Source organism: Enteroscipio rubneri, assembly GCF_963929405.1.
GTDB classification, from domain to species: Bacteria; Actinomycetota; Coriobacteriia; order Coriobacteriales; family Eggerthellaceae; genus Enteroscipio; species Enteroscipio rubneri.
Genome location: NZ_CAWVIN010000002.1, coordinates 762,828 through 863,635, shown reverse-complemented (window position 1 = coordinate 863,635; position 100,808 = coordinate 762,828). Strand labels below are relative to the sequence as shown.

The following is a 100,808-nucleotide window of genomic DNA, read 5'->3' as shown; positions in this document are numbered from 1 at the left end:
GACGGAAAGGGCTATTTCGATGGACCGAAACCGACGAAACTACTTCAGCGCCTGATAACCCTTGCGAATTTGCTTATGTGTGATAAAGAAGCAATAGAAGTGCAAAAAATTTTGCCGTTCCTATCCGACACTTGGCCATTGTGTCGGATAGGTCGGGCGGTTATTCGGGCAAGTCAATCTTGCCGACAAAGCTGTAATAAATCTCAATGTCCTGCCTGCGGGTGCCGTTCTCATCATAGCTGCACTCATGCACCACAATTTTCTCGATCATTTCCCGCAAGAGAGTGGGGGTCAGTTCTTCAAAGGCAAGGTGCTTGCGGACAATGCCCATAAATTTCTCGGCGTTGACGGTAGCTGCCTGTGACTTGTCCAGTTCGGCTTGCAGGGCGGCGGCTCTCTTTTTCAGCTCCGCTTGCTCGGCTTCGTAGTCAGCCGACAGTTCCATGAAACGCTCATCGCTGATTTTGCCGTTTACATTGTCCTCATACAGCCGCTTGATAATGCGGCTGATTTCAGAAATGCGTTCCTGCGCCTGTTCAAGCTGCTTGATGGCTGCGGCGGTCTTTCGCTTGCCGCCGATCTCGTTCTGCTGGACAAGTAGTTTCACAAACCGGCTCTCATGCTTGGCTGCGTATTCGGTCACTTGCCGGAGATTTGCCAGGACACCAGCGGTCAACAGATCGGTGCGGATAAAGTGCGCCGTACAGTTGCGGGTGCGCTTCTTGTAGCTGCCGCAGATGTAGCAGTCCTGTTTGCGGTCTTTGTTCTGATACCGCTGCTGATACAGCACATGGCCGCAGTCGGCGCAGAACAAAATCCCGGAGAACAGCCCCACTTCATCGTAGCGGTTCGGGCGTTTGCGCTGTTTGCGTAACTCCTGCACCCGTTCCCATGTTTCCTTGTCGATGATCGGCTCATGGTGGTTCTCGAAAATGGCCTGCTTCTCGACGGGGTTCTCTATGCTGTGCTTGACCTTATAAGAAGGCTTTTCCGTTTTGAAGTTCACCAGACATCCGGTGTACTCTCGGTTTTCGAGGTTGTGCGTTCTCCTCCCAGATTTTTTTACTTTCCTCTGTTCCCATGTTCTCTCCCACTCCCCAAATTTGCTTTTTTGCTTCCATTAAATCTTCCTTACTATATTCCATTGTTACCCTCCATAACTTCTGATTGTTGCCGTCTTGACGATTATGTATCTTTACATTACCTTCTGAAACATATGGCGCACCTTGTCCAGGCGGCTGTTTGGACGGCGGGGCTGGATGACCGGCTGACCGACAGCGGCCTGATATCCTTTCAGCTCTGTAAGGCATACGCTCCGCCCGTTGGTGTAAAAGGCCAGATCAGTACGGTATGCCTGTATACAGCGGGCGGGAATCTCGCCAGTAAAGACAACTTCATCCTTTTTTACCTGGGCCGTTTCGATGGTGGCACAGTATTTCGGTGCATCATGATAAGCCCTGGAAAGGTATTCCTGGGGCGCATAGAGGATGAAGGAGAGATAAGGTTCCAGCAGCTGCGTCCCCGATTCCTTCAATGCCTGTTCCAATACAATCGGGGCCAATGAGCGGAAGTCCGCCGGCGTGCTGACCGGACTGTAATAAAGCCCGTATTCAAAGCAAATCTTACAGTCCGTTACGTTCCAGCCGAACAAGCCCTGCTCCAGCCCGTAACGGATACCATCCCTGACAGCGTTTTGAAAACTCTGGTTCAAGTATCCCAGCGAAACCCGGCTCTCGTATTGTACACCGGAGCCAAGCGAGAGTGGTGTAACAGACAGTCCTATGGATGCCCAAAACGGGTTGGGCGGCACCTCGATATGGATGGTGTGGCTGGCTGCTTTGAGCGGCCGCTCCATATAAATGAGGGAGGGTTCCTTTACCACTGTTTCAAGCTTGTATTTTTCCGACAGCAAAGCGGAAACAACCTCCAACTGCACCCGGCCCAAAAAAGAAAGAATGATCTCATGGGTGATGGAATCCACTTCGCAACGCAAAAGCGGGTCAGTATCCGCAAGTTGCGTAAGAGCGTCCAGCAGCCGTTCTCTTTGCGCTGCCGTTTTCGGCGCAATCGTCGTCCGCAGCATGGGGAGGGGGTCCTCGCGCCACCTTTTACGAGGGAGCCGGGTTTGGTCCCCTAATACATCGTTTAACCTCACGCTGTCGCTGGGAAGGATAACAATTTCACCCTGATAAGCGGTGTCTGTCCGAACAATTTCCCCTTTGGATGGAATACGCATCTCTGTGATTTTCAGCTTTTCTCTCCCGGCCAGGGCCACCGTATCCCGCAGGCGCAGCGTTCCGCTGTATAACCGTAGATAGACACGCCGCTGGCCGCAATCGGTGTACTCAACCTTGAAAACGCTGCCGCATAGGGCGGCGCCCCCCTGTTCCCCAATCGGTTGGAACAGCCCTGTCACCGCATCCATCAACGGTTGAATGCCAAGGCCATTTTTGGCGCTGCCATGATAGACTGGGAACAGGGAGGCGTCTTGAACCCGCTGCTGTTCCTCCCGCGCAAGTTTTTCCCGGCTGATTGGTTCTCCTGCGATATACTTTTCCAATAATTCATCGTTATTTTCGATGACCGCATCCCATGCTTCTATGTCGGTATTTTCCTCCAGGACTATTTCCGGGGACAGCGACACCGTCTGCTTGATGATAATATCGGCGGAGAGCTTATCCCGAACAGACTGAACCACGCTCTGCAAATCAACGCCAGCCTGGTCGATCTTGTTGATAAAGATAACGGTGGGAATGTTCATTTTCCGCAGGGCATGGAACAGAATACGGGTCTGGGCCTGCACGCCATCTTTAGCGGAGATCACCAAGATGGCCCCATCTAAAACAGCCAAAGAGCGGTACACCTCCGCCAAAAAATCCATGTGGCCGGGCGTATCCACAATGTTAACTTTACATCTGTGCCACTGGAAGGAAGTGACTGCCGCTTGAATGGTAATCCCACGCTGCCGCTCCAAAAACATGGTGTCCGTCCTCGTTGTCCCTTTTTCGACGCTCCCCGGTTCTGAAATGGCTCCGCTGGCATATAGCAGGCTCTCCGTCAAGGTCGTCTTTCCAGCGTCTACATGGGCAAGAATTCCAATATTGATTATTTTCATGTGATTGTCCTCCCTTTACAGCCCCAAAGGGCATAAAAATCCCCAGCAGTAAAATACTTTTACCACTGGGGATTATAAGTTGCGGACATACACATATACAGCATACACCTGTTTGTGATTGCTGTTTTTGGGGATATGTCAAAATTGATAAGGCAAAAGTATTCTTAAATTGGGTACAAAAAACTAAGCACCTACAAAAGGAGCTATCATAATCCTTTGTTCCCACTATTTGATTATAGTTTTATTTAAGAATACCTTGCCGCATATTTTTTACTCCTTTTCTGGTTTAAATCATTGTATCACATCAGTTTTAGGAAAGCAAGTACCTAAAAGAAATTTTTCTTCCCCTTATATGTAACAATCATACCGGCTTCCTAGCGTTCAGAATGTTTTCTGCTGTCTGCTGTGGTGTTTGGTTGGAATTGTCCAACCAAAAGCCGATCCGTGGTGTTGTCTGCATTTTACTAAATACAAATTCAATGTATACAGAAAGATATAAGGAGTGGGAGGGATTCCGCCGTAGTTGGCATTGTAGGAAAATCCAAAAGTTTAGATTTTCCCACAATGCTTATCTTTTGGTCTTTGGTTCGGAATAGTGTAGTGCTGGCGGTCTATCTCTTGTTTTCGGTTGCTTGCTTCCTTACCGTACATGAGCATCTAAGCACGGGTGATATTGTGCTTGATTTTTTCTCAGGCTCAGCATCGACCGCCCATGCCATGTTCCTGCAGGAGCTCGGAAAAGATGATCGCTATCAGTTTATCCTTGTCCAGCTTCCAGAGCCTTGTGACCCGAAACGCGACGCCTACAAGGACGGGTATGAGACTCTCTGCGACATAGGCGAAGGACGCATTCGCCGCGCAGGCGACAAAATCAAAACCGAGCTCGAGGAATCCAACCGTCAACTCAAGCTTGGCGAGGGACCCAAGCAGCTTCCCGACATCGGCTTCCGTGTGTTCGAGCTCGATGAGTCCGGCATTGAGAAGCCCGAGCCCGGTCAGCTCCTCTTCGACGTGGTCAAGCCCGATCGCTCCGATATGGATATCGTCTTCGAGATGATGCTCAAATGGGGCCTCGAGCTCACGCTGCCCGTCGAGAAGTCTGAAGCCGCGGGCTATCCCATCTGGTCCGTCGCTTGCGACGAGCTCGTCTGCTGCATGTCCCGAGGCCTCACCATTGAGGCGCTCGAGGCCATCGCCGACATGGAGCCCAGGCGCGTTCTCATCCTCGATTCCGTCCTCGACGACACCCTCAAGCTCAACGCCGTGCAGATCTTCAAGCACGCCGGCGAGCGCATGGGCTGTGAGATCGAATTGAGGACGGTCTAGCATGGCGGCGCTCGAGTTCAAGTTCTCATCCGACCAGCAGCACCAGCTGGAGGCCATCGAAGCAACCTGCGACCTGTTCCGCGGACAACAATTTATTGGCAGCGTATTCTCCGCCGATTCCGGCCGCAAAGGCCAGACGGCAATCGGCGAGCTCATGGTCGGCCACGGCAACGAGCTTCGCGTGGCGCCGGGCCAGCTCCTCGACAACCTGCACGCCGTGCAGGAGGAGGGCTGCCTCCCGGCAACCGACGTCCTCACCGATGGGCGCCTGCGAGACTTCACCGTCGAGATGGAGACCGGCACCGGCAAGACCTACGTCTACATCCGCTCCATCTACGAGCTAAACCGCCGCTACGGCATCACCAAGTTCGTTATCGTCGTGCCGAGCGTGGCCATCCGCGAGGGCGTCCTCAAGAGCCTCCAGACCACCCGCAGGCACTTCGAGACGCTCTACGACCGCACGCCGCTCGACTACTTCGTGTACGACTCGAAGGACATGGGGCCGGTGGGTAACTTCGCCACGTCGAGCTCCATCCAGGTCATGGTCATCAACATCGACGCGTTCAACAAGGGCCTCGAGAAGGATGGCACCGCGAAGGAGGGCAACCTCTTCCACCGTCCCAGCGAGAAGCTCACCGGCGGCTTCAGCCCTCGCGAGCTCGTGAGCGCCTGCAAGCCCGTCGTCATCATCGACGAGCCCCAGAGCGTCGACAACACCAAGCAGGCCAAGGCCGCCATCAAGAGCCTGAACCCGCTGTTCGTGCTGCGCTACTCGGCCACGCACAAGCAGGCCTACAACATGATCTACCGCCTCACGCCGGTCGACGCCTTCGAGCGCCACCTGGTGAAGGGCATCTGCGTGGACTCGATCAAGGCCGAGGCGAACCTCAACGGCGCGTACGTGAGGCTCGAGTCCGTCAAGTCCGACCCGTTCTCCGCCAAGGTGTCCATCGACGTGCGCCAGGCCGACGGCACGCAGAAGCGCAAGGCCGTCACGGTGAAGACCGGCAACGACCTCTACCAGAAGAGCGGCGAGAACAGCGACTACGAGAGCGGCTGGGTGGTCAACAACATCGGCGCCGCAGTGGGCGACGAGTTCATAGAGTTCCAGAACGGCGAGGTGCTCGAGCTCGGCGAGGCGCTGGGCGACGTCAACGAGGAGGTCGTCAAGCGCGCGCAGATCCGCCGCACCATCGAGGACCACCTGGCCCGCCAGTTCGAGCTGTGGCCGCGCGGCGTGAAGGTGCTCTCGCTCTTCTTCATCGACCGCGTCGACCGATACCGCGTCTACGAGCCCGAAGTCCACGACGGCCTGTACGCCCTGATGTTTGAGGAGGAGTACGCAGGTGCCCTGAACTCGAAGGCGCCTCGTCGCATCGCAAAGGCGGCGGGGATCGGCAAGGGCACGTGGCTCGAGTGCTACGAAGCCGTCGGCGCCCCGCTGGTGCGCGACCCCCACGCCGTGCACCAGGGATACTTCGCCAAGGACAAGAAGGGCAAGTTCAAGGACTCCAAGGGAGCCGCCGGCACCGCCGACGACGCCGGGGCCTTCGAGCTCATCATGCAGAAGAAGGAGACGCTCATCTCCTTCCCGGACGGCAAGGACGCGGACAAGGACGTCTCTTTCGTCTTCAGCCACTCCGCGCTCAAGGAGGGCTGGGACAACCCCAACGTGTTCCAGATCTGCACGCTCGTCGAGACAAAGGACAACCTGACCAAGCGCCAGAAGATCGGCCGCGGTCTGCGCCTGTGCGTGAACCAGGATGGCGAGCGCCTGTACGACCCAGAGGCGAACGTGCTCACCGTCATCGCGAACGAGAGCTACGACGACTTCGCCAACGGCCTGCAGAAGGAGCTTGAGGCTGAGGACTTCAAGTTCGGCGTCATCACTCCGGAGAGCTTCACGAAGGTCACGGTCAAGGGCGATGATGGCGTCGAGGAGCGCCTGGGCTACGAGAAGTCCAAGCAGGTCTACGACCACCTCGTCGCGACCGGCATGGTCGACGGCAAGGGCGCGGTGACGCCCGAGCTGAAGGCGGCCGCCGAGGAGGGCAAGGTCGAGCTCCCCGCCGAGCTCGAGCCTGCCAAGGAGCAGGTCGAGGCGATCATCATCCACAAGTCCCAGAGGGTCCAGATCCGTGACAAGGCCAAGGAGGTCTCGGTCGAGCTGCAGAAGGACGTCACGCTCGACCCTGCGTTCCAGGCCCTGTGGGACCGCATCCGCCAGCGCACGCGCTTCCAGGTCGAGGTCGACTCCGGCAAGCTCATCGAGCATGCCATCGAAGCTGTCGACGGCATGCTCGCCGTGCGCCCGCCCCAGGTGACGAGCGAGCGTGCCTCGCTGGGCATCGACGACGCGGGCGTGAGCGCCGAGGGCACGGGCACCTCCGTGGTGTCCGTTTCGGGAAAGGTGAAATACGACCTTCCCGACCCGATCGCAGAGCTGCAGGACGCCGTCGGGCTCACCCGCGGCACCATCAAGGCGATCCTCGAGGGCTGCAGCCGCCTCGACGAGTTCGAGATCGACCCCGCGACCTTCCTCGCGCAGGTCGGCGACAAGATCAACCGCGTGAAGAACGACCTCATCGCCCAGGGCATCAAGTACGTGCGCCTTCCCGAGGACGAGTGGTACACCATGCGCGACCTCGAGCTTGACGACTACACGGCCTACCTTGGGCAGAACGCGTGGAAGCCGGACATGACGAGCAAGAGCCTGTACAACTACGTGGTCTACGACTCGGCGGGGGTCGAGCGCTCCTTTGCCGAGGCTCTAGACAAGCAGGAGGAGGTTCTCGTGTTCGCGAAATTGCCCTCGGCGTTCAAGATCGACACGCCGCTCGGCAGTTACAACCCCGACTGGGCGTACGTCGAGGAGGCCGACGGCGAGCGCCGCGTGTACTTCGTGACCGAGACCAAGGGCGGCAAGAACGGCGAGCCCGCCCTGCGCGACGCGGAGAAGATCAAGATCGGCTGCGCCAAGAAGCACTTCGAGGCGCTGGACCTCGGAAACGACTTCCATTACAACGTGCGCACGACCTACCAATACGAGGCGGTGAAGGCTTAGGATGTCGAAGCTGCCCGGAAAGATGACGCGAAAGCAGCACTGGGTGCCGCGGTTCTACCTGCGCCATTTCGCGGATTCCTCCGGGCAGCTTCATGCCTACAGCAGACAGAAGGGCTCCTTCTTCCGCACGAATTGCGAGAACCTTTGCAGCATGCGCGATCTTTATGAGGTCGAGCATGCCGATGCGACAGGCGATGCGACAGACAGATTCTATGCGCAGAACCTCATCGAGGTTAAGCTATCTGAGCTCGAGAGCCGCATCGCGCCGCTTTACGATCGCTTTTTGGAACGCCAGAAAGAAGACCAGTGCGAAGACGAAGGGTATTCTGATGGGAAAGCCGCCGTTTGCGAGCTGGCAGCAAATATCATCGTCCGGCACCCTATCAGTATGCGCGTCGACAAGAAATGGTCACGCGAGACTGCCGAAGAGCTGCTCAGAAACGTTCATCTGACACCCTATGAGCTCGGCTTGCTCGATTGGTCGGATTGGCGCGGGGATTCCCAAGCGGTGGTCGAGCTTGCCGCCGCCGCAACCATGCTCTTCTCCAACGATGATATTGTGCCAGTTAACCGTATTCGAAAGGCTTTTTTTGAGAAGAGCTTCTCCATCCTTAGGGCACCCGTCGGCTCAGGGTTCGTTACGACGTCGATGCCTATGTTCATCATCGGGCCCGAGGACGACTCGTACGATTTTCATCTCGCGTATATGCCGTTGAGCAGTGAGTATGCTGCGGTCTTTTCAGATGACCCTCTATTTCCGCCGTTTGCGAGACTCGGTTTTTCGGGCGTCGAGTTCATGAACCGACTTCTTCTGCTTAACTGCGAGCATTGGGATGTCGCCATATCGAGGGGAAGCGGCCCGCTCGAGCACGCGGTACGCGATTGGAGTCAAGCGAACAGTGCCGAATTCATGCACGAGATGTTCACGCGCGACGGCAGGGAGCTATCCCTCGACACAGTGATCTACGACCGCTCGAAGAAGAAGGGGCAGACGATGATCGATACCATCGACCGTGGCTGCCTCGAGGGCGGCTGCCTTGATGACGAGGACCTGCGCATCATCTTCGAGCACCTTCTGGGGAGAAGACGGCAAGGACCGGGAACATTAAAGGGTCAAGCAGCGTATTGATAAAATTGACCCCGCCAGCAATAACCGCAAAGGATAGATAGGGCTTTAAGGATGGATGCAGGAAAAGCAACGATAAGCGGCGTGTTCAACGGATCGCGCCTGCTCGAAATACCTTTTTACCAAAGGGCGTACGTCTGGGGAGAAGAGCAATGGGAGCGTTTCCTCGGCGACATGGAGTTCGTCACGGCCTCGAAGCGGCCCTATTTCCTGGGCTCCATCATCCTGAAGCAGGCCTCCTCCGGCAACACCTGGTCCGAGGTCTCCGAGGTTCGCACCGTCATCGACGGCCAGCAGCGACTCACGACCATGGTCATCTTCTTCAAGGCACTCTGTGCAAAAAACGGCACCAACAATTTGTTTGAGCGAGATTTCGTCCTGGAGACCGGCGATGTCGCCTTGCGGCACGGCAAGTACGACCGGCAGGATTTCGAAAAGGTCGTCAGCGCCACGGGCTGCGAACCCCTCGAGGGCTCCTCGGCCATCGTCCTTGCCTACAACTACTTCCTCAAGAATATCGACCCGGAGAAGGTCGACAGGAACACGATCAAGTCGAACGTCCAGTTCGTCTGCATCGATCTTACCGAGGGCGAGGACGAGCAGCAGATATTCGACACCATCAACTCGCTCGGGGTGCGCCTGACGACGGCGGAGCTCCTTAAGAACTACTTCTTCAACCGCGAGAACGAGCAGGCGTTCAAGGAGTGCTGGGAAGACGTCTTCGAGCCCACGGCTGAGAAGAGGGAGTATTGGGAGCAGGAGATCGTTACCGGGCGCATCAAGCGCACGCTCGTCGACCTCTTCTTCGACGCGTTCCTCCAGATCCTGGTTCAGGACAAGAGGCGTGGCGTCACGACCGAGGACAAGCTCTTCTATTCGCGTACTTCGAACCTCTTCCAGTCCTACAAGGACTTCATCGGCAGGTACTGCAACGGAGACAAGGACGAGATCCTCAGCAGCATGAAGGCGTATGCCAAGGTGTTCGAGTCCACGTTTGACCCAAGCTACTGCGACGCGGACATCCCCTCCGCCCCCGGCATCGAGCGCCTGAACGTGCTCATATTCGGCCTCAAGAACTCGACGCTCATCCCGTACGTGCTCTACGTTCGCAAGAACGCGGAGTCTTCGGGCGAGGAATCCGAGGTCTTCGCCCTGCTTGAGACCTACATCGTCCGCCGAACGCTGGTTCAGGCGACCACGAAGAACTACAACAGGCTGTTCACCTCGCTGATCCTGAACGGGGTGAAGGACGCGGAGGCGCTGAGGAAGGCTCTCGAAGCCAATGACGAGGCGACGACGTACATGCCCGGCGACGCCGAGGTTCGAGCGGCATTCGAGGAATCGTGTCTGTACAACCTCCAGTCCAAGGGCGTCCTCTATCTGCTGGAAAGCGCCATTCGCCCAGGCATGAGCAGCACGGCCCTGCTCGGGTTCAACCAGTACACCCTCGAGCACATGATGCCCAAGAAGTGGCGAAACAAATGGGGAGCCCTCGACGATGAGGCTGCCACGCGAAGGGACCGGAAGCTCCTCACGCTCGGCAACCTCGCCATCATCACGCATTCGCTCAACGCCTCCATCCGCGATGCCGATTGGACCACCAAGAAGCAGGGAAAGGGATACAAGGACGGCTTGGCCCTCTGCGCCGCCGGCCTTGCGACCATGGCCGATGCCCTAGAGAAGGAGTCTTGGAACGAGGGCGATATCGCCGATCGCGCCGAATGGCTTGCGGACAAGGCGTTGGAGGTCTGGCGCTAGGCCCTACCTGCGTCCCATCTCGAAGATGCTTGCGGTGTCGGAACCCGCATCGATGACGGATGGAACCGGCTCTTCCAAAAACGTAGTTCGTGGCGATGTCTCTTCCGTCGGCGCGTCAACAGGCTCGCCGAGCGCTAGGAAGAACCTCATCACGTGCTCAATTCTCTGTTGCAGGGACTCGCTCAGCTCGCCGTAGGAGGCCGCCAGCCGCACCTCCTTGGCCAATTCCGCCATCGAGTCCCTCAGTGCCTTCTGCACGCTCACGGAGGGCCTCACCTCGACCTGGGTATCGGTGAGCTTGGCGATGATGTAGTCCTGCCTGTTCATGCCGCTCCAGGCTGCCATCTCGCATATGAGCTTGCGCTCCTCGGGCGTGCAGCGGAACGCCATCGTCTTGCTGCGCTTGCGGGCGCTGTTCTCGCACGGCATCCTTCTTACCCCCTCGCCCCGTCGAGCGCGGCGGCCATCTCGTCCTGCTTCGTGGGGAACAGGTGCGCGTAGCGGTAGGTGATGTCCACCGCCTCGTGGCCCATGCGCTCGGCGATGGCCAGCGCGGAGAAGCCCATCTCTATCAGCAGGCTCACATGGCTGTGGCGTATGTCGTGTATGCGGATGCGCTTCACGCCCGACGCCTTGCACCCGCGCTCCATCTCGTGGGCCAGGAAGTGCTTGGTCACGGCGAACAGGCGCTCGTCGGGGGCGACGTCGTCGCGCATCTCGATGAAGTCCGCCATCTCGTCGCGCAGGAAGGCGGGCATGACGATCGTGCGCACGGACTTGGGCGTCTTGGGGTCGGTCACGGTGTCAACGCCGTTGAGGCTCTGGTACGACTTGTTGATGCGCAGCCGCGAGCTCTCCAGCATGAAGTCGGACGGCGTGAGCGCCAGGAGCTCGCCGCAGCGTATGCCCGTCCAGTAAAGCAGCTCGAAGGCGTGGAATGAGAGAGGCTTGTCCATGACGGCCTCGCTGAACCTCAGGTACTCGTCCTTGGTCCAGAACTGCATCTCGCCGCCCTTCTTCGAGCCTATCTTGTCGACCCTGCGCACCGGGTTGTCGCTGAGGCCGTAGTAGCGCTCGGCGTGGTTGAAGATGGCGTTGAGCTGGTTGTTCACTGTGCGCAGGTACGTCGGTGCCCAGGGCTTCCCGTCGGCGTCCCGGTGCTCGGTGAGCTCGTTTTGCCACCTGATGACGTCGATCGGCCTCACGTCGCACATGCGCATGTCCCCGAAGAACGGCACGAGCTTGTCGTTGATGATGTACTCCTTGGTGATCCACGTGTGCTCGCGTATGCGCGGCTTCACCTCGGAGGCGTACACCTCGACGAACTCGGAGAACGTCATGTCCATGGCCCCGCCGTTAAGGCTCTTGAACTGGCTCTCCCACACTGCGGCCTCCACCTCGGAGGAGAAGCCGCGCTTCGTCTTGTGGCGCTTCGAGCCGCGGGCGTCGCGGTAGTAGCACTGCACGTAGAACGTGCCGTTGCCGTCGTCCTTGTACACGGGCATGTCAGTCCACCTCCGGGAAGTACAGGGCGTCGAAGACGTCGCTTCGAACGCGCCCGCGGATGACCACGCGCCCGCGCGCCTCCTGCTCGGCGTTTATCTTCCTGATCACCTCGTAGGCGCTGCCTTTCTTGATCCTCAGCAGCTCCGCGACCTCGTCGGCGTCCAGCATGTGCGGCCTCGGCGTCTTCGCCACCTTCTCGTCCATGGCTCCTCCAATCAATGGCGTACGGATACGTACGGTTCACAGATTCAGAGTAAACGTACATATCTGTACTGTCAATAGAATTGCGTACATTTGCGTACGCTGATAAGATGTGCTGGTACGTAATTCCAGGAGGAGGGCTCATGTCCGTAGGCGAGAACATAAGGCGGTACCGCAAGTCGCGCGGCATGACGCAGGCGCAGCTCGCCGAGGCGGTCGGCCTGACCGAGGGGGCCGTGCGCCACTACGAGAGCGGCATCCGCGCCGTGAAGCCCGAGCTGCTCGAGTCCATCTCCGCGGCGCTCGGCGTGTCCGTCAACGCCCTCAAGGATTACGGCGTCGAGACTGCGGGCGACCTCATGTCGCTGCTCGTGCGGCTCGAGGACTCCTTCGGCATCGTGCCCGCAGCCGACGGCACGGGCCTCTCCCTGAACCCCAAGGCGCCGCACGCGCCCAAAGCCGCGATGGCGATCGAACTGTGGGCAGAGAAGCGCGCGCAGCTCGAAAACGGCAAGATCGACGCCGACGAATACGAGGACTGGAAAGCCTCGCTGTAGCGGCTCTCCGCATTTCGCGATCAACGCAACCGAATCAGGACGGTGGACCAGGCGGCGAGCGCCGCTCGGGCCTGCGTAAGCTGAGTTTTTACTCCCCATTGCATGCCAAGGCATTTCCGGCGCACCTGGGGAGTAAATGACGCGGTGGCTTACACGGCGGCACGCGGCAGTACGCCGCGGCATTTCCCCTGGTTACTCCCGTTTTCATTGAGGCGGCGAGATTCTTTACTCCCCATTAACCACCTGGGAAAACGCTGTGAGAAGACCGCCGAAAAGCCTATTGAGTTCGATTTGAGTTTCACAGGCCCCGAAACGGCCCCGTTTGGCTCTCGGAGACAAAAATCGCGCGTCTACTCACTTGGGATGAATCCTTACTCCCGTTCCTCCGAATGCCGCACCGTGCCTTGCCGTCTTGAAACACGGGGGAGTAAATTGCGAAATCGCAGGTGAAAGGGAGTAAAACGACAAAGAAAAAGCCTCCGTCCCAACGCGGGAACGGAGGCTCGGTTATCGTATTTACTCACCAACATCGCTGGCGGCTTTGCCATGACTCTCGTACGAAACGAAACTCAGCGGCACAGTGCGGCACTCAAAAATGCAGGTCAGAACCCTATCAGCCTACTCCCACTCTACAAAAGAAAAGTGGTCTGTTTTTGCAATTCTGCTCTTGGTCTATCCGTGGTTACTTCCTGTTATCGATCGTATCCCGACGGCTCACTCCTTCTGCCGCGAAGAAGGAGTCTTGCGGATTGGCGGATCCTCTTCTCCTGTATGGTATTTCGACCAGAAGAAGGACGCTAGCCGGCTGATGCCGCTTTCTTCGAGCGGGTAAGTCTCCGTGATTCTCCCCCTGTCCATTACGGCGACGTGCGTGCAGCACGATAGCGCGAACTCCGGATCGTGCGTGATGACGACCTGCGTGATGCCCCGTTCACGCACGCGGCGGATGCCTTCGGCGACCTGTCGCATGTGGAAGAGGTCGAGACCGCTCGTCGGCTCGTCGTAGACGACGAGCGCCCGGTTGGTGGCAAGCGCTTGGGCGATTGCGACGCGCTGGCGTTGCCCGCCCGAAAGCGACAGTGGGTGATCTTCGGCGAACGGATCGAGGTCGAGGTCGCGCAGGATGTCGAGGCCGCGTTGTTGCCGGTCGGGTCCTTCCATGCCGAGCGTCACCTCGTCGAGCACGCTTTCCGAGAAGAGCTGGTGGCTCGCATCCTGCATGACCATGAAGCACGTGCGCCTGCGAGCGCGCTTTCCCAGACGAGTTCCGTCCAAAGTTACGGTTCCGTCGCATCGGTTGAGGCCGCATACGGCTTCGGCGAACGTCGACTTTCCAGCGCCGCATGCGCCGACAAGCGCCGTGATGCTTCCGGCGGGAAGCTCGAGGCTGGCGATCTCGAGGGTTTTCTCGAGGACTCCGTTTTTCCGGAAGCGTGCTGTCAGGTTCTCGAAGCGCACCACGTTTTTTCCGAGCGTTGCCTTTTGCGCATTGGACATCGCTGGGGTGCCACAGCAACCGCTGTTTCGGAAGATGTCGTCGATGCTTCGTGCGCGCAGACCGAGCTGTATGCGCTCGGCGTCGTCGAGCCGCGCGAACTCCTCAGCCGTCCATCGGTGCGCGAGGCGGCCGTTTTCGAGGTAAAGCACGTGATCCACAATTCCTTCGAGGTAGTGGAGCCGGTGCTCCGCCACGAGCACGGCGACCCCTTCGGTCTTCCAGCGCGCGATGGCCGATCGAAGCTGTACGATCGCCTCGAAGTCGAGGTTGGACGACGGTTCGTCCAGCACGATGAGCGCGGGAGACGTAGCCGCGGCGCTTGAACACGCCACGCGCTGCTTCTGACCGCCCGAGAGAGAAAAGAGGCTTTCGTCGATCAGGGGTGTTAGATTGAACTCCTTTGCCGCGGCGTCCACCCGCCGTTCGATGTCGGCAGGCTCGAATCCCAAGTTCTCGCACCCGAAGGCTATTTCTCCTCGGACACCCACGCTGTAGAACTGGGTTTTGGGATTCTGAAAGACGCTGCCGACGAATCGCGCGGTTTCCCAGAGCTGCGCGTGTGCGACATCGAGGCCGCACACGCGCACGGTGCCGGTTTCCGACCCTTCGTAGAAATGCGGGGCGAGGCCGTTCGCGAGCCGCGTGACGGTGGTCTTGCCGCAGCCGGAGCGTCCGCACAGCAGAGCCACCTCGCCCTTCCCGAGCGACAGGGAAATTCCCTCGACGCCCGATCCGGAGCGCCCTCCTGCATAGGAGAACGAAACGTCGTCCATGAAAAGAACGGGAGCCTCGGTCTTCGTTTCTTTTTTCATGCGATCGCCCCCGGGAAAGCAAGGCCCAAAGCGAGGATTGCCGTTGCGGCAAGCGACGCGGCGATAACCGCCGCATCGACCGGCGTGAACCCGATGCTAGCGATGTTCGTCCTCGGCCAGGGCGCGCCGAGACCCCTGGCCAGCGCGGCCGCGGATAAGTCTTCGCCGATGGAGACGGCGCAGCTCATGAGCGGAACCAGACAGTTCTCCGCATAGGCGAACCCGCGGGAGGTCGGGGTGATGTTTCGCATCCGCATGGCGGAGTTGATCGCCCGCGCTTCTTGGCCGAGCGTGGGGAAGAACCTGAACAGCACCGACAGCGGGATGGTAATCCAGTCGGGCATGCGCATGCGCGCCATGGCCGCCATGAACTCGGATACCGTCGTCGTGGCGAACACGAAGTACGCGAGCGCGAGCGTGGGCACGAAGCGGGAGACCACCGTCGCCGTTGCCACGATGACCGTGCTCGCCATGCCTTCAAGCGCGGGCGCGGCGAACGCAGCGAGCGCGTAGGTCCCAAGATACGCCGCGAGCATGAGCCCCGCTGCGCGTGTGCGCCCCGATATCGCGAGCAAACCGAAGGGGAACAGCAGCATCGCCGTGCGCACGGCGAACATCGCGCCCCCGTTTCCTCCGAGCAGGAGCACCGTCGAGACTGCGAACAGCATCACCATCTTCGTGCGCGGGTCGAGCCGCACTGTCCGCTCTCCCGCATTTGACCGAAGCAGCTCCATCGTCCAAGACCCTCTCGTGACGTTTCTACGCGATGCCTGCGCGCTTGAAGTGCTTCTTTAGGACGGCGCGTCCTATGAAGCCGCCGATGATTCCTGCGACGAAGCATGCTACGAGCAGGATCGGATAGAGCTCCGGTTGCAGGTAGGTCATGAGTTCGTTCACGTAGGCGTCGCCGTATTGAGCGCGCACGGTGGGCAGGTACGTGTCGGCGGTGAGGAGGAAGGGGAGGAAGTTGCCGATGATCCAGCAACTGAATATGCCGTGAGACAGGATGGCGCGCGATGCCGACGCATAGCCGCCTGATTTCCAGACGAGGTCGGCGATAAGCCCGAAAACGAGACCCGTCGCGATGGAGAAGTATCCCATACCGGTGATGAACATGATGATGCCGATGAGCAGGCCGAGTATCGTGATCATTCCGAACTTGCGGGCGCGCGTGAGGAAAAGCATGTACGGGATGCCCGCGACGAGCGGAACGATTCCGCAAATCGCCGCCATGAGGATGGGGATGAACCCCAGGCACGCCACGGCAAACACGACGACGAAGTAGATCGCCGTGAAGATGCCTATGTTGATGAGATCTTTTCCTACGAGTCTCCCTCCCGTTTTCGACGTGGAAGCGGATGCGTTCCCAGTGATTTTCATGTGCGAATCCTTTCCCGTGCGGCTCTTCGGCCGCCGCATCTTCTATGAAGTTAGCCATATGCAACAACAATCCATTTTGGCGAATACGCACAGAGCTGCAACTCCGAATAGCCGCGCGTGCTCTAAAAGGCCGCACGTCCTGTAGGGCGGGAGGGTTCGATTCGCGGGCGTTCGGGACGGCGCCGCCACTGCGTGGGGGAACAGCCGAACGTTCGGCGAAATGCCTCGTCGAACGCCGAGGTGCGCGCGTATCCCACCGCGCGCGCTATGCGCGCCACGTCCGCCTCCCCGGAGCCGAGCAGGCTGCAGGCGGCTCCCATACGCTCCGCCCGAAGGCGCTCTGCCACGCCCATCCCTCGCACGTTCCTGAAAGCGTCGTAGAGACGCGAGCGGCTCACGAAAAGCTCGTCTGCGATCGCCTTTACGGTGAGCCCCTCGGAAAACCGCGCCGAGATGATCTCCTCTGCCCGCTCCACGATCGCGCGGTCCGTCCGCCCCGCTTCGTCTTCGACCCAAGTGCGGGAACGGGCCAAGAGGGCGGTTGCCGTTTCGAGCGCTTTCGCGTGAAAATACGGCGCCGCTCCGGGCCGCGACGCCCGTTCGGGGGTGAACGACCTGAGAATGGAGAGCATCTCGGCGGGAGGGCCCGCAGGATCAAGTGCGCGCATCGTGTCCTCCGTGTTTCCGAAATCGTCGGGGAATCTCTTTTTCAAACCCTCAAAGTAACCGGGCGTGTAGGTGAGGCTCGTCGACTCGTAAAGGGCTCCCGCCTGCATCAGGCAGCGCGTGGTTCCTCCCGCCTGGGAGAACGAGACGACGTTCTCGCGCTCCGCGACCGCTTGGGCGGGCGCATTCGGCAGCGAGCGAAGCGTCGCCGACGATCCCGAGAAGACGCAGAAGAAGTCCGTCGGGCGCTCCTCGAGGATGAGCGGTTTCTTCAGGCGAATCGAATGCATACTGACGAGGCACTCCTCGCCGAGCGCCGCCGTCCAGAGAAACCCTTCGCCGAGCGATTCCGGAAGCGTTGCGTACAGACCGCAGCGAACGGATTCCATCCTGAGGGACAGTTGCTCTATCTGCGGTTCCACGAACGTCCGCAAATGCTGCGGGATAGCTGCTCGTAGTGCGCTCATACTCGATCTCCTGCGGTTTCGCGATTGTCCGAATTCGTTTCGAGAACGTCTCCGTTTCCAGGACGTGAAAACGGAGAACCCATGCGTGATGATATGTTAACTGCAACTAACTATCAAGTGCGTCGAAGACGACGGTTTCATCGGGGAGGCGCACGGGATCAAGATCGGAGGTTTCGTATGGACAAAAAGGAGGAGCCATCCCGCAGACGCAGCGCCGTGTCGCGGCTGCTCGATTTCGCCGGGCCGCGCAAAGCACTCACCTACCTGGGTTGCACGCTTTCCGCGATCTCCATGGTCGTGGGGTTCGGGCCCTACGTGTGCATCTGGCTGGTGGCGCGCGACCTTATCGCCGTGGCTCCCAACTGGAGCACGGCTACGAGTATCGCGGTGTACGGATGGTGGGCGCTCGGGCTTTCCGTCGCGTCTATCCTGCTGTACTTCGCAGGACTCATGTGCACGCATCTGGCGGCGTTTCGCTGCGCGGCGAACATGCGCAAGAGGGCGACCGAGCATCTGATGCACACGAGCCTGGGGTATTTCGACACGCATGCGAGTGGTGCGCTGCGGCGCGTGGTTGATGGCTGCGCGGCGGAGACAGAGGGAATGCTTGCCCACAAGCTGCCCGATACCGCTGGTTCGGTGGCGATGATCGTGGGCATGCTGGTACTGTTTTTCGTGTTCGACTGGCGGCTGGGTCTTGCATGCCTGGTGCCGGTGATCCTTTCGCTCATTTGCATGTTCTACATGATGGGCGGGCGCGGTATGGAATTCATGACGAAGTACATGGAATCTCTCGTCAAGATGAACAAGACGGGCACCGAGTACGTACGCGGCATCCCCGTGGTGAAGGTGTTCCAGCAGACGGTGCACTCATTCAAGGCGTTCCATGATGCCATTGAGGAGTTCACCCGTCTTGCGCAGGACTATGCGGTGAGATGGTGTCGCACGCCGCAGTCATTATCGCTGACCATCATCAACGGTGTGGCGCTGTTCTTGGTGCCGGTGGCCATTCTTCTGGCGCCGGGTGAAGGCGATTTTGGCGCGTTTCTGGCCAACTTCGCGTTCTACGCCATCTTTTCGGCGGTCATCCCCACTGCCATGACGCGCGTGATGTTCATGTCGGATGCGCTGCAGTCGGCCACCGATGCGGTGAACCGCGTGGAAGAGGTGCTGGCGGCTCCGATGATAAAGGCACCCGCCGCGCCGAAGGAGCCGGTCGATAACTCCATCGTGTTCGACGACGTTAGCTTCACTTACGAAGGAGTCAACGAGCGCGCGCTGTCCCATGTGAGCTTCAGCGTGCCGGCGGGGTCGACCGTGGCGCTGGTGGGGCCGTCCGGCGGAGGCAAAACCACGGCGACCAGCCTGGTGCCTCGTTTTTGGGACGTATGCGCGGGGCGCGTGCTGGTGGGCGGCGTGGATGTGCGGAGCATGGACCCGCACAGACTGATGGAGCACGTTGCGTTCGTGTTCCAGGCAAACCACCTGTTCAAGCAGAGCGTGCTTGAGAACGTGCGCGCGGCGCGGCCCGATGCTACGCGCGAAGAGGTCGCCCGCGCGCTTTCCGCCGCCCAATGCGACGACATTATAGAGAAGCTGCCTGACGGCGTAGATACCGTATACGGCGCGGCGGGCGCTCATTTCTCCGGCGGCGAGGTGCAGCGGCTCATGCTGGCGCGAGCCATTATGAAAGATGCGCCCATTGTGGTGCTGGACGAGGCCACGGCCTTCGCCGATCCGGAAAACGAGGCCAAGATACAAAAGGCTTTCTCCGAGCTGGCGAGTGGGCGCAGTGGCGAGAAGCGCACCGTGTTGATGGTGGCGCACCGACTTTCCACCGTACGCAAGGCCGACAAGATCGTGGTGCTGGATGCCGGACGTGTGGCGGAACAGGGGACCCACGACGAGCTGCTGGCGGCGGGTGGCCTGTACGCACGTATGTGGGCGGACTACGAGCGCGCTGTCAGCTGGAAAATCACGTCCGAGGAGGTGGCGTAGATGTCTATCAAAGAGAAATACGGCCTCACCGACGAGGGCGTGCGCAATGTCAAGCTGGGTGCCGCGTGGACGGCGATATCGAACATCGCGGTGTTTGCGGGCGTGGGAATCCTATTCCTCGCGATGGGGGCGTTTGTCGACCATGTGATAGGAGGCGCGCCGCTGCCCGATCTTCTGCCGTATCTGGCGGGGCTTGTCGTGTTCATAGTGGTGCTGTTCGTCACCGAGTACTTCGCCTACTACTACCAGTACGGCGTCATCTACAACGAGAGCGGCCGGCAGCGCATCGGGCTGGCTGAGCGTCTACGGAAGCTCCCGCTGTCGTTTTTCGGGCGGCGCGATCTGGCCGACCTCACCGAGACCATCATGGGTGACGTGAAAACCATCGAGCATGCCTACAGCCATGTGCTGCCCGAGCTGTACGGCGCCTACATCATGCTGGGCGTGGCGGCGGCGGGGTTGCTGGTGTTCGACTGGCGACTGGCCATCGCGGCGCTGTGGAGCGCGCCGGTAGCGCTGGGGCTGCTGTTCGGCGCGCGGGGCATCCTGGCGCCGCTCGTGCGCGAGACGCGTATGAGGAACATTGTCGTGTCCGACGACATCCAGGAAGCACTTGAATGCGTGCGCGAAGTGCGCGCCACCAACCAGGAGGAACGCTATCTTGAACATATCCGCGCCGACGTGGACGCTGCCGAAAAGCAGACCATCAAAGGCGAGCTTATGATGGGCGTCTTTGTAAACGGCGCGCAGATCGTGCTGCGCCTGGGGCTTGCCACCACAATCTTGGCGGGCGCTGCGTTCGTGCTCGACGGCACCTGCAGCTTCATGACGCTGTTCTGCTTCTTGCTGGTGGTGTCTCGCATCTACGCGCCGTTCGACCAGTGTCTCATGCTCATCGCCGAGCTGTTCGCGGCCAAAACAGCGAGCGCTCGTATGAAGAGTTTCTTCGAGGAACCCCTGGCTCAAGGAGGCAACGATTACGCACCGCAGGGTCACGACGTCGTGTTCGACGACGTGTCGTTTTCCTATGACGGCGGCGATCGGGTTCTCTCGCACGTGCAATTCACGGCGCGCGAGGGCGAGGTCACTGCTCTCGTAGGACCTAGCGGAAGCGGCAAGTCGACGTGCGCGAAGCTCGTGTGCCGCTTCTGGGACGCAACGTCCGGCCGCGTGACCGTAGGCGGCGTAGACGTGGCGACGGTCGACCCCGAGGTACTGCTGGGGGACTTTTCCATGGTGTTCCAGGACGTCGTGCTGTTCGACGACACCGTAATGGGCAATATTCGCCTGGGCAGACGCGGCGCATCCGACGAGGAAGTGCTCGCCGCGGCGCGGGCTGCCAACTGCGATGAGTTCGTCTCCCGCATGCCACAGGGCTACGCCACGATGATCGGCGAGAACGGGGCGCGCCTTTCCGGCGGCGAGCGCCAGCGGATCTCAATTGCGCGGGCGTTGCTCAAGGGCGCGCCTATCGTATTGCTCGACGAGGCGACCGCGTCGCTTGACGTGGAGAACGAGACGGAGGTGCAGCAGGCACTCTCGAGGCTGCTCGCCGGTAAGACTGTCATCGTGATCGCCCATCGCATGCGCACGGTGGCGAACGCCGACAAGGTGGTGGTGCTCGACTCCGGACGTGTTGTCGAGCAGGGCACCCCGATCGGGCTTATGGAGCGGGACGGCCTGTTCGCCCGCATGGTCCGTCTTCAGCAGGAAAGCGCCCAATGGGCCCTATAGGGAATCGTCGTGGTTCTGACGAGGGTTCTGCCCGTCTCCGCATCCGTGATTCCTCCGAGGACTACCTCGAGGCTATCCTCATCATCCACGCCGAGCGCGGGCACTGCCGAAACGTCGACATCGCGGAGCATATGGGCGTCACCAAGCCGAGCGTGACCAAGGCGCTCGTCAACCTGGCGCAAAAGGGCCTTGTTGACGTCGTCGACCGCGACGCGAGGCTCACTTCCGAAGGGCGCCGCCTCGCCGAGGAGACGCTCGCCAAGCACCGTTTCTTCAAGCGGCTGCTCTGCGACGCCGGGGTGGATGCGGAAGTCGCGTCAGAGGAGGCGTGCCGCATGGAGCACTGCATATCCGACCCTTCCTTCCGTCGCCTTGCGGACCATCTTGCGGACCTGCGGGAGCAGGGCAAGAACGGGTGACCGGTCGGGCGTCCGCGAGCCCAGGCAAAACTTATTGAATTCGGCGGCGCACGCAGCCAGTACGGCTGGCGGCATGCGCCGCTTTCGCCCGCCCGGCGGCCCTCGTGCGGGCGACGACACGATACCGAGCGGCGACGATGGCAACGGGCATCGCGCCATCGCCGCCGGACCCCGCGACTCTGAGATGCAGCGTCTGCCGCTCCGAAAGGAGCAGACGCATGACAGCCGAATCAGCGGGATACCCGTTCGCTAAGGTCCCCGTGCCGATCCAGGACACCTACTCGGTGGCGGAGATTGCGATACTACTGCGCGTGAGCAGGAACGCGGTCTACGAATGGAGCCTCCTCGAGGACGACCCCCTGCCGCTCAGGAGGATGATGGGAAGGAGAAGAGGGCGCTTCGCGTTCAGGGACGAGCTTTTCGAGTGGAGCAAGCGGCACGCGGAGTGAGCTTCGATGTCACAAATCTCCAATCGGAGCTGAAAGCGCTCTTCTCGTTTCGTGGTCGGGCTCTAACGTTGATTCCTGGACTGCGACAGCATGCAATCTTGTTCCTCCGAAACGTCTCCGTAGTTGCGCCTAGTTTAGTTTGGCTTAGCCTGCTTTTCCTCCGATTCTGACCGTTGCGGAATCGATCTCGATGAGAAGCCCTGAGTCGAGTTAGATTCACTCACGGTTGTTGAGCGCATACCGTCTGCATTGCCCTAGTGCAAGCACGCATCGAAAGCGAACCAAGCCCTCTGATACTGGTCTGCGCTATCTAACTTCGGAAGAACGGTAGCATCGGACGCGGTCTTGCCCGGGGTATGTCAGAAAGTGGTTAAAGTCTCCGTTGATGCCAAATGAGGGGAGCCGCCCGGGGCTGCGAACTCAAAGCTTGGTGTGGCCGCCATGGGCCTACCATTCTTTCTTGCTCCATCGAAATCCATCGGCGCCGAGATTGTGCTTAGCTCGTCAGTGCATTGTCTGTCCGAGAACCGAACGGGAGTCGAATCCGCCGCGAACATAGGACTTTCGGCTTTGCTCCTCGCTGTGGTGGATACTAACAGCTGACCTCATCACTGCTTTTATCGCTGCTGTCCATCTCTTCTGATTTCTGCTCTTCCAGGAGCTTGTTTATGCCATCCCTGACTCCCTCTAGCAAGGATACGAATTCGTCAAAAACCTTTTGCTTTACCTTGCCAGCATCCTGGACATCAATTTCGTATTTGCTTCCAGGTTCGAAATCGAAAAGTTCGAACAGCGTCTTTGCGTTGGTTGAATTGTCCTTAATGACAACCTGCTTTCCCTCGCTATTGCTGAGAACGATTTCTTCCTGCTGGTTGCCTTCTATAGTGATTTTAATTTCGCGTGCCATACGCTTTCAACCTCCTTGCCAGAGCCTGCCGTCCGCCGTCCATGTTTTCCGCGATCCATTCAAGAGCTTCGCAGCCTTCGTCCTCAAGGCATCCGGACTTAAGCGAAAGCGAAAAGCGTCTTTTGTCGTCGCGCGAACCGGATGCGATGATCACGTTGTCTGCGTCTAGGTTGACGACGAGTAGAGGATTGTGGGTGACGAGTATAACTTGCGCCTTGTCCCTCAGCCCCTGGATTGCTGCAGATAGCTCTTTGGAAATCTTTAGGTTAGAGATGTTGTCTTCGGGCTGGTCGATAAGTAACACATCTGCCTGGGTCACGTTTTGATCGAGCAAGACTTCGTAATATATCAGCGCCTTTTCGCCGAACGTGTTGCCGATAACTCGTTCTGAGGTGCTCTGACGTTTAACCTCCTGCTCCGTTTTGCAAAGAGAATCCAGAAAAGACTCGAGGTTCTTCTTGACCGTTTCGTCGACCTTGTCGACCTGCCTAGTTCCCCTGACAGCGTTGCACAAGGATTCCTCCGCATCGATCTTTTCGATAGCGGTTTTGTCGAATCCGTCATTGAACAGGGACTTGTAGAATTCCTCTTCGACCTCTTCGACTGTTTTGGTCACGTATGGAGCGTAAGACCGGAACACATATCCGCCAGCACGTTTATCCACGTAGCCGATACCCTGGTCGTAGTATTTCGACAGTGAAGGGAAGGAAGGGTACTCTTCTTTGATGTCCAGAAACGCCTGCGCTTGCTGAATGACTTTCGAGATGACCGCTTGCTTCAGTGCGTTATAACTTTCGGCTTGTCGATCGAGATTCGTGGAGGTCCTATTCGTGCTAGCCTTGTACTGCGTAATGGAGGTGAGGATGACGTTCTCGACAGAGCTGAATAGTCTTTCGGAGGTCAGTCTTTTCTCGACAGAAGACAAGGCATCGTTTAACGAAGCCAGTGCCTCATTCAGGCTCTTCAATTCGTCGGGGGTGTATATGAGTTCGTTGTCTTCGATCTCGGATTTTAGTTGTGCGATGATTGACCTCAATGCCGCAAAGCGATTTTCGAGTTGCGAGTAGTCTCTTGCCGCGAAGCCTTCGGTTGATACGGATACAAAGAACGTCTTGCGTAGGTATTCCTCCTTCACGGTCAAGGCGCTGCTCGCGGCTTCGTCAAGCGTTTGCTTTGCTCCTATGCGCCTGCGCACCCATTCCATTACCCGATTTGCGAACGTTGTGATTTGCGACCTGAAATCTTGGCAGTTGATTTCGGAAAAAAGAGAGCGTCCGTCAGGGTACAGGTCTTTATTGTTGTTGTAGTCGTTAAATAGCTCGCCTTGGAATACCGTCTTGCTCCTATTTGGCAGGGCGGGTATCTCGATTCGGTTATTCCTTTTTGCTGCTTTAACATGGCTCTCTAAATCATTTCCTGAAATCAGTTTAAGAAGTGTTGATTTGCCTGACCCGTTTTCACCAATGATGACGTTCACCCCAGGGCTAAGTTGCGTATCAACGCCATTTACGCTTACTTTTTCCAAGAATGGATAAGAGACGCTGTCGATTCTTCCAAATCTGGTTTCGGGGGAAGTGATTGCGAGCAGCAAACCCCTAAACGAGGGAAGGGCCCTGATGGTTGTGAAGACCGGAGCGCCCTGTTTGACGTTCTTGGAGTCATGGTTGGGGTATACGGCCCATTCGTGACAGTCAATGCCGATAAGCAAGCCGATGGAGTTGCAGAACTCACTCATGTCGACCAGGTTGTTTTTTACGATGCCTTCTACATTGGGGCTCTGAATCTCAATTGCGCTAATATACCCAATTTCCAAATAGTCCAAAAAATCCGAGCAGGCATCGCTGAAGGAATTGGCACCGCCCTTTTGCTCGGGGTCAAGACTCTTCCTTTGATAAGCAACCAAAATGACAGGAAGTTTAATTTCCTTAAGAATGGATTCAAAGCCATCTTTCGAATACTTGTGGTCTTTATTCTTGGGAGCATGCCTGCTCATGACAAGCTCGATGGTCTCGTAGTCTTCTTTTGTCTTGCAGTCAAAATAGGCGAGGATGTGACATGGCTTTTCCGTATCAAGCAAAACATCAAATTCGATTCCGGCAATGATGCCTTTAACTGACGGGTATGATCCTAGCCGAATAAGGCTCTCGGCTTCTATGTAAAGCTTGGAATCGAACGTATTGTGGTCGGTGAAGGAAATAAGATTGATTTTCTCCGTCTCCAATTTCTTGAAGAGCACGGGCAGGTTCTCAACGGTCGATTGGTCAACCACTCCGACACTTTCTTTATATTTACTGGCAATCGAGTGGATGTGCAAATCAATTTTTATGTTCTCATTCAACATCGTGCAGCTCCAAACAAACCAAGTCGAAGCGATAATTGGGCGAGTTGCTTGACGATGCCTTTAGCTTTTCTCTCAAAGCGCTCTTGCCGATTATCGGTATATGTCAAGCATAACCGATTCGTGGGAAACGATTCGGGCACCGTGGCAATCATCCAGCAATTTGGATAAAATATCTTTCTTGAAAAGCTGACGACGTGAGACGCTTTCCTTCTTGTTGCGGAACATAGATCATGGCATCAACAGTGAATAAGCGCGGATTTCATTGGCGTCTTATGGGAGTGCTCGAAGCCGCTGCCTCTGATGGGGGTTTGGGCTCGTTCCGTTTCGAAAGTACTGTTCCAAGAGTCTGCGTCCTTGTGCATTCTCCTCTCGAATTGGGGAGTACCCGCCACTCCCTGCGTTGACGGCAAGGAAGAAGAAAATGAACGTCCTTCGTGGATGTGGATTCGATCTCCATCTAGGCGAGATACCCGTACGTCAAGGTCCCTGTGCCGATCCAGGACACCTACTCGGTGGCGGAGATAGCGATACTCCTGCGAGTGAGCAGGAACGCGGTCTACGAGTGGAGCCTCCTGGAGGACGACCCCTGCCGCTCAGGAGGATGATGAGCAGGAAGAGGGGCCGCTTCGCGCTCAGGGACGAGTTGCTCGAGTGGAGCAAGCGCCACGCGACGTGAGGCTTGCCGCTAAAATCCTTATCGGGACAGGTGTTCTTCTCCTTTGCAAAAGGATTCTTGACACGTCTTTCGCAACGCTCCGTCATCCCCACAGCTGGCGATACCTTGGTAACGACTTATAAGCGGGTTATTCTGCGATTTGCTTATTGTTGATATAGGCTCCTCTATTTGCGATGGCATCCAGCATCTTCGATTCCGGGTCGTCGTCGAAGGCGACCTTCGCGATCGACCTCCACTCGCGCGGAGACATGCCAACCGATTTCGAAAAAAGAGCGGAAAAGCTCGTCGCCCTTTCGTATCCGCAGCGATGGGCTATCTCTTCTATGCTCATGTCCTGGCTGGCGAGCAGCCTTTTCGCCAGCTCGATTCTCTCTGCCGAAACGAACCCGGTCACCGTCGATCCCGTTACCTGTTTGAACAAACGCTTGAATTTGGTCGACCCCATGTTCGCAATCTCAAGCAGGTCCTTCTGCCTTATTGCCTCGCCTAGATTGTTTTCGATATGCGATATGACCTCCATAATCGAAAGACGGTCCAGTTCGGGCACGCCTCCGCACAGTGCTTCCTCCATTTTGAGGAGCCTTGCCATCACCAGGTTCGCAATGCCTGGATACAGGAGACCCGCTTCCGGCCCCCGAACCTCTCTCGGGGATATCTCACCGAGCATCTTTGCGATTTCCGGATCCCAGGAAGCCCGATCTCTAAGGCCTCTCAGGCTGGTCGCCAACGGCTTCAGCGCCTTGTCGATCCTCTCCCCGAAGACGCTTTGGCAGTACCCGTCGTAGTACTCGATCTCCGTATACGAAAACCTCGCCCCTTGGGGTAAGAGAATCGAGCTGGTCTTCGGCGTCGTCTCCAGAAAAACCGAGACGCTTGCTTGCGGCATGAGGCCGTGCCGTTCGCAGCGAACCGCGAAATACCTGTCGAAGTCGAAACGGAATGGCAGGCGTTCTTTCAACGTGAAATCGCAGCAGACGACGGAGAAGGATCGCCGCGCTTGCCACGCCCAATACCATCCCTCGCATCTGAGCCCGTCGCCTTCGAAGAGCGCCCCCTCTCCGTTCCACCCGTCCGACAAGACGAGACCGATCGCCTCGAGCGAGGCGGCGAAGGTTTCCGCCGCGTCTTGAGCTGGGTGGGAGAACGTCGTTTCCTTGCCGCGCATCTTCCGATCCTTTGTTTGCGTTCGGACGCAATTCCTGTGCGCTCGGACCTTTTCCTCCGTGCGCATCCTTATTTGAATTAGTCATGGCTAACATTTCTTACGTCGATTATAGCAGCGAAGGGAAGGTTGTTCGATTTTGCGAAGCAGAGTGCAAAAAACGCTCGCAGAGGGCATCGACGTCAGAACCAAGATGGCGATGCTCGCCGTGCTCATTGCGACCGGTGCCATCGTGAAGGATTACGTTCTGGGCTCGGCCCTCTTCGCCGTCGTCGTGCTCCTTTCCTTCGCGATCGGGCGCGGAAAGACGGCGATATCCTTCTCCTTCGCCTACCTCTTCTTTATGGCTCTTTTCTGGGTCACGACGATGCTCCCGCCGAGCGCCGCCGGCGCCCTCGGCTCGTTCGCCCTGGCTTGCCGTACGTGCATGCCCATCTGCCTGTTCGCTGCGATCTTCGCGACGAGCACCAAGATAGGAGACCTCACCGCCGCCCTCTACGGGCTGAGACTCCCGAAGGCTGCCGTCGTTCCGCTGGTGATAGCGGTGCGGTTCTTCCCGACGCTCAGGGAAGAATGCTCGGCGGTTGCTGACGCGATGAAGGTGAGGGGGCTTGCCCCATCGCTCAGGAATCTCGTTTCGAAACCGGTCCTGATGTTCGAATCGGCGGTCGTGCCCGTGATGCTGCGCTGCGCGAAGATCGCTGACGAGCTTGCCGCCGCGGCGGTCGCGCGCGGCATCGACCGGCCCGGGAGGAAGACCTCCTACAACGCTCCCCGGTTCGGGTGGGCCGATTTCCTATCGCTCGCATTCCTTGCCGTTTGCTGCTCGCTTCTCGTAGCTGCGAAGGTCAATCAGGGGATCGGAGGGCTGCTGTGACGAAAAGCTCCGTCGAGCTCAGAAACGTCTCTTTCACCTATGCGGGGTTCGACGCCCCGGCGATCAAAGACGTGAGCTTCGCCGTCGCGCCGGGCGAATGCGTCGTCCTGTGTGGGGAGTCCGGCTGCGGGAAGACCACCGCGACCCGGATCGTCAACGGGCTGGCGGGAGGGTTCTACGAGGGCAGCCGGACGGGGAAGGTCCTTGTAGCAAGCAGGGACATCGACGACCTGGAGGATTGGGAGCTCTCGTCCTTGACGGGCAGCGTTTTCCAGAATCCCCGCACCCAGTTCTTCAACCTCGACACGACCGGCGAGATCGCGTTCGGCATGGAGAACCTCGGCGTTCCCAGGGAGGAGATGCACGGGCGGGTGCGCGATGTCGCGCGCGAGCTCGGCATGGAGAGGCTGATGGGCAGGGGCATCTTCGAGCTCTCCGGGGGCCAGATGCAATCGGTGGCCTTCGCGAGCGCATGGGCCTGCAGGCCGAGCGTCTACGTCCTCGACGAGCCGTCGAGCAATCTGGATCCTCCCTCCATGGAGAAGCTCGCCTCCTTCATCTCGAAAGCCAAGTCGAGCGGGTCTGCCGTGATCATCGCCGAGCACAGGCTCTCCTACCTCGCAGGCGTCGCCGACCGGTACCTGCTCTTCGAAGGCGGTTCCGTCGTCGCCGAATGGGACGCGCAGCGATTCCTGGGGCTGCCCGACTCCGAGCGAGAGTCTTGCGGGCTCAGATCCTCCGAGCCGCCGAAGCTCGCCGACCTGATGCAGCGCCTTTCCCGTCCCGTCTCCGCCTTTCCCGCCGTCGAGGCGAGGGGAATCTATGCGGGGTACGAGAAGGGTGTGCCGGTCCTCGAGGGGATTACCGTCTCGTTCGACCCCGGGAGGGTCGTCGGCGTGGTCGGGCGAAACGGGGCAGGCAAGTCAACCCTGCTCAAGTGCCTGGCGGGGATCAAGAAAGAAGAGCTCGGGCATGTCCGGTTCCAAGGCTCGGTGATCCCTCCCAAGAGAAGACCCAATCATGCGTTTCTGGTCATGCAAGACCCCGACTACCAGCTCTTTCGCCCGAGCGTGCGCGACGAGTTGGCATCCGCGGCCCCGTCTTCCTCTGATCCCGACGAGCCTCGCCTCGAAGCGGTCCTGGAGGCGTTCGGCCTCGGCGACGTCGCCGACCGCCATCCGGCGTCGCTCTCAGGCGGTCAGAAGCAACGGTGCGTCTGCGCTATCGCGTCGGAATCGGGGGCGCAGGCGCTTCTCTTCGACGAGCCCACGAGCGGCCTGGACTTCCGGAACATGGAGCGCCTCGCGCTCATCTTGCGCGAAGAGGCGTCTCGCGGGAAGACGGTGGCGGTCGTCAGCCATGACACGGAGTTCCTGTCGAAGGCCTGCGACCAGATTGTGCTCATCGAGTGAGCCGGCCTGCAAAGACTGAAAAGGATTCCTATGAAAGAAAGGATTTGGAAATGACAGCAAAAGTAAAACAGAAGGAAAGCGGCAGCCTCAGCTCCAGGGACCTCATAGCCCTCGGCGTCTTCTCCCTGCTGTTCATGGTGGTGAGCATGCTCGTCGTGGGAATCACCTCCATGAGCGTCGTGGCGTACTGCGGCTGCTGCGCCATCGCGGCGATACCCGCCGGGATCGTCTGGGTCTACATGCATGCGCGCGTGCCGCGCGCCGGGACGTCTCTTATCATGGCGCTCGTCTTCGCCGTGGTCATCTTCGTCATCGGGTCGGGATGGCCCGTGGCGCTCGGCCTCGCCGTCGGCGGCGCCGTCTCCGAGCTGGCGCGGAAAGCGCTCGGGTACGGTAGGTTCGCAGGCGTCGCCGTGGGGTACGCGCTTTTCGAGACCTGCTGGGCGGCGGGCCTTTTCGTTCCCATGTTCGCCTCCCAGGACTACTACCGCGAGCTGATGGGGTCCAACAGCATCGACCCGGCCTACATGGAAGCCCTTCTGTCCACGGTGACTCCCGAGACGTTCGCGATTATCGCGGTCGTGACCTTCGCGGGCGGCATCATCGGCTCGCTGGTCGGACGGGCGGTGTTCAAGAAGCACCTCGAGCGCGCGGGAATCGCCTAGCGCCCTTTTTCAAAGCAACATGAGAGAAGAGGTATTCGATGAGCAAGGAAAGCAAAGGAAGGAAGCCGGGGGCCCTTTCCCGCTGCCTGCGGTTCGCGGGGAGAAGAAAGCCCCTCGTGTTCGCCTCCATGGCGCTGGCGGTCCTATCCGCGGCGGCGTCCTTCGTCCCATACGTGGCGATCTACTTCATGATCAGGGATGCGGTCGGGGTCTATCCGAACCTGGCCGCCGTCGACGTTTCGGCGATGACGGGCTACGCGGGCTTGGCGGTGGCAGGCATAGTCGTTGACGTGGGGTGCTATCTTGCCGCGCTTCTGTGCTCCCACGCCGCGGCATTCGACGCGCAGTACCGCACGAAGCTCGACATCGCCGCCCACCTCGGGAGGATTCCCCTCGGGCACGTCGCCAGGCTCGGGACGGGCAGGATCTCGAAGGTCATGGACGAAAGCGTCGGCGGGATCGAGCAGTTCATCGGGCACTCCATCCCGGACCTGGCGGCTACCGCCGCCGCGCCCGTCGTCTTGGTGGCGCTGCTCTTCGTCTTCGACTGGCGCTTCGGCGTCGCTACGTTGGCGGCGGTCGCCGTCGCATGCGTCGTGCAGTTCTCCGGCTACGCCGACAAGCGCGTCATGGCGAGCATGGGGCGCTACCAGGAAGTGAAAGAGCAGATGGGCAACGCCGCCGTTGAGTACGTTCGCGGCATGCGCGTCGTGAAGGCCTTCGGCCAGACGGCGAGATCGTTCAAGCGGCTCACAGACGCGATCAAGGACTACACGGGGCTTTCCCTCGACGTCACGCTCTTCTTCCGGAACTCCATGCCAGGCTTCACGGCGATCATCAACAACGCGTACCTGTTCGTCCTGCCCGTCGGCATACTCCTCGCCCCGGGCGCGCAAGACTGGCCGACGTTCGTGCTCTCGCTCGTCTTCTACCTCCTGTTCGTGCATTCGATATCGAGCGTGTTCGCGAAGATCCTCTACGTGAGCGAGGACGGGATGCTCGCCCAGGCGAACATCGACCGCATCGACTCGGTGCTCGGCATCGAGGAGCTCTCTTGTCCCGAGGCGCCGAAAACCCCGAAGGACGCCTCGGTGTCCCTTCGGGACGTGACTTTCTCCTACGAGGACGACGCGGAGCCGGCGTTGCGCGACGTCTCGCTGGAAATCCCTGCCGGCACGGTATGCGCGGTCGTGGGGCCGAGCGGCTCGGGCAAATCGACGCTGGCGAACCTCGTCGCCCGTTTCTGGGACGTCGATTCGGGGCAGGTGCTCGTCGGCGGCGTCGACGTCCGCGAGATGAGCCAGGACGAATTGATGGGCAGCCTCAGCCTGGTGTTCCAGGATTCCCACCTGTTCCGCGAGAGCATCGCGGACAACATCAGGCGCGGCAGGCCGGGGGCGACCGACGACGAGGTGGTCGAGGCCGCGAAGGCCGCCCAGGCGGACGGATTCATCAGCAGCCTTCCCCACGGCTACGCCACGGTAATAGGCTCCGAGGGCGTGCACCTGTCCGGCGGCGAGCAGCAGCGGATAGCCATCGCCAGGTCGATCATCTCGGACGCGCCCATCGTGGTGCTGGACGAGGCGACCGCGTTCTCCGACCCCGAGAACGAGCACTTGATCCAGAAGGCCTTCGAGAGGCTCATGGCGGGCAAGACCGTGATCATGATCGCCCACAGGCTCTCCACCGTCGTCGGCGCCGACAAGATCGTCGTGCTCGACGGCGGCCGCAAGGTCGAGGAGGGCACCCATGAAGAGCTCCTCGCCGCATCGGGGACGTATGCGAAGATGTGGAGCCAGTACACGGAGGCGGTCGAATGGGGCATCGAATCGGCTCCAGGCGGCGACGAAGCCCGATCCTCCGAAGCGGTCGCCCCGCATGCGGCGCAGGATGCTTCCGCCGGCGAGCACGACCCTGCGGAGAAGCCCGGCAAGCCGTCGAACGGCAGGGCGCCATGGCTTCAGAGGGCGTTCAACCTTTCCGGCGAGGGCTATGCCGGACTCAAGCGTTCGGCCCTCGCGTGCACCTTGAGCGATCTGGCGCTCATGATCCCCTTCGTCTGCACGGTCGCCGCGTTCGCGGCTCTCGTGGGGACCCTTGCGGGCGAGCCGTTCGACGCCGCCGCGCTCTGGGCGATCTTCGCCGTGGGGCTTGCGGGGATGGCGGTGGTCTTCGTCACCTCGAGGAACGACTACAAGAAAACCTACGTGGCCGCGTACACCGAGTCCGAAAGCATCCGCCTGCGCCTCGCCGACCATCTGAGGAAACTGCCCATGAGCTTCTTCAACCGCCGGGACACGACCGACGTGGCCGACCGCATCATGGGGGACGTGACGGCGCAGGAGTCCATGCTGTCTTCGACGCTCCCGCAGCTCATCGCCGGAATCGTGTCGACCATGGTCATCTGCGTGATGCTCGCCTTCTTCGATTGGCGGCTCGCTTGCTGCGTGATAATCACGCTGCCGCTTTCGGCGGGGGTCATCGCCTTGAGCCGACGCCATCAGTCGCGCCTTTTCGAAAGGCAGAACCGCGTCCGCCTGGATGCGCTGGCGCGCGTGCAGGACTACCTCGAAGGCATCAAGGACATAAGGGCCTGCAGGGCGGTGGGCAAGGACTCCGCCGCCATGGAGCAGGCGATGCTCGAGCTCAAGAGGGTGACGATGCGGGTCGAGCTCGCTGTCGACGTCTCCGTCTCCCTTGCGAGCGCCATCCTTCGCTCGGGGGTGGGCCTGACCGTCTGCATCGGCGCGATGCTTCTCACCTCCGGCGGCGTTGACTTCATGGTTCTGCTCATGTTCCTGCTCATCGTTTCGCGTGTGTACAGCCCCATTCTCGCCCTCGTGTCTCAGCTGCCCAACCTTCTCAACCTGTCGACTAAGACGGCCCGGATCAAGGCGGTCATGGACGAGCCTGAAGCGAAGGGCTCTGCTCCGGCGGATGTCTCCGGCCATAGCCTATCTTTCCAAAACGTCCGGTTCGGGTACGGCGACGAGGAGGTCCTCCACGGCATCAGCTTCGACGCGCAGGAAGGAAAAGTCACCGCCCTCGTCGGGCCGAGCGGCTCGGGCAAGTCGACCTGCGCCCAGCTGGCGGCGAAATTCTGGGAGCCGGACAGCGGCAGGATCCTCTGCTCGGGCAAGGACATCGCCGGGTTCTCCGAGGAATCGTGGCTCGCGCACGTCTCCATAGTCTTTCAGGACGTGATCCTTTTCGACGACACGGTCGCGAACAACATCCGAATCGGCCGCGAGGGAGCAACTGATCAAGAAGTGGCGGAAGCGGCGAGGGCGGCGCACTGCATGGAGTTCATCGAGAGGCTTCCCCAGGGGTTCGGCACGATGCTGGGCGAGAACGGCGCCGCTCTTTCCGGAGGGGAGCGCCAGCGCCTCTCCATCGCGCGGGCCCTTCTGAAAGACGCCCCCGTGGTGCTTCTTGACGAAGCCACGGCCTCGCTCGACCCGGAGAACGAAACGCTCATCCAGAGAGCGGTCGGAACCCTCTGCGCGGGCAAGACGGTGATCGTCATCGCACATCGTCTGAGGACCATCGCCAACGCGGACAAGATCGTCGTTCTCGACGGCGGGAACATCGTCGAAGAGGGGAACCACGACGACCTCGTTTCGAGCAACGGCCTCTACCGACATCTTTGGGATCTCCAGCTGCAGAGCAGCAGCTGGGGAGCGAATGGGCGTATGTCAGCTGAGGGAGCGCAGTGATGTCCTTCGAATCAATATTCGGGAAGAATCGTGCGTTTATGCTGGGCGGAGAAGGGTTGCCAATCCCAAGGTTGACGCGGTTACACGCTGCGAAGCCCCATCCCACTGGCGTGCTTCCACTCCCTCGGCGGCACCCCATAGGCTTTCTTGAACGCAGCGGCGAACTTGCTCGGGTTTGCGTAGCCCACATACGTTGCTGCTTCCGTCACCTTCGCGCCTTGTGCGAGCTGCGTTGCCGCCTCTTCCATTCGGCGTCGTCGGAGGTAGGTCGCGATCGTGCTGCCATATGCGCGGGTGAAGTACTCGTTGAGTGACGTTGCGCTCACGCCGAAGGCGGCGGCCATCGTCCGGGCGTCGTGACGCGCGCTGAGGGCGCGCTCCATCTCGTCGCGGGCTGCGGCAGCCATCCCCATCTGCGCACGCGTGAGCAGGAAGCGGGGTTTCGTCGTTGAAAGGTCGCGCCGTTGGAGGCCGAGCAGCAGTCCGAGAACCTCGTATTCCGCCATCGCGTCGTCGTTCGCGTCGAGAAGCGCTGCCAGGCGCTCCATGCGTCCGTTGAGCTCCGCGTCTCCCGCGAGGACGGCCGCCGGCCCCGCTTTGCGGGCGATGCGCCGGATGGCGTTGTCCCCTGTGCCGAGCAGGGAGAACGCCGGTTCCTCGGCAACTCGATCGTTCACGAACAGCTCGACGCCGCGGTAGCGCCCCGATGGGTATCTGAACTCGGCCGGCCGCTTCCGGGAGTAGCTTACGCACAGATCCCCGGCGGCAACTACTCCCAGTCCGCCGTCGGGGATGTCGACTTCGCACCGACCCTCCCAGCACAGGTTCACCGTCAGCCACATCCCGCTGGAGAACGAGGGCAGCTGGAGGGGCGTGTCGGAAGGGATGTTTGGGCACCTCGTGCAGGTAAAGTCAACGAGGGCGATGAACAAACCGCGCGACAGGGCGCGACCGCGCATGGAGCCGCTTCCGACCGGTTTCGAGATCTGCAGTTCGAAGAGGCCCTTGGGATCCTCAACCAGCTCGACTCCCGGGGCGACCCTCGCTTTCAGGAGTTGTCCGTCGGTCTTTCTATCGGAGCATGCGCGGCCCACGGCACCATCCCCTTTCGACACGTGCCGCTGCTTTCCGGCAGCGGCGATTGCATTTCTGATAGTTAATTATAGCTAACATCACTGAGATATGGAGCTGACTGCATAGCATGGAGTTGAGGAGGTTTCCTCTTCAACCTTAAGCTTTCTCCAGGTTGCGGGCACGACGCCCGCCCTGGAAAGGAGTTGATTAATGAAACTGCACGATATGAAAGAGGGGTCGGCTGCGCGCGTTTTGGCCGTGTCGGGTGATGCGCGGTTCGTCTCGCGGGTCACCGCAGTCGGACTCACCGAAGGGTGCCGTATAGAAGTCCTCCAGAACGTCCGAAAGCGCCCCGTGCTGGTATACGTCCGCGACAGCGCCGTTGCAATCGACAGAGGGGATTGCGAACTGATTGATGTGGAGGTGGCCTTGTGAGTTGCGAGACGTGCGCGGCCGCTTGCCCTGCGGCCAAGGGGGCAAGAACGTCGGGAGGGCAGGGCGCCGGTGTTGCGGTCGCTCTTCTTGGCCAGCCAAATTCCGGGAAGTCTACCCTGTTCAACGGCCTTACGGGCGCGAGGCAGCATGTGGGCAACTGGCCGGGCAAGACTGTCGAGAGGAAAGAGGGGTCGTTCGGGATTGGCGATACGCAGTGCCGCGTGGTCGACCTCCCCGGAGCCTACGGCCTTTCCGCCAACTCGCCCGAGGAGGAGGTGACGCGTGACTACCTCGAGTCCGGCGATGCGGACGTTGTGGTCGTGATGGCCGACGCCTCCCAGCTCGAGCGCAGCCTCTACATGCTCGCCGAGTTCGCTGCCGCGCACCCGGAGCAGCCCTCTCTCCTTGCTTTGAATCTCATGGATGTTGCGGAGGGTCAAGGCAAGCGCATCGATTCGGCGCTTATCGAGCAGCGGCTCGGGATTCCTGTCGTGCCGCTCGTGGCGTCACGTCCGGAAGGGTACGGGAATCTGCTTTGCGCCATCGAGCGGACGGCGCGCGAGCGCCCGTCCATTGACGACGACCGCTTGCGTCGGGAGATGGCTTCCGCCCCGGCGACGGCGCAGGGGGCGGGGAAGGCGCGGTTCGCCTGGATCGAATGGCTCCTCGACGGGGCGGTGTCCGCTCCCGAGAAAGCGCACGCGCTGTCGCGCTTCGACCGGCTCGCCACGGGCTCTCGCTGGTCAAAACCCATCACCGTCGCCATGATTCTCGTAGGGTTCCTTCTCGCGTTCGTTCCCGCCATACCCATCATGATGCTCGGCGGTGCCATCTCTTCGCTCGGGCAGGTCGCTGCCGGGGCGCTCGCGCAGGCGGGCGCGCCTGACGTTGTGGGCAGTTTCCTCGCGGGCGTGGTGTTCAACAGCTTGTGCTTCGGCACGATGATGGTGGGCTACGTATTCGGCATCAACCTTGTGTTCGGCCTCTACGAGGAGGCGGGCTACATGGCGCGCATCGGCTACGTGTTCGACCACACCATGGCGCGCTTCGGGCTGCAGGGGAAGTCGCTCATGCCGTTTCTTATGTGCCTGGGGTGCACGATGGGCGGCGTGTCGGGCTCGCGCGTCATCGACTCGTGGGGACAGCGCATGCTCACCGTCATGATGGCTTGGGCCATCCCGTGCGGCTCCACGTGGGGCGTGGTGCCGGTGCTGGCCGTCGCGTTCTTCGGCGTATTTGGCGCGCCGCTCGTGATCGTGGGGATATTCGCCATGATGCTTGTCATCATGGGCATCGTCGGCAAGGTGTTCGGGCCGCGCCTGGTGGCGGATGGAGAGCGCGCGGGCTTGGTTATGGAGCTTCCGCCCTACCACCGCCCCCATCTGAAGGGCGTCGTGCGCGGTGCCTTGCTCAAGAGCCGCCAGATGTTCGTGCGTGCCATTCGCGTGGTCGCAATCTTCGCGTTCGTCATCTGGGCGCTCACCTACACTTCAACCGGCGGCGTTGAAGGGTCGGCGCTCTACGCGCTGGGCACCGCTATCGAGCCGGTGACGAGGCTGTTCGGCATGGGGTGGCAGACTTTCACGGCGTGGCTCTGCGCGCTCGTCCTCAAGGAATCCGCCCTCGGCGTGCTCTCGGGTCTTTTTACGGGCGCGGCGACGCCGAACGCCGTCCTCGTGGGGATCATGACCGGTGGCGGGGCGGCTGCGGCGAACGTCGGAGAGGTCATGTCTCAGGTGATTTCAGCCCCCGAGGCGCTCGCCTTCATCTTCGCGTTCACGTTCAATATGCCGTGCGCGGCAAGCGTCTCTGCTACCTGGGCCGAAGTCCACTCGACGAAGTGGACCGTCATAACGGCGGCGTTCTACATAGCCTCCTCGCTTCTGCTCGGATGTGTGGTCTACCACGTGAGTTTACTGTTTTTCTAGCAAATTCTTTTTCGGGGAAAGAACGGGGTTGAAGAGATGAGGTACGAAAACACCGGTGCGACCGAATCCTCCGAGGACTACCTCGAGGCGATCCTCGTCATCCGCGCCGAGCGGGGGTTCTGCCGCAACGCCGACATCGCGGAGCGGCTGGGCGTCGCGAGGCCGAGCGTCACAAAGGCCCTGGCGGGCCTGTCGTCCCGGTCGCTCGTCGAGGTGGCAGGCCGCGACGTGCGGCTCACCCCCGAGGGGCGCCGCCTCGCCGGCGCCACGCTCGAGAAGCACGAGTTCTTCAGGCGGCTGCTCTGCGACGCCGGGGTGGACGGGAGGACGGCTTCCGAGGAGGCGTGCCGCCTGGAGCACTGCATCTCCGGCCCCTCCTTCCGCCGCCTGGCGGACCACCTCGTGAGCCTACAGGGGCAGGACGGAGACGGGCGAATAGCCGGGCGCACATAAGCCCAGGCGAAGCGCATTGAGCCCGGCGGCGCACGCGACCCGCGCAGCGGGCGGCGCGCGCCGCTTCCGCCCGCCTGGAATCACACGTGTGGGAGACGATACGATACCGAGCGGCGACGATGGCAACGGGCCTCGCGCCATCGCCGCCGGATCCCGCGACGTCAGGATGCAGTGTCTGCCGCTCCGAAAGGAGCAGACGCATGGCAGTCGAAACAGCGGGATGCCCGTACGTCAAGGTCCCCGTGCCGATCCAGGACACCTACTCGGTGGCGGAGATAGCGATACTCCTGCGCGTGAGCAGGAACGCGGTCTACGAGTGGAGCCTCCTCGAGGACGACCCCCTGCCGCTCAGGAGGATGATGGGCAGGAAGAGGGGGCGCTTCGCGTTCAGGGACGAGCTGCTCGAGTGGAGCAAGCGGCACGTGGAGTGAACGTCGCAGCCTAAGCTGCGATAGGGGCCGGGCCTTCCCTCGTTTTCGGGAGTAAGGCGGATTACCGCCTGCCGGAAAAGGTCGGCTCTTGCGACGCCATCACCCCTTTGCCGGGGCGATCCCCGCGTTCGCTTTCACGTGCACCATCTTCACCATGCAGAACCAGTCGGATACGCCCATGCTGAGCTTCGTCGAGAGTCTCAGCCCGGTCTTGTCGATATGGCGGTAGAAGGGCTCCTCAAAGGCGCAGGCATCGCTGCTGATTTTCCGGGAGAGTTCTGCCGCGGAATCCACGTAGAAAAACATCCCTGCGTCAGCATGCCCCATCTGCTTCATGTACTTCTTGCGCGTCATCTCCATTCCCATCTTGCTCACGCTGTCGAACGCCACCTCCGCATTCCCAAGACTTTGCAGCGTCCGCAGAAAGGCAAGCACCTTCTCCTCTTCGAAGTAGTGGAGCAGGCCTCCGGCGATAACCAGCATCGGCGCATCCGGCGCGTCGGCGCGGATCCGCTTGATCCAGGTGTCCGAGAAGGCGTCGCCGGCAAAATATGCCTGCCGCTCCGGTTCCGGCAGCAGCGTCTTTCGGTACTCCATCACGTCCGGCAGATCGACGGCGTACCAACAGGTGTGCCCGTTGTCGTTTCTATAGTAGGTGGTCTCCAGTCCGCATCCCAGCTCCGCGATAACGCCGTCTGGCTTGCGGCGGAGAAAGTCCTGGATGAAGCGATCCATGTTGGCGGAGCGGGAGGCGGAAGCCAGCAGGGTGTACTGGCTTTGCGAACCCTTTTCTGCCATGTCTTTCGGCAACGCGCCTTTCAGCGCCAGGGCCTTTTCATCGTGCAGGATGTTCTGGAAATGCTCGCTGGCGTAGATTCTTCCCAGCATCGGGATGAACAGCGTGCTCTTCACGGCATCGAGTTCCGGCATGTGATTCTCCTTCCGCATGGCGCATGCGGCCATCTTGCTATCGCGATCCTCTGAACTGCTTGGGCGTGCAGCCTCTGTCCCTTCGGAAGGCTTCCGTGAATGCGCCTGGCTTGGCGTAACCTACTTTTCCGCCGATCTCGGCTATCGCCAAGTCGGTTTCGACAAGCAGGCGCGATGCCTCCTCCATACGCTCGCGCGCGACGTAGCGGGATGGCGACAGTCCCGTTGCAGTTTTGAAGAGTTTTTTCAACTTCGTCTTCCCTATGTAGAGCTGGTCTGCCAGGTGGGAGCAGGATAGATCCCCTCCGAGGTTCGAGGCGATGTACCCGCAGATGAAGTCGATGGCCTTGCGATCTTCTCGGGTCAGATGCATGTTTTGGCGATATTCGGGGTAGAGGGAAGAATGCTGCATGACGGAAGCGACGGCTTCCGATATCACCCCTTCATAGAAAAGCTCCGCCGCGATTCCCGCGCCCTTGTAGTTCCGAGCCTTTCTGAGCAGGTTGACGAGCTCTGGCATATCATGCCTTCCGTCGGCTTCCAGGAAGGCCCTTCTCATATCCTCGACACTTCCGAACCTGCTTTGCAGGTACGTGCGGTAGTAGTCAGGGGAAAAGGTGATCGACGTTCCCTTTGTCGACGCGCCCTCGGAAACGCGCGCTTCGTATTCTTCGCCCTCTCCTCCGAGATATACCGAAATCCCCCCAACACTGAGCGGCGCACCCTGTTTCTGCGTCACTCCCTCGATTTCGTCGTAGAACGAAACGCAGAGATGCTCGGTGCACCGATACCTCAGAACCCAGTTTTTCTTGAATTTCATCCTGAAGGAATTGATAGCGTAGAGATTCCCGCGAAAGTAAGACCAGTATTCGCCCTCACCGAATTCGTTCTCGAAGGTCCGCAGGATGCCGCAAGGCCCGTATCCGTGCTTTTTAGAGGAGGGCGAGATCTTCCATTTTCGAAACGCTGCGCTGTAAAGGTCTTCTTCTAAACTCTCCATCCGCCAACTCCTAGACGCTTCCTTCCTTGTTTGGGCACCGACTTTCCTTATTGGGCCGCATTTGCATCGGTCTCGGACCTCTGAAGTCCTTCTGCGCTCATTATAGACCAAAGTTGCAATTGGCTAACAATCATGCTAAGGAGGATTCTCTATGCAAGCAGAAAGCTCTCGACCGGCAAGTGGCAGATGGACCACGCGAGACATCCTGACGTTCGTCGTGTTCAACCTCGTCATCGTGTTCCTCACGATGGCGGCGAAGATGATCGAGGACATGCTGCTCGCCCCTCAGAACACGTTCTTTGTGGGATCGTGGCTGTTCCCCCTTCTCTCGACGCCGTTCTACGTCGTGATGGCGGACCGCATCGGAAAGCGAGGGGTACTTGCCGCGTCGATCCTGGTGTTCGGCGTCCTCTACACGTTCATGGGAGGGCTCTACTGCGCCCCGGTCGCCGTCATCGGAGCCGTCGTCGGGGAGCTCGTCATGTGGGGTAAGGGCTCCTACCATGACATCAAGCGCATCGTCGGCGGCTACGTCGTCTACTGGGTGACGTTCGGCTTCTACGGCATCATGCCCTACCTGCTCTTCCGCGAGGCCTACATGGAGCAGCTCGGAACGTACTACGACGCCGCGGACGTCGCGGCGATGGTGGCCCAGTACACGGAGCTTCCCTGGATCCTGCTCATGATGGCGATGTTCGTCGCGGGGACGGTCGTCGGCGGCCTTGTCGGCTCCAAGTTCCTGAAGAAGCACGTCCGCAAGGCGAAGATCGCATGAGCCGGGCGGAAGAGGCGGACATAAGGACGGGGGTCCTCGGACTCGACCCCAGGACGCACCTTGCGTCCTTCCTGGCCGTGGGGGTTGCCGCCATGCTGGTCACCGGGCTGCTCGAGACGGCACTTCTGCAGGCGATCGCGGCGGCCTACCTCGCGGCGAACGGCAGGCCGAAGCTCGCCGCCAAGGCGTGCGCGAGCTTCGCTGCGGTCTGTGGCTTGAGCTTTTTGCCCCTGTCGGGCCTCTACGGCGTCCTCTTCGTGAGCGTCCTCCATATGGTGCCGCCCTTCACGGTCGGCTGCGCGCTCTTCACGCTCTCTCCGTCCGCAATCATGTGCGCGCTCGACCGCTGGCGCGTTTCCCAGGGGGTGCTCGTCGGGGTCTGCATGGTGTTCCGATTCGCGTCGATCCTCTCCTTCGAGGTCCGCTCGATAGTCCGCGGCATCAGGATGAGGGGAATCTTCCCCCGCGCCATCGATGTCGTGAGGCATCCCGCCTTGGCGTACGAGTGCATCTACACGCCGCTCGTCATGCGATCCCTTCGGCTGTCGAGCGAGCTCGCCGCCTCGGCGGAGCTGAGGGGCATCGAGATCGGCGAAGGCCGCACGTCGGTGTATCACGTCGGCCTCTCCGCTCGGGACGCGGCATGCGCCTTCCTCGTAGTCGTCTCCGCCGCCGCGGTCTACGCGCTGGGGGTGGCCTTATGAACGGGCCGAGAGCGGTCTTTCTGGGCCGCGTCTCCTTCCGCTACCTCGACGAGTCGGAGCTGGCGGGGCAGGGGCGGGAGCCGTCCGGAACGGGCAGCCGCGTCTGCGAGGTGTCCCTCGACGTGGCGCACGGCTCGTGTACGGTCCTCTGCGGCAGGTCGGGCGACGGCAAGTCGACCGTCCTGCGGCTTATCGACGGGCTGGCGGGAACCTTCTTCCCGGGCGAACGCGAAGGCGCAGTCCTCATCGGCGGGACGGACGCCTACGACCTGTCGCCCCGGCAGCGGACCGAAGGGATGGGCGTGGTGATGCAGGACCCGAGGAGCCAGTTCTTCATGGGGACCGTCGCCGACGAGATCGCCTTCTCGCTCGAGAACCTGGGCACCGACCCGGAGGCCACGGTCGCGCGGGTCCGTCAGGCCGCGCAGCTCTGCGGCGTAGAGCGGCTTCTGGGCGAGAAGCTCACCGAGCTGTCGAGCGGGCAGAAGCAGCGGGTGGCGCTCGCCGCCGCCATCGCATGCCGTCCGAAGGTCCTCGTCCTCGACGAGCCGACGTCGAACCTCGACGCCGCGGGCTCGGAGGCGCTTGTCGGGATCCTGGCTCGATTGAAGGACGAAGGGACGGCGGTCGTCGTCTCGGAGCACAGGCTGCACCGGCTCCTCCCCGTCGCCGACGAGTTCGTGTGCATGAGGTCGGGGCGCGTTGCGGCCCGTTGGGACGCCGGCGAGTTCGCACGCCTCTCCCTGGACGAAGCCGCCCGGTTCGGTCTGCGCCATCCAGACATGGCGGTCGCGCGCGAAAGCGAGGCCAGGCCCAGCCTCCCGGTTTGGCGGCTCGAAGGGGTCACCTTCGTCTACCCGTCGACGAAGCGGGGGATCCGCAAGGTCGACGCCGAGTTCCCCTTGGGGTCCGTCACGGTCGTGTGCGGTGGGAACGGAACCGGGAAGACGACGCTCGCGAAAGTGCTGGTCGGAGCGGCACGCGAACAGCAGGGGCGCGTGACGAGGGGCGGCGTGGCGCTCTCCCCGCGGAAGCGGAGGCGCTTGAGCTACTTCGTGATGCAGGACGCCGACTACCAGCTCTACGCGGGCAGCGTCGCCGACGAGGTAGTGCTCGGGCGCAAGGCGGACGATGCGCTGAAGGCGCGGGCGTGGGAGGCGCTCGCCGCGTTCGACCTCGCCGACCTGGCCGACCGGCATCCGGCGAGCTTGTCGGGCGGCCAGAAGCAGCGCGTGACCCTGGCTGCGGCGTACTGCTCGGACGCGGAGCTCGTCGTGCTCGACGAGCCCACAAGCGGCCTCGACGGCCGCGGCATGCGGGAAGTGGCGCAGTGGTGCCGAAAGCTCGCCGAAAACGGCAAGGCGGTGGTAGTCATCACCCACGACGAGATGCTCGCGCGACTGGCGGGGGACCGCGTGGTTGATCTGTCCGCGGAACCCGAGGAGGGGTGATACACATGGCCAAGGCAACCCCCGAAGAGCAGAACGCGCGTCCGAGCGCGTTCGCGAAGCTTTTCTGCTTCATGCGCCCCGACAAGGGGAAGATGGCGCTGTCCCTCGCGATGGCCTGCGTCGGCGAGGCATTCGGCATGGTGCCCTACATCGCGGTCGCCGCGCTCGCGGCGGGCCTTCTGGAGGGTTCTCTGACTCTCGAGGCTGCAGCATGGCTTGCCGCCGCGGCGGCTCTCGGGCAGACGGCGAAGTTCCTCTTCACCTGGCGTTCTTCCATGACGAGCCACCGGATCGCCTTCAGGGCCCTGCAGTCGATGCGCGACGCGATGGCGGAGAAGATGGCCCGCGTGCCCATGGGGACCATCGTCGACACGCCGACGGGGACATTCAAGAACCGCTTCGTCGACAACGTGAACCAGCTCGAGGACGCCATTGCCCACTTCATGCCCGAGCTTCCCAGCAACGTGTTCGCGCCAGTGCTCGCGATGGCGATCGTATTCGCCGTCGACTGGCGCATGGGGCTGGCGGGCATCGCCACGATCCCGCTCGGCGTGCTGTTCTACCTCGGCATGATGCGTGGTTACAAGGCCAAGATGGCGCGCTACATCGAAAGCGAGCAAAAGATGAACTCGACCCTCGTCGAGTACGTCAACGGCATCCAGGTCATCAAGGCGTTCGGCCGAAGCGCCTCCTCGTACGGGTCGTTCTCCGAGGCCGTCGCGGCCTACCACGACTCCACGCTCGCCTGGTTCCGCCAAAGTTGGGTGTGGCTGGCGCTCGTGAGGGCCGTCGTGCCCTGCACACTCCTGTTTTCGCTGCCTCTGGGAGTCTGGCTGATGTCGGCGGGCGAGCTGGGCCTTCCGGACTTCATGGTGTGCATCACGATACCCCTCGGCTTCATCGGCGGCGTGCTCAAGTTCGCCCAGGCCGCCGGCCAGATATCCCGAATGGATGCGTGCCTGAACGTGATCTGGGACTTCCTGGCGCTTCCCGAGCTCTCCCGTCCGACGGAGCGGGTGGAACTGACCGGCGAACCTTTCTCCTTCGAGGACGTGTCGTTCTCCTACCACGAGGGCGTCGAGGTGCTCCACGGCGTGACCTTGCGCACGAAGCCCGGCACCATGACCGCCATCGTCGGCCCGTCCGGCTCGGGGAAGTCCACCGTGGCGAAGCTCATGGCCGGGTTCTGGGACGCGAGCGGTGGCACGGTGCGCTACGGAGGGCGCGACGTGCGCGAGATCCCCTTCGAGCAGCTCATGGAGCACGTCTCCTACGTGGCGCAGGACACGTTCCTGTTCGACGCCACGATTGCGGACAACATCCGGCTGGGAAGGCCCGACGCGACGGACGCTGAGGTGGAGCGGGCCGCGCGCGCGGCGGGCGCGCACGGGTTCATAGAGCGCCTGCCGCTGGGCTACGACGCGCCGGCGGGAGAGGCCGGGGCGCAGCTCTCCGGCGGGGAGAGACAGCGCATCACGATCGCGCGGGCGATCCTGAAGGACGCCGACGTGGTGATCCTCGACGAGGCGACGGCGTACGCCGACCCCGAGAGCGAGGCCGCGGTGGAAAGAGCCATCGAAAAGCTCGTCGAGGGCAAGACGCTCGTGACGATAGCCCACCGACTCTCGACGGTCGCTGGCGCTGACCAGATAGTCGTGATGGAGACGGGGCGCGTGGCGGCATGCGGAAGGCACGAGGAGCTCCTCGCGTCGTGCCCCCTGTACGCGCGCATGTGGGCGGAGCACACGGGCCCCTTGTCCGGCGACAGAGAGGAGGACTAGATGCTGGCGATAATGAAAAGGATACTCGACCTAGCGGGAAGCTTCTCCGCCTCCTCCCGGCGCAGCCTCGTCGTCGGGATGGCGTGCAACGTCCTCAAGGCCCTCTTCATGGCGGGCATGCTCGCCGCGGTGTGGTGGGCGCTCGAGAACCGCGCCCGTCTCGACGCGGGGGTGGCGCTGCAGTGCTTCGGCATCCTCGCCTTAAGCGTCGCCGGGCAGTTCGCGTTCCAGTACCTTGTCGACATAAAGATGGACGCGGAGGGCTTCCACGTGTTCCGGGACCTTCGCCTACGGGTTGGCGACCGGATGAAGGGAGCCCCCATGGGGTACTTCTCCGACCAGCGCCTCTCAGCCATCACGACGACGCTCACCACGACCGTCCACCAGCTCGAGGAGTTCATGACCATCTGCCTGACGGGCCTTTCGGGAGGCGTGGCCATGGCTGTCATCATGGGCCTGTTCTTCCTGGCGTTCGCACCGCCGGTGGCGGCGATCACGTTCGCCGGGATCGCGGTCGGGCTCGTCGTCCTCGAGTGGCTGCGGCGGCGCTCGACCGCAGCCACCCGCGAGATCACGGCCGCCCAGGAGGACATGGCCGACGCGGTGATCGAGTACGCACGGGGAATGGCGGTGCTGCGCACGTTTGCCTCGTCCGACGAGGCTCTGGCGAAGGCGAAGGCGTCCTTCGAGCGCAAGCGGAAAGCCGACTTCGAGCAGGAGCAAGCCGCCCAGGGAATATTGAAGCTCTACGCGCTCGTGTTCAATCTCGCCAGCTGCGGCGTCCTGTTCGCCTCGTGCGCCCTGTATCTAACAGGTGCGCTTCCGCTTTCCTGGGCGCTCACGCTGCTGGTCGCCGCGTTCATGATCTACGGCGAGCTCATCAGCGCGAACAATGGCGCCTTCCTCACCAAGAAGATCGAGGGCGAGCTCGACCGCATCGACGAGGTGTGCGCGGTCCCGAGGCAGGATTCGACGGACAAGCAGCTTGCATGCAAGGGATTCGACCTCGCGATGGAGGGCGTCTCGTTCTCCTACGATGGTCGCCGCCGCGCGATCGACGACGTGACGTTTGACATTCCTGAGGGTACGACCTGCGCGCTCGTGGGCCCGAGCGGCTCGGGCAAGACCACGCTCGTCAACCTGCTCGCGCGCTTCTGGGACGTCGACGAGGGATGCGTGCGCGTCGGAGGCGTCGATGTGCGCGAGGGGACGGCCGAGAGCCTTCTCTCTCGCATCTCGATGGTCTTCCAGAACGTGTACCTGTTCAACGACACCGTGGAGAACAACATCCGGTTCGGAAAGCCTGATGCCACGCGCGACGAGGTGATTGCCGCGGCGAAACGGGCGCGCTGCCACGACTTCATCATGGAGCTGCCGAAGGGGTACGACACCGTTCTCGAAGAGGGCGGTACGAACCTCTCCGGAGGGGAGCGCCAGCGCGTGTCCATCGCGCGCGCCATCATGAAGGACGCGCCTATCGTCATCCTCGACGAGGCGACGAGCTCGGTCGACCCTGAGAACGAGCACCTGCTCATGGCGGCTCTTGCGGAGCTTACGCGGGGCAAGACCCTCGTGTCCATAGCCCATCGGCTGAACACGGTGCGCGACGCCGACCAGATACTCGTCGTGGACGGCGGGAGGATCGTCCAGCGCGGCACCCACGAGGAACTCGTGCGCGAGCAAGGCGTCTACCGCCGCTTCATCGAGGTGCGCCGCGAGGCGGCCGGCTGGCGGTTGGGAGGAGACTCCCATGACAAGGCATGACTCGTCAGAGGACTATCTTGAAGCCATTCTGTCGATAAGGTCGAAGCGCGGCTTTTGCCGCAACGTGGATATTGCGGAGCACCTCGGCTTGTCGAGGCCCAGCGTGACGAAAGCCGTCGCGCGCCTTTCCAATTTATCGCTTGTTGAGGTGGTCGATCGTGACGTTCGGCTGACTGCAGCCGGAGAGCGCCTTGCCGAGGAGACCCTCGCCAAGCACCGCTTTTTCGAGCGGATGCTCCTCGACGCCGGGGTGGACACGGAGGTGGCATCCGAGGAGGCATGCCGTATGGAGCACTGCATCTCCGCCGATTCTTTCGAGAAGCTTTCTTCTCATCTAGGGCGGACCTAGGCGCCAATTCAGCAGAAGGTTAATGCCGTCAAGCGGCTGGCCCACGCGCTGGGGCCATTCGGAATCGGTATTCGATTATGAGCGACCCCGTTTCGCCAAACATTGTTCGCTGCCGCAAAGCGGCCCTCCGAATCGGTCGGAGGGCCGCTTTGCTATGCCGGCCGTTCTTTGCCCGGCCTCCGCCTCAGTCCCTCGATCAGCTGTGGCAAAGGCCTTTGGTTGCAAAGCGCACCCTGGCGATAAAAACACAAACTAGCAAAGCGTACTACCCGGGCAGCGCTTACGGTGGATTGCGTAGATTTCGTCAGCAAATCACATACAGGGACTTAGCGGGACGACCTCCTTTTTTTCGGTTTGACCCTATTCGCCTTCGAGCCAATTATGACCGAAGGAAATCGATTGAACCCATTGGCGCTTTAAACGCCGCAAGAGCGCCTAATGGAGACGAAAGGACGTTCATGGCTGCATCGGAAGATGACATCAGAGGGCTTCGTCGATTCGGGGAATCCCGCCAACCGCTATCCGACCTCGTGGATGCGGATGCCGTTTCCCGGCATCTCGGAATCACGCCCAGAAGGGTTCTTTCCATGGCGCGCAAAGGTTCTATTCCCTGCGTGAGGATAAGCGCAAAGACCATTCGCTTCGATATAGAAGCCGTCGATCGGGCTCTTGGAAGACGGTAGGCGTGCTGACGGCGCTTCTGCGCACTGCCGCGCCCTGCCGTCTTCGAAAGGAGCAGTCGACATAATGGCTGAGAGAAACAAATCAAGCGTCTTCGTCAAGACGCCTGTCCTTGTTCAAGACACGTATTCGGTTGAGGAGATCGCAATCCTGTTCCGCGTAAGCCGAAACAGCGTCTACGAATGGCATAAGCGAGAAGACGATCCGCTGCCTTTGAGGCGAATGCACGGCAAGAAGCGCGGGTTCTTCGCCTATCGCGACGAGCTTCTCGAATGGAGCAAGCGCCATGCGATTTAAGGATACAGGGAACGACCGACATGGCGGGGCATAGCGAAGAGGCTTTCATCATCGTACGGGAATTCATGACCAGAGGGCTCTGCCTATCTGGGCTTCCCCTTCTCGTATACGCAAGGATTTACGGTTTCTGCGGGAGCGGATCCCCTTATTACGAAAGCAAAGCTCATCTTGGAAAGATTCTCGGAGCCGACACGCGAAGCATTGTCCGCGCGGTGAGGAAGCTCGAGGAGATGGACCTTGTATTCGAGGTAGGCCGCCAGGAACTCTCCAAGGGGAGGGAGACGAAGGTCTACCGCATAAACTTCGATGCGGTTCAAAGGGCAAAGGATGCCATAGGCGGGGCAGATGCATCGAAACATGGCGAAATGTCATCGGGTGACCATAAGGCTCGCCAGCGCCACCTCGCGCATGACGAAACACCATGCCGACCCCTGACGTCTTGCCAGCTAATAACAAAGACGGAAAACAAAGATTACAGATAGGACGTGCCATGGGCGAATCGAAGCCGACGCATTCGGAGACGTGCTGCGAATACTGCGGGCGCCCCCTCGCCCCGTGCGTGGTCGAGTTCGGCGGCAGACGAATCGTCGCGGGGTTCCGCGAATGCGACTGCGAGGGCGCGCGCAGACAAAAGGCGCGAGTGGAGAAGGCTGAGGCTGCAAAGAGGGAGGCGCGCCTGTCCGAGAGCCGCAAGCGCGCGGGTATCCCGAAGCGATTCCTCAATGCGACCGTCCAGCACCAGAGCCTCCTTGACTACCTCGAGTCGTTCGAGGGCAGCGCAGGGCAGGGTCTCTACATATACGGATCGGTCGGAAGAGGGAAAAGCTATTCGGCGGCAGCTTTGGCGAACGCCTTCGTGGATGCGGGCTACCGCACGGTATTCACGACGGCATCGGCGATGCTCGAGAGGATCAAGGCTAGCTTTTCGGGGAGAGGAGAGACCGAGACGGTCGTATCGAGGTACACCGCCTGCGATGTCCTCGTCATCGACGACCTCGGCAAAGAGGATGCCAAGGAGTGGTCCTCGAACATGATGTTCCTCGTCATCAACGCCCGCTACGAGGGAATGAGGCCGACCATCTTCACCTCGAACTACTCAATCCAGGCGCTATCGAAAAGGCTCGGGAGAAAGGGCGAGGTTGAGACCGCCGAGGCGATCGCAAGCCGCCTTTCTGAGACCACGACCCCCATCTACCTCACGGGGCCGGATATGAGGATTACGTCAAGGTCGTGACCGGGGGGACTTGCCGGGACAATCCCGTTGTTGCCTGACGGCGCCCTTGAGAGATTTATGGGTAAATCGCAATTGAAATCAAGAGCCGCCAGCGCGCGAGTGCCGGTGGGCTCCGGGACACGATGGAGGAGCGACGATGCTCGGGTTGAAGGAAATCGACGGAGAGACCAGGCGAGGGCTCATCGCCAAGTGCCAAGAGAACGGCTGGCTCAGGCGCGGCGGATACCCTTGGCAGGACGACCCCTACCTCGAGGAGTACCCATACGAGTTCGTGGAGGCTGGCAACGTGGAAGAGCTGCGCGGATTCTTCACGCACGGCAACTGGGCGCTCCGCCAGGGGATCGTGTACGAGGACCTGGCGTTCGTGCAGCAGGTGGACGGCGGCGACGAGTGGTGGACTCTGAAGCGCGACGGCTCGAATTGGGTCGACTTTGAGAGCTGGTCGTTCGGGCGCATCGTGCGGGAACCCGAGAGGTTCGAGCACGCAATCGAGTGCATGCATCGCGCCACACCTGAGCAGTGCAAGCGCCTCGAGTACATGGAGGCGGCTCCGAGCATCGAGGACACGGCGAGACGCGCACGAGATTCCATCCAACAACTGAACAAGGCTGCGAAGGCTCCCACGCGCGGCGCGCGGGCGGAGGTTCGCTGAAACATTTGCTGAAGGCGGGTTCATCCCGCCTTCTCTGTTTTCCGAAGACGACTGGGACAGTTTGTCCCACAAGAGCGAAAGGAAGAAAGCCATGACAAACGACTTCGGCGATGACTCCGGCGAGAAGCTCGTCGACTGGATGATCCGCATAGGCCAGGACGCCGGCGAGGCGGCCATGATGGCAAGCGGCGAGCGGCTCGCCACGGCGTTCAAGCACGCCCGTGGCGATGACGCGATCGAAGACGGAGCGAAGGGCGATCGCGACGTGGCCGAGTGGGCGAAGCTCGACCTGTCCGAGTTCGCGAGCCTGCCCGAGTACGAGACCATCCGCCAGATTATCGACGAGAAGCTCTCGCGCGAGGGTGTCCGCCACGAGTTCGCCCCCATGCCCGAAGGCGAGCACCTCGTCTTCATGGTCGAGGACGCGCCCGCGGTCAACGAGGTCTTCAAGGAGCTCGAGAAGACCACGAGCGCGTCGACCCGGCGTGCGGAGAAGGAGCTCTCGCAAATGTGCGAGCGCATCAAGGGCGAGCCCATCGCGGAGAAGGCCGCGCACGCCAGGGAAGCGTCGTCTCGATTGGAGGCCGCCAAGGGCAAGTCGCGCGAGATATCGCGCGGCGTCGAGACGAGGGCGAAATGAGGCCGATTGCGCAGGCGCTCGCGGTGAGCGCCGCCAGCGCCGCATGCTTCTGTGCCGGAGACGCGCTCGCATCTGCGGCTGCCGCATCGGGGTTTCCGGCGTGCAACGCCCTCGTTCTGCTCTCTGCGGTTCCCGCTACTGGGATCACGGCAGAGCCGATGGCGATTGCCGTTGGCCTCATGGCCGCATGCATCCCCTGGGCGGTCTGGGCGCGCAACCTCGTGCGCGCGGGCACGTGCCGCCAGGGAGAGGAGCACGGCTCCGCCCGCTGGGGGACTCTCAAGGAAGGTCGTGCCTTCATGGACAGGAAGGACAAGGCGAACAACATCCTGCTCTCGAGGGACTTCGCGCTCGCGCTCAAGCCGAAGCGTTTCGACCTCAAACACGACCGCAACCGAAACGTCTGCGTCCTAGGAGGGCCGGGCTCCGGCAAGACGCGCTACTACGTCAAGCCCAACCTCATGCAGGCAAACGCCGACTTCCTCGTCACCGACCCCAAGGGGACCCTTCTCGGCGATGTGGGCTGGATGCTCGAGGGCGCAGGATACGACATACGCACCTTCGACACGACCGACTTCTCCCGCTCGATGCACTACAACCCGCTTTCCTACGTGAAGGACCAGGCCGACATCCTCGTGTTCGTCGAGTGCCTGATAAAGAACACCACGCCCGACGACCGCAAGGGGTCCGACCCCTTCTGGGAGAACTCCGAGCGCCTGCTCTACACGGCGCTGGTGGCCTACCTCGTCTACCACGCCCGTCCCGAGGAGCGAAACCTCAACTCCCTCATGCTGCTCTTGAGCCTTGCCGAGGCGCGCGAGGAGGACGAGTCCTACATGAGCCCGCTCGATCTCGTGTTCGAGGAGCTCGAGACGGGGATGCGCTTCATGGAGCGAGGCCGTGCGCCCGAAGCGCGGGGCGAGCGTCCCTTCGACGACGGGGATGACTGGGGATGGGTCCGCGTGGGCGAGCCCCACGACGCCAACGACGACTTCGCGCTGTCGAACTACCGAGCCTTCAAGGTGGCTGCTGGAAAGACGCTGAAATCGATCATCATCAGCTGCAACGTGCGCCTGAAGCCGCTGTCGGTCGACGCGGTGTCGGCGCTCGTCGCCTACGACGAGATGGCGCTCGACTCGCTCGGGTCGGGAGAGGGCAGGCACGCGATCTTCGCGAGCATGTCGGACTCCGACTCGACCTTCGACTTCCTCTTCGCGCTTCTCATGTGGCAGGCCACGAGCGTGCTCTACAAGACGGCGCTCGCGCGCTTCGGAGGCGCGCTCAAGCGCCCAGTGCACTTCCTGCTCGACGAGTTCGGCAACATCGGCACGGTGCCCGACTTCGAGCGCGTCATCGCCACGGCCCGCTCGCGCAACGTGAGCTTCAGCATCATCCTGCAATCCGCAAGTCAGCTCGAGCGCTCCTACGAGAAGGAGGGCGCGAAGACCATCCTGGACTGCTGCGACACCGTGGTGTTCCTCGGCGGCAAGTCGACCGAGACCAACGAGATGGTCTCCAAGATGATCGGCAAGCAGACCGTGAAGGTGCTCACGGAGAGCGACTCGAGGGGCGCGAACCGCTCCACCACCCAGAACTACAACGTGATCGAACGCGACCTCATGACGCCCGACGAGGTTGGCAGGCTTGCGCGCGACGAGTCGGTCGTGCTCATCAGCGGCACCTACCCGCTGAAGGGCGCGAAGTACCGCATCGAGGAGCATCCCTCCTATCCCGAGGTGGATCCCGGGCATGCGGGCGCGAAGCGCGAGGCGCGCTTCGACTTTAAGGAATACCTGAAGAGGAAAGGCGGTGATGGGCCCATGAGATGAGAGATGGGACGGCGGGAGCCGACACTCCCTCGTCTGAGCGCGGCGTGGCCAGCTTCCACACAAGCCCGCCGCGCGCCGTCCCGGATGCAAAGGGGCGCGAGATGCGCTCCGAGATCAATTGTACCAACCGGGGCTGCCGCCTCAAACCCACCAGGTGCGGCCGCCCTTAAAGCAAGACATGCAAAGGAGCCAAGATGCTCTCAAACATCATCGGACTCGTCTCCGGCTGCGTCACGTTCCTCGGCGGATTCCTGATCGTCTGGGGCGCGGTATCGCTCGGCCTCGCCATCCGAGAGCAGCAGGGAGGCGCTCAGATCGCCAGCGCGATCTCGACCATCGCGGGCGGGGCGATCATCATCGCCGCCGCCATCTACTTCGGCCAGCTCGACACGTCCTGGCTCCCCGCCTAAGGGAAGGAGGATGTGGAAATGCTATCCGTAAGGGTCCAGAAGGACATCGGCGAGTACACCGAGAAGATCGTGGGCAAGCTCTCCGCGCGCACGCTCGCGTGCCTCGCAGGAGGACTCGCCTCGGCAATCGGGGCCGCTGCGCTGTGCCAGTTCGCCCTCGGCATCGAGGTGCGCGATGCCGCATTGCCGGTCATGTGCGCGTCGCTGCCGTTCTGGCTCGCGGGGTTCTGGCGGCCCCATCACATGAAATTCGAGAAGTTCGTCCCGCTCTGGCTCGACTTCCGGCTCGAGGACCAGAGGATCCTCTACCGCTCCACCCCCGCACTCGAGGGCGCGCAGACCTCTCCCGTGCCGGGACGCCCGTCGCGAAAGGCCAAGCGCAAAGCGAAGAGGAAGGGGGCGGAGGCGAATGCTTCTGTTCGATAAGACCAAGAAGAAAACCAAAGAGAAGGAGGCGACAGCGCGAAAGGGCAGGCTGCCCGTGCGCGGCGCGCATGCCCGCACGACGGGGCTCGAGGAAGAGGAGAAGAAAGTCGAGCAGGCGGCACGCCGCAAGAGGCGCGCACGCGCCGAAGCCAAAGACGTCCTCTCCGCGATCGGCTACGACGCCATGTACGCCGACGGCACCGCGCAGGTCGAGGAGGGCCTTTTCAGCCAGACCATCGAGTTCGGGGACATCAGCTACCAGTCCGCGCGCGAGGAGAGCCAGCAGTCGGTGTTCGCGGCGATGAGCGAGCTCTACGACTACTTCGGCTCGGAGACCTCCGTGCAGCTCACCATAACCAACACGCCCATACCCGAGCGCGAGATCGGGCGCAAGCGATTCTTCGAGAAGAGCGACCCGCGCGTCGACGAGTACGTCGAGGAGTACAACCGCATCCTCAACGACAAGATGCGCGAGGGGGTCTCGAACCTCGTGCGCCACCGCTACCTCACCTTCCTCGTGGGGGCGGACGACCTCGACGCCGCAGCGCCCAGGCTCGCCCGCGCCCGCGGCGACTGCATGCAGACGCTTTCCCGCATCCGCTGCGAGGCGCGCATGCTCGACGGAGCCGAGCGCCTCGAGCTCGTCCAGTCCCAGCTGCGGCCGAAGGCGGAGTTCACCTTCTCGTGGGACAAACTGTCCCAGTCAAGCGGGCTTCGCACCAAGGACCTCATCGCGCCCTCGGTGCTCGACTTCAAGCCGGACGGGCGCGCCGACTGCTACCGGGCTGACGAGGCCTGGTGCCGCGTGCTTGTGTTCCGCGGCTTCGGCAGCGACCTGGAGGACGACTGCATCGCCAACATCGTCGATCTGCCGATGCCGCTCAACGTGACACTCCACGTCCACCCCATGGGCAAGGCGGCCGCGGTGGCCTACGTGAAGAAGCGCATCGCCTGGATGGACAAGGAGGTCATCGGCGAGCAGATGAGCGCGGTGAAGAAGGGCTACGACTTCTCCATCCTGCCTCCCGAGCTCTCGCACTCCAAGGAGGAGGCCGAAGAGCTCCTCGACCAGCTCCAGAACAAGAACCAGCGCCTGTTCACCTACACGGGCCTCGTGTTCACCTACGCGGACACGGCAGAGGCCCTCGACCACCAGACCCGCCAGATCATGGCGGCGGCGCGCCAGCGCTCCATCGAGGTGGAGCCGCTTTCGTACCGCCAGCGCCCGGGCATGAACTCCATCCTGCCGCTGGGGCTCAACCACGTGGAGGTGTCGCGCTACATGACGACCGCGCAGGTGGCAATTCAGATGCCCTTCGCCTCCCAGGAGCTCAACCAGGAGGGCGGCGGCTACTACGGGCAGTCCAAGCAGTCGGGCAACCTCGTCATCTGCAACCGCAAGAAGCTCGCGAGCCCCATGGGGTTCGTCTGCGGCAAGCCGGGATCTGGGAAGAGCTTCAGCGTCAAGCGCGAGATCGTGAACACGATACTGGCGTATCCCGACGACGAGGTGATCGTCTTCGACCCGGCGGGCGAGTACGCGCCGGTGGTGGAGCCTGCAGGCGGGACCTGCATACGCTTCTCGCCGGACACCGACACGTTCATGAACCCCTTCGACCTCTCCGACGTCGCCGACAAGGCCAACCAGGCGCAGCTCGCCTTCAAGATCGACGCGATACTCGCGCTCTCGAGCGCGACCATGGCCGAGGGGCGCGAGGGACTGCCCGAGGCGGACAAGTCGATCATCAGCCGCTGCGTGGAGCTTTCCTACATGCGCTGCGAGGACAAGGGGCGCCTGCCCGTGCTCGGCGACTTCTACGACCTGCTCTTGGAGCAGGAGGAGCCCGAGGCGCGCGACATAGCGCTCCGATACGAGCGCTACGTGAAGGGGGCGCTTTCGTTCTTCAACCACCAGAGCAACGTGGGCTTCACCAACCGCATCACCAACGTCGACTTCAAAGACCTCTCGCAGAACATGAGGGTCTTCGGCATGCTCACGGCGCTGGAGGCGGTGCGCAACCGCATGTACGCGAATTTCGAGCGCGGCGTGACCACCTGGCTCTACATCGACGAGGTGCAGAGCCTCTTCGGGCACCCGGCGATCATCAGCTACTTCTCTAAGTTCTGGGCAGAGGGGCGCAAGTTCAACCTCATCTGCACGGGCATCACCCAGAACTCTACCTACATGCTCGAGCACGAGGACGCCCGCAACATGGTGCTGAACTCGGACTTCGTGCTCCTGCACAAGCAGAGCCATCTCGACCGCAAGAGCTGGGTCGACCTGCTGGCCCTCTCGGCCCAGGAGGAAGGCTACATCGACGACTCCATCAAGGCCGGCGAGGGCCTCCTGGTGGCGGGAGGCGTGCGCGTCCCCCTCAAGGACGACTTCCCGAAGGGCGCGCTCTACGACCTGTTCAACACCAAGCCCGAGGAGATCGCCCAGATAAAGCGCGCCCAGGCGTTCGCGCGGGCCCGGGAGGGCGGCGATGCCTGAGAGCGCGGCGACATACTCAGACGGATCAGCGCATCTCGAGGCGACAAGCCGCGAGCAGGCGCGCGCTCTCGGCGCAGACGATAGACAAGACGCCTTCTCGGCGGGGATCGTCAAGGGTTCGGCCGAGCGCTCAGGCGAGGCACTCTCCCGTCATGACGGTCCTTCGGGGCGGGGCAGGGCGGGCTTTGCCGAACCCTCCCCTGCCGGTGCGGGTAAGCCGAAGGCGAAGTCCCCTCTCGCCGCCCAGGCCAAGGGAAACCTCAAGCGCGCAATCGCCGATGCCGCCACATCCGAGGCAGACGACTCCGAGGAGCTCTCCGGCGTCGAGCGGGCGAGCAGCACCGTCCGAGGCGCACGCTCCGTCATCTCGCGGCATTTCGCCTCCAAGAAGGCTTCTGCCGCCTCGAAGGCGAAAGGCCCTCTGAAGGGGGCCACAAGGCACGCCAGGCTCGGAGCCTTCGGGCACAGCGCTGTTGCGAAGGCACGGCATACAGCCGCCAGCCAGGCGTCTGCCGGAGCCGCGAAGGCTGCGGCAGATGCCGGCGGCAAGGGGGCGGTCGTGGGCGCGGTCTCTTCGATCGCCGTCCCCGTGGCGGGCGTGTTCGCGGCGATCATGGCGTTTCTGCTCGCCGTGCTCGCGGTCTCCCAGATCGTGAGCGCCCTTTTCGGTTTCTGGGAGAACGAGGCGTCCAAAGCCTCCCTCGAGGGGCTGCCGCCCTACATCACCTACGAGATGGTCGAGGAGGCGCTCGCGTGCCAGGAGGAATACGGGCATCCAGCGGGGTGCACGATCGCGCAGATCATCGTCGAGTCGGGGCAGGGCGACCACCTCTCAGGGCTCGCCACGCAGGACCACAACCTGTTCGGCATGAAGTGGTCGAGCTCATATGCGCTGTGCGAGGAGGTCGCGGGGAAGAGCTCATGGAAGACCGGCGAGGAGTACGGCGGCGAGCAGGTCACCGTCACAGCCGACTTCATCAGCTTCATCGGCGACGCGGAGTGCATCCGCTTCCGCAGCCGCGTCTTCCTGCAGGCCGAGCGCTACGCGTCAAACGCCCTCATACGCGAGGCGATTGCGAACCACGACTCGGGCAAGATGGCCGAGGGACTCAAGGACGCGGGGTGGGCGACGAGCTCGAGCTACGTCGAGAGCCTGAAATCCGTCATGGAGACCTACAACCTCTACCGCTTCGACGGCATGAGCCTGGAGGACTTCAGGTCCGGGGCGCTCTCGGCAGATGCGATCGTCTCCGCCGCCTACAGCCAGCTCGGAGTCCCTTATGTGTGGGGCGGGACGACGCCGGGCGTCGGCTTGGACTGCAGCGGGCTCACCCAGTACTGCTACAAGCAGGCTGGCATCTCGATACCGCGCAACACCGAGGCCCAGTACGCGCAGGGCAAGAAAATCGCGCTCTCGGAGGCGCAGCCAGGCGACATCCTCTACCGCATGGGGCATGTCGGGATCTACATAGGGGGCGACCAGTACATCCACGCGCCCCATCGGGGCGAGGTCGTGATGATCGCAAGCGGGATCTCGAGCTTCACCTGCGCCCTGTCGTATCGATAGATAAGGAGCAAGACGATGGACAAAAAGACGAAACTGATGGCCATATGCGCCGCAGGCGCTGCGACGATCCTGATAGGGGCAGGGCTCGCACGCTGCGCGATCGCGCCGAGCGAGCCCGATCCCATCGTTCCCGCAGAAGAGCAAAGCCAACAGGTAGAGCAGGCAAGCGAATCCCTCGCTGGCTATACGGGCACCACCTGGGAGAGCGAGGACGGAACGTGCACGCTCGCGCTCTCCGACTCGACGATCATCGAGTCGGGAGAGGCCGGGGTTCAGGTGATGTACTACGAGGTTATCTCCGAGGAACCCGACGACTTCGGCATCTCGGCGCAGATATCCTTCACTCGTTCTGCCGGCGAGGCCGCCTCCCAGACGCTGCTCTCCATAAGCGATACGGGAGGCCGAGAGATTATCTCCTGCGACGCGTTCGCGCTGTCGAAGAGCTACCTCATCGCCGAAGGCTCCGAGGCAGGGCTCGAGCTCTCCGCCCACTCGCCAGAGCTCAACGAGCTGCTCGACGCCGAAGATTCCGAAATCGCCTCCGCCATAGCGCAGAAGGCGTCTGCCGCGTCTCCAACGGCAACGCTCGCCACTTGGGATGGCGAGGTCTACATCGACTGCAATGGGGACGTCCTCACAACCTCCTTCCACTTGAACGACGCCGCATCCACCATCGTGCAGCTCTCCCTCGACCGCGGATCCGGGGAGCTGAGCGCGCTATGAGGCGGGCGGCGGCGATGGTCACAGACAGGCGCTTCGTCCTCGCGTTCGCCTTCACGCTGCTCTTCGCGACGCTCATGCTCGTCCCGGCGTCTCCCGCCTACGCGGACATCGCCGACGACGTGAACGCATGGCTCTCCGGGCTTCTGAGGGACGCGTGCAACTGGATGTTCACCAACCAGGTGGCGGTGCTCTCGAGCATCGGCTACGACGGCATCATCGGCGCGGACTTCTCGCAGATGCTCACGACCGCAGGGGACGTCTCCATGTACGACATCGCACGCGGCGTCTGGGACGTCGCAGTGCTTCCCATCGGCTGCGGCGTGCTCGGGCTGGTGTTCACGGTGAAGCTCATCCAGATCAGCCAGCGCATGGACGGGAACGCCTCGTTCCCCGGCGTGAAGGAGGTCGTGTTCCTGCTGGTGTTCTTCGCGGTGTTCCTGTTCCTCATACAGAACAGCTTCGAGCTCATGGAGGCCGTCTACGCGGTGGTGGGGCTCGCCATCGACCGCACGATGTCGCTGTTCGGCTCGGGCGGCGCGATAGACCTTACCGCTGTGAGCGTGGTGACCGAGGACGACGACGTTCCGGCGCTCATAGCGCTGCTTCTGGTGTCGGTCATCAGCTGGGTCGTGGTCCTCGGAGCCTACATCGTGGCGCTCGTGGTCTGCTGGGCGCGCGCCATCCAGCTCTACATCATGGCGGCGTTCAGCCCGATCCCGCTCTCGCTCATGGCGCTCGACGACACGCGCCAGATCGGCATCGGCTACCTGAAGAACTTCACGGCGGTGTGCCTGGCCGGTCTCATCATCCTGATCCTGCTGATCGCCTTCCCGCTCATCTTGGGCGGCCTCACCGGGGCGAGCACCTCGACGGGAACGCCCATCGACGGGATCGCGACCGGACTCACCTACGCGCTCCAGTACCTGGCGATGTGCGTGCTTCTGATCCTCTCCCTCGTTAAGAGCGGCGCTTGGGCACGCGACATCGTCTCCGGAGTCTGATCGACGTGATGCGAAAGCCTTTGAAAGGGGGTGGTCGCCTTGGACGGCTAACGGCGTTTCGACAGTACGGATAGGCAGGCGGGCTTCCACATCAACTGCCGCCTGCAAGGATGCAAAGAAAGGGGCATGAAATGCCTGAGAGGAAGAACACCTATCTCACGCTCCACAAGAACTTCGTGCGCACCGACATCGAGTACACCGACCGCGTGACGGGAGAGATGCGCACGTTCAACTCGGTGACGCTGCCCAAGGGGACGGTGATCGATGGGGTGGACGTGAGCTACTACCAGTTCAGCCCTATGTTCGTCAACGAATCCCGCTACCGAGGCGAGAACTACCGCGACATCCCGCTTTTGACGGACCGCGAGGTATGGCTCAAGAAGAGCGTGCTCGACGAGAACGGCCAGCCGGTGCTCGACGAGGACGGCAAGCCCGCCAAGGACGTCGTGCGCGTCATGCCGGCGCAGATCAAGGAGGCGCTCGACCGCAGCCGCAGCGAGTACCTGCAGAGCCTCTCCGAGAAGGCCCGCGGAGCCCGCGAGGGCTCGGAGCGCCTGGGAAACGGCGATAGGCGCGCCGCCCAAAGCCGCGAGAGCATCGCGATGTAGGAGGAGGTGCGAGAGAAATGAAAGAGAAAGCGATGGAGAGGATAACCTCTTCGAAGATCGTGCGCGTGGCCATGGCGATGGCGCTCGTGCTGTCCGTTGTCATCGTCCCGGCTAAGGCTTACGCCTCCGGAGACGTGAGCGTATCGATCGGCAAGAACCTCCCCTATGCCGGCTACGCGACGACCCAGATGAGTGCGAACGGAAACGACGCCTACTGCATCGAGCCGTCGCGCTCCACGCCCGACGCGGGGACCTATCCGACGAGCGAGGCGGGGGATCTGGCGGCGGCCATGTGGTTCTCGTACGGCGCGCCCGGCTTCGACGCGTCCATGTGGCCTAGCTCCTGGTACGACGGAAGCGGCATGGACGAGGACAAGTACCGCGTGGCGAGCCACATCCTGCTCTCGTATGCCAACTTGGGCTCTGTCGCCGAGGCGACTTACGGCACGAATGCCGAGTTCGTCTCCTGGGCCGAGCGCGAGATCGTGGGCAACGTGTGGAGCCAGGTCAACGCACGTGCAGGCGAGGTCTCCACGGGATTTAGCGCCATCAGGATCCATGCGGGGTCTGATGCCCAGACGCTTGCCAGCTTCACGTGGGATCGTGGCGGTGTGAAGATCGCCAAGGTCGACGCGCAAGCCGGCGCAAGCGAGCAGGGCGACGCCTCGCTCGAGGGCGCCGAGTTCGCCATTGTCAACGCGTCGGGGATGAATTCCTTCGTGAACGGCCACAGCTATGCTGACGGCGAGACGGTCATGACCATCTCCACCTCCTGGGACGGATCGGCCTACACCGCGCAGACCGCAGGCGACGCGCTGCCGTGCGGCTCCTACCGCATCGTCGAGGCAAACGCTCCCGAGGGGTACCTCTCCTGGGACGGCGGGTTCGAGTCCACCATCGAGGGCGACGGCCAGGTCGTCGACCTTTCCGGCGATCCCGTCCAAGACGACGTGATCCGCGGCGGCGTGCAGGTGACCAAGGCGGACGCCGAGCTCGGCGAGTCCGAGGCGGTCGGAGGCAACGGGCACACGCCTGAAGGCGTCGGCACCACGCTTTCCGGCATCGAGTTCACCATAACGAACACGTCTTCGGCTAAGGTCCTCGTGGGGGACGCCTGGTACGAGCCAGGCGAAGTCGTCGCTACCGTCGAGACCGCATGGGACGAGGAAATCGGCTCCTACATCGCGAGGACCGCGCCCGACGCGCTTCCTTATGGCACCTACACCATCCAGGAGACCGCGACCAACGACTCCTACCTGCTCACCGACGGCGAGCCCAGGACCTTCAAGATCCGAACCGACGGCCTTACCGTGACCGCCGACGCGGAAGGCGGCGAGCTTGCCTTCTACAACCAGGTCGTCCGCAACGACCTCAAGCTCTCCAAGAAGGCCGAGGACACCAATGCGAGCCTGCAGGTCCCCTTCGCCATCACCAACGTGGCGACCGGCGAGACCCACGTGCTGGTGACCGACCGCAACGGCCAGGCTTCGACCGAGGCGGGCTGGAACAAGCACACTCAAAACACCAACGGCAACGACCACCTGCTCGAGGCAGAGGCCATCACCTCCGACATGATGGACGCCGAAGCCGGCATCTGGTTCGGACTGGGCGAGGACGGCTCGTCCGCTCCCGCCAACGACGCACTCGCCGCGCTGCCGCACGGTCAATACACCCTGGAGGAGCTTTCCTGCGAGGCCAACGAGGGCTACGAGCTCATCACCAAGACCTTCTGGATCGAGCGCGACTCCGGCGTGGCCGAGGCCGTCTGGATGACGCTCGACGACCAGGAGGGGCCGAAGATCGGGACGCAGGCAGCCGAGGCTGCCGACGGCGACCAGATCGCCCAGGCGAACGAGCAGATGACGCTCGTGGATACCGTCTACTACGAGAACCTCGAGTTCGGCAGCGCCTACACTCTCATCGGCACGCTCATGGTCAAGTCCACTGGCGAGCCTCTGCTCGACGCCGAAGGCAGCCCCGTGACCGCCACCAAGGAGTTCACGGCGAACAACACCAACGGCTCGGTCGACATCGAGTTCACCTTCGACGCGAGCCTGCTCGCGGGCGAGGACGTCGTGGCCTTCGAGAGCCTCGTCAAAGACGGGGTCGAGGTGGCTGCCCACGCCGATATCGAGGACGAGGGCCAGACGGTGCACTTCGTCGACATCGGCACCACGGCCGCGGACGCCGCGGACGGCGACAAGCTCGTGACGGGCTCCGAGGTCGTCATCGCCGACGAGGTGTCCTTCGAGGGTCTGACCCCTGGAGAGCTCCTATGCGCTCGAGGCGACGCTGATGGATGCCGAGACGGGCGAGCCGCTGAAAAGCGGCGAGGGGCCTCTTGCAGCCGATGTGACCGCGACCGTCGAGTTCACACCCGATGCCGCTGAGGGCACCCAGACCGTAGAGCTCTCCTTCGACTCGACCGGCCTCGGCGGGCACCGCCTGGTGGTGTTCGAGAAGCTGCTCGATCGCCGAAGGCACCGTCCTCGCGGTGCACGAGGACATCGAGGACGAGGGCCAGTCCGTCACGGTGGTCGAGATCGGGACCACGCTCGTCGACGCCGCCGACGGCGACCACATGGTCGAGAACGGGACGGTCAGCGTCGTGGATACCGTCGAGTATGAGGGGTTCGTCGCTGGCGAGACCTATACCGCCCACGGCACCATCATGGACAAGAGCACCGGCCTTGCCCTCGAGGACTCCGAGGGCAACCCTGTGACCTCTACCGCCGAGTTCGTGGCAGAAGGCTCGAATGGAACCGTCGAGGTGACCTTCGAGTTCGATGCTTCCCAGCTCGAGGAGGGTGCCGCCCTCGTGGCGTTCGAGGAGGTGCTCGACGTGAACGGAAACGTCATCGCGGTACATCAGGACCTCGAGGACGAGGGGCAGACGGTCGTCGTCGACAACCCCGAGACTCCTGGGACTCCCTACGACAAGACGGGTAACGATCTGCTTCCCGTATGGGTTCTGATCAGCGCCCTGGTCGTCTGCGGCGGCGCTGCGGGCGCATATGCGCTTCGCAGCCGCATCCGCCAAAGCGCATCAGTCGACGAGGTGTCTGCTGACGAGGTTTCCGAGGAATAGCCGGGTTTTCGGCTGATCGAAGAGGGCGGGGCGGCGATGAGCCTCCCCGCCCGTCTTTCTGGAGGTTCAAATGAACACTAATATCAAGCGGCGATTCGCGATCATGGTGACGGTGACGGCGCTGGTCGGTGCTGCGGCGCTGGGGCTGTGGCTCTTCAGCGTCCACGACAGGGCGGCAAATATAGACCCCTCTCCTATCTCGGGAGGCTCCGGCGAGAGCGGGGAAGACGATGGCTTTCCCGATGGTCGACTGGGACTACTGGCTGTCCGTGAACCCCGACATCGTGGCCTGGGTGAGCGTCCCGGGAACCGAGATCGACTATCCGGTGGTGCAGGCGAGCGCCGACGACCCGACCTTCTACCTCGACCACGACGTCTACCGCGGCTGGAACCCCTACGGATGCCCCTACCTCGACGCCGGCTGCGCGGAGCGGGGGATCGACAGCCCGCTCGCGCTCATGTTCGCCCACCACATGAACGACGGCAGCATGTTCTCGGCATTCGCAAGCTATTCCGACAGGGGGTTCGCGGAGGCCCACGACGAGATCCTCCTGCAGACGCCCGAGGGGGACATTCGCCTGAACGTCATCGCGGCGGACGTCGTGGATTCGAACGCCGAGCACAAGCGCTTGGAGTTCGCCGACGATGAGGAGCTCGACTCCTGGCTCGAGGAGCTGCTGGCAGAGGCGGACGTCGTGCTCGACGACGAGTGCCCAGGCAGATAGCGTCAAGGCGTTCTGCACCTGCAGCTACGGCAGGTGGAACGGGCACGAGAGGACGATAGTGTATGCGCAGGGAGGAGGTGGAGTGATGCTGTCGACCGTATGCTTCTTCATCGGCATGGCCATGGCGGCGTGCGCGATCGTGCGGGATACTGCCTGCATTCGATGCTGGGAGCCATGAGCGAGCACGGGGAGATGCGAGCCGGCGACAACGGGAAAGCTATCGATGGCCAGCATGATCGATGAAAGTGAGCAGGATGCCTTTCATACGTGCAACTTCAACTTCTCGACGAGACTGACAGTCGCAGCTTATGCCGCCGGCTAATGAACCCTCTGCTGTTGCAGGCTAGAATCGATTCCATGACGGGGCAGGGTGTGCGGCCGGCTGGACTACCTGCTCTGCTGCTGATTTATGTGTCTGAGGTAGAGGCGTGGAGGCGTAGAGGCGAAGCCATAGCGGGAATTGGCGCTACTTGTCCGAGGGCTTTTCTTCGGACTCTTTTTTCCATGGGAGCGGAATCTCAACCTTTGGAATCTCGAATTTCGGAAGGTTGATTTGCGGAAGATGAAAAAAACGCTTCTTCTTCCCGTCTTCAAAATTGCGTATTCTCTCGATGGGCTCAGACACGTCGCAAGGCGTCATCGCCTCAATCTGCGTGCTGTGCGTTGCCTCGACGTACGATTTGACGTTTTCCATCTGGTCGGCATCCAATTCCTTTCCATCCAGCATTTTCGAGAAGGCGGCGTAGAACGCCGTCTCGGCCTCGCTGAAGTCCCGTCCGGTCTCCAGGCGGTCCACCATAAGGGAGAAATAGTCGTTCATCGCGTATTGGAAGACGAGGCTTTCCTCGATCTGCTTGTGCAGGTCGTGCTTCTGGATGATCTGCCAGACCTGCAGAGTCCGATAGCGCGTGATGAGGGCGGATATCTCGTCATTTTGCTTCCGGACGGTCTCCTTGAGCTCGTCGGCTTTCTTCTGGAGTTTAGCGACCTGCCGGTGCAGCTCGTTTATCTCGGGTTGCCGGATGATGAAACCCACGCCTATGCCAAGGCATCCTGCCAACACGCCGACGATGGGGGCCAATAGATGCTGGGGTATTTTCATCTTCCCTCCAGATATCCGATGAGGCTGCTTACCGATGCCGAGGCTTCATCGTCGGAAACGGGGGTCTGGACGATTGCTGCGACTTCTTCGGAAATCCGGTCGTGCCTCATGATCTGTCTGTCCGCGGCGGTGCAGAGCCTTTCCGTCCTCTCTTCAAGACGCTTCGTGCGCTTCGCGCTTGCAGCAAGAAGGCCGCCGTAGGCCTTCACGAGCTGAGGCGCCATCGCATTGTTGATGTAAGGGACGCCTTTCTGGCGCACTGCGCCGAGCGCCGCCTGGCCGAAAAAGGCGACGCCCGTGCCGACCAGCTCTATCTGCGCCTTACGAACGGGATCCTCTATCGCGCGGGACTTGGCATAGCATCCGACAAGGAAGGCGACGAGGCCGCCTGCAGCGATGTCCTGGGCTCGGATCGTGAACATGTGGGAGTAGATCTCCTGGGCCATCTTCTTGTCGCCGCCCGCCTCGATGGAAAGCTCTTGAACCCAGTCGATGATCCGGTTCCAAGGCCTGCCGCCTTCCCGCTCGGTGTCGAGGTGCGAGCTTCCAGGCACGGGCAACCCTTGCTTGGACATCGTGTCGGCGAGCAGGTGACGGACTGCTTGCACGATGCCCATGAGGCCTTTCTGCTGGTACATCAGCTCGAAGGGGTTGTAGGGCATGAGCCCCCTGCCCGTCGCAAGCACATCGTGGCCGAACAGCAGCCTATGGAACATCACGTATGCCCTTTCGCCGTTGCGGGCGATGAAACCTTCTTCCGATGCGTAGACGTCCAAGGCGTCCCCTTTGTGGAAAAGCAGGGAGCCGAGCATCTGCTGGACGACCCCGCAATCGCCGGGATTGCCCGACGCTGCATCATGGACTTTCTCGAGCCACTTCGCGACATCGTCGTTCGTCGCGACGAACACGCCGACCAATCCCGATGCCATCGAGAAGCAAACGTCGAGCATGTCCAGGTCGGCCTGGGGCAGTTCTGCCTCTACGTCGGCATCGGCGAAAACACTCTCGATCCTCGACTCCATGTTCGCGAGGTCTCGCTCGTATGTGGCGATTTCATCCATGTTGGTCATTTCTCCGGCATTCCATCAGCGGGGCAGAGCTTCCACGACCCCGCTGGTTATTCCGCTGCATGTAGCCTTCCAGAACTCCAAGAAGTCTTTCTTCGATCTGGATTCGATTGCGTCCAATCCAAGTTGGGAGATTGCGTATCCCGTGTTCCATTTTCCGTCGCAGGGGGTGCTCGACATGATGATGAACCCCTTGTCCAGCAGATCGTTTGCCAGATCCACGAAGTCCGCCTTCTGGCAGAGGAGCACCTTCTCGTCGACGTAACGCCGCTCTTTCAGCGCCTTGAGCAGATCCCATCGGTTGTCGTCTTGTGTGCGGTTCTTTTTCTTCCTCGGCTCGTATCTCGCCCTCGCGTCTTCTGGGATGTCCCAAATGCCGCCGCACTTTTCGGCGCCTTCCATGAGCCCCCTTTTCAGCCAGCCTCTCAGTGTGCTCTCTGCGATGCCGTATCTGGCGCAGTATTGTGCGGGGCTCATGTCACTCTCCGTTCAAGACGATGCTCGCGTAGTCTTGGCTCTGATGGAAGAGGTGGGCGATGACGACGTCTTCCCCCTCCTTGAAGTAGAGGGCTATGTAGCCTTTCACTAGGACGGTGTGATAACCAAGCTTCGCGAGCGGCTCGAAACGCGAGAGGCGGTGCTCCACCGATCCGTCCTTCAAGCACTCGATGACATTCTCCCATTCGTCCAGGAACGCCGACGCGGTGTTGGGCCCGAAGCCGAGCAGGTACTCGACCGTGCCCTCGAGTTCGCGAAGCGCGGTTGGCTGTATCCGCACCCTACAGGCCATACTTCTCCCTCAAGGATTTGGTCGCCTCGAAAGCGTCGACGCTCTTTCCTTCGGCGCGCTCGCGCTCGGAGACCATGATGCGCTCGAGCAAACGGGCACGTGCCTCCGCCTGCTCCCATCGGCTGAAATCCGAGCTCTTCACGCACACGAAGCGGTCGTAGCCGTTCTTCGTCACGATAACCGGGGTGGGGCTCGTCGAGACCATCTCGTCGAATGCGGCTGTATCGCGGAGGTCTTTGATGGGTACGCACAACGACATTGGTTCTCCTTCCTATTGCATCTTAATGTACATTATTGTGTCACATTTCATATTTTGTTTCCAGTGTTTGGTGGGAGCGCGATTACAAGCTCACATGAAGCGGAATACGGCTTTGAAAAGCCAGCGTACGAACGACCCGATTCCCCTGAATATCGCTCTAATCATCTCCGTATCCTTCCATCCAGTCGCTCTCTTCGTCGTCTGCGGGCTCCATCTGGGCAGCCTCGGCTGCTATGGCGCGCTCGAGCACGTCGGGCGCGACGCCTATCGCCTCCGCCATGAGAGCAGAGCTCGCCGCGAGTCTCTCGTCCGAGTTCGAGAGGTAATCGTTCAGCCGCGCTATGCGGCTTGCGACCGAGCTTCCGGGCCCGGCGAAGAGGGCGGAGGCACGGTCGAGCTTCATCACATCTACTAATTCACCGAACATTCTTGCGAGCACTGTCTCGCCGTCCATCGCGACGCACTCGAACTCGCCAGCCTCTTTGGGGCTTGCCAGTTGGAACCTCCAGCCCTTCTCGCGCCGTGCCTCGGGAACTTCCTCGCCGTCGGTTCGGTAGCTTTCGTTCGCGACGTAGCAGTGGGCCGTGAGCCAAAGGCCGTTCTTCTCGGCATCCTCGTATTCGAGCGTAAAGTCGGCGAGCATGCTCTTGCCCGTGAACGGCTGTGCCTCGGTGAAGCGGTCGGTGTCGAACACCTCGATGCGACCGAAGTAGGCGACCTCCACCCTCATCGGGCCCCCCTCCCTTCTCGCCGCCGTTCCTGCTGCGGCTGCGTTTCGCGGCTGCGGTGTTTCACGCCGCTGCGGTTGGTGGACGTTTCCTTGTCCTGCGGCTTCCTTTGTTGCCTCGCCTGCGCGGTTTCGGGCAAGAGCCTGTTCTGCGCCATGTAGGCGCGTATCTCGCGCAGCGTGCCGGCGCGCTCGGTGGAATCGTCGTCGGCACGGCCCTCGAGCCTTTCGATCCTTCTGTCGAGGTCTGCCAGGCTGCGGGCGTTCAAGGACATGCACGTCTCGATGGCATCGGCCAGGCGCTTGAGCTCCTCCAGGTCGTTCAGCTCGACGGCGTTTGTGGCATGGGAGAGAATCTGCCGTGATGCCGCCGGGGCGGGGTGCCAGGCGGCGATCCTGGCGAAGCGCCGCCTGAGCGCCTCCTGGCCGAAGGAGAGCCCCAGCTTCTCGCCGCCGATGCGCCAGGTGGGGTGGTCGGCGAGCGAGTAGATCCAGTCGCGTCTCCAGGAGCGTCCCGAGTTTTGCACGGCTTCGACCTCGAGCGCCTCTAGAATCGCCATGAACTCGCTCTCGTTTCGCGCGAGCGCCTTGGCGACCGTGACCCGGTTGCGGATGTCGGCGACCCAGGAATACCCTCCTTCTTTTTGGATCTCCCGCTCGGCGCGCCGAATGTAGACTTTCTGCATCGAGCCAGGCGTCGCCTTGCGTGTCGGGCCCTCGTCGGTCTCCCTCACGGCATCGTCGCGCATGAAGCGGAGCCCCCTCTCTTCGGCGAGCTCCTGCAAGCTGCGATTGAGCTCGAGCGGGTCCGGGGTCTGCAGCCGGCGCTCGGTGGCGAGGTTGGTGTTGTTGACGACGATGTGGGCGTGGGGAATCCTACCCTCGTTGTCGTCGTGCAGAACAATTGCAACCTCGAAGTCGGCGAAGTGCCTCTTTGTCCACGTCTGTGCGAGCTCAGCGACCTGATCCGTCGAGAGCCCGTCCTGCGGGTCGGGCGACATCACGAAGTGCTTGAAGGTGCGCGCGGGCTTTCCCCGGTACGGCGTGTCGTTCCCGCAGGCATGCCTCGTCGCGTCCATCGACGCCGCCCAGTCAAACCCGATTGGGGCGGCAGCGACGTCCTCGAAGACGCGCTCTTCCTGCCACGCGAAGTTCATCACCTGTATCCCGAGCGCGCGTCCGTTCTTCTCGAGGTAGCTCTTGATACCGGCGCATCCCGTGTGGCCGGCTATGGGCTTCAGGAGCGGCATGCTAATCGCCGCCAACGATGGCGCGCGCCTCGAGCGAGGAGATGCGCTTCGCGATGTCCGCGCGCCCCTCGTCCACCTGCGTAAGCAGCAGCGCGCATTCGTCGAGCTTGCCGGACACCCACTCTAAGTCGCCTCTTCCGTGGTCGAGCGCGAACTTGATGGAGTTGAGGGCGTGCATGCCCTGGTTGTAGTGGTGCCCCCACTTGACGAGCTCGCGGGAGAGCTTCCGCATGGAGCTCCCGTCGAGCAGCACGCCGCCTCGCTGCGCGTTCACGGCGTCGTCTGTCACGAGGCGCACCACGTAGCGGAGGTACTCGGAGCGGGTGAGTTCCTCCTCCTCGGCGCGCTCGCGGACCGCGCGGAAGTCCGCGTCGCTCACGCGGGCTGTGAGCACGTTGTCGTATTTCAAGACCTTCGTCATCTTCTCGGTCCTTCGCATCCTTTGCCGCCCCGATATGGTGGAAGCTCGGGCGGCGTCCTTTCTGAGGGGCGCGGGGCATCCCCCGCATGGCGCGAGCCGGCGCGTTTACGTGCTGCGGCGCGCTTGGCGGCATAGCCCCTCGCCTACCTCGTCGGCGGTGGGGCGGGGCAGTGGGCCGCCGGAAGGCGTCCCTGCCGCCATCTATCTCGCGTATACGAGATAGGCTACTTGCTGGAAACGGTGCAGGAGCCCTAGTGGGGCACCTGCCTGGGTTCTACCTGCCCTCGAGGAGCTTTCGAGCCGTCTCGGCGATCTCCTCGAGTGTCTTCCTGTCAAGCTCGTTCGGCGTGCTCTTCACTTTCGATTCATAGCGCCTGAGCGCGCGGAGGGCGCTGCTGAGCGGGGCAGAGGGCTTTGGGACGGGATCCTTCGCTGATTCCCTCGGTTCGGACTTGCCTGTCTCCCTCTTCAGGAACTCGGTCGTCTCCTTCTTTCCGAGAGGCTGCTTCTCCCATGCGCCGTAGAGGCGCTTCTGCTCTTCGGGACTCTGCTTCGCCAGGACGTTTACGGCGTCTGCCGACAGAGCGTCGGACAATGCTGCCTCGCGCCATTCGGGAACGAGTTGCTCCTCGATCTTGCGGGCAAGGGACTCCTGGCGCTGGATGGTCTTGCCGGACACCTTGCGCCCTGTCTGCTCCGAAATGATCGCCGCCTTGATGTCCTCCGTGCGCACGCCGGAAAGCTCGGGGTTCTCGGCGCGCATGCGCTCGACCTCCACGCCGAGTGCGCGGCTTGCGGCTGCGCGCTCTGATACGGTGAGGTTGCGCACGAAGTAGTTGGCGGCGTGCAGCAGCAGGACCGACTGCTCGTCGGTTATGCCCCGGATGACGCGGCAGGGAATCTGCGCGTAGCGCTCGTCTTCTTCGGCAAGCAGGGCGTAAGCCGCCTTGCGGCGGTGTCCGCTCACCATCTGCCAGCCCCCGTCGTCGAGCTTGCGGACGAGCGGCAGGTCGGTGAGGCCCTCCTCTTCGATGCTTCTCGCAAGTTGGGCTATGCCCGCATCGTCCATAGAGTAGGCGGCGTTTGCGGGGTGGTCGGCTATCACGCTGACGGGGATCCGCTCGACGGGGTAGTCGTTCCGGGTCGATGTGTTCTTGTCGAGCAGGCCCGAGATGGTGAAGCCGGAGGCGATGGATTTAGCCATGGAGCACCTCTTCGGCGAGCCTCTGGTAGTCCTTCGCGGGGCGGCTGTCGGGCCTGAACGTCGTCACGGGCTGCCACTGCCAGCTTCCCTCGCACACCTTGGAACTCGCGTGTATGACGGTTTCGAACTGGTTGTCGGGAAAGTAGGAGTCGAGGACCTCGGCCCCGGTCGCTTCCGCGTTGGTCATGAGCCCGGGCACGCAGGTGCGTAGGATGCGCCATGCGGGCGTGGGCACGCGCAGCGCGTCTGCGATGGACTCGATGGCTCTGACCGTGAGGGCGGTGCCGCGCATGACGGTGGAGTCGAGCTTCACCGGCACGATTACCATGCCGTCGCCCGCTGCGGCGAGGTAGGCGTTGAAGGCGAGGCGCTTCATCGTGGGGCTGCAGTCGACGATGCAGACGTCGTAGTCGCTCGCGCAGTCGTCGAGCGCGAAGCGCAGGCGCTGCTCACGGAGCAGAAGCTCGTTCTGGTCGACGAGCTCGATGGTCGAGGGCACGACGGAGAGTCCTGCCGTCTCGGTCTCGAAAGCCACGTCTTCAACGGGGGCGTTGCTGTAGAGGAGCTCGACGGCGCTTCGGTGTTCGCTCGCGGCGCGGTCGTAGAGCCCGAAGAAGTCCGTGGCAGAAGCCTGCGGGTCCAGGTCGATCAGCAGGACCCTCAGACCCCGCCTGGCGTAGATAGTGGCGAGGTTGACCGCCGTGGTGGTCTTTCCGACTCCGCCCTTGTAGTTCGATATCGCGAGCGCCCTCATGATTCCTCCGTCCTCTCTGTCGATCGTCGACGGCGTTTACCCCGAGTATACAGAACGAAAACGTTCTGTTAATACCGACCGTTCACCATGGGATGGCGGTTCGCCATGGGGCGAGCCGCCTGCAAACGGCCCCCTCCGTCCGGAGGGGGCCTGCCCAGGCGGGCCCGGAGGTCCTAGAACTCGCCGAAGGCGTTGATGTGGTGCCTGAGCAGCGCGCGGTCCTCGCCGACGACGATCATGCTGATCTTGTCGAACCTCACGCCGACCGATTCGGCGAAGTCGTTCTCGGCGAGCCAGGAGACCGCGAGCAGCTCCATCGTCTCGCGATCGTTCCTCCCGTCGCCGAAGCCGGCGCCGGAGTTCGGGCGCGCGGAGACGTCGACGAACACGAGGTCGTCGGACTCGGGGTCGCGTGCAACCAGGTCGATGGTTCCTCTCGCCTCGGGCGACTTCCACCCGGTCGCGAGCGTCTCGTAGCCGCGGATCTCGAGGAAGCGGGCCGCCGCCTCGACCGCCCTGTCCTGGAGAGTGGGATTGGTGTTCATGGTGACCTCCGTTCGGTTGGGGCGGAGCCCCTTGCCCCGCCTTGTGGCATCGGGGCCGCACCGCCTGCCGCGCCCCGCAAGGGAGGAAGCGAAGGCGCGTTCCTCGTCCCATCGGGCCGTTGGTTTTCCGAAGCCCGGAGGGCGCTTTGTTTTGCCGCTTTCGCCTTTTCTCTCGGGCGGCAAAAGAAATCGGAAAAGCATCGCGACCCTTGCGGGGCGCATCGGGCGGCTGTGCGAGCCTTTGATGCCCGAGGAGGAGGCAAGGAGATCCGATCAAACGGAGCCCGCCGTGCCGCGAATGCCCTCAGGAGGCTGTCTGAGGGTCGGCTGCTCGGGGGAAGCCCTTTCCGGGCCGCCCAGCGGAGCTAGTCCCGCGCCATCCTGAGAACCGCCGCGTCCTGCTGCGCCACGTCGTCCCCGACCGCCCCGAGCTCGTCGGCGCCGAGGTCGATGAACACGCGCGTCAGCACCTGCATGAGCTCGATGAGACGCTCGTCGATGCCGTCGGCGCTCCTGAGTCTTCTGAGCTCGACGTAGACGGATCTCATCTGGTCGCGCAGCATTCTGTAGACCCTCACGTTCGGGCTGACGTTTATGTCGCGGCACTCGAGCCTGGAGGTTATGTAGTCCTGCTTGGTCATGCCGCTTGCTGCGACGAGGGCGTTTATTACCTCGTCCTCCTCCGGCGAGACCCGGAACGCTATCGTCTTGCTGCGCCGACGCCCTTTGTAATCGACGATCGGTCTGGACATCAGGGCCTCCTTCCCTGGTCGAGCGCCGCCGCCATGTCCGACTGCTTGCTGGGGAAGAGGTGGGCGTAGCGAAGTGTCATCTCGTAGGTCTCGTGTCCCAGCCGGTCCGCTATGGCGAGCGGGCTGAAGCCCATCTCTATGAGAAGCGATACGTGGCTGTGGCGGAGGTCGTGAATCCGAATCGGCTCGAGGCCGCACGCGGCGCATCCTCGCTTCATCTCGTGGTGCAGGTAGTTTTTGGTAAAGCAGAAGATGCGGCAGGCGCGCCGCTCCTCGGGGATTGATCTGAGGAGATCGGCGAGCTCGTCTGCGAGGAACTCCGGCATAACTACGTCCCTTTTCGATTTGGGTGTCTTGGGCGACGTGATGACATCCCTTCTCTTGATTCGCTGGTAGCTTTTGGTGACGTGGATGAGGCATCTTTTGAGATCGATGTCGTCAGGCTCGAGCGCGAGGAGCTCTCCGACCCTCAAGCCGCACCAGTAGAGGATCTCGAAAGCGTAGAAGCTTGCCGGCTTGTCCATGATTTCCTCGCTGAACATAAGGTACTGCTCCTTCGTCCAGAACCTCATCTCCGAGCCCTTCCGCTCGCCGATCTTGATGGTCGGGGTGGCGGGGCTCTTTCCCAGTCCGTAGTACTTGACGGCATGGTTGAATATGGCGTTCAGCTGGTTGTTTATGGTTCGCAGGTAGGTGCCGCTGTATGGCTTCCCCTCGTCGTCGTACGAGCCCAGCATCCTGTTCTGCCAGTCCACCACGTCTTTGGGGGTGATGTCGCGCATCCTCTTCGATCCGAAGAACGGCACTATCTTCGTGCGTATGATGTGCTCCTTGGTGAGCCAGGTGTTGAGCTTGAGCCTTGGCCTCACGTCTTCGGAGTATCTCTTTACGAATGCCTCGAAGGGCATCGACATCGACCCGTCGGCAGAGGCCAGAAACTCCGCCTCCCACGCTAGAGCCTCGTCTCTGGTCGCGAACCCGCGCTTCACCTTGTGCCTGCGGCTTCCGTCGATGTCGCTGTAATAGCATTGGACGTACCAAGAACCTGTTTTCTCATTCACGTAGGCGGGCATCAGCGTGCCTCTCGTCTGGGGGCTCCGTCGCCACAGTGGAAACGCTCGTAGAAATACTTTCGGCTCACCTTCCCTTTGATGGTTGTGTACCCCTTCTGCTCCATCTCCGAGTTCAGCATCCTGATGATGCGATAGGCATAGGGCCTGCTGATGCTCAGGGCGCGCATGACCTCTTCGACCCCCATGATCACCGGCTGCGAGTTCTGATCCATTTTTTCCTCCTGTCGTTCGGATGACAGAACAAAAGCGTTCTGCTTCTCGCGACATTAACAGAACGAAAATGTTCGGTCAAGACAAATTGAGAACGTTTTTGTTCTCTAGTATCATGGACGGAAATCAATTGAAGGAGAAAAGATGACGATGGGGAACCGCATAAGGACACTCAGGGAATCTCGGGGAATGACGCAGCGGCAGCTCGCCGAGGCCGCCGGCTGCACTGATGCCGCCATCAGAAACTACGAGGCGGACAGGAGGGTGCTCAAAGGCTCTGCCCTGGATGCAATCGCAGGTGCCCTCGAGGTCGCCCCCGAAGCTCTCATGCCGGTTCACGTCGAGTCCGCAAGGGACGCCCTCGAGCTCCTCTTCAGAATCGAGGAGGAGTTCGGACTCAGGCCCGTCGGCGACGGCAGGCTGGCAGTCGAAAGCGATGCCGAAAAGGCGCCAAAGCTCGCGGCCGCCATCAAGATATGGGAGTCTCAGAGGAGCGCCCTCGACCACGGAGAAATAACGCCCGAGGAATACGAGTTCTGGAAGATGGGGATTGGCGGACGCTAGGCAACATGCCGTAAGGCGGTCGAAGATTATGTTGCCAGCATGTTGTCGCATAGAGACCGCCCGGTATGGGATTTGCTCGCCGTAGTTTGCCAGGAGAAGAGCGTTGAAAGTCATTATTGACCAATGTTCAATAATGACTTACCATGAGACCGAGGAGGTGGAAGGCATGAGCAGGATCGTCAAGAACCCGGATGAGCGCAGACGGGAGCTGCTCGTCACGGCGATGCGCCTCTTCGCCGAGGAGGGCTACGATAACGTCTCGGTGAGGGCTGTGGCGCGGGCGGCGGGAGTGGCGCCGGGGCTCGCCTACCACTACTTCGACTCGAAGCAGAACATGTTCGACGCCGCCATCGAGGAGTACTCGCGGCGTTGCGCCGAGGGCATCATCGCGATCCTCGACGACCGGTGCCTCTCGCTCGACGAGAAGCTCGACCGAGCAATCGAGGCAGGGTCCGACCCCGGCGCGTTCGACTACGCCGACTTCTTCCACGCGGAGGGCAACGGCACGCTCCACGACAGGCTCTCGCTGGGCATGTGCGAGGCGGTGCAGCCCCATCTCCGCGCGGCGCTCGAGCTCGACGCGCTGCTCAGGGGCGGCCCCCGGGGCGACGCGGACGGGCTCGCCGCCCTCATGGCGTACGGGTGCATCGGGCTCGCTTCGGGGCCCGGCATGCCGGACGAGGGCGCCGTGAAAACCGCCAAGCGCTACTTCGCCGCCCTGGTCGCCGAGTTCAGGTCGAGTGTGAAGGCAGATTAGAGAACCGCCCCAATTCCGGTTGGGGCTTTTCTTGTGAGTAGATATTGAACAATGCTCAATAGAAGGGAGCGACATGGAACGGAAGAACACAGACGAGTTGAAGGCGCGGTCGAGGGCCGCGTTCGACGCCCAGGCGAAGACCTATGACGCCGGAATGCAGGGGGACCATGCGCGGGGGCTCTACCGCATCGTGGCGGGCGAGGTCGTCCGGGCGTGCGGCGGCGTCGACTCGCCACGCGTGCTGGACCTGGGGTGCGGGACCGGGGCCCTTGCCGAAATCGTCCTCGACGAGATCCCGGGCTGCGCCCTCGTGGGGGTCGACCTTTCGGCGAACATGGCAGAGCGTGCGGCCGAGCGCCTCGGCGGGAGGGCGGAGGTGGTCGTGGGCGACGCGGAGCACCTCCCCTTCCATGACGGTTCCTTCGATGCGGCGTACTGCAACGACTCGTTCCACCATTACCCCGATCCGGCGCTGGCGGCGTTCCAGGTGTGGCGCGCGCTGCGACCGGGCGGCACCTTCGTGGTCGGCGACGTCTGGCAGCCGGCGCCCGCGCGCGCCGTCATGAACGCGTGGATGCCGCACTCCGCCGAGGGGGACGTGCGCATCTACTCCGAGGGCGAGATGCGGGAGATCCTCGGCACGTGGTTCGGCAGCGTGAGCTGGCGGCGGATCGGCCTCACCTCCTGCGTGGCAGTCGCGCGAAAAGACTAGCCCCTTCATACCTAAGATGGAAAAGAAGGAAAGCACCCGCCCTTGGAACAAGCCGTCCCGGTCGCGCGAATCCGCCGAGAACTACCTCAGGGCGATCCTGGAGATCCGCTCTTCGCATGGGCGATGCCGCAACGTCGACATCGCGAGGCACTTGGGCGTCTCGAGGGCGAGCGTCTCCAAGGCCCTCGTGAAGCTATCGGAGGCGGGCCTTGTCGAGGTCGTCGACCATGACGTTGGCTTCACGTCGGAGGGGAGGGCTATCGCTGAGGCGACGAGTGCGAGGCATCGTTTCTTCGAGGGGCTGCTGCGCGACGCCGGGGTCGACGCCGACGAAGCATCCAGAGATGCCTGCCGCCTGGAGCACTGTGTCTCCGCCGATTCTTTCGAGAAGCTCTATTCCCACTTGACGAGGAGTCGTCCCTCCGAGTAAAACGACGGCTGAGCGCGCCAGGGGCCCGCAAGCCTCGCGTTACTACTCGGGAGGAGTGAAAGCGAAATTTCCCCGCACGCGTGAGTTTGCAAGAGTGACACTCGCAAGTTCTCCACCAGGGGCAAGTATCATTCTTGAGTTTCGTTTTTCCGGGTGAGTTTCGTTTGAGTTCCCCCGGTTTTTCGACGGCACCTGCAAGCCACCCGCCATCACTGCCTCTCGTCGGCTTGCGGGTTTTTCGGTTCGCGTCGGCTATTTTCGGTTCCGTTCGAGTCGTTTCGGGCTCGTTCGACGCATGCCCATTTGCCATGGGGTGGCATCCTACCATACATCTACCTGCGGAAACGAAAAGGCTCCTCGATGATTCCGAGGAGCCTTTTGGGTTTTATGCTTAATTGCGGGGTCATGCGGCTTGCAGGTGCGGCGGTTCCGAAATGTCGACATCAGTCGCCATCGGAACCGTAAGAAACCGTATGAAAAACACGAACAAATGTTCCAGTACTATTCCCACTCAATCGTCCCGATCGGCTTCGGCGTGAGGTCGTAGACCACCCTGCAGATGCCGGGGACTTCGGCGAGGATCCTCGCGGTGATCTTCTTGAGCAGCGCCCAATCCAGCTCGGGGACCTCGGCGGTCATGGCATCCACCGTGTTCACCGCGCGGATGATGGCGGGCCACTCGAACGCGCGGACGCCGTCGCGGACGCCGGTGGCGCGGAAGTCGGGGACGCTCACGAAGTACTGCCAGACCTTGCCCTCGAGGCCGGCCGCGGCGAACTCGTCGCGCAGGATGGCGTCGGCTTCGCGCAGCGCCTCGAGGCGGTCGCGCGTGATGGAGCCGAGGCAGCGCACGCCCAGGCCCGGGCCCGGGAACGGCTGGCGCTCGACCATGCCCTCGGGCAGCCCGAGCTCGCGGCCGATGACGCGCACCTCGTCCTTGTACAGCAGCTTCACGGGCTCGCACAGCTCGAACTGCAGATCGTCGGGCAGACCGCCCACGTTGTGGTGCGCCTTCACGCCGTCGGACTCCAGGATGTCGGGGTAGATGGTGCCCTGCGCGAGGAAGCTCACCTCGTCGCCCACCTTGCGGGCCTCCTCCTCGAACACGCGGATGAACTCGGCGCCGATGATCTTGCGCTTCGCCTCGGGCTCGGCCACGCCGTCGAGCAGATCGAGGAAGCGCTCGGAGGCGTCGACGTACACGAGGTTCGCGTCGAGCTGGTTCTGGAACACGTCCACCACCTGTTCGCTCTCGCCTTTGCGCATGAGGCCGTGGTTCACGTGCACGCAGATGAGCTGCTTGCCGATAGCCTTGATCAAGAGCGCCGCCACCACGGACGAGTCCACGCCGCCGGACAGCGCCAGCAGCACCTTTTGGTCGCCCACCTGGGCGCGCACGGCTTCCACCTGCTCGTCGATGAACGCGCTCGCCAGCTCGGGCGTGGTGATTCGCTCCATGTCTTCAGGGCGCTTGTTGGAATCCATGCGGGGACCTCCTCGTGCTCGGTGATGTTCTGGGGGAAATTATACCGGATGGCGCAGGTTTCTCCCGATGATATGGTTGTGAGCTCGATAATTTGCAGAAAACGTGGAAGCGTGGCCGGCACCGTCCGCCTTCGGCGCTTGGACGGGCAACGGGTAGGGAAGCGCCTCTCAACAAGAAGCACATAGTGCGTGTCCGGCAAGGTTGCGCTGGAGTACAGTCAAGCTTGATAAGGAAAGGAGACGCTGCTATGGACCCGGTTTCGCTCCCTGAATGGTTCACGGCTTTCGCCGAGATCTCGGCGGTGGCGGTCGCATTGTTCCTGCCTCAATACCAGGCGCATCGCGAACGCAAAACCAGTTTCACGCGCATGCGACGCGTGACAAAGGGCATGCTCTATGCTCTTGCGCATGATCGGGCCGCATGCACGGAAAGCTGCGATCCGAGTCGGCTCGAAAGCGCAAAAGAGCTGAATCTCTACTTACAGGTGGCCTTTCTCGTTTTGAGCGATCAGCGCGAACTCGACCTAAGGGAGGAAGTTGCTCGCCTCTATCGTGCGCTTACTTCGCCGCATGCCGATATTCAGGCCATCGAACAGGAGATCGCGTTGTTGTAGTGCGAGTTCTCCATGCCTGCGGTACGGCCCTGTGCTACCATCGTCGGCATGCATTCTCCGCTGCTGAAATATGCACTCGCCGTCTTTTTGGGTGGCGCCAGCTACGGCGCCATGGGCACGGTGGCGAAGAGCGCGTTCGCCGCCGGTTTCACATGGCCTCAGACGGTCATGAGCCAGGCGCTGTTTGGCACGCTCCTGTTCGGCCTCGCGTTCGTCGGCGAGGCGGCGCGCAACCGAAGCGCGGCGCACATGAATGCCCGCAAGTTGTTCAAGCTCATGGGAACCGGCGTCGCCACCTGCATCACAGGCGTGCTGTACAGCATCGCTCTCTCGAAGCTGCCGGTGGCTGTAGCCATCACGCTTTTGTTTCAATTCACCTGGATCGGCATCGTCATTCAGGTGGTTGTCACACGCAAACCGCCTCAAGCTGCTCAGGTGGGCGCCGCGGCCGTCATCATGGCGGGTACCGTACTGGCGAGCGGGCTTCTCTCGGCTGACGTGGACTTTGCGTCGTTCGATCCGATCGGCATCGTGTGCGGGCTGCTCTCGGCGGTGACGTGCGCAGTGTTTATGTACCTGTCGGGCCATGTCGAGAACGACATGCCGGCCTTTCAGCGCGGATTCTTCATTTGCTGCGGGTCGCTCCTGGTTGGCATGGCTGTGTGTCCGGGCTATTTCCCTTCCGGCGTGCTTTTCGAGGGCATTGCGGGCTATGGCGTTCTGCTGGCAGTGACGGTGCTGTTCGTTCCCGTGCTCTTGTTCGGTATCGGCACGCCGAAACTGCCGGTGGGCGTATCCACAATCCTCGCCGCTTCGGAGCTTCCGTGCGGCATCTTCGTGTCGCTTGTCGTTCTGGGGGAAACCGTCGACGTTGTGCAGGTGGTAGGCGTGCTCGCCATCCTAGTCGGTGTGGCGATCGCTCAAGCGCCTTCGCTCAAGATGCGTCCTCGTCGCAGACGTGGAGCAGCCGTTGTAAACGACGAGCGACCAAAAAGGAAGGTTCAGTAGCCCATTTCGTGCAGGCGCGCATCGTCGATGCCGAAGTAGTGGCCTATCTCGTGCACCACCGTCTTGCCGACCTCATCCACCAGCTCCGCGCGCGAGCAGAAGCAGCGCTCGTGCGGTCCTTTGAATACGGTGATCACATCGGGCAGGTCGCCTTCGCAGCCGTCGGCGCGGTCGGGGAGGGACACGCCGTCGTACAGGCCCAAGAGTTCGTCCTTGCGCACCGATGCGCCTCGACAGCCGGGCTCGTCCAGAATGTCGAAGTGGTAATCATCGGGTTCGCTCTCTACCACAATCGCCACGTTATCGAGTGCCCGGAGGAACCGCTCGGGTATGTTCGCGAGAGCCTCCTCGACCACGGTCTCGAACTCCTCGTCGGTCATGCGGGCCATCCCCGCCTCCTGTCATCGGTCTTTTTCGCTGGGGCGAGTATACCGGATGAACTGTAGGAGAAACGCGCGGCTAGGAAGCTGCACGGTTTTTTCGCCTATGCGATCTGTTCGCTCAGCACAGTTTTTCTCTTTCGAAAGGCATGGTTGCCTACCTGGGGCTTCTCTTATCCGGAAGGTACGGTTCCCCGAATCCAAGTTGCCGACATCCAACAGCGCGCACAAACGAAAGGATCATGCGATCGCATCGCAATCGCCAATCTGCGAACCTTTTACTGTGCGTCGCACGCTAATGTGCAATCTATGGTATAGTGTGCGACACACACTAAGCGAGAAGGGAGAGGGATGCATGGATCGTGACGACATCGTGTCGAGCATGGTGCTGGAGCTTCGTCGCGGCACGCTCGTGATGCTGGTGCTCAGTCGGCTGCGCGAGCCCGCGTACGGATACGCGCTGGTGAAGTCGCTCGCCGACCACGGCATACCCATCGAGGCTAACACGTTATACCCGCTCATGCGGCGACTCGAGTCGCAGGGGCTGTTAGAAAGCAAGTGGGACCACGGTGGATCGAAACCGCGAAAGTACTACCGTACCACGTCCGAGGGCCTGCGCGTGCTGAGCGAGGTCGAGGAGCAATGGCAGGTTCTGTGCGGCGGCGTGAATGCCTTGCTGCGCGTCGCCGTAGACGGCTCCGGCGGCGAGGATGCCGGCGGAAGCGGTTACGGGCACGCTGATGAAAGTGATCGTCCTGGCAGCGTTTCCTGCTGTAGCGATGATAGTGACGGTAACGGAGGTGGAGTGCAATGACGATCCGAGATAACGATATGATCGAGCGCTACCTGTACGCCGTCACGCGGCACCTGCCTGCGAAGCAGCGCGACGACGTGGCTGAAGAACTGCGCACGCTCATCTCCGACATGCTCGAGGAGCGTTGCGGAAGCATGCCGCCTGCACAGAAGGATGTGCGCGTCGTGCTCACCGAGCTTGGAACTCCGGGCGAGATGGTTCGCAAGTACACCGCCGACGAGAACGCGTGCCTCATCGGCCAGCCGTACTACGCGCAGTATCTCTACGTGCTGAAGATCGTGCTCGCTTGCGTGGCCGGCGGCATGCTCGTAGCCGGCGCGCTGTCTCTCGCGACGGGCACGCAGGGGGGCGTTCTCGGCGGCGTGCTCGAAGGGATCGGCTCGCTCATCGCAGCGCTCGTCTTCGCTTTCGCGTTTGTCACCGCGTTGTTCGCCTTCTTCTCGCACCGCGGCATCGACGTTGAGGTGATGGGCTCGCTCGACGATCTGCCGCCCGTGCCGCGCGAGACGAGAAACCCTGCGCGTGGCGATGCAGTTGTCGGCATCGTATTCTCTATCGTCGGTGCCGTCGTGCTCTTGCTGTTCCCCGATGTATTGAACGCGCTCAGCCACCGCAGTGACGGTATGCGGCTCGAACCCTTCAACGCCGAGGCCATCCGTGCGTCGGCGTGGGTCATCATAGCTTGGACGGTCGTGTGCGTCGGCGCCGAAAGCTTCAAGTTGGTGGAAGGCCGTTACACGAAGCGCCTGCTGGCGGTCACGCTCGTCAGCGATCTTGTGGTCGCAGTGCTCGCCGTCTTCTGGCTAACGAATTTCCATCTGGTTGACGCTCAAGCAATCGTTCAGGCGATGCAGTCATCGGGCCTCGCGTTGGAGGGGCCGGTTCTTTGGGCGGTGTCGAATGTGCAGGTGGCGTTCTGCGGCTTCATTGTGGTTGCGCTCGTCATCGACGCAGTCGACTCCATCGTTAAAACCGCGAGGAACAGCCGAATCTAAGCCGGCAGCCGAGTCTACCCACCATGCGAGGAAGGGGCGCCAGGCCCCTTCCTCATGCGTCCCGACCATCTTTTTTGCTCATGAAGAACCCCTAGATTGCGTCGTCGCGCAGGGCCTCCACGATGCTGCCGGCGCGAGCACGAGCGAGCGCGTAGGCAACGCTGAGCGCCAGCACCGCGAGCACTACGCCCACTGCGGCTCCGACGTAGGACCATGGTAGCGAGAACGTCGTGCCCGCGAACGTCATCGCGGTCGCCTGATGTAGCGCCCATGCTACCGCCGCAGCCGCCGCAAGGCCGATAAGCAGACCCCGCACGGCATAACTTACACATTCATAGGTGAGCATCCGGGCGAACGCGCGGTTGCCCATACCCACCGACTTCAGCACCGCGAACTCCCGCGTACGCAGGATGATGCTGTTCGCCAGCGTGTTGAACACGTTCGCCACTGCAATGAGGGCCATGATGATGGAGAAGCACATCACGAACAGTTGCACGGCCTGCATCACGAGGCGGTCCTGGCGGGCGCTCTCTGCGAGGTCGCTCACGTTGATGGAGACGCCTTCGAAGCCTGCAGCCATCTTCTTCAGCTCTTCGGCGGCCTTCGCGTGATCGGAGGCCTTGAACGAGAAGCCCGCGAACGAGTACGTGAATGGGCTGGTCTGGTAGTCGCCATTGAATGCTGCAGCGCTTTCGGGCAGGATGAGCGCGGGGAACTGTCCGCTTGCACCGACGGCGCCGAGAGCGTCTGGCTCCTCATCTGCGAGCGCGCCTACCTCGATCGGGATCGGCGTCGCAACATCATCGAGCGGAACCGTCTGCGCAGGAGCTTTAGGATCCACCACGTTCATGTAGGATACGAGCGGTCCTTCGGCGCTGTCGAGAATGCCCATGAAAGCGAATCCTTCGGGGCGGTCGATGGCGTAAAGGTCGATGCTTCCCGTGCTCGCGAACGGCACGGCCGACACGTAGGTCCCATCCATGAGCGTCTCCTGAAACGTGTTGAGTCCGAGAGCGCGCACGTTGTCCGGGTTGGTGTACTCGATTTCGTCAAGACCGAGCTCGGCCACGAGTGCGCGCCAGGAAGCGTCATCGAGGTAGAACAGCGATACAGAGCCGTAATAGTCGCCTTGCTCGCCGAAACTCGGGGGCACGAAATCTGCGTTGCGCTCGGCATCGATGCGCTCGCGCACGCCTTTCGCCTCGGGCGTGATCATGGTGGCGGGGATGATGCCCTCAGCTTGACCTTGCCGCGTTGAGCCGAGGAACTCGAGTCCCTCGATACTGCGCGTCTCGTCAAGGAATCGATCGAGGTCTTCACCGTGATCCGACAGATCGTCGACCATGCCGGTGGCTGTCGGCTCGACATGGGCAGATACGATGATGTCGGCTTCGCTTGCCGCACCGCCGCGGCCCGCGCGGTCGGCAATGGGGGACATCGCGGCCGCCAGGCTGCCGGTGGCAACGATAAGCACGACGCTCACGGCAAGGGAAGCGACCACGGTGCGTCCGCGGGATGCCGAGCGGGAGAGGTTGCGGTGCGCCACGAAGCCCGGCACGCCGAAGATCCGGCCAGCGAAACCGAGTTTGACGAGATTTCCAGACGATGCTCCTGCAGCCGAGCTGCGTATGGCGTGTTTGGACAGGCGCACGTCCTGCGTCTGGCGGATGGCATCGACGGCTGATACGCGGCTTGCTCGTAGGGCCGGTACCCAGGCACTGACCGCGAGCGTTGCGAACGAGAGCGCCGCGGCGGCGGCCAGCATAAGCGGGTCCACCTGCACGGGTACGCCGCTTCCGGAGCCGACGATCGAAACGAACGCTTCCTGCGACACGGCGAAAGCACCAGCTGTCCCAGCCACGCCGAGCGCGAGCCCCAGCGGCACGCCCACGATCCCCAGCACGAGCGCCTCGGTCACCACCGTGCGCCTAAGCTGTCGTTTCGACGCTCCGAGTGAAGCAAGGAGACCGAACTGGCGCGTGCGTTCCGCCACCGAGATGGCGAAGGCGTTGTAGATGAGCGACACCGATGCCACGACGATCACGAGCGCGAGTACGGCCGCGATGGACCAGAGCGTCCCCCAGATGGGCCGGTCATCTGATACGCCGAGATAGCGAAAGATGTTCGTGTGGAAATGCGTCGAGGCATCGTTTTCCACGCCGGTGGCCTCGACCATGAGCGCCTGCATGTCCTCCAGGCTGCCGATGCCCTGCGTGCGCACGTAGGCGCCCGTGAGTGCACCTTCTGTTTCGTCAGGGGTCGTGAGCGCCACGATAGAGGAGTACGCTGCGGTGAAATTGTTGCCCGTGAAAGGAGACTGGCGTTCGTAGAATCCCACCACCCGGTACGTCCGCTCGGACACGTCGCCCAGTTCTTCGTTCACCGTGCCGGTGCCCTGTTCGACGGAGTGTAGCCATTCGTCGACGCTGCTCAACACGACGGGCTCGCCGCTTCCGTTATCGTACAGGCGTGTTCCCAGATCGAGCGAGAGCATGCTTCCCACGGCAAGAGGTCCGCTTGTCCGCGCTCCGCCTTCGCCGTCAGCGCCCAGCTCTGCGCCGCGCGCGTAGTCTGGAAGTACGATCTCGTCCGCCGCTTCGGGCATGCGCCCTTCCACGAGTTCGGGCATGATGGCGAGCGGCTGGTTGTCCGGATTGAACGAACCTTTTGCCTCCTCGGGCAGCGTGCGCACCGCCACGAACTCGCCGTAGGTGTACGACTCCACCTCCGAGAGTCTGGCTGAGCCCAGCTCTTCGAACGTCGCGATGTCGCTTGTCCGACCGTCGGCTTCAAGTGCGTTCAGCGCCTCGTCGGATACATCGGTGGTGAAGATGTGCCACGATCCCTCGTCAGCAACGGTGCGCTCCAAGAGCGCCGCCTGCATGCTGCCGACGCTTGTTAGCACGGCGGTCATAAGCGCTGTGGAAAGCGCGATGCCCGCCACGGTGACGGCGGTGCGCACGCGGTTTCTGGCGAGCGACCGCAGTGTGAAGCGCGTGAAGATGCCCATGCTAGCGCCGCCTCTCGTCGGAGGCGACGCACCCGTCCTCGATGGCGATCACGCGATCGGCCGTGCAGGCGATGTCCTCATCATGGGTGATGACGACGAGCGTTTGGTTGAAATGGCGGTTCGAATCGCGCAGAAGCGCCATGATCTCAAGAGAGTTGCGCGAGTCGAGGTTGCCGGTGGGCTCGTCGGCGAGCACCACGGCAGGCGCGTTCATGAGCGCGCGCCCGATGGCCACGCGCTGCTGCTGGCCGCCGGAGAGCTGGTTGGGCAGAAAGCCCTCATGGCCGCGCAGCCCCAGGCCGTCGAGCAGCGTGCGCAAGCGCTCCTCGTTGACAGGTCGGCCGTCCATGAGCACGGGTAGCGTCATGTTCTCCACCACGTTGAGCACGGGAATGAGATTGTAGAACTGGTAGACCAGTCCCACTTCGCGCCGTCGAAGCACCGCGAGCTCCTCGTCGGAGCGCGCATACACATCGGCGCCGGCCAGGCGCACGGTGCCCGACGTGGGGCGGTCGACGCCGCCCATGAGGTGCAGCAGCGTCGACTTGCCGGAACCCGACGAGCCCACGATGGCCGCGAATTCGCCCTGGGCAATGGAGAGCGATACGTTGTCGAGCGCCTTGAGCGCCGTCGCGCCCTGCCCGTACACCTTCGTCAGATGCTCGACCGTGAGGATGTCCATAGGTTTCTGCCTTTCTCGCTTGAGCCTCTACGGACAGTGTCCCATCGCGCGGTTGCACCGGCATGAAACCCGCATTACGAAATTGTCATCTTGAACCTCGCTGAAGTTCCGCGCGTTATACCACCATCTTGGGAAACGTGAAGTCGAACTGCGCGCCGCCGGTCGCACGGTCGTTTCCGGCGCGCAGCGTGCCGCCTTGCGCGGCGACAAGCGAACGGGCGAGAGAGAGTCCGATACCGAAGCCCTCGGAGCCTGCCCCGCGGTAGAAGCGTTCGAACAGGTGCGGCACGTCCTCGGGTGTGATGCCGGGGCCCGTGTCGGTCACGCGCAGCCTGAGCGCCACCGCGTCCTCCGAGGCGCTCAGGCGCACCGTGCCGCCGGCGGGCGTGTGCTCCAGACAGTTCTTCAGCACGTTGCCAAGCGCCTCGGCCGACCAGGCGGCATCCCCCGTGAACGACGCCCCCGGCGCCACGTCCACCTCGCAGGCCACGCCGCGTAGGTCGAACGCGCCTGCTAGCGGAGCGAGCGCGTCGCGTACGAGGCGCTCCACGTCCACGGGCGCGGCCTGCACGCGGATGGCCCCGGCGTCGGCCTTCGCCAGTTTGAGGAGCGTGGTCACGAGCCACCCCACACGCTCCACGAGCGTCTCTAGCTCGCGCAGGGCGCGCGTGCGCTCGGCGTGGCCCGCAGCGTCCTCGATGGCGGGCACCAGGAGGCCGATCGCCGTGAGCGGCGTTCTTATCTGGTGCGACACGTCGGCGAGCGCATCGGCGAGCGCGGCCTTCTCCTTCCCGAGGCGCTCGGTGGCCCCCGCGAGCGCGGCCGTCATCTTCGCCAGCTCGTTCTTGAGCACGGCCACGTCTCCCTCGCGGTAGTCCGCGAAATCGATGCGCCGGCCGCCGTGCAGCACCTCGTCCACCTCGGCGGCCAGGCGCGCAATCTCGCGGTAGCGCCGGGTTGAAAATGCGGCGAAGAGGGCGCAGGCAAGGGCGAGGGACGTCAGCGCCGCAAGCCCCGCGCCCGGCCCGGCGAGTGCCCATGCGAGCGCGTCAACGACGCCGAGCGCAGCCGCCAGCACGGCGAGCTCCACCGCGAAGGAGCGATTGCGCAGAAGGCTCATCGTGCGCCTCCTTCCTCGACGGGGCCCGCCTTGTATCCCAAGCCGCGCATCGTGAGCACGAGCTTGGGGTCGGCCGGGTCGTCCTCGATCTTGTCGCGCAGGCGCTTCACGTACACGTTTAACGTGTTGTCACTCACATACTCGCCGGCGCTGTCCCAGATGGCGTTGCGCACATGCTCGCGCGTGACCAGACGACCCTGGCTCTGCGCGAACAGCAGAAGCAGCCGATACTCCAACGCGGTCAGCTGCACCTCGCGTCCCGCTTTGCGCACGACGGCGGCCGTTGGATCCACTTCCACGTCTCCCAGGTGCAGGGTCGCAGACGATCCCGATGTGCGGCGCAGGACGCTCTTGATGCGCGAGAGCAGCTCGCGGGCGCGGAAGGGTTTGGCGATGTAGTCGTCGGCGCCCATATCGAGGCCGGCCACGGTGCTGTATTCGTCGTCCGAGGCCGTAAGGAATATCACGGCCGGCGCGGGTTCGACCGCCTTCGCTGCCGCGCACACGGCGAACCCGTTGCCCTGCGCGAGTGATACGTCGACGAGCGCGAGGTCAAACCGTGCGCTCGTCAAGAGCGTCGCGGCTGCGCCTTGTCCGTCGGCATGCTCCGTTTCGTATCCCTCCCGATGCAAGAGGTCGGTCAAGCTGGCCACGATTGCTGCGTCGTCTTCCACGATGAGTATGCGCATGTGCTCGGCTCCTTCTCCTGCGGACGTTTGCGAACACGGTAGCAGAAAAAGCGTGGCCGCGCAGACAAGGAACAGCTGAAGGCAAGATCTTCGGAATGGGGCAGGCAGGGAGGTTCGCTCTTGCGCCCGATACGGATGTCGAAGGAGCGCGTCTAGCGCTGCGGGTTGAAGACCCGGTCGACGAGCGGCATTGCGATGTAGGAAACGAGCGCGCCGATGAGCGCTCCCAGGGCGTCCACGAGCCAAAGTACCGGCACTGCGGCGAAGTCGGAAGTGCCCAGCGCGAGTTCGCCGATGATGGCGGCTAAGCCTGTGAGCGCGAACGCCATGATGCAGGCGCGCTTGAGGGGCACATGCTGCCACAGCGCGTTCGTCAAGAGGAACGTCAGCAGGAAGGTGGCGAACAGGCGGGGAATGGCAGGCCACAAAACAACGACCGCTCCAGCCCAGACGAGAGCGATGCTCCAGCGCGCGATCATGAGCGCCTGTCGCGTTTTCGGGCGGATGGGCCGATCGGCGGGTGTTTCAGTTGTTTTTCGCGTGTCCATGCGGATCAGCCTAACAAAGAGCGGACGCAGCGCGATCTTGGTTCGCGAGCAGTCGCGCAACCGTTGCCGACTCATCGGCGCGATGTTACCGTGCGCAGAGTGGGATGCATCCGACATATATACCGCAATGAGTGTCAAGAGCAAACTTCGCCCTGTATCGAAGGGCGAAGGAAGTATCGTTCCGACTTCTTGCGCCACTGCAAATCACACCCTGCAGCGCCGACTTCCCAAGCTGGCTGCCGCCTGGCGAAAACGCCAGGCTAGCGTTCCCGTCTGGCCAAACGTGCGATGCCGCCCCTGGGCGGCATCGCAGCGGTTTATCAACAGCCGGACCCTTGTGGCCCGCTACTTTCTCACGTTCATGGCGCGCATGGCGTTGAGGATGGCGATCACGGCCACGCCCACGTCGGCGAACACGGCCAGCCACATGTTGGCGATGCCCACCGCCGCCAGGATCAGCACGAGGAACTTCACGCCGAGGGCGAACACGATGTTCTGCCACACGATGCCCATGGTCTTGCGGGCGATGCCGATCGCCCGCGCGATGTTGGACGGCTTGTCGTCCATGAGCACGACGTCGGCCGCCTCGATGGCCGCGTCCGAGCCCATCGCGCCCATGGCGATGCCGATGTCGGCGCGGGTGAGCACGGGCGCGTCGTTGATGCCGTCGCCCACGAACGCCAGCTTGCCCTTCCCGGCGCCCCTCTCGTGCGTCTCCTCGAGGAGCTTCTCCACTTCCGCCACCTTGTCCTGGGGCAGAAGCTGCGCGCGGAACTCGTCGATGCCCAGCTCCTTCGCCACGGCGGCGGCCACGTCGGCGCGGTCGCCCGTCAGCATGACGGTCTTCTTCACGCCGGCCGCGCGCAAGGCGGCGACGGCCTCGGCCGCGTCGGGCTTCACGACGTCGGCGATGACGATGTGGCCGATGTAGTCGCCGTCGAGCGACACGTGCAGGATGGTGCCGGTCAGCTCGCAGTCGCGGCAGCCCACGCCGCACTCGCTCATGAGCTTGTCGTTGCCTACGAGCACCACGTGCTCGTCGATGCGCGCCCGCACGCCGTGGCCGCTCTGCTCCTGCACGTCGTCGATGCGCTGCTGATCGAGGGGGCCCGAGTAGGCCGCGCGAACCGACAGGGCGATCGGGTGGTTCGAGTACGCCTCGGCGTGCGCCGCGATGGACAGCAGCCGGTCGGGGTCGATGCCGGAGGCGGGGTGCACGGCAACCACGTTGAACGAGCCGTCGGTGAGCGTGCCGGTCTTGTCGAACACGACCGTCTCGGTGCCGGCGAGCGTCTCCAGGTAGTTGCTGCCCTTTACGAGGATGCCGAGGCGCGAGGCGCCGCCGATTCCGCCGAAGAACGATAAGGGCACACTGATGACGAGCGCGCAGGGGCACGACACCACGAGGAAGATCAGCCCGCGCTGCACCCAGTCGGACCAGCTCTGGCCCAGCACGAGCGGCGGCACGACGGCCAGCAGCACCGCGATGCCGACGACCGCCGGGGTGTAGTAGCGCGCGAAGCGGGTGATGAAGTTCTCGGTCTTGGCCTTCTTCTCGGCTGCGTTCTCCACGAGCTCGAGGATGCGACTCACGGTGGACTCGCCGAAGGGCTTGGTCGCGCGCACGGTGATGAGGCCGGTCATGTTGACGCAGCCCGAGATGATCTCATCGCCTTCGCGCACCTCGCGCGGCACCGACTCGCCGGTGAGGGCCGCGGTGTCGAGCTGCGACGTGCCGCTCACCACCACGCCGTCGAGCGGGACGCGCTCGCCGGCTTTGACGACGATCTCGTCGCCCACGGCCACCTCGTAGGGGTCCACCTGCACGAGCCGCCCGTCGCGCTCCACGTTGGCGAAGTCGGGCGCGATGTCCATCATGTCGGCGATGGACTTGCGCGATTTACCCACGGCGTAGCTTTGGAACAGCTCGCCCACCTGGTAGAACAGCATAACGGCCGCGCCTTCGGCCATGTGCGGGTCGCTGTCGGGGAACAGCACCAGCGCGAAGGCGCCGATGGTGGCCACGCTCATGAGGAAGTTCTCGTCGAACACCTGGCCGTGGCCGATGTTCTTCGCCGCGCGCAGCAGCACGTCGTAGCCGGCGATGAGGTAGGGGACAAGGAACAGCGCGAACTCCACCCACAGCGCAGTCGTCTCGCTACCGAGCCACGTCGACAGCGGAAGCAGCTCCGCCACGACGTACACGACGACGAACAGCGCGATGGCGAGGACGATGCGGTTCCTCGTGCGTTTCTGTTTCTTGTTCATGATCTCCAACCTTGTTTTTCGTATGGTTCGGGAAAGGGCGCGCCGCAGCGTCGGACTGTTTCACGTGAAACATCCGTTCGCGGTCTTGCAGGACGACGCTTCGATTGTCAGCGGGCGGTTAGCGCAGGATGACGCAGTCCGGCTCGATCTTGCGGCACGCGCGCTCGGCCTCGTCGAGCACCGCCTCGAAGCGGTCGTCGTCGGCTTCCAGCACGAGCTTCTGCGTCATGAAGCTGACCGTGGCGCTTTTTACGCCGTCGATGTTCGAGATGGCGTTCTCCATCTTGGCCGCGCAGTTCGCGCAGTCGAGGTCTTGGAGCTTGAAGGCTTTGCGCATAGTTCGTCCTTTCACGTGCGCCGCGAGCGGCGCTATCCCTGATTCCGTCTCCGAGCGAGATGTTTCACGTGAAACATCTGTACGCATCGATCGTTCTCTATTCGCAGATGTGGGTCATGCCCTGGGCGAGCATGGTGTACACGTGATCGTCAGACAGCGAGTAGATGACGTTCTTGCCGTCGCGCTGGAACTTGACGAGGCGGGCCTGCTTGAGCGTGCGCAGCTGATGAGACACGGCGCTTTGCGTGGCGCCGATGAGCTCAGCGAGGTCGGCGACGCACAGCTTCTGGCCCATGAGCGCGTACAGCATCTTGATGCGCGTCGTGTCGCCGAACACCTTGAACAGGTCGGCCAAGTCGTACAGCAACTCTTCGTCGGGCATGCTCTCGGATCCTGGTTCGGACGCGCCTGCATGTTCAGCGCAGCCGCACGAGCAGCCGTTGTCGTGCGCACTCTCCGCCGGGGCGGAGCCATCGTCGGGCGTCGTCGCGGTTGTGCTCTGGTTTTGCTTCATCCTGTCAACCTCTCAACATATGATCAACTGTTCATAAGTATACGGAGGAGGCGAGGCGTGTCAAGGGTAAAGCGAGGGAAATTCTCGCTTGTTGGATTTCCAACGAGGGCTGTCGACGCGACGTGCTATGCTCCCGGGCAAATTGGCGAGAACGTACGCGGGTGTACGTCGAGGATGCATGCGGGAGGAACAGTATGAAACGGAAGATCATCGAGATCGACGAGGTGGCGTGCACCGGCTGCGGCCTGTGCGTTTCGGCGTGCCACGAGGGCGCGATCGGCCTGGTGGCCGGCAAGGCCCGCCTGTTGCGGGACGACTACTGCGACGGGTTGGGCGACTGCCTGCCCGCGTGCCCGACCGGCGCCATCGCCTTCGTCGAGCGCGAGGCCGAAGCCTACGACGAGGCGGCCGTGCTCGCGGCGCGCGATCGAGCCACCGACGGGGCTGCCGAGATCGCCGCGGGCTCGCTGAACGCGGCCGGCCGCGATGCGCCGCGCCCCTCCGAGCTGACGACGTGGCCGGTGGAGATCAAGCTCGCCCCCGTTCGGGCGTCGTGCTTCCAAGGCGCGCACGTGCTGATCGCCGCCGACTGCACGGCGTTCGCCTACGCCGACTTCCATCGCGACTTTTTGCGCGGGCGGGTCGTCCTCGTCGGCTGCCCGAAGCTGGATGCCGTCGACTACAGCCAGAAGCTCGAGGCTGTCTTCGCGGGCAACGACATCGCCTCGGTCACCGTGGCGCGCATGGAGGTTCCGTGCTGCGGCGGGCTTGAGCACGCTGCGCGCACGGCCCTCGAGCGCAGCGGCAAGGACGTGCCCTTCGAGGTGGCGGTGATCTCCACGTGCGGTGATCTGCTCGAGCGGCGGTAGCGCCCCGCAGCGAGAACGGGGAGCGGCGACCGCAGCGGCGCGCCATCGCCGTTGCGGCGCCATAGCCCCATCGCCGCGGGAATGTTTCACGTGAAACATTTGTACGGGTTTGGCACTTGCGAGCTCGGGGCGTCCCGCCGGTCGCGGCGTCCCGCCCGCAATTTCGTTCAAGCGGGCCGTGCGGGTTCGTGGTATCGTTTCCTGCTTGGACGAAAGGGTTTGCATGGAGATGATCGAAGCGTGGAACGAGCGCCCCGACGTGCGGGGCGCTCGTTTGGCCGACCCCGAGATGGGAGCCGAGAACCGGCGCATCGCGCCGTTCGGGCCGTGTCCGGGCGTGGAGTTCGTCACGCTCGAGGGCATCGTGCAGCCCTTCCCGCTGCACTTCCACGATTTCTGGACCATCGGGCAGATGGTGGGCGGCCGCCGCCGCATGCGCTGCCGCGGCGAAGAGCATGTGCTGGGACCCGACGATTTCGTGCTGTTCGAGCCGGGTGAGGTGCACGGTTGCGAGCCCGTGGGGGAGGCCCCGCTGGCGTATCGCAGCATCGTCGTTCCCGACGAGCTGTTCTCCCAGGTGGTGGGCGAGGCGATCGGCGTGGCGGGCCCGCATCGCTTCAAGACGGTGGTCACACGCGACGTGTCGCTTTCGGCCTGCATGGCGCGCCTGTACGCGTTCGCCTGGAGCGAGGGGGCCGACCCGCTCGAGGAAGAGGAGGCCCTGCTCGCCCTGCTGGCGCGCGCCGCGCGTTGCTGCGAGGGCGGCCGGGCGGCGTTGACGGCGTCCGCCGCGCCGACGGGCGCCGTCGCTGCGGTGGCTCGCGCCCGGGCGCTCGTCGACGAGGCGTACGCTGCCGAGCTGACGCTCGCGGATTTGGCCGAAGCCGCCGGTCTGTCGCGGTTCGCCCTCATCCGCGCGTTCTCCGACGAGACGGGCCTCACGCCCCATCGCTACCTGCAGGCCGTGCGGGCGAACCGCGCGCGCGACCTGCTGGCCGTCGGTGATGCCCCGGCCGAGGCGGCCGCGCGTGTCGGCTTCTCCGACCAGGCGCACATGACCCGGGTGTTTAAGTCGTTCTACGGCGTCACGCCGGGCCGCTACCGCAGCGCCGCGCGCGCCTCGCGCGAGGAGCGCTAACATGGCCGCGGCAGACGTCCGGGCAGCGGACGACGCGCAGACGCAGCAGCGGCCGGCGGTGCGCGGGCACGTGCTGGCGCTCGTCACCGTGCTCGTGTGGGCCGTGACGTTCGTGTCCACGAAGGTGCTGCTCGTGCACCTCGCACCCATCGAGATCCTGTTCTTCCGCTTCATGATCGGCTTCGCCGCGCTCGCCCTGCTGCGCCCGCGCATCCTGCGCGTGCGGGGGTTCAAGGAGGAGCGCTGGTTCATGCTGGCGGGCGCCACCGGCGTCACGCTGTACTACCTGCTCGAGAACATCGCGCTCACGTTCACCACGGCCTCCATCGTGGGCGTGGTCGTGGCGGCGGCTCCGCTGTTCACCGGCATCGCATCGGCCGTCGTGCTCAAGGAGCGGCTGCGCGCGCCGTTCTTCGCGGGCTTCGCGGTGGCCATGGCGGGCGTGTGCCTGGTCAGCTTCTCGGGCGGCACGGCGGGGCTTACGGGGGAAGGCGGCCTCGGCCAGACCGGGCTCGTGGGCGTGGCGCTGGCGCTGGCCGCGGCGGGCACGTGGGCCGCGTACTCCATCGTGACGAAGAAGCTCTCGACGTTCGGCTACGACAGCATCCTCGTCACGCGCCGCACGTTCGCCTGGGGCCTCGCTTTCATGCTTCCGACGCTGCCCGTTTTGGGCTTCTCGCCCGACTGGGCCTCGCTCGCCGCGCCCGAGATGTGGGGCAACCTCGTGTTCTTGGGCCTGGGGGCCAGCGCGCTGTGCTTCGTGACGTGGAACATGGCGGTGAAGGAGCTGGGGCCCGTGAAGACGAGCCTGTACATCTACCTCGTGCCCGCGCTCACCGTGCTGGCCTCGGCGGCCGTGCTGGGCGATCCGCTCACGCCGCCCGTCATCGCCGGCGTGGCCCTGACCATCGCGGGTCTGTTCCTGTCCGAGCGCGGCAAGTAGCGTCCGCTGGCTCGGCGCATGCCGGGTCCGACGCTGCGTGGCCCGCGATGAACGCCACAAGAGCCACGTTTATCGCGAACAAATGTTTCACGTGAAACATTTGGGCGGGCGGAGGCGCGGTCGGGCTTGCCTGCCTGGCCGCCGCAAGGGGTGAGGTTCGCCGTCGCATGAGCATCGTCTCCGCGGAGACGACGTTCGCTAACGCTCGGGTGCGACACGCAGCTCGATGGCGCCGCGGTCGAGCAGCGGCGCGTAGACGCCGCGCAGCCACAGCGCGGGCTCGCCGGGCCCCAGCGCGAGCGGCATGCGGTTGTGCACGGGAGCCACCGCGTCGTTCGGCTCGGTGGTGACGAGCGAGAACCGGCCGCGATCGTGGATGCCCGCCAGCAAGAGCGGCGCGCCGTCGAGCGGCTCGAAGGCGTACTGGCGCTTCACGGGGCGCCCGGTGCGCTCGCTCGGCACCGTCTCGGACGCGTGCGACTCGTAGAAGCCCCAGGCGGGTATCAGGCAGCGGCGGCGCGCGAAGGACGGCGACCACATGCTGCCCTCACCCTTCAGCGCCGTCTCGATGCGCGTGTTGAATACGGGCCCGTTCTTCCATGGAACCTCGTATCCCCAGGCCATATGCGCGACCGCGAGGCCGCATCCGTCCCCTGTGGCCACGATGAGCGGTACCACTGACGAGGGGAGCGCCTCGGCGCGCGGCGGGGGCGCGGAAGCCGGCGGGGCGGTGGGCCTGTTGTCGAACAGCGACAGCTGCGTCGCCGCATCACAGCGCGCTCCCTGCGCGCGGGAGGCCCGCGCAGCGTCGCCCGCGGGCGCGGATAGGTACGCCTCGAAAGACTCCAGCGGATCGAGCGATTCCAGCTCGTCGGCGTGATCGGCCAGGTCGCGCTCGATCTCCGCGGCGATACGCGCGACTTCGTCGCGGTCGACGGGTATGAAACGGCGGCACATCGGCTACTCCTCCCTCGCGTTTCTGCACGTCTCCAGTGTAGCGGTTCACGGCCGACTGAGAGGCTGCCGCGCGGTGTCCTTCGCATGACGGCCGGTTTGCGCCTTGCGCCTGCGCCGCCCGCCAAGCACCGCGCGCCCCGCCGCTCGCGCGTCGTGGGATTGACAATACCCATAAGGGGTATATACTCGCGCTAAGATACCCTCACGGGGTATAGAGGAAAGGAGCATCATGGCGGAGAAGAACCTGCCGGCTGCAGAGGCCGGCGGCTGCTGCCGTCGCAAGGAGACGCCGCGCTCGGAGGAGCTGCAGGCCGATCTGCAGAAGCGGCTCAATCGCGTCATCGGCCAGCTGGGCGGCATCAAGACCATGATCGACGACAACCGGTACTGCGGCGACGTGCTCACGCAGCTCGCCGCCGCCGAAAGCGCCGTCCACAGCATTTCGGCCCTCATGCTGCAGAACCACCTGGAAACCTGCGTGGTCGAGCAGATCAGGCGCGGCAACGTGGAGGTCGTCGACGAAGTGATGCAGCTCATGAAGAAGTTCTCGCGATAAACCGAGGAGGCCGTGCGAAAGACGGGCGAGATGTTTCACGTGAAACATCCGTTCGCTTTGCGCCGGGCGTCCATGACGTCCATGAAGGAGCATGAGGTGAAGCAAGCATTCGATGTGACCGGCATGACGTGCGCGGCGTGCTCCGCGCGCGTGGAGAAGGCCGCCCGGGCCGTGCCCGGCGTGGCCGACGTCGCCGTGAACCTGTTGAAGAACAGCATGGAGGTGACGTATCGCGACGGCGCGGAGCCGTCGGCCGTCGCGAGCGCCGTCGAGGCCGCCGTCGACAAGGCGGGCTACGGCGCCGCCGCGCGCGTCCCGACGGGCCAGCAGGCTCCCGGTGCCGGAAGCCGCGCGGCCGGGGCGCGTCCCGTGGCCGACGCGGCCGCCGAGGCCAGGCGCGTGCGCATGCGCCTCGTCGTGTCCGCGGTGTTCACGATCCCGCTGTTCTACCTGTCCATGGGGCACATGTTCGGCTGGCCGCTGCCCGGGTTCTTCGTGGGCGACGCGAACGTGATGACGTTCGCGTTCACGCAGTTCCTGCTGTTGCTGCCCGTCGTGTTCGTCAACTTCAAGTTCTTCCGCGTGGGCTTCAAAACGCTCGCCCACGGCGCGCCGAACATGGACTCGCTCATCGCCCTCGGCTCGACGGCGGCCACCGCGTACGGCATCTACGCCATCTACAAGATCGGCATCGCGCTGGGCGCGGGCGACCTGCACGCCTCGCATATGGCGGCGATGGACCTGTACTTCGAGTCGGCGGCCATGATCCTCACGCTCATCACGCTGGGCAAGTACTTCGAGGCGCGCGCGAAGGGCAAGACCACCGACGCCATCGCGAAGCTCGTGGACCTCGCGCCCAAGGAGGCCACGCGGCTCGTGGACGGCCGCGAGGAGCGCGTCGCGGTGGAAGAGGTGCGCGCAGGCGACGTGCTGGCGGTGCGCGCGGGCGAGGGCATCCCCGTGGACGGCACCGTGCTCGAGGGCTCGGGAACGGTGGACGAGTCGGTGATCACGGGCGAGAGCGTGCCCGTGGACAAGCGCCCCGGCGACGCGGTGACCGGCGCCACCGTGAACAGCACCGGGTGGTTCACCATGCGGGCCGATCGCGTGGGCGACGACACCACGCTGGCGGGCATCATCCGGCTCGTGGACGAGGCCACGTCGACGAAGGCGCCCATCGAGAAGATCGCCGACAGGATATCGGGCGTGTTCGTGCCCGTGGTCATCGTCATCGCCGTTGTAACGTTCGCCGTGTGGATGTTCGGCGGCTCGACGCTCGAGGTTGCCCTGTCGCACGCCATCAGCGTGCTCGTCATCTCGTGCCCGTGTGCGCTCGGCCTGGCCACGCCCACGGCCATCATGGTGGGCACCGGGCGCGGGGCGGCATGCGGCATCCTCATCAAGTCGGCCGAGGCGCTGGAAACCGCCCACGACGTGAAGACCGTCGTGCTCGACAAGACGGGCACGGTGACCGAGGGCGCGCCGAGCGTCACCGACGTGATGCCGGCGCCGGGCGTGTGCGAGGAGCGCTTGCTGGAGCTGGCGGTGTCCATCGAAGGCCGATCCGAGCACCCGCTCGCGCGCGCCGTGTGCGACTACGCGCGCACTCGGCGGGCCTACCCGCTGATCGTGGAGGATTTCAAGCAGGTGCCCGGCGAAGGGGTGGCAGCGCTCGTCGATGACCGTCCGTCATGCGCCGGCAACCTGCGCATGATGGAGGCCCACAACGTCGCGGCAGGCGCGTTCGCCGAGGAGGCGCGACGGCAGGCCGACGAGGGCAAGACGCCGCTCTTCTTCGCTCAGGACGGCGAGCTTCTGGGCGTGATCGCCGTGGCCGACACGGTGAAGCCCTCGAGCGCCGCCGCCCTCGCCGAGCTCAAGGCCATGGGCATCCGCACGGTGATGCTGACCGGCGACAACGAGCGCACCGCCGCCGCCATCCAGCGCAAGGTGGGCGCCGACGAGGTCATCGCCGGCGTGCTGCCGGACGGCAAGGAGCGCGAGATCCGCCGCCTGTCCGAGCAGGGCCGCGTGGCCATGGTGGGCGACGGCATCAACGACGCCCCGGCGCTCGCGCGCGCCGACGTCGGCATCGCCATCGGGGCAGGCACCGACGTGGCCATCGAGAGCGCCGACATCGTGCTCATGAGAAGCGACCTGCTCGACGTGCCCGCCTCCATCCAGCTGTCGCGCGCGACGCTGCGCAACATCAAGCAGAACCTGTTCTGGGCGCTCGTCTACAACGCGGTGTGCATCCCCGTGGCCGCCGGCGCGCTGTCGTTCATGGGCCTAAACCTCAACCCTATGATCGCCGCGGCCGCCATGAGCCTGAGCTCGGTGTGCGTGGTGTCGAACGCCCTGCGCCTGCGCGGCTGGAAGCCCAACCTCCCCAAGGTGCCGACGGGCGCTCCCGCGAGCTCGCCCGTCGAAGGCGGCGACCCCGGCGAGGCCGCGGACCCCAAAGAAACCCCCGATGAAAACCACAACGAAAAGGAGATCGCCATGGAGAAGACCCTGCATGTCGAAGGCATGATGTGTCAGCACTGCGTCGCCCACGTGAAGAAGGCCCTCGAAGGCGTGGAGGGTGTAAAGGAGGCCGTCGTCGACCTCGGTGCGAAGACCGCTGTCGCCAAGCTCGCGCGCGACGTGGATGCGGAAGCGCTGACCAGGGCCGTCGTGGAGGCTGGCTACGAAGTGACCAGTGTCGAATAGAGACCTTTCGCGTTCCTGAACCAATCGAGCGGACGTCGACGCCGGGGTCGAACGCTGGAGCCGGCTGGCGACGTCCGGCGGGCATTCGGCGTGCGGCGGCATCGAACGCCGAGGCTGGCATTCGACGTGTGGCGCTCGCGAGATGCGGACTGCGAGGCCATGCGCGTCCCGCAGTCCGCATCCGCGTTCGTCGCAGCCGCCCGCAGCGGCCTGCGGCGATCGACGCGCTACCGCGCCGGCATCTCGAAGCCCTCGAGCGCTCGATTAAGGAACGCATTGAGAGGCTGCATGCGCTCGAACGTCGCCGCCGCAGCGTCGACGAAGCCGGTCGCGGACACCTCTTCGTCGGGCACGTGATGTTCGATGTACCAGCTCTTGTGCTTGAGCCAGGAGCCTTGCGGATGATCGGGATCGAACTCTTGCGGCACTCGTTTGAGCGCTTCGCCTTCCACGGTGAAGCAGCCGACACCCGCAGGATCGGCGATGAGGGCCTCCCATTCGTCGCCCCGCTCGGCGATCGCACGGCGCACGCGGGCGGTCGCGTCCTTGAACATGCCGGCGAACAATCCCCCGCCGAGGAACGACCGGCCGTCGGGCTGGATCATGAGGTAGTACCCTACCGGCACGGGCAGCTTTCCGGCCGGGCCGATATGCGCGCGCAGCGAGGGGTTGTAGGGCGACTTATCGTGCGAGAAGCGCGTGTCGCGCGGGAATTTGAACGTGAGCGATTTCGGATCGCGGCCCAAAACGGACGGATCGAACGCGCCGATGCGCTCCATGAGGTCGGATAAGAGCGCCTCGAAGGCCTGCTGCGCTTCGTCGCGCCGAGCTTTCGTGTCGTGGAACCACGTGCGGTTGTTGTTGTGTTCGAGGTCGGACAGGTACGCTAATGCTCCTTGCATGTCCATGGTCGTGCGCTCCTTTCGGGTCGGTCTCCGACGGCCTGCTTGAAGTCGCCGGATGCAATGAGGTCTTTGATGAACGAGGCGGCCCCGTCCGGGCAGCGATAGCGTGGAAGCGAGGCGAACAACCCGGCTGCGTCGTCGAGCCTCTCCATCGCATCGGTCCTCGTTTCGACGTCGCCGGCGTGCGCGCTGCTTTCGCTCGCCGGTTCGCCGATACGCTCGCCGTCCGGAGCTTCTTCGACGCGCTTCAGGCTTTGCCAATCGAGGCGGACAGGATCGATGCGCTTCGTCGCGATGGCGTAGTCGATGCGACGTTCGCAGCGGCACGTATCGCTGCCGGCTGCGCTGCAGTACGTCGAGAGGAACTCCGCCATGCGGGCCCGCGCGCGCGAGAGGCGCTTGCGGTACGCTTCGGGCGTGATGCCCAGCGCATCGGCCGCCACGCGGCTGTCCAGCTTGAACATGGTGCCCAGCACGAACGCGCTGCGCCCCTCGGCGTCCAGGCACTGCAGCATGCCGTTCATGCACGACAGCTTCAATTCGCGCGCAAGCAGGTCGCGGTCCACGCTGCCCGAGAGGTCGGGCACGTCTCGTTCGCGGCCGCTGACGATGTCCTCGCTGTAGATGTCGAAGCTTACCGGGAATCGTGCGAACAGGCCCTTGCGGTATGTCGCCAGGTGGTTGAGCGCGATGCGGTACACCCAGGTGGAAAACGAGCTCTCCCTTCGGAAGCTCGAAAGCCGCGTGATGGCCTTTATCAGCACCTCCTGGGTTGCGTCTTCGGCGTCGGGCACCGTGCCGAGCATTCTGAGCGCGAGATTGAACACATCGTCCTGCACACGTGCGAGCAGTTCTTCCAAAGCCGCCTCGTCTCCTGCGAGCGCGGCGTCAAGCGATACGGTCTCGTCTGTCATGATTCGCACCTCCTACATTCATTAGACACGAGTGCGAGCGGCTTCGTGACAGGCGATCGGGAGAAAATCCGGAAAAAATCGAGCAACCGCGTGGAGATGCAAGGAGAGCGGTGCGGGCGGCGCACGATGCGGCGGCGCAACCGCCTTGTCAAAGGCGCGGGTTGTTGCGTGCAGCGCAGGATGCAGGCATGTGGTCGCTTTGCGCATCGGCTGCGCAAAGCGACCATACTCGATGCGGCGCCACGTCAGTCTTGGACCAGCACCTTTTCGATAGATCCGATGTAGAGCGTGTGGAAGTCCTTTTGCGGGTACCATGCGCTTATGGCCTGATTGTCGACGAAGCAGCCCTCTTCGAGCGGCTGCGCGTAGGCTTTGCGGCAGACGAACACGAGCGAGGCCTCGGTGAAGTACGGCGTGCCGTCGGCGAACGCCGTCGAAAGGCCCGATTTCGCGATCTTCTCCTCATCGCGTCCTGACACGCTGCCGAAGTACTTGAGCGCATCGCGGTAGCCTTCGCCGAAGAAGCTCAGCGAGAAGGTGCTCTGTACGTCGACGAACTCCTTCGTGTAGCGCTGCGGGCGCAGGTAGATGGTAGCGGCTGGCCTTCCCCAGACGACGCCGAGGCCGCCCCAGCTCGCCGTCATGGCGTTCGCTCGTCGCTCGTCGCCCGCCGCGACTAGCATCCAGTCCGAGCCGATGAGATCGAACACGTTGCGGTCGATCTCGCCTGCGTTTATTTCTCTCATAGGACGTCCGCTCCTTCGCTTCGGTGACGTAGTCCCCGCATTGTACTCCAAAGCGTCGGCTGTTCGTTAATGCATGCGGAAGGGCCACCGGCAGGATCTCTCAACTTGCCCCTGAGATGCCGTCGGTTGCGCGGTTCTCCCCGAGAGGCTCGGCGTCTACGAACACGCCGGTGCGGGGATAGTATGTAATGCGCGCAATGCCGTTGGCGTCCACAATCTGCCGGAGCACGGCGCGGTCCTGTTCCTTGATGGACAGGCGCACAGATTGGCCGTCCTCTCCGATGAATTCGACGACGAGCTCCGCGGTGCTCAGTGAAGCGAAGCGGCCAGTGGGGCGGTGCTCGTCGAATCCGCTCAGGACGCATGTCTGCTTTCGAGGGCCTTCGAGGGTGTCGGCGGCCGCGCGCGAAGCCTGCAGGCCGCCCGCTGTTGCCGCCGCCGCGCTGAACGCGAGCATAACGAGCACGATGCCGATAGGCTTGATCAGTTCGTATGTTTGGCGGTTCCTCTTGCGGTGCCGTCGGTACAGTAGAAACGTGGCGACGCAGAGCACGAACGTCGCGCCTGCGGCTATCGGCGCGCGGTCGAGCGCGGTAAGGGCACCGAGCGCGACGAACGCCGTGCCGACGTAGCATACGAGGTTGAGCGCGATGATGCACGCCTCCCGCGCTGCCTTGCGCCGTGCCATGCGTCGCCCCTCCGAGG

General features: G+C 62.7%; 98 protein-coding genes and 1 pseudogene (1 of these 99 only partly in view). 53 read left to right on the top strand and 46 right to left on the bottom strand.

Annotated features, from left to right (window positions below):
• Nucleotides 1-160: 160 nt before the first annotated feature.
• From ABGT83_RS07285 to tet(W), 4 genes and pseudogenes are all read right to left on the bottom strand, one after another.
• Entirely contained in the window at nt 161-835 is a 675-nt protein-coding gene (locus ABGT83_RS07285) for a DUF4368 domain-containing protein (RefSeq protein WP_428994606.1), read from the bottom strand.
• An 84-nt stretch (nt 836-919) separates the two neighbouring features.
• Nucleotides 920-1,021, bottom strand: a pseudogene (locus ABGT83_RS13465) (hypothetical protein); the annotation flags it as partial.
• A complete protein-coding gene (locus ABGT83_RS13460) occupies nt 975-1,121 on the bottom strand; it encodes a hypothetical protein (protein WP_428994603.1) in 147 nt (48 codons plus the stop codon). The gene ABGT83_RS13460 and the pseudogene ABGT83_RS13465, both read right to left, overlap by 47 nt.
• A gap of 74 nt (nt 1,122-1,195) precedes the next feature.
• Nucleotides 1,196-3,115, bottom strand: coding sequence for a tetracycline resistance ribosomal protection protein Tet(W) (gene tet(W) / locus ABGT83_RS07275; protein ID WP_346686693.1), 1,920 nt, complete (start codon nt 3,113-3,115; stop codon nt 1,196-1,198).
• A gap of 675 nt (nt 3,116-3,790) precedes the next feature.
• Between tet(W) and ABGT83_RS07270 the strand changes: the two genes are divergently transcribed.
• Genes ABGT83_RS07270 through ABGT83_RS07255 form a run of 4 tightly spaced genes read left to right on the top strand, consistent with a single transcriptional unit; the run spans nt 3,791 to nt 10,389 of the window.
• Nucleotides 3,791-4,441 (top strand): hypothetical protein, encoded by a 651-nt coding sequence (locus ABGT83_RS07270; RefSeq protein WP_199408098.1) that lies wholly within the window; start codon nt 3,791-3,793, stop codon nt 4,439-4,441.
• A 1-nt stretch (nt 4,442) separates the two neighbouring features.
• The gene (locus tag ABGT83_RS07265; protein WP_022349655.1) at nt 4,443-7,505 is read left to right on the top strand and encodes a type III restriction-modification system endonuclease; all 3,063 of its coding nucleotides are present in this window, start codon (nt 4,443-4,445) and stop codon (nt 7,503-7,505) included.
• 43 nt (nt 7,506-7,548) lie between these two features.
• On the top strand, nt 7,549-8,634 hold the full coding sequence (locus ABGT83_RS07260) for a DUF4238 domain-containing protein (protein ID WP_346686690.1): 1,086 nt from the start codon (nt 7,549-7,551) through the stop codon (nt 8,632-8,634).
• A 51-nt stretch (nt 8,635-8,685) separates the two neighbouring features.
• Nucleotides 8,686-10,389, top strand: a complete 1,704-nt coding sequence (locus ABGT83_RS07255) for a DUF262 domain-containing protein (protein ID WP_346686688.1) — start codon at nt 8,686-8,688, stop codon at nt 10,387-10,389.
• Nucleotides 10,390-10,392: 3 nt separating this feature from the next.
• Here the strand turns inward: ABGT83_RS07255 and ABGT83_RS07250 are convergent, their stop codons facing one another.
• The 3 genes from ABGT83_RS07250 to ABGT83_RS07240 are packed head-to-tail and all read right to left on the bottom strand — an operon-like array spanning nt 10,393 to nt 12,099.
• Nucleotides 10,393-10,818, bottom strand: coding sequence for a plasmid mobilization protein (locus tag ABGT83_RS07250; RefSeq protein ID WP_032746262.1), 426 nt, complete (start codon nt 10,816-10,818; stop codon nt 10,393-10,395).
• Nucleotides 10,819-10,823: 5 nt separating this feature from the next.
• Nucleotides 10,824-11,894: a site-specific integrase gene (locus ABGT83_RS07245; protein WP_022349660.1), complete on the bottom strand. Its 1,071-nt coding sequence runs from the start codon at nt 11,892-11,894 to the stop codon at nt 10,824-10,826.
• Between the two features lies 1 nt (nt 11,895).
• The gene (locus ABGT83_RS07240) at nt 11,896-12,099 is read right to left on the bottom strand and encodes a hypothetical protein (RefSeq protein ID WP_006681531.1); all 204 of its coding nucleotides are present in this window, start codon (nt 12,097-12,099) and stop codon (nt 11,896-11,898) included.
• Nucleotides 12,100-12,239: 140 nt separating this feature from the next.
• Between ABGT83_RS07240 and ABGT83_RS07235 the strand changes: the two genes are divergently transcribed.
• Nucleotides 12,240-12,653: a helix-turn-helix domain-containing protein gene (locus ABGT83_RS07235; protein WP_022349661.1), complete on the top strand. Its 414-nt coding sequence runs from the start codon at nt 12,240-12,242 to the stop codon at nt 12,651-12,653.
• Between the two features lie 714 nt (nt 12,654-13,367).
• Here the strand turns inward: ABGT83_RS07235 and ABGT83_RS07230 are convergent.
• The 4 genes from ABGT83_RS07230 to ABGT83_RS07215 form a co-directional block, all read right to left on the bottom strand.
• Nucleotides 13,368-14,963, bottom strand: coding sequence for an ABC transporter ATP-binding protein (locus ABGT83_RS07230; RefSeq protein ID WP_283831883.1), 1,596 nt, complete (start codon nt 14,961-14,963; stop codon nt 13,368-13,370).
• The gene (locus ABGT83_RS07225) at nt 14,960-15,697 is read right to left on the bottom strand and encodes an energy-coupling factor transporter transmembrane component T (RefSeq protein ID WP_283831884.1); all 738 of its coding nucleotides are present in this window, start codon (nt 15,695-15,697) and stop codon (nt 14,960-14,962) included. The genes ABGT83_RS07230 and ABGT83_RS07225 overlap by 4 nt, the downstream gene beginning before the upstream one ends.
• A gap of 25 nt (nt 15,698-15,722) precedes the next feature.
• The gene (locus ABGT83_RS07220) at nt 15,723-16,343 is read right to left on the bottom strand and encodes an MptD family putative ECF transporter S component (RefSeq protein WP_283831885.1); all 621 of its coding nucleotides are present in this window, start codon (nt 16,341-16,343) and stop codon (nt 15,723-15,725) included.
• Nucleotides 16,344-16,465: 122 nt separating this feature from the next.
• Nucleotides 16,466-17,476, bottom strand: coding sequence for a helix-turn-helix domain-containing protein (locus ABGT83_RS07215; RefSeq protein ID WP_283831886.1), 1,011 nt, complete (start codon nt 17,474-17,476; stop codon nt 16,466-16,468).
• 177 nt (nt 17,477-17,653) lie between these two features.
• On the opposite strand from ABGT83_RS07215, the gene ABGT83_RS07210 reads away from it, so the two are divergent.
• From ABGT83_RS07210 to ABGT83_RS07195, 4 genes are all read left to right on the top strand, one after another.
• A complete protein-coding gene (locus tag ABGT83_RS07210; protein ID WP_283831887.1) occupies nt 17,654-19,474 on the top strand; it encodes an ABC transporter ATP-binding protein in 1,821 nt (606 codons plus the stop codon).
• Complete coding sequence (locus ABGT83_RS07205) at nt 19,475-21,208, top strand: ABC transporter ATP-binding protein (protein ID WP_283831888.1); 1,734 nt, start codon at nt 19,475-19,477, stop codon at nt 21,206-21,208.
• Complete coding sequence (locus tag ABGT83_RS07200) at nt 21,196-21,627, top strand: metal-dependent transcriptional regulator (protein ID WP_283831889.1); 432 nt, start codon at nt 21,196-21,198, stop codon at nt 21,625-21,627. Before ABGT83_RS07205 ends, ABGT83_RS07200 begins: the two co-directional genes overlap by 13 nt.
• A gap of 218 nt (nt 21,628-21,845) precedes the next feature.
• On the top strand, nt 21,846-22,076 hold the full coding sequence (locus ABGT83_RS07195; protein WP_283831890.1) for a helix-turn-helix domain-containing protein: 231 nt from the start codon (nt 21,846-21,848) through the stop codon (nt 22,074-22,076).
• A gap of 592 nt (nt 22,077-22,668) precedes the next feature.
• On the opposite strand, the gene ABGT83_RS07190 is transcribed toward ABGT83_RS07195, so the two are convergent.
• The 3 genes from ABGT83_RS07190 to ABGT83_RS07180 all read right to left on the bottom strand — a co-directional run bounded on the left by ABGT83_RS07190 (nt 22,669) and on the right by ABGT83_RS07180 (nt 27,165).
• Nucleotides 22,669-22,983: a hypothetical protein gene (locus tag ABGT83_RS07190; RefSeq protein WP_346686681.1), complete on the bottom strand. Its 315-nt coding sequence runs from the start codon at nt 22,981-22,983 to the stop codon at nt 22,669-22,671.
• Entirely contained in the window at nt 22,967-25,324 is a 2,358-nt protein-coding gene (locus ABGT83_RS07185) for an ATP-binding cassette domain-containing protein (RefSeq protein WP_013979983.1), read from the bottom strand. Before ABGT83_RS07185 ends, ABGT83_RS07190 begins: the two co-directional genes overlap by 17 nt.
• Nucleotides 25,325-26,127: 803 nt before the next feature.
• A complete protein-coding gene (locus ABGT83_RS07180; RefSeq protein WP_013979982.1) occupies nt 26,128-27,165 on the bottom strand; it encodes a helix-turn-helix domain-containing protein in 1,038 nt (345 codons plus the stop codon).
• Between the two features lie 136 nt (nt 27,166-27,301).
• On the opposite strand from ABGT83_RS07180, the gene ABGT83_RS07175 reads away from it, so the two are divergent.
• The 4 genes from ABGT83_RS07175 to ABGT83_RS07160 are packed head-to-tail and all read left to right on the top strand — an operon-like array spanning nt 27,302 to nt 33,832.
• On the top strand, nt 27,302-28,039 hold the full coding sequence (locus tag ABGT83_RS07175; protein WP_013979981.1) for an energy-coupling factor transporter transmembrane component T: 738 nt from the start codon (nt 27,302-27,304) through the stop codon (nt 28,037-28,039).
• Nucleotides 28,036-29,451: an ABC transporter ATP-binding protein gene (locus ABGT83_RS07170; protein WP_013979980.1), complete on the top strand. Its 1,416-nt coding sequence runs from the start codon at nt 28,036-28,038 to the stop codon at nt 29,449-29,451. Before ABGT83_RS07175 ends, ABGT83_RS07170 begins: the two co-directional genes overlap by 4 nt.
• Before the next feature lie 50 nt (nt 29,452-29,501).
• Nucleotides 29,502-30,116 (top strand): MptD family putative ECF transporter S component, encoded by a 615-nt coding sequence (locus ABGT83_RS07165; RefSeq protein ID WP_013979979.1) that lies wholly within the window; start codon nt 29,502-29,504, stop codon nt 30,114-30,116.
• Between the two features lie 38 nt (nt 30,117-30,154).
• The gene (locus ABGT83_RS07160) at nt 30,155-33,832 is read left to right on the top strand and encodes an ABC transporter ATP-binding protein (RefSeq protein ID WP_346686678.1); all 3,678 of its coding nucleotides are present in this window, start codon (nt 30,155-30,157) and stop codon (nt 33,830-33,832) included.
• A gap of 80 nt (nt 33,833-33,912) precedes the next feature.
• On the opposite strand, the gene ABGT83_RS07155 is transcribed toward ABGT83_RS07160, so the two are convergent.
• Entirely contained in the window at nt 33,913-34,947 is a 1,035-nt protein-coding gene (locus ABGT83_RS07155) for a helix-turn-helix domain-containing protein (RefSeq protein ID WP_013979977.1), read from the bottom strand.
• A 169-nt stretch (nt 34,948-35,116) separates the two neighbouring features.
• Between ABGT83_RS07155 and ABGT83_RS07150 the strand changes: the two genes are divergently transcribed.
• The 4 genes from ABGT83_RS07150 to ABGT83_RS07135 all read left to right on the top strand — a co-directional run bounded on the left by ABGT83_RS07150 (nt 35,117) and on the right by ABGT83_RS07135 (nt 38,153).
• Nucleotides 35,117-35,341 carry a FeoA family protein gene (locus ABGT83_RS07150; protein WP_013979976.1) on the top strand — a complete coding sequence of 75 codons (225 nt, stop codon included), beginning with the start codon at nt 35,117-35,119 and terminating at the stop codon, nt 35,339-35,341.
• Complete coding sequence (gene feoB / locus ABGT83_RS07145) at nt 35,338-37,269, top strand: ferrous iron transporter B (RefSeq protein ID WP_346686676.1); 1,932 nt, start codon at nt 35,338-35,340, stop codon at nt 37,267-37,269. The genes ABGT83_RS07150 and feoB overlap by 4 nt, the downstream gene beginning before the upstream one ends.
• Before the next feature lie 36 nt (nt 37,270-37,305).
• Nucleotides 37,306-37,722: a metal-dependent transcriptional regulator gene (locus ABGT83_RS07140; protein WP_346686674.1), complete on the top strand. Its 417-nt coding sequence runs from the start codon at nt 37,306-37,308 to the stop codon at nt 37,720-37,722.
• A gap of 200 nt (nt 37,723-37,922) precedes the next feature.
• Nucleotides 37,923-38,153: a helix-turn-helix domain-containing protein gene (locus ABGT83_RS07135; RefSeq protein ID WP_346686673.1), complete on the top strand. Its 231-nt coding sequence runs from the start codon at nt 37,923-37,925 to the stop codon at nt 38,151-38,153.
• A gap of 99 nt (nt 38,154-38,252) precedes the next feature.
• On the opposite strand, the gene ABGT83_RS07130 is transcribed toward ABGT83_RS07135, so the two are convergent.
• Together ABGT83_RS07130 and ABGT83_RS07125 are read right to left on the bottom strand one after the other, a co-directional pair.
• Nucleotides 38,253-39,083 (bottom strand): class I SAM-dependent methyltransferase, encoded by an 831-nt coding sequence (locus ABGT83_RS07130; protein ID WP_346686671.1) that lies wholly within the window; start codon nt 39,081-39,083, stop codon nt 38,253-38,255.
• A 37-nt stretch (nt 39,084-39,120) separates the two neighbouring features.
• Nucleotides 39,121-40,083 (bottom strand): helix-turn-helix transcriptional regulator, encoded by a 963-nt coding sequence (locus ABGT83_RS07125; RefSeq protein ID WP_346686669.1) that lies wholly within the window; start codon nt 40,081-40,083, stop codon nt 39,121-39,123.
• Between the two features lie 151 nt (nt 40,084-40,234).
• Between ABGT83_RS07125 and ABGT83_RS07120 the strand changes: the two genes are divergently transcribed.
• From ABGT83_RS07120 to ABGT83_RS07010, 23 genes are all read left to right on the top strand, one after another.
• Complete coding sequence (locus ABGT83_RS07120; RefSeq protein WP_346686668.1) at nt 40,235-40,858, top strand: MptD family putative ECF transporter S component; 624 nt, start codon at nt 40,235-40,237, stop codon at nt 40,856-40,858.
• Nucleotides 40,855-41,562, top strand: a complete 708-nt coding sequence (locus tag ABGT83_RS07115) for an energy-coupling factor transporter transmembrane component T family protein (RefSeq protein ID WP_346686666.1) — start codon at nt 40,855-40,857, stop codon at nt 41,560-41,562. The genes ABGT83_RS07120 and ABGT83_RS07115 overlap by 4 nt, the downstream gene beginning before the upstream one ends.
• A complete protein-coding gene (locus ABGT83_RS07110) occupies nt 41,559-43,013 on the top strand; it encodes an ABC transporter ATP-binding protein (RefSeq protein ID WP_346686664.1) in 1,455 nt (484 codons plus the stop codon). The genes ABGT83_RS07115 and ABGT83_RS07110 overlap by 4 nt, the downstream gene beginning before the upstream one ends.
• 5 nt (nt 43,014-43,018) lie before the next feature.
• Complete coding sequence (locus ABGT83_RS07105; RefSeq protein WP_346686662.1) at nt 43,019-44,794, top strand: ABC transporter ATP-binding protein; 1,776 nt, start codon at nt 43,019-43,021, stop codon at nt 44,792-44,794.
• A complete protein-coding gene (locus ABGT83_RS07100; protein ID WP_346686660.1) occupies nt 44,795-46,558 on the top strand; it encodes an ABC transporter ATP-binding protein in 1,764 nt (587 codons plus the stop codon).
• Nucleotides 46,545-46,907 (top strand): metal-dependent transcriptional regulator, encoded by a 363-nt coding sequence (locus ABGT83_RS07095; protein ID WP_346686658.1) that lies wholly within the window; start codon nt 46,545-46,547, stop codon nt 46,905-46,907. Before ABGT83_RS07100 ends, ABGT83_RS07095 begins: the two co-directional genes overlap by 14 nt.
• Nucleotides 46,908-47,654: 747 nt before the next feature.
• Nucleotides 47,655-47,885 (top strand): helix-turn-helix domain-containing protein, encoded by a 231-nt coding sequence (locus ABGT83_RS07090; RefSeq protein WP_227155360.1) that lies wholly within the window; start codon nt 47,655-47,657, stop codon nt 47,883-47,885.
• Nucleotides 47,886-47,905: 20 nt separating this feature from the next.
• Entirely contained in the window at nt 47,906-48,367 is a 462-nt protein-coding gene (locus ABGT83_RS07085) for a transcriptional regulator (RefSeq protein ID WP_346686656.1), read from the top strand.
• Nucleotides 48,368-48,375: 8 nt separating this feature from the next.
• Nucleotides 48,376-49,119, top strand: coding sequence for an ATP-binding protein (locus tag ABGT83_RS07080; protein WP_346686654.1), 744 nt, complete (start codon nt 48,376-48,378; stop codon nt 49,117-49,119).
• A 136-nt stretch (nt 49,120-49,255) separates the two neighbouring features.
• Nucleotides 49,256-49,771 carry a peptide ABC transporter substrate-binding protein gene (locus ABGT83_RS07075; RefSeq protein ID WP_346686653.1) on the top strand — a complete coding sequence of 172 codons (516 nt, stop codon included), beginning with the start codon at nt 49,256-49,258 and terminating at the stop codon, nt 49,769-49,771.
• Between the two features lie 91 nt (nt 49,772-49,862).
• Nucleotides 49,863-50,411 (top strand): hypothetical protein, encoded by a 549-nt coding sequence (locus ABGT83_RS07070; protein WP_346686651.1) that lies wholly within the window; start codon nt 49,863-49,865, stop codon nt 50,409-50,411.
• Nucleotides 50,408-52,240: a VirD4-like conjugal transfer protein, CD1115 family gene (locus ABGT83_RS07065; RefSeq protein ID WP_346686649.1), complete on the top strand. Its 1,833-nt coding sequence runs from the start codon at nt 50,408-50,410 to the stop codon at nt 52,238-52,240. Before ABGT83_RS07070 ends, ABGT83_RS07065 begins: the two co-directional genes overlap by 4 nt.
• A gap of 194 nt (nt 52,241-52,434) precedes the next feature.
• Nucleotides 52,435-52,650 (top strand): hypothetical protein, encoded by a 216-nt coding sequence (locus ABGT83_RS07060; protein WP_015760600.1) that lies wholly within the window; start codon nt 52,435-52,437, stop codon nt 52,648-52,650.
• 18 nt (nt 52,651-52,668) lie between these two features.
• Entirely contained in the window at nt 52,669-53,076 is a 408-nt protein-coding gene (locus tag ABGT83_RS07055) for a PrgI family protein (protein ID WP_346686647.1), read from the top strand.
• Nucleotides 53,060-55,570, top strand: coding sequence for a VirB4-like conjugal transfer ATPase, CD1110 family (locus tag ABGT83_RS07050; protein WP_346686645.1), 2,511 nt, complete (start codon nt 53,060-53,062; stop codon nt 55,568-55,570). The genes ABGT83_RS07055 and ABGT83_RS07050 overlap by 17 nt, the downstream gene beginning before the upstream one ends.
• Nucleotides 55,563-57,137 (top strand): NlpC/P60 family protein, encoded by a 1,575-nt coding sequence (locus tag ABGT83_RS07045; RefSeq protein ID WP_346686644.1) that lies wholly within the window; start codon nt 55,563-55,565, stop codon nt 57,135-57,137. Before ABGT83_RS07050 ends, ABGT83_RS07045 begins: the two co-directional genes overlap by 8 nt.
• Before the next feature lie 15 nt (nt 57,138-57,152).
• Nucleotides 57,153-57,860, top strand: a complete 708-nt coding sequence (locus ABGT83_RS07040; protein ID WP_346686642.1) for a hypothetical protein — start codon at nt 57,153-57,155, stop codon at nt 57,858-57,860.
• A 14-nt stretch (nt 57,861-57,874) separates the two neighbouring features.
• The gene (locus tag ABGT83_RS07035) at nt 57,875-58,861 is read left to right on the top strand and encodes a conjugal transfer protein TrbL (RefSeq protein ID WP_346686640.1); all 987 of its coding nucleotides are present in this window, start codon (nt 57,875-57,877) and stop codon (nt 58,859-58,861) included.
• Between the two features lie 131 nt (nt 58,862-58,992).
• Nucleotides 58,993-59,469, top strand: a complete 477-nt coding sequence (locus tag ABGT83_RS07030) for a DNA gyrase (protein WP_346686639.1) — start codon at nt 58,993-58,995, stop codon at nt 59,467-59,469.
• 17 nt (nt 59,470-59,486) lie between these two features.
• The gene (locus ABGT83_RS07025; RefSeq protein WP_346686638.1) at nt 59,487-61,859 is read left to right on the top strand and encodes a VaFE repeat-containing surface-anchored protein; all 2,373 of its coding nucleotides are present in this window, start codon (nt 59,487-59,489) and stop codon (nt 61,857-61,859) included.
• The gene (locus ABGT83_RS07020; RefSeq protein ID WP_346686637.1) at nt 61,765-62,097 is read left to right on the top strand and encodes a VaFE repeat-containing surface-anchored protein; all 333 of its coding nucleotides are present in this window, start codon (nt 61,765-61,767) and stop codon (nt 62,095-62,097) included. Before ABGT83_RS07025 ends, ABGT83_RS07020 begins: the two co-directional genes overlap by 95 nt.
• Nucleotides 62,003-62,557: a VaFE repeat-containing surface-anchored protein gene (locus ABGT83_RS07015; RefSeq protein WP_428994605.1), complete on the top strand. Its 555-nt coding sequence runs from the start codon at nt 62,003-62,005 to the stop codon at nt 62,555-62,557. The genes ABGT83_RS07020 and ABGT83_RS07015 overlap by 95 nt, the downstream gene beginning before the upstream one ends.
• Nucleotides 62,558-62,787: 230 nt before the next feature.
• On the top strand, nt 62,788-63,282 hold the full coding sequence (locus ABGT83_RS07010) for a class B sortase (RefSeq protein ID WP_346686635.1): 495 nt from the start codon (nt 62,788-62,790) through the stop codon (nt 63,280-63,282).
• A gap of 466 nt (nt 63,283-63,748) precedes the next feature.
• Here ABGT83_RS07010 and ABGT83_RS07005 read toward each other — a convergent pair whose 3' ends face one another.
• The 14 genes from ABGT83_RS07005 to ABGT83_RS06940 all read right to left on the bottom strand — a co-directional run bounded on the left by ABGT83_RS07005 (nt 63,749) and on the right by ABGT83_RS06940 (nt 73,438).
• Nucleotides 63,749-64,384, bottom strand: a complete 636-nt coding sequence (locus tag ABGT83_RS07005; protein ID WP_013979918.1) for a hypothetical protein — start codon at nt 64,382-64,384, stop codon at nt 63,749-63,751.
• The gene (locus ABGT83_RS07000; RefSeq protein WP_013979917.1) at nt 64,381-65,454 is read right to left on the bottom strand and encodes a hypothetical protein; all 1,074 of its coding nucleotides are present in this window, start codon (nt 65,452-65,454) and stop codon (nt 64,381-64,383) included. The genes ABGT83_RS07005 and ABGT83_RS07000 overlap by 4 nt, the downstream gene beginning before the upstream one ends.
• 15 nt (nt 65,455-65,469) lie before the next feature.
• Nucleotides 65,470-65,928, bottom strand: a complete 459-nt coding sequence (locus ABGT83_RS06995; protein ID WP_013979916.1) for a hypothetical protein — start codon at nt 65,926-65,928, stop codon at nt 65,470-65,472.
• A gap of 1 nt (nt 65,929) precedes the next feature.
• Nucleotides 65,930-66,241, bottom strand: a complete 312-nt coding sequence (locus ABGT83_RS06990) for a type II toxin-antitoxin system RelE/ParE family toxin (RefSeq protein WP_013979915.1) — start codon at nt 66,239-66,241, stop codon at nt 65,930-65,932.
• The gene (locus ABGT83_RS06985) at nt 66,231-66,500 is read right to left on the bottom strand and encodes a polyribonucleotide nucleotidyltransferase (RefSeq protein ID WP_013979914.1); all 270 of its coding nucleotides are present in this window, start codon (nt 66,498-66,500) and stop codon (nt 66,231-66,233) included. The genes ABGT83_RS06990 and ABGT83_RS06985 overlap by 11 nt, the downstream gene beginning before the upstream one ends.
• Before the next feature lie 157 nt (nt 66,501-66,657).
• Nucleotides 66,658-67,230 (bottom strand): hypothetical protein, encoded by a 573-nt coding sequence (locus ABGT83_RS06980; RefSeq protein WP_013979913.1) that lies wholly within the window; start codon nt 67,228-67,230, stop codon nt 66,658-66,660.
• Entirely contained in the window at nt 67,227-68,477 is a 1,251-nt protein-coding gene (locus ABGT83_RS06975; RefSeq protein ID WP_013979912.1) for a relaxase/mobilization nuclease domain-containing protein, read from the bottom strand. The genes ABGT83_RS06980 and ABGT83_RS06975 overlap by 4 nt, the downstream gene beginning before the upstream one ends.
• 1 nt (nt 68,478) lies before the next feature.
• Nucleotides 68,479-68,898, bottom strand: a complete 420-nt coding sequence (locus ABGT83_RS06970) for a DNA-binding protein (protein WP_232501740.1) — start codon at nt 68,896-68,898, stop codon at nt 68,479-68,481.
• Nucleotides 68,899-69,172: 274 nt separating this feature from the next.
• Complete coding sequence (locus ABGT83_RS06965; RefSeq protein WP_013979910.1) at nt 69,173-70,102, bottom strand: ParB/RepB/Spo0J family partition protein; 930 nt, start codon at nt 70,100-70,102, stop codon at nt 69,173-69,175.
• On the bottom strand, nt 70,095-70,856 hold the full coding sequence (locus ABGT83_RS06960) for a ParA family protein (protein WP_013979909.1): 762 nt from the start codon (nt 70,854-70,856) through the stop codon (nt 70,095-70,097). Before ABGT83_RS06960 ends, ABGT83_RS06965 begins: the two co-directional genes overlap by 8 nt.
• A 173-nt stretch (nt 70,857-71,029) precedes the next feature.
• Nucleotides 71,030-71,401: a YraN family protein gene (locus ABGT83_RS06955; RefSeq protein ID WP_013979908.1), complete on the bottom strand. Its 372-nt coding sequence runs from the start codon at nt 71,399-71,401 to the stop codon at nt 71,030-71,032.
• Between the two features lie 365 nt (nt 71,402-71,766).
• Nucleotides 71,767-72,153 carry a plasmid mobilization protein gene (locus tag ABGT83_RS06950; protein ID WP_346686631.1) on the bottom strand — a complete coding sequence of 129 codons (387 nt, stop codon included), beginning with the start codon at nt 72,151-72,153 and terminating at the stop codon, nt 71,767-71,769.
• A complete protein-coding gene (locus ABGT83_RS06945) occupies nt 72,153-73,226 on the bottom strand; it encodes a site-specific integrase (RefSeq protein ID WP_013979906.1) in 1,074 nt (357 codons plus the stop codon). The genes ABGT83_RS06950 and ABGT83_RS06945 overlap by 1 nt, the downstream gene beginning before the upstream one ends.
• Entirely contained in the window at nt 73,226-73,438 is a 213-nt protein-coding gene (locus ABGT83_RS06940) for a hypothetical protein (protein WP_013979905.1), read from the bottom strand. Before ABGT83_RS06940 ends, ABGT83_RS06945 begins: the two co-directional genes overlap by 1 nt.
• Before the next feature lie 142 nt (nt 73,439-73,580).
• Between ABGT83_RS06940 and ABGT83_RS06935 the strand changes: the two genes are divergently transcribed.
• From ABGT83_RS06935 to ABGT83_RS06920, 4 genes are all read left to right on the top strand, one after another.
• Nucleotides 73,581-74,000 carry a helix-turn-helix domain-containing protein gene (locus ABGT83_RS06935; RefSeq protein WP_013979904.1) on the top strand — a complete coding sequence of 140 codons (420 nt, stop codon included), beginning with the start codon at nt 73,581-73,583 and terminating at the stop codon, nt 73,998-74,000.
• 166 nt (nt 74,001-74,166) lie between these two features.
• On the top strand, nt 74,167-74,757 hold the full coding sequence (locus tag ABGT83_RS06930) for a TetR/AcrR family transcriptional regulator (RefSeq protein ID WP_013979903.1): 591 nt from the start codon (nt 74,167-74,169) through the stop codon (nt 74,755-74,757).
• Between the two features lie 73 nt (nt 74,758-74,830).
• Complete coding sequence (locus ABGT83_RS06925) at nt 74,831-75,469, top strand: class I SAM-dependent methyltransferase (RefSeq protein ID WP_346686628.1); 639 nt, start codon at nt 74,831-74,833, stop codon at nt 75,467-75,469.
• Between the two features lie 16 nt (nt 75,470-75,485).
• Complete coding sequence (locus ABGT83_RS06920; protein ID WP_013979901.1) at nt 75,486-75,899, top strand: metal-dependent transcriptional regulator; 414 nt, start codon at nt 75,486-75,488, stop codon at nt 75,897-75,899.
• A 501-nt stretch (nt 75,900-76,400) separates the two neighbouring features.
• Here the strand turns inward: ABGT83_RS06920 and guaA are convergent.
• Nucleotides 76,401-77,384, bottom strand: a complete 984-nt coding sequence (gene guaA, locus ABGT83_RS06915) for a glutamine-hydrolyzing GMP synthase (RefSeq protein ID WP_103264543.1) — start codon at nt 77,382-77,384, stop codon at nt 76,401-76,403.
• 248 nt (nt 77,385-77,632) lie between these two features.
• Between guaA and ABGT83_RS06910 the strand changes: the two genes are divergently transcribed.
• Both ABGT83_RS06910 and ABGT83_RS06905 read left to right on the top strand, forming a co-directional pair.
• Nucleotides 77,633-77,998, top strand: coding sequence for a transcriptional regulator (locus tag ABGT83_RS06910; RefSeq protein ID WP_346686626.1), 366 nt, complete (start codon nt 77,633-77,635; stop codon nt 77,996-77,998).
• Nucleotides 77,999-78,010: 12 nt separating this feature from the next.
• Nucleotides 78,011-79,006 (top strand): DMT family transporter, encoded by a 996-nt coding sequence (locus tag ABGT83_RS06905; protein WP_346686624.1) that lies wholly within the window; start codon nt 78,011-78,013, stop codon nt 79,004-79,006.
• Here the strand turns inward: ABGT83_RS06905 and ABGT83_RS06900 are convergent.
• Nucleotides 79,000-79,395, bottom strand: a complete 396-nt coding sequence (locus ABGT83_RS06900; RefSeq protein WP_346686623.1) for a metallopeptidase family protein — start codon at nt 79,393-79,395, stop codon at nt 79,000-79,002. The two genes, ABGT83_RS06905 and ABGT83_RS06900, sit on opposite strands and share 7 nt — an antisense overlap.
• Before the next feature lie 346 nt (nt 79,396-79,741).
• On the opposite strand from ABGT83_RS06900, the gene ABGT83_RS06895 reads away from it, so the two are divergent.
• Nucleotides 79,742-80,200: a PadR family transcriptional regulator gene (locus ABGT83_RS06895; protein WP_346686622.1), complete on the top strand. Its 459-nt coding sequence runs from the start codon at nt 79,742-79,744 to the stop codon at nt 80,198-80,200.
• Nucleotides 80,197-81,195 carry an HAAS signaling domain-containing protein gene (locus ABGT83_RS06890; RefSeq protein WP_103264547.1) on the top strand — a complete coding sequence of 333 codons (999 nt, stop codon included), beginning with the start codon at nt 80,197-80,199 and terminating at the stop codon, nt 81,193-81,195. Before ABGT83_RS06895 ends, ABGT83_RS06890 begins: the two co-directional genes overlap by 4 nt.
• 91 nt (nt 81,196-81,286) lie before the next feature.
• Here the strand turns inward: ABGT83_RS06890 and ABGT83_RS06885 are convergent, their stop codons facing one another.
• The 8 genes from ABGT83_RS06885 to ABGT83_RS06850 all read right to left on the bottom strand — a co-directional run bounded on the left by ABGT83_RS06885 (nt 81,287) and on the right by ABGT83_RS06850 (nt 90,363).
• A complete protein-coding gene (locus ABGT83_RS06885) occupies nt 81,287-84,205 on the bottom strand; it encodes an ABC transporter permease (RefSeq protein ID WP_346686619.1) in 2,919 nt (972 codons plus the stop codon).
• Between the two features lies 1 nt (nt 84,206).
• Entirely contained in the window at nt 84,207-84,887 is a 681-nt protein-coding gene (locus tag ABGT83_RS06880) for an ABC transporter ATP-binding protein (protein WP_346686617.1), read from the bottom strand.
• 115 nt (nt 84,888-85,002) lie between these two features.
• Nucleotides 85,003-86,007, bottom strand: a complete 1,005-nt coding sequence (locus ABGT83_RS06875) for a sensor histidine kinase (RefSeq protein WP_346686615.1) — start codon at nt 86,005-86,007, stop codon at nt 85,003-85,005.
• Nucleotides 86,004-86,696, bottom strand: a complete 693-nt coding sequence (locus ABGT83_RS06870; protein WP_103264551.1) for a response regulator transcription factor — start codon at nt 86,694-86,696, stop codon at nt 86,004-86,006. The genes ABGT83_RS06875 and ABGT83_RS06870 overlap by 4 nt, the downstream gene beginning before the upstream one ends.
• 152 nt (nt 86,697-86,848) lie before the next feature.
• The gene (locus ABGT83_RS06865) at nt 86,849-87,244 is read right to left on the bottom strand and encodes a hypothetical protein (protein ID WP_129588472.1); all 396 of its coding nucleotides are present in this window, start codon (nt 87,242-87,244) and stop codon (nt 86,849-86,851) included.
• A 345-nt stretch (nt 87,245-87,589) separates the two neighbouring features.
• Nucleotides 87,590-89,512 carry a heavy metal translocating P-type ATPase gene (locus ABGT83_RS06860; RefSeq protein ID WP_346686614.1) on the bottom strand — a complete coding sequence of 641 codons (1,923 nt, stop codon included), beginning with the start codon at nt 89,510-89,512 and terminating at the stop codon, nt 87,590-87,592.
• A 118-nt stretch (nt 89,513-89,630) separates the two neighbouring features.
• Entirely contained in the window at nt 89,631-89,849 is a 219-nt protein-coding gene (locus ABGT83_RS06855; protein ID WP_087189829.1) for a cation transporter, read from the bottom strand.
• A gap of 97 nt (nt 89,850-89,946) precedes the next feature.
• Nucleotides 89,947-90,363, bottom strand: coding sequence for an ArsR/SmtB family transcription factor (locus tag ABGT83_RS06850; RefSeq protein ID WP_346686611.1), 417 nt, complete (start codon nt 90,361-90,363; stop codon nt 89,947-89,949).
• Between the two features lie 194 nt (nt 90,364-90,557).
• On the opposite strand from ABGT83_RS06850, the gene ABGT83_RS06845 reads away from it, so the two are divergent.
• The 3 genes from ABGT83_RS06845 to ABGT83_RS06835 all read left to right on the top strand — a co-directional run bounded on the left by ABGT83_RS06845 (nt 90,558) and on the right by ABGT83_RS06835 (nt 93,313).
• Nucleotides 90,558-91,232, top strand: a complete 675-nt coding sequence (locus ABGT83_RS06845) for an ATP-binding protein (protein WP_346686609.1) — start codon at nt 90,558-90,560, stop codon at nt 91,230-91,232.
• Nucleotides 91,233-91,455: 223 nt separating this feature from the next.
• Entirely contained in the window at nt 91,456-92,370 is a 915-nt protein-coding gene (locus ABGT83_RS06840; protein ID WP_346686607.1) for a helix-turn-helix transcriptional regulator, read from the top strand.
• A 1-nt stretch (nt 92,371) separates the two neighbouring features.
• The gene (locus ABGT83_RS06835; protein WP_346686605.1) at nt 92,372-93,313 is read left to right on the top strand and encodes a DMT family transporter; all 942 of its coding nucleotides are present in this window, start codon (nt 92,372-92,374) and stop codon (nt 93,311-93,313) included.
• A gap of 198 nt (nt 93,314-93,511) precedes the next feature.
• Here the strand turns inward: ABGT83_RS06835 and ABGT83_RS06830 are convergent, their stop codons facing one another.
• Nucleotides 93,512-94,270, bottom strand: coding sequence for an SOS response-associated peptidase family protein (locus ABGT83_RS06830; RefSeq protein ID WP_103264558.1), 759 nt, complete (start codon nt 94,268-94,270; stop codon nt 93,512-93,514).
• Between the two features lie 229 nt (nt 94,271-94,499).
• Here ABGT83_RS06830 and ABGT83_RS06825 point away from each other — a divergent pair, with 229 nt between their 5' ends.
• Together ABGT83_RS06825 and ABGT83_RS06820 are read left to right on the top strand one after the other, a co-directional pair.
• Nucleotides 94,500-94,826, top strand: a complete 327-nt coding sequence (locus tag ABGT83_RS06825; protein WP_103264559.1) for a metal-sensing transcriptional repressor — start codon at nt 94,500-94,502, stop codon at nt 94,824-94,826.
• A gap of 96 nt (nt 94,827-94,922) precedes the next feature.
• Nucleotides 94,923-97,538, top strand: coding sequence for a heavy metal translocating P-type ATPase (locus ABGT83_RS06820; protein ID WP_346686603.1), 2,616 nt, complete (start codon nt 94,923-94,925; stop codon nt 97,536-97,538).
• Nucleotides 97,539-97,765: 227 nt separating this feature from the next.
• On the opposite strand, the gene ABGT83_RS06815 is transcribed toward ABGT83_RS06820, so the two are convergent.
• The 4 genes from ABGT83_RS06815 to ABGT83_RS06800 all read right to left on the bottom strand — a co-directional run.
• Nucleotides 97,766-98,446: a DUF2461 domain-containing protein gene (locus ABGT83_RS06815; RefSeq protein ID WP_103264560.1), complete on the bottom strand. Its 681-nt coding sequence runs from the start codon at nt 98,444-98,446 to the stop codon at nt 97,766-97,768.
• Entirely contained in the window at nt 98,425-99,357 is a 933-nt protein-coding gene (locus tag ABGT83_RS06810; RefSeq protein WP_346686600.1) for an RNA polymerase sigma factor, read from the bottom strand. The genes ABGT83_RS06815 and ABGT83_RS06810 overlap by 22 nt, the downstream gene beginning before the upstream one ends.
• Nucleotides 99,358-99,602: 245 nt before the next feature.
• Entirely contained in the window at nt 99,603-100,103 is a 501-nt protein-coding gene (locus tag ABGT83_RS06805; RefSeq protein WP_103264562.1) for a flavin reductase family protein, read from the bottom strand.
• Nucleotides 100,104-100,203: 100 nt separating this feature from the next.
• Nucleotides 100,204-100,808 carry the 3' portion of a hypothetical protein gene (locus ABGT83_RS06800; protein ID WP_346686598.1) on the bottom strand. The gene runs 235 nt beyond the window's last position, so 605 of the gene's 840 nt are visible here — the last part of the coding sequence; its start codon lies off the right edge, out of view — the gene reads right to left on this strand; it ends in the stop codon at nt 100,204-100,206.

What these genes read in the sequence shown, in the direction of transcription:
- ABGT83_RS13460 (WP_428994603.1), bottom strand. Translation starts at nt 1,121, where the DNA reads ATGGAAGCAAAAAAGCAAATTTGGGGAGTGGGAGAGAACATGGGAACA.
- ABGT83_RS07265 (WP_022349655.1), top strand. Translation starts at nt 4,443, where the DNA reads ATGGCGGCGCTCGAGTTCAAGTTCTCATCCGACCAGCAGCACCAGCTG.
- ABGT83_RS07255 (WP_346686688.1), top strand. Translation starts at nt 8,686, where the DNA reads ATGGATGCAGGAAAAGCAACGATAAGCGGCGTGTTCAACGGATCGCGC.
- ABGT83_RS07250 (WP_032746262.1), bottom strand. Translation starts at nt 10,818, where the DNA reads ATGCCGTGCGAGAACAGCGCCCGCAAGCGCAGCAAGACGATGGCGTTC.
- ABGT83_RS07245 (WP_022349660.1), bottom strand. Translation starts at nt 11,894, where the DNA reads ATGCCCGTGTACAAGGACGACGGCAACGGCACGTTCTACGTGCAGTGC.
- ABGT83_RS07240 (WP_006681531.1), bottom strand. Translation starts at nt 12,099, where the DNA reads ATGGACGAGAAGGTGGCGAAGACGCCGAGGCCGCACATGCTGGACGCC.
- ABGT83_RS07235 (WP_022349661.1), top strand. Translation starts at nt 12,240, where the DNA reads ATGTCCGTAGGCGAGAACATAAGGCGGTACCGCAAGTCGCGCGGCATG.
- ABGT83_RS07230 (WP_283831883.1), bottom strand. Translation starts at nt 14,963, where the DNA reads ATGAAAAAAGAAACGAAGACCGAGGCTCCCGTTCTTTTCATGGACGAC.
- ABGT83_RS07225 (WP_283831884.1), bottom strand. Translation starts at nt 15,697, where the DNA reads ATGGAGCTGCTTCGGTCAAATGCGGGAGAGCGGACAGTGCGGCTCGAC.
- ABGT83_RS07220 (WP_283831885.1), bottom strand. Translation starts at nt 16,343, where the DNA reads ATGAAAATCACTGGGAACGCATCCGCTTCCACGTCGAAAACGGGAGGG.
- ABGT83_RS07215 (WP_283831886.1), bottom strand. Translation starts at nt 17,476, where the DNA reads ATGAGCGCACTACGAGCAGCTATCCCGCAGCATTTGCGGACGTTCGTG.
- ABGT83_RS07210 (WP_283831887.1), top strand. Translation starts at nt 17,654, where the DNA reads ATGGACAAAAAGGAGGAGCCATCCCGCAGACGCAGCGCCGTGTCGCGG.
- ABGT83_RS07205 (WP_283831888.1), top strand. Translation starts at nt 19,475, where the DNA reads ATGTCTATCAAAGAGAAATACGGCCTCACCGACGAGGGCGTGCGCAAT.
- ABGT83_RS07200 (WP_283831889.1), top strand. Translation starts at nt 21,196, where the DNA reads ATGGGCCCTATAGGGAATCGTCGTGGTTCTGACGAGGGTTCTGCCCGT.
- ABGT83_RS07195 (WP_283831890.1), top strand. Translation starts at nt 21,846, where the DNA reads ATGACAGCCGAATCAGCGGGATACCCGTTCGCTAAGGTCCCCGTGCCG.
- ABGT83_RS07190 (WP_346686681.1), bottom strand. Translation starts at nt 22,983, where the DNA reads ATGGCACGCGAAATTAAAATCACTATAGAAGGCAACCAGCAGGAAGAA.
- ABGT83_RS07185 (WP_013979983.1), bottom strand. Translation starts at nt 25,324, where the DNA reads ATGTTGAATGAGAACATAAAAATTGATTTGCACATCCACTCGATTGCC.
- ABGT83_RS07180 (WP_013979982.1), bottom strand. Translation starts at nt 27,165, where the DNA reads ATGCGCGGCAAGGAAACGACGTTCTCCCACCCAGCTCAAGACGCGGCG.
- ABGT83_RS07165 (WP_013979979.1), top strand. Translation starts at nt 29,502, where the DNA reads ATGACAGCAAAAGTAAAACAGAAGGAAAGCGGCAGCCTCAGCTCCAGG.
- ABGT83_RS07160 (WP_346686678.1), top strand. Translation starts at nt 30,155, where the DNA reads ATGAGCAAGGAAAGCAAAGGAAGGAAGCCGGGGGCCCTTTCCCGCTGC.
- ABGT83_RS07150 (WP_013979976.1), top strand. Translation starts at nt 35,117, where the DNA reads ATGAAACTGCACGATATGAAAGAGGGGTCGGCTGCGCGCGTTTTGGCC.
- ABGT83_RS07140 (WP_346686674.1), top strand. Translation starts at nt 37,306, where the DNA reads ATGAGGTACGAAAACACCGGTGCGACCGAATCCTCCGAGGACTACCTC.
- ABGT83_RS07135 (WP_346686673.1), top strand. Translation starts at nt 37,923, where the DNA reads ATGGCAGTCGAAACAGCGGGATGCCCGTACGTCAAGGTCCCCGTGCCG.
- ABGT83_RS07130 (WP_346686671.1), bottom strand. Translation starts at nt 39,083, where the DNA reads ATGCCGGAACTCGATGCCGTGAAGAGCACGCTGTTCATCCCGATGCTG.
- ABGT83_RS07125 (WP_346686669.1), bottom strand. Translation starts at nt 40,083, where the DNA reads ATGGAGAGTTTAGAAGAAGACCTTTACAGCGCAGCGTTTCGAAAATGG.
- ABGT83_RS07120 (WP_346686668.1), top strand. Translation starts at nt 40,235, where the DNA reads ATGCAAGCAGAAAGCTCTCGACCGGCAAGTGGCAGATGGACCACGCGA.
- ABGT83_RS07115 (WP_346686666.1), top strand. Translation starts at nt 40,855, where the DNA reads ATGAGCCGGGCGGAAGAGGCGGACATAAGGACGGGGGTCCTCGGACTC.
- ABGT83_RS07110 (WP_346686664.1), top strand. Translation starts at nt 41,559, where the DNA reads ATGAACGGGCCGAGAGCGGTCTTTCTGGGCCGCGTCTCCTTCCGCTAC.
- ABGT83_RS07105 (WP_346686662.1), top strand. Translation starts at nt 43,019, where the DNA reads ATGGCCAAGGCAACCCCCGAAGAGCAGAACGCGCGTCCGAGCGCGTTC.
- ABGT83_RS07100 (WP_346686660.1), top strand. Translation starts at nt 44,795, where the DNA reads ATGCTGGCGATAATGAAAAGGATACTCGACCTAGCGGGAAGCTTCTCC.
- ABGT83_RS07095 (WP_346686658.1), top strand. Translation starts at nt 46,545, where the DNA reads ATGACAAGGCATGACTCGTCAGAGGACTATCTTGAAGCCATTCTGTCG.
- ABGT83_RS07090 (WP_227155360.1), top strand. Translation starts at nt 47,655, where the DNA reads ATGGCTGAGAGAAACAAATCAAGCGTCTTCGTCAAGACGCCTGTCCTT.
- ABGT83_RS07085 (WP_346686656.1), top strand. Translation starts at nt 47,906, where the DNA reads ATGGCGGGGCATAGCGAAGAGGCTTTCATCATCGTACGGGAATTCATG.
- ABGT83_RS07080 (WP_346686654.1), top strand. Translation starts at nt 48,376, where the DNA reads ATGGGCGAATCGAAGCCGACGCATTCGGAGACGTGCTGCGAATACTGC.
- ABGT83_RS07075 (WP_346686653.1), top strand. Translation starts at nt 49,256, where the DNA reads ATGCTCGGGTTGAAGGAAATCGACGGAGAGACCAGGCGAGGGCTCATC.
- ABGT83_RS07070 (WP_346686651.1), top strand. Translation starts at nt 49,863, where the DNA reads ATGACAAACGACTTCGGCGATGACTCCGGCGAGAAGCTCGTCGACTGG.
- ABGT83_RS07065 (WP_346686649.1), top strand. Translation starts at nt 50,408, where the DNA reads ATGAGGCCGATTGCGCAGGCGCTCGCGGTGAGCGCCGCCAGCGCCGCA.
- ABGT83_RS07060 (WP_015760600.1), top strand. Translation starts at nt 52,435, where the DNA reads ATGCTCTCAAACATCATCGGACTCGTCTCCGGCTGCGTCACGTTCCTC.
- ABGT83_RS07055 (WP_346686647.1), top strand. Translation starts at nt 52,669, where the DNA reads ATGCTATCCGTAAGGGTCCAGAAGGACATCGGCGAGTACACCGAGAAG.
- ABGT83_RS07050 (WP_346686645.1), top strand. Translation starts at nt 53,060, where the DNA reads ATGCTTCTGTTCGATAAGACCAAGAAGAAAACCAAAGAGAAGGAGGCG.
- ABGT83_RS07045 (WP_346686644.1), top strand. Translation starts at nt 55,563, where the DNA reads ATGCCTGAGAGCGCGGCGACATACTCAGACGGATCAGCGCATCTCGAG.
- ABGT83_RS07040 (WP_346686642.1), top strand. Translation starts at nt 57,153, where the DNA reads ATGGACAAAAAGACGAAACTGATGGCCATATGCGCCGCAGGCGCTGCG.
- ABGT83_RS07035 (WP_346686640.1), top strand. Translation starts at nt 57,875, where the DNA reads ATGGTCACAGACAGGCGCTTCGTCCTCGCGTTCGCCTTCACGCTGCTC.
- ABGT83_RS07030 (WP_346686639.1), top strand. Translation starts at nt 58,993, where the DNA reads ATGCCTGAGAGGAAGAACACCTATCTCACGCTCCACAAGAACTTCGTG.
- ABGT83_RS07025 (WP_346686638.1), top strand. Translation starts at nt 59,487, where the DNA reads ATGAAAGAGAAAGCGATGGAGAGGATAACCTCTTCGAAGATCGTGCGC.
- ABGT83_RS07020 (WP_346686637.1), top strand. Translation starts at nt 61,765, where the DNA reads ATGGATGCCGAGACGGGCGAGCCGCTGAAAAGCGGCGAGGGGCCTCTT.
- ABGT83_RS07010 (WP_346686635.1), top strand. Translation starts at nt 62,788, where the DNA reads ATGGCTTTCCCGATGGTCGACTGGGACTACTGGCTGTCCGTGAACCCC.
- ABGT83_RS07005 (WP_013979918.1), bottom strand. Translation starts at nt 64,384, where the DNA reads ATGAAAATACCCCAGCATCTATTGGCCCCCATCGTCGGCGTGTTGGCA.
- ABGT83_RS07000 (WP_013979917.1), bottom strand. Translation starts at nt 65,454, where the DNA reads ATGACCAACATGGATGAAATCGCCACATACGAGCGAGACCTCGCGAAC.
- ABGT83_RS06995 (WP_013979916.1), bottom strand. Translation starts at nt 65,928, where the DNA reads ATGAGCCCCGCACAATACTGCGCCAGATACGGCATCGCAGAGAGCACA.
- ABGT83_RS06990 (WP_013979915.1), bottom strand. Translation starts at nt 66,241, where the DNA reads ATGGCCTGTAGGGTGCGGATACAGCCAACCGCGCTTCGCGAACTCGAG.
- ABGT83_RS06985 (WP_013979914.1), bottom strand. Translation starts at nt 66,500, where the DNA reads ATGTCGTTGTGCGTACCCATCAAAGACCTCCGCGATACAGCCGCATTC.
- ABGT83_RS06980 (WP_013979913.1), bottom strand. Translation starts at nt 67,230, where the DNA reads ATGAGGGTGGAGGTCGCCTACTTCGGTCGCATCGAGGTGTTCGACACC.
- ABGT83_RS06975 (WP_013979912.1), bottom strand. Translation starts at nt 68,477, where the DNA reads ATGCCGCTCCTGAAGCCCATAGCCGGCCACACGGGATGCGCCGGTATC.
- ABGT83_RS06970 (WP_232501740.1), bottom strand. Translation starts at nt 68,898, where the DNA reads ATGACGAAGGTCTTGAAATACGACAACGTGCTCACAGCCCGCGTGAGC.
- ABGT83_RS06965 (WP_013979910.1), bottom strand. Translation starts at nt 70,102, where the DNA reads ATGGCTAAATCCATCGCCTCCGGCTTCACCATCTCGGGCCTGCTCGAC.
- ABGT83_RS06960 (WP_013979909.1), bottom strand. Translation starts at nt 70,856, where the DNA reads ATGAGGGCGCTCGCGATATCGAACTACAAGGGCGGAGTCGGAAAGACC.
- ABGT83_RS06955 (WP_013979908.1), bottom strand. Translation starts at nt 71,401, where the DNA reads ATGAACACCAATCCCACTCTCCAGGACAGGGCGGTCGAGGCGGCGGCC.
- ABGT83_RS06950 (WP_346686631.1), bottom strand. Translation starts at nt 72,153, where the DNA reads ATGTCCAGACCGATCGTCGATTACAAAGGGCGTCGGCGCAGCAAGACG.
- ABGT83_RS06945 (WP_013979906.1), bottom strand. Translation starts at nt 73,226, where the DNA reads ATGCCCGCCTACGTGAATGAGAAAACAGGTTCTTGGTACGTCCAATGC.
- ABGT83_RS06940 (WP_013979905.1), bottom strand. Translation starts at nt 73,438, where the DNA reads ATGGATCAGAACTCGCAGCCGGTGATCATGGGGGTCGAAGAGGTCATG.
- ABGT83_RS06935 (WP_013979904.1), top strand. Translation starts at nt 73,581, where the DNA reads ATGACGATGGGGAACCGCATAAGGACACTCAGGGAATCTCGGGGAATG.
- ABGT83_RS06930 (WP_013979903.1), top strand. Translation starts at nt 74,167, where the DNA reads ATGAGCAGGATCGTCAAGAACCCGGATGAGCGCAGACGGGAGCTGCTC.
- ABGT83_RS06925 (WP_346686628.1), top strand. Translation starts at nt 74,831, where the DNA reads ATGGAACGGAAGAACACAGACGAGTTGAAGGCGCGGTCGAGGGCCGCG.
- ABGT83_RS06920 (WP_013979901.1), top strand. Translation starts at nt 75,486, where the DNA reads ATGGAAAAGAAGGAAAGCACCCGCCCTTGGAACAAGCCGTCCCGGTCG.
- guaA (WP_103264543.1), bottom strand. Translation starts at nt 77,384, where the DNA reads ATGGATTCCAACAAGCGCCCTGAAGACATGGAGCGAATCACCACGCCC.
- ABGT83_RS06910 (WP_346686626.1), top strand. Translation starts at nt 77,633, where the DNA reads ATGGACCCGGTTTCGCTCCCTGAATGGTTCACGGCTTTCGCCGAGATC.
- ABGT83_RS06905 (WP_346686624.1), top strand. Translation starts at nt 78,011, where the DNA reads ATGCCTGCGGTACGGCCCTGTGCTACCATCGTCGGCATGCATTCTCCG.
- ABGT83_RS06900 (WP_346686623.1), bottom strand. Translation starts at nt 79,395, where the DNA reads ATGGCCCGCATGACCGACGAGGAGTTCGAGACCGTGGTCGAGGAGGCT.
- ABGT83_RS06895 (WP_346686622.1), top strand. Translation starts at nt 79,742, where the DNA reads ATGGATCGTGACGACATCGTGTCGAGCATGGTGCTGGAGCTTCGTCGC.
- ABGT83_RS06890 (WP_103264547.1), top strand. Translation starts at nt 80,197, where the DNA reads ATGACGATCCGAGATAACGATATGATCGAGCGCTACCTGTACGCCGTC.
- ABGT83_RS06885 (WP_346686619.1), bottom strand. Translation starts at nt 84,205, where the DNA reads ATGGGCATCTTCACGCGCTTCACACTGCGGTCGCTCGCCAGAAACCGC.
- ABGT83_RS06880 (WP_346686617.1), bottom strand. Translation starts at nt 84,887, where the DNA reads ATGGACATCCTCACGGTCGAGCATCTGACGAAGGTGTACGGGCAGGGC.
- ABGT83_RS06875 (WP_346686615.1), bottom strand. Translation starts at nt 86,007, where the DNA reads ATGAGCCTTCTGCGCAATCGCTCCTTCGCGGTGGAGCTCGCCGTGCTG.
- ABGT83_RS06870 (WP_103264551.1), bottom strand. Translation starts at nt 86,696, where the DNA reads ATGCGCATACTCATCGTGGAAGACGACGCAGCAATCGTGGCCAGCTTG.
- ABGT83_RS06865 (WP_129588472.1), bottom strand. Translation starts at nt 87,244, where the DNA reads ATGGACACGCGAAAAACAACTGAAACACCCGCCGATCGGCCCATCCGC.
- ABGT83_RS06860 (WP_346686614.1), bottom strand. Translation starts at nt 89,512, where the DNA reads ATGAACAAGAAACAGAAACGCACGAGGAACCGCATCGTCCTCGCCATC.
- ABGT83_RS06855 (WP_087189829.1), bottom strand. Translation starts at nt 89,849, where the DNA reads ATGCGCAAAGCCTTCAAGCTCCAAGACCTCGACTGCGCGAACTGCGCG.
- ABGT83_RS06850 (WP_346686611.1), bottom strand. Translation starts at nt 90,363, where the DNA reads ATGAAGCAAAACCAGAGCACAACCGCGACGACGCCCGACGATGGCTCC.
- ABGT83_RS06845 (WP_346686609.1), top strand. Translation starts at nt 90,558, where the DNA reads ATGAAACGGAAGATCATCGAGATCGACGAGGTGGCGTGCACCGGCTGC.
- ABGT83_RS06840 (WP_346686607.1), top strand. Translation starts at nt 91,456, where the DNA reads ATGGAGATGATCGAAGCGTGGAACGAGCGCCCCGACGTGCGGGGCGCT.
- ABGT83_RS06835 (WP_346686605.1), top strand. Translation starts at nt 92,372, where the DNA reads ATGGCCGCGGCAGACGTCCGGGCAGCGGACGACGCGCAGACGCAGCAG.
- ABGT83_RS06830 (WP_103264558.1), bottom strand. Translation starts at nt 94,270, where the DNA reads ATGTGCCGCCGTTTCATACCCGTCGACCGCGACGAAGTCGCGCGTATC.
- ABGT83_RS06825 (WP_103264559.1), top strand. Translation starts at nt 94,500, where the DNA reads ATGGCGGAGAAGAACCTGCCGGCTGCAGAGGCCGGCGGCTGCTGCCGT.
- ABGT83_RS06815 (WP_103264560.1), bottom strand. Translation starts at nt 98,446, where the DNA reads ATGGACATGCAAGGAGCATTAGCGTACCTGTCCGACCTCGAACACAAC.
- ABGT83_RS06810 (WP_346686600.1), bottom strand. Translation starts at nt 99,357, where the DNA reads ATGACAGACGAGACCGTATCGCTTGACGCCGCGCTCGCAGGAGACGAG.
- ABGT83_RS06805 (WP_103264562.1), bottom strand. Translation starts at nt 100,103, where the DNA reads ATGAGAGAAATAAACGCAGGCGAGATCGACCGCAACGTGTTCGATCTC.